The organism is Aurantimonas aggregata (genome assembly GCF_010500835.1).
In the GTDB taxonomy this organism is placed as follows: Bacteria; Pseudomonadota; Alphaproteobacteria; order Rhizobiales; family Rhizobiaceae; genus Aurantimonas; species Aurantimonas aggregata.
The window spans coordinates 111,706-224,944 of sequence record NZ_JAAAMJ010000001.1; the positions used below are offsets into that span (position 1 = coordinate 111,706).

A 113,239-nucleotide genomic window follows, 5' to 3' on the forward strand; every position below is an offset into this window, starting at 1 on the left:
ACCGCCTTTGGCGTATGCGATACGCCGAAGGCCGCTCGCGTCCGGCTGCGCATGATTGATTTTTCCTGAGGACGATGCCACCCCTTGCCTGACGTATGGGAAGGGGAGTTTCTGGCGTGAATAAAACGACGTGGTCAGTGCCGCTCTTCGTCGGGGTGGTGCTGGCACTTAATGCGTGCGCGACCCTCTCCGAAGAGGAATGCGTGACCAGCGACTGGCGTCGGCTCGGGGAAACCGACGGCGCCAGCGGCAAGCCGATCAGCTTCGTGGCCGAGCATCAGGCGGCCTGCTCGAAACATGGCATCACACCGGACGCGGCGGCTTGGCGCGCCGGCTGGGACGGGGGGATCACCACCTTCTGCACCCCGGCCAATGGCGCACGGCTCGGCGCGGAGGGAGGCTATTACGCCGACTCCTGCCCGCTCGGCCTGAAGAACGGCTTCGAGGCCCCCTACTACGCGAACAAGAAGGTCTACGACGCGCGGCAGCGCCGCGACCAGTTGCGCAGCCGGATCGACGTGCTTCGATACGAGATCGACGAGATCCGGGACGACGACGAGGAACGGCGCGAGAAGCGCCGCGAGATCGAACGACTTCGGGACGACCTCTGGGATGCCGAGGACGATCTGCGCGTCCAGGAAGACCTTCGTTACGAGCGCTTCGCCGACCTCGTCGGACGCTGACCATCACGGACGCGGCGGGCGCGGCAGACGTCTTGTCAGTCGCGTTCGCTGGAGAATTCGAGGCCGAACCCGCGGATCAGCCGGCGCATCGCATAGGATGCCTCGCCGCTGGTGAAATGCGCCTGGTCGAACCCCTCGGGCATGTCGTCCGCCGCCGGGCTCAGCGAGCGGGCGCGGCGCGCGATCGCCTCGGCCGGATCGAGCCAGTCCACGGGCCAGGGCGCCAGCTGCCGGAACCGATTGGCGATCAGCGGGTAGTGGGTGCAGGCCAGCACGACGATGTCGGTCCGGCGCCCCTCCTCCTCCACGAAGCACGAAGCGATCTCGGCAGCGATCGCGTCATCGGAGGTCTCGCCCCCGAGGATCGACTGCTCGGTCAGCCGGGCGAGTTCGCTCGAGCCGACGAGCCGCACCGCGCAATGACCCGCGAAACGGCCGATCAGGTCGCGCGTATAGTCGCGCCGCACCGTCCCCGGCGTCGCCAGGACGCTGATCAGCCCGGAGCGGGTCCGCTCGGCCGCCGGCTTGATCGCCGGCACCGTCCCGACGAAGGGGATGTCGAAGGCGGCGCGCAAATCCTCCAGCACCAGCGTCGACGCCGTATTGCAGGCAATCACCGCCAGTTGCGGCGCATAGTGCGGCACCAGGTCCTTAAACAGCGAGACGATCCGCTCCCGTAGCCGGTCCTCCTGCCAGTCGCCATACGGAAACCCGGCGTCGTCGGCGACGTAGACGAATTTGCGGTCCGGCATGTGGGTGCGCAATTCGCGCAGCACGGTCAGGCCGCCGATGCCGGAATCGAAGACGAGGATCGGCGCGCTCAACCCGTCGTTTCCCGGCCGGACCGGCCTCGTTCGCCCATCTCGTAATCGAACGCCCGCAACACGCCGCGCAGCGTCCGCACTTCCGGCTCGGTGAACCCCGCCTTCGTGAGCATCGTGCGGAGATTCTGCACCATTGCCTCGCGTTTATGGGGCGGGTGGAAATAGCCGGTGCGCGACAGCGACGTTTCGAGATGATCGAGCAGCCGGTGCAGGTCAGCCTTCTCCGCCGGCGGCGCCTCAGGCGCCGTGAAGCGCGGGGCCGTCGCGTCGTCGGCCCCGGCCGCCCGCCAGGAATAGCTCATCAGGAGCACCGCTTGCGCGATGTTGAGCGAAGCGAAGGCCGGATCGACGGGAAAGGTGACGATCTCGTCCGCCAGGCCTACCTCGGCGTTCGACAGGCCGTAGCGCTCGCGCCCGAACAGCATGCCGACCTTCTGGCCGGCGGCGGCGCGGGCGCGCATTTCGCCAGCGGCGGTTTCCGGCCCGCGCACCGGCTTGTAGCTGTCACGGGGGCGGGCCGTGGTGGCGAGGAGATAGGTAATATCGGCGACCGCCGCCTCGACACTGTCGAACAGCCGCACCGCGTCGATCACGTGGTCCGCACTCGAGGCAGCGGCCCGCGCCTTCTCGCTCGGCCAGCCGTCGCGGGGATTGACGAGGCGCAGGTCGATCAGGCCGAAATTCGCCATCGCCCGGGCGACCATGCCGATATTCTCGCCGAGCTGCGGCTCGACGAGGACGACGGCCGGCCCCGGCCGATCGGTCACGGTCGCCGTCGGTTCGGCGGCGGGATATTCTGGTTCTTGTGCCAAGCGCGGCCCCTTTTCGGGTGCAAATACCCCGCTTCGCGCGCCACGCCAAGCACGGCGATCAGGGCGCGAAGCCGTCCACCCCCTCCCAGGCGACGCGCCGCAGGGCTTCCGGATCGGCGAGCACCCGGTCCCTGATTCCGAAGACCTTGGTTTCGCGCTTCTCGGCCTCGTAGGCCGGCCAGCCGTCAGCCGGGCGGCCATCGCGCACGAAGCTGACCCAGTGGGCGCGCATCCGATCGGCCAGCGCCTGGCGGTGGTGGTCCGGCAGGATCCCGAGATAGACGCTGCGGAACGGCTTCAGGAAGTCCTCGAAGATCAGCGGCAGGTCGGCCGAATGCGTCGCGCCGAGCCGGCTCAGCAGGCCCTTCGTCTCCCAGTCGAGCCGATACATGAAGGTGGGCGCATCGCGGCAGTGGATTTCGGCCTGGTGGATCGCCGCCATGCGGAACAGCAAGTCCGTGCCGAAGGCGATCCGCCCGTCCCGCCCGGATGAATAGAGCCGTGCGATGCGCTCGGCGGCTTCGGCACCGGCAACGCCGGCAATCCAGGCCTGCATCGCAGGCTTCTCCGTTTCGAACGGAAACACTGGCAGTTCGCTGAAGAAGGAGAACTCGTCGCGATTTGTACCGATGATCATCGGCACCTTCTTCATCGCGGCATAGAGCGTGGTGAGATCGGCCTCGGGCATCTCGACGCCATCGCAATACGGCCGTGTGAGGATGCCGGAGTTCCTCGCCGCCAGTGGCCGCGTTGCCGCGCTGAACGTGCCGTGGCTCATCCGGAACAGTCGTTCTCGGTCGCCATTGGGCAAAAGCGCCTTCACCGCCTCGCGGTGCACCGCTTCGGCCGTCTGCCGCGGCTGGAACATGTTGAGGGTTCCCGACTGGATGACCGCCTGGGAAAACAGACCGCGCGACGCCTCCGACACCAGGTGGAAGGCCACCGATGCGGCGCCCGCGGACTCCCCCGCGATGGTGACGCGCTCGGGGTCGCCGCCGAAGGCCGCAATGTTGTTCCGCACCCATTCGAGCGCCAGCCGCTGGTCGAGCAGGCCGGCATTTGCCGCGAACCGATCGTCGCCCTCGAATATCTCTGCGAAGGCGTTGAAACCGAAGAACCCCAGCCGGTAGTTCATCGTGACGACGACAATGTCGCCGCGGCGCGCAAGATCGTCGCCGGGATACTGCGCTCCCGAGCCGATGATGAACGCACCGCCGTGAATGAACACCAGCACCGGCTGCTTGCCGTTGATGTCCGGTGTCCAGACGTGGAGGTTGAGGCAGTCCTCTTGGAAGGTGCTGGTGGTGCCGGCGATGCGTCCGAGCGGTTCCGGCATGGCCCGCCGCTGCGGCGCGGCCGGCCCGTATTTGTTGGCGACGAAGACCGTGTCGAAGGCCCGCCGTGGCCGCGGCCGGGCAAACCGGGCCATGCCCAGCGGCGGCTCGGCGTAGGGGATGCCGAGGAACCGTGCGATCCCGTCCTTGACGATGCCGCTCACCGGGCCGCAGGGCGCTTCGACGCGAAGCGTTTCGGGCATGACGGACTCCTTCGGGGGGATGGCGACACCGGTCGGCGCCGCTCCGACGAAACATTGACGGCTGCGATCATAGCGCGCCGCTGCTTTGCCTCCACCGATACCGGTGATATAGGGCGCAGCAAGCGTCGGGAGGCACGTTGCAACCGGCTGTCAAGCGGCCACGTGGCCGCATCTTAGTTTCTGGGGAAGACATCGATGGCAAAGATCAAGGTCGATAATCCGGTCGTGGAACTGGACGGCGACGAGATGACCCGCATCATCTGGACGTTCATCAAGGACAAGCTGATCCACCCCTACCTGGACATCGACCTCGAGTATTACGACCTCGGCGTCGAGCACCGTGACGAGACCGGCGACCAGGTGACGATCGACGCCGCCAACGCCATCAAGAAGCACGGCGTCGGCGTCAAATGCGCCACCATCACGCCGGACGAGGACCGCGTCGCCGAATTCGGCCTGAAGAAGATGTGGCGCTCGCCGAACGGCACGATCCGCAACATTCTCGGCGGCGTCATCTTCCGCGAGCCGATCATCTGCAAGAACGTGCCGCGCCTCGTGCCGGGCTGGACCAAGCCGGTCATCGTCGGGCGCCACGCCTTCGGCGACCAGTACCGCGCCACCGACTTCCGCTTCCCCGGCAAGGGCAAGCTGACCATCAAGTTCGTCGGCGAGGACGGTGAGACGATCGAGCACGAGGTCTACGACGCGCCCGCCGCCGGCGTCGCCATGGCCATGTACAATCTCGACGATTCGATCCGCGACTTCGCCCGCGCTTCCCTGAACTACGGCCTGCAGCGCGGCTATCCGGTGTATCTGTCGACCAAGAACACCATCCTCAAGGTCTATGACGGCCGCTTCAAGGACATCTTCCAGGAGGTCTACGAGGCCGAGTTCGAGGAGAAGTTCAAGGAAGCCCGGATCATCTACGAGCATCGCCTGATCGACGACATGGTCGCCTCCAACCTGAAATGGTCGGGCGGCTACGTCTGGGCCTGCAAGAACTACGATGGCGACGTGCAGTCGGATACGGTCGCGCAGGGCTTCGGCTCGCTCGGCCTGATGACCTCGGTGCTGATGACGCCGGACGGCCGCACCGTCGAGGCCGAGGCCGCGCACGGCACGGTGACCCGGCATTACCGCCAGCATCAGCGCGGCGAGCAGACGTCGACCAACTCGATCGCGTCGATCTTCGCCTGGACCCGCGGACTTGCCCATCGCGCCAAGCTCGACGACAACGCGCCGCTGAAGGCCTTCGCGGACACGCTGGAGCGCGTCTGCATCGCGACCGTCGAGAGCGGCCACATGACCAAGGATCTGGCGCTGCTGATCGGTCCGGACCAGCCGTGGCTGTCGACCACCGGCTTCCTCGACAAGGTCGACGAGAACCTCCAGAAGGCGATGGCGTAAGCCGCGTCGCCGAGGTCGACTGAACAGATAGCGCCCGGCCAAGAGCCGGGCGTTTTCATGTCCGGCTGCCGGTCGGCGAACGCAGGCGAGAAAGCTGCGATAGCGGCGGACTCAGGAAAATCATGCAACTTTCGGGACGCTCGGGCACTTCCTTTAGCCGAACAAGGAGTATCCGAATGACCGCTTTCACGACCAAGACCTTTCACGTCGCCCTGCTCTCGGCCGGGCTTTTTGCCGGCACCGCCTTCGCCCAGACCGCCGGGTTGGTGGACGTCGACGACAGCGTGATGGTCCCGCCCTTCAACGTGACCGTCGACGACCTCGACGACATGGACGTCTACGATGCGGCAGGGACTGAGATCGGCGAAATCGAGGAAGTCGTCGGCACCGACGCGAACACGCCGACGGCCTTCGTCGTCGACTTCGACGGCGAAGGCTACGGTGACGAGGAGCGCGTCATCGGTCTGGAGAATTTCGCCATGGATGGCGCCCGCATGACGCTGTCGCTCGACGCGGCTGGTGTCGCCACCATGCCGATGGACGACTGACCATCGGCAACGGACTGATGTCCGAAGACTGAATGAATAGAAGCGCCGGCCCTCTTGGGCCGGCGTTTTGCGTTCGCCTAGGCGGCAGCCAGCACGGCCTCGACCGCCGCGACGGCGGCGGCTGCGTTGCCGGTCTCCGAGCCGCCGGCCTGCGCCATGTCGGGACGGCCACCGCCGCCCTTGCCGCCGATCGCAGCACTGGCCTCGCGGACCAGCGCCACGGCATCGAAGCGGGCAGTCAGGTCGGGCGTGACGCCGACGACGACGGACGCCTTGCCTTCGGCGATGCCGACGAAAACCACGATCCCCGATCCGAGCTGAGCCTTCGCCTCGTCGACCAGCCCCTTCAGGTCCTTGCCGGCAACGCCGTCGAGGACGCGGCCGAGGAACGCCACGCCGCCGATATCCTTCGGCGCTGCAGCCCCCTCGCCGGCGCCTGGCTCGCCCGCCATCGCCAGGCGCTTCTTCGCCTCGGCCAGTTCCCGTTCGAGCCGGCGCCGCTCCTCGACAAGCGCCTCGACCCGCTCCGCCGCCTCGGCAGGCGCCACCTTCAGCGCCGCCGCCATCCGCCGCACCCGCCCATCCTGCTCGTTGAGATAGGCCCGCGCGGCCTCGCCTGTCAGCGCTTCCAGCCGGCGCACGCCGGCCCCGACGGCGCTCTCGCCGACCACGTGCACCAGCCCGATATCGCCCGTGGCGCGCACATGCGTGCCGCCGCACAGCTCGATCGAATAGGCCTTGCCGGCCTTGGCACCCTCTTCGGCTGTGCCCATCGAGACGACCCGGACCTCGTCGCCGTATTTCTCGCCGAACAGCGCCATTGCGCCGGAGGCGATCGCGTCGTCGATGGCCATCAGCCGCGTGTCGACCGGCGCATTCTGCAGGATGATCCGGTTTGCCAACCGCTCGACCTCAGCGATTTCCGACGCCACCAACGGCTTGGGATGCGAGAAGTCGAAACGCAGCCGATCCGGCGCAACCAGCGAGCCCTTCTGCGCCACGTGCGAGCCGAGCACTTCGCGCAGCCCCTCGTGCAGCAGGTGGGTGGCGGAATGGTTGGCGCGGATGCCGGTGCGGCGGCAGTGGTCGACTTCCAGATCCAGCGCCATGCCGACCCGCACGCGCCCCTTGGTCACCTTGCCGCGGTGCACGAACAGCCCGTTGGCCACCTTCTGCGTGTCGGCGATGGCGATCTCCGCGCCCTCGCCCCGCATCGTGCCGCTGTCGCCGAGCTGCCCGCCGGACTCGCCGTAGAACGGTGTCTGGTTGACGATGACCGCGACGTCCGTGCCGGCTTCCACCGTCTCGATCTCGCGACCGTCGGCGACCAGCGCCACAACGGCGCCCTCCGCCCGCTCGGTGTCGTAACCAAGGAACTCCGTCGCGCCGACCCGGTCGCGGACCGGGAACCAGATATTCTCGGACGAGGACTCGCCGGAGCCGACCCAGCTGGCGCGGGCCTCGGCCTTCTGGCGCTCCATCGCGGTGTTGAAGGCGTCGAGATCCACCGCAATACCGCGCGGCCGCAGCGCGTCCTGCGTCAGGTCGAGCGGGAAGCCGTAGGTGTCGTAGAGCTTGAAGGCGGTGTCGCCGGAAAGCCGCTCGCCGGCGTTCATTCCTTCGGTAGCGTCGGCAAGTAGCGACAGGCCGCGGTCGAGCGTCTGCAGGAAACGCTTTTCCTCCAGCTGCAGCGTCTCGGAGATCAGCGCCTCGGCCCGGACGAGCTCCGGATAGGCCCGGCCCATCTCGGCGACCAGCGTCGGCAGGATCTTGTAGAGCACCGGCTCGCGCGCTCCAAGCAGCTTGGCGTGCCGCATCGCCCGCCGCATGATCCGGCGCAGCACGTAGCCGCGTCCCTCGTTGGATGGCAACACGCCGTCGGCGATCAGGAACGCCGTCGCGCGGATGTGGTCGGCGATCACCCGGTGGCTCGCCACCGCGTCACCCTCGGCCCGCGAGCCGACGGCCGATTCCACCGAGGCGATCAGCGCCCGGAACAGGTCGATGTCGTAATTGTCGTGGACGCCCTGCAGCACCGCCGCGATCCGCTCCAGCCCCATGCCGGTGTCGATCGACGGGCGCGGCAGGTCGACCCGCTCCGACGCACTCAGCTGCTCGTACTGCATGAACACGAGATTCCAGATCTCGATGAAACGGTCGCCGTCTTCGTCGGGGCTTCCGGGCGGTCCGCCGGGAATCCCTTCGCCGTGGTCGTAGAAGATCTCCGAGCACGGACCACAGGGGCCGGTCTCGCCCATCGACCAGAAATTGTCGGAGGTGGCGATACGGATGATGCGGTCGTCGGACAGCCCGGCGATCTTGCGCCAGAGCACTGCCGCTTCCTCGTCCTCCGAATAGACGGTGACCAGCAGCCGATCGGCCGGGATCGCGTATTCGCGGGTTATCAGGTTCCAGGCGAGCTCGATGGCCCGTTCCTTGAAATAATCTCCGAAGGAGAAATTCCCGAGCATCTCGAAGAAGGTGTGGTGCCGGGCGGTGTAGCCGACATTATCGAGATCGTTGTGCTTGCCGCCGGCCCGCACGCATTTCTGCGAGGTGACGGCGCGCTGGTAGTCGCGCTTCTCGAGCCCGGTGAAGACGTTCTTGAACTGCACCATGCCCGCATTGGTGAACATCAATGTCGGGTCGTTGCGCGGCACCAGCGGCGACGACGCCACCTTCTCGTGACCTTCACGCGCAAAATAGTCCAGGAACGCGGACCGTATCTCGTTGACGCCACTCATGAAAGACCTTCGAAGCACCTGCGGGGACAATGGCGGGCAGCGTCACGCGACGCCAGCCACGCCGACCGAAGGGCGCTTTGTACAGAGGCCGCAAACAGGTGTCTATCAGGCGAACGCGGCGATCCCGCCGGCAGCATGACTGCCGGCGGGATCGGAGGAGCATCAATCGTCGGCTGCGGCGCTGTCGCCGTCGCCGGTATCGACGAGCAGCTGCTCGGCGATCAGCCCGGCATTCTGCCGGATCGACAGCTCGATCTCGTCGGCGATCGCCGGGTTGTCGCGCAGGAACGTCTTCGAGTTCTCGCGCCCCTGGCCGAGTCGCTGGCTGTTGTAGGAGAACCAGGCACCGGATTTCTCGACGATGCCGGACTTGACGCCCAGATCGATGAGCTCGCCGGTCTTCGAGACGCCCTCGCCATACATGATGTCGAATTCGACCTGCTTGAACGGCGGCGCCAGCTTGTTCTTGACCACCTTGACCTTGGTCTGGTTGCCAGTGACCTCGTCGCGATCCTTGATCGCGCCGATCCGGCGGATGTCGAGGCGGACCGAGGCATAGAACTTCAATGCATTGCCGCCCGTCGTCGTCTCGGGCGAGCCGAACATGACGCCGATCTTCATGCGGATCTGGTTGATGAAGATCACCATGCACTTGGAACGCGAGATCGAGCCGGTGAGCTTGCGCAGCGCCTGGCTCATCAGCCGCGCCTGCATGCCCGGCAGCGAATCGCCCATCTCGCCCTCGATCTCGGCCCGCGGCGTCAGCGCCGCGACCGAATCGATGACCAGGACGTCGATGGCGCCGGAGCGGACCAGCGTGTCGGTGATCTCCAGTGCCTGCTCGCCGGTATCGGGCTGCGAGATCAGGAGATTTTCCAGATCGACGCCGAGCTTGCGGGCATAGACCGGATCGAGCGCGTGCTCGGCGTCGACGAAGGCGCAGATGCCGCCTTTCTTCTGGGCTTCCGCGATCGTGTGCAGCGCCAGCGTCGTCTTGCCCGAGCTTTCCGGGCCGTAGATCTCGACGATGCGGCCCTTCGGCAGGCCGCCGACGCCGAGCGCGATGTCGAGGCCGATCGAGCCGGTAGAGACCGTCTCGATCTCGACGATCTTCTCGTTCTCGCCCAACCGCATGATCGAGCCCTTGCCGAACGCCCGCTCGATCTGCGAAAGCGCGGCATCGAGAGCCTTGGTCTTGTCCAACGAATTTTCCTCGACGAGACGGAGTGAGTTCTGTGCCATGAAGACGGGACCTTATTTCACGCGTTGGATCGGGGTGCAATGACGGCTTGGGCGAATTTGTACCGCGTTTGTTCTCTTCTGGCAAGCCGATTGTCCTGCTTTGTTCTGCTTTCGCAGGACTCCGCGAATCGCCGCTCACCCCGGCCAATGCTTAAGGTTCAATGAACCCCGCCCCCGCACGGTCGCCCGCCATCTTCGTCGCCGGCGCCGCACACATCGATCGCCGCGCCAAGGCGGACGTGCCCTTCGTTGCCGGTGCGTCCAACCCTGGGCATCTCTTCGACGTTCCGGGGGGCGCCGCCTTCAACGCAGCGGTCGCCTTGCATGGGCTTGGCTGTCACGTGGCGTTTCACGGCGCCCGGGGCGGGGATGCCGACGGCCAGAGGATCGCCCGCGCCCTTGCGGAGCTCGGCTTCGACGATGTCAGCGTGACGTGGCTGGACCGACGGACGCCGAACTACACCGCCGTGCTCGACGATCGCAGCGAGCTGGTCGCCGGCATTGCCGACATGGCGCTCTACGACAGGCTGGTGCCCCGCGTCTTCACCCGGGTCCACGTCCGCAAGGCACTGGCGCGGTGCGACGCGCTGCTGGTCGATGCCAATCTGCCGCCGGCGACCCTATCCGCGCTCATGGCGGCTGCGGGCCAGCGCCCGATCATCGCGATCGGCGTCTCGCCAGCCAAGGTCAGCCGGCTGACGGCCATCCTGCCGGTCCTTACCGCTGTCTTCCTCTCCCGTGCCGAAGCCGCCAGCCTCGTCGAGGCGACGGCGGCGACGAGTCCCCTGCTTCTTGCCGAACTCCTCGCCGAAATCGGCGTTAGCCGAGCGGTGATCACCGACGGTCCGCGCGACGTGGCGATCATCGAGGGCGACACGGTGCTTTTCCAGCAGCCGCCGACGGTGGTGCCGCGCGACGTCACCGGGGCCGGCGACACGCTCGCGGCCGTCGCACTGGCCGGCCATTTGGCCAGGCATCCCTGGATCGAGTGCGTGCGCCGCGGCATCGCCGCCTCGTCGCTGCGGGTCGCCGCCGAGACGTTCCCGCCGCCCGAAATGGCGCGGCTGGTCGATGAATGCCTAGCCGGCATGCCCGCCCCGCGTCAGCAGGAAAGGACCTTCTGATGACACCAGCTCCCCAATTCGGCCTCTCTGGCGAAGTCGCCGCCGCGAAAGAGGCAGGACAGCCCCTGGTGGCGCTCGAATCGACCATCGTCACGCACGGCATGCCCTACCCGCAGAACCTCGCCATGGCCCGGCGGGTCGAGGCGATCATCCGCGAGGAAGGCGCCGTCCCGGCGACCATTGCCGTGCTGCACGGCCGCCTCCGCATCGGGCTCGAGGCGGCGGAGCTGGAGGGCCTCGCAACCGTGCGCGACGCCATGAAGCTGTCGCGGGCGGACCTTGCCTTTGCCGTCGCGTCCGGGCGCACCGGGGCGACGACCGTTGCGGCGACGATGATCGCCGCAGCGCTGGCCGGCATCCGCGTCTTCGCGACCGGCGGGATCGGCGGCGTGCATCGCGGCGCCGAAACGAGCTTCGACATCTCGGCCGATCTCGAGGAGCTGGCGCGCACGCCGGTTCTGGTCGTCTGCGCCGGCGCCAAGGCGATTCTGGATCTGAAGAAAACCTACGAAGTCCTGGAGACCAAAGGCGTTCCCGTCGTCTGCCACGGCGCCGACGAGCTGCCGGCCTTCTGGTCGCGCGGCTCCGGCATCCCGGCGCCGCTACGGCTCGACACGCCGGAACAGATCGCGGCTTTCCAGGCGGCGCGCACGAGCCTCGGCATCGAAGGTGGGATGCTCATCGCCAATCCGGTTCCGGAAGAAGATGCGCTGCCGCAGGCGACGGTGGACGGCTGGATCGGCGCCGCGCTGGCCGACGCCGAAGCCCGGGGTATCGCCGGCAAGGCGGTCACGCCGTTCCTGCTGCAGCGGATGTTCGAGCTCAGCGACGGACGCTCGCTGGCGGCCAACATCGCCCTGGTCGAGAACAACGCCCGCCTCGCCGCCCGGATCGCCGTGGCGCTGCACGAGCGCGGCTGAGGCGCCGGCTCGACGGGCGCTATTCGTCGAGCATGGTCTTCACGGAGACCGCAAGGTCGCGCAGCGAGAACGGCTTGGCGAGGAAGCCGAACTTCTCGCCCTCCGGCAGGTTCTTGGCAAACGCGTCCTCGGCGTAGCCCGAGACGAAGATGAACTTCAGGTCCGGTCGTTTCTGGCGCATCTCGCGCAGCAGCGTCGGCCCGTCCATTTCCGGCATCACGACGTCGGAGACGATGAGATCGATGCGGCCCTCGAGCTCTTCCATCACCTCGAGCGCCTCGATGCCGGATGCGGCCTCGTGGACCTCGTAGCCGCGCATCTTCAGCGCCCGGACGTTGCCGGCGCGCACATGGTCCTCGTCCTCGACGAGCAGGATCGAGGCGGTGCCGGAGAGATCCATCTTGGCGTTGCTGGCGGCGACGGAACCGCCTTCGCTCTTGATGGCTGTGACCTGCGCCGGGATGTGCCGCGGCAGGAAGATCCGGAAGGCCGTGCCCTCGCCCTGCGTCGATTCCACGAAGATGAAGCCGCCGGACTGCTTGACGATGCCGTAGACCATCGACAGGCCGAGCCCGGTGCCCTTGCCGATCTCCTTGGTGGTGAAGAACGGCTCGAAGATCCGCTCGGCGACCTCCGCCGGCATGCCGGTGCCGGTATCGGCGACCTCGACGAGCACGTACTCGCCCTCGGTCAGTTCGGCATAGCCGAAGCGTCGGGCCTCGTCGGCGGCAACGTTCCGCGTCGAGATGGTGATCCTGCCACCCCCCGGCATGGCGTCACGGGCGTTCTGAACAAGATTGGTGATCACCTGCTCGAACTGGCCGATATCGGCCATCACCGGCCAGAGATCGCGCTCGTGGCGCCGTTCCAGCTTGGTGTTGTCGCCGCTGACCCGCTTCAGCAGCAGATGCATGTCGGCGATCACGTCGGTCAGGCTGAGCATCTTCGGCCGCATCGTCTGGCGGCGCGAATAGGCCAGCAGCTGGCGGACGAGCGAGGCGGCGCGGTTGGCGCTCTGCTTGATCAGCAGGAGATCCTGGAAGGACGGATCGCCGGTGCGGTGATTGAGCAGCAGGAAGTCGACCGAGGCGGTGATGATGGTCAGCACGTTGTTGAAATCATGCGCGATGCCGCCCGCAAGATTGCCGATCGCCTGCATCTTCTGGCTCTTGGCGTACTGGTCCTCGAGGACGCGCTGTTCGGTGATGTCGACGCCGTAGAGGATCGCCGCTTCGTCGCTATCGCCACCCGCCTTGGGCACGGCGCTGATGTAGAGCCGGACGGAGCGCGGCGGCTCGCCTTCGATTTCGGCGTCGATCGCCGGAATGCCGGCCCGCCCGGTCGTCGCCGCGGCCAGCGCCTGGCGCAGCCCCTCGCGGCCGTTCTCGCGCAGGCTGCGTTCGATCTCGGCGCCGCCGGCGGCTGCCTCTGCACCGAACAGCTGGCCGAAGACGGCATTCGCCCGCACCACGCGCCCGTGCTCGTCCAGCGCGGCGATCGCCATCGGCGAGGAGTTGAAGAAGCGCGTGAAGCGTGCCTCCGCGACTTCCAGCGAGCCCGGCGCCTCGTTGTCGCCGCCGCGGTTCAGCACCAGCGTTCGCACGATGCCCGGCGCCGCCGCGTCGCCTTCGGCGCTGCGTCGGAGCAGCCGGACCGGCAGGCTCTGCCCCCGCTCGGTGACGAGATCGAGATCGATTACTGTCGGCGCGTCAGACGCGCCGACGTTCAGGCGCGGCGACAGCAACCCATGCGAGACTTCGGGCACGAATTCGAGGATCGAGCGGCTGAACGGCTTGAATTCGCTGAGGTCGACATCGAGCCAGCCGGCCAGCGTGGCGTTCAAATAGGCGATGCGATGATCGGCATCGGCTGCGAAGAAGCCGGCCGGCGCCTTGTCGAGATAGTCGATCGCGTGCTGCAGGTCCTGGAACGAGCTTTCCTCGTGCTTGCGGTCGGCGGTGATGTCGAGGATCTGCCATGCCTGCAGCAGGCCGTTCGATGTCGCCAGCGGCCGCACCGAGGCGCGGTACCAGTGAGCCGTCGGGGCGGCTTCGCCGCCGGACAGGCTGCGCGGCAGCCGGAACTCGCGGTGACCCGCGCGATTTTCCCGCGCGAGGTTCGCCAGCGCGTAGATCGCCTCGGATGCCTCTGGCTCGCGCGCCAGGAGCCGCTCCAGCGTCTTCACCGTGGTTGCCGTCGTAGCACCGGTTGCCTCGCCATAGGCGCGGTTGGCGTAGATGATCCGACCCTTGCGGTCGACGATCAACGTTCCGGTTCGTGCCGTGTCGAGGAAATCCTTGGCGATCGCGCCTTCGGCGATTCGGCCGGTGAACTGGACGAAGCCGAGGGCGGTGGCGAAGATCGCGGCGATGCCGGCGATGGCCAGCGCCCCGAAGATGATCACCAGCGCGATCGCGCCATAGGCATGGCCGAACAGCGCCAGCAGCGCCGCCAGAAGGATCAGCCCGCCGCCGAGCACCAGCAGGCGGCGCACGCCGGAGGCCGCCGCGGCCCGGTCGATCAAAGGCTTCTCGACCGTTCCCATGGCCACTCCGTTCATTCTGCCCCTCGCCTGCATGCGCCATGTTGGGCGCGCGCGATACTGAATCAAAAGCCAGACCGAGGCGAGATGTCGCTTGAACGGTTTTTCTTTGGCCTGCAATCGCGAAAAAGCCCGCTTCCGCCTTCGCGCGCGATCAATGACGCACTATGAACAGCCAAGCTGGTCCTATGCTTGAGTTTGGGACCTCTTCGTTCAACTCGGCCCGGCCACAGCTTTTTAGGCTGCGGTCGTCCCTCCCGCCCCGCAGGAGCTGCAGCCCATGCCCCAATGGCTTGTCGATATCGTCGGGGAGAGCCTCGCCCCGATCGTCTGGGTGGCGATCGTGGCCCTCGTCGTCTGCCTTCTGGCGATCGTGGTGATCCTGCTCGCCAAGAAGGCCTTTGGCGGCATCGGTGGTGGCGGGTTCAAGACGCGGGCACCGCGGCTGGCGGTCATGGACGTGGCGCGGATCGACGAGAAGCGCCGGCTGGTGCTGGTGCGGCGCGACGAGGTCGAGCATCTGGTGCTCGTCGGCGGCCAGACGGATATCCTGCTGGAGGGGAACATCCTTCGCGTACCAGCCGCCCGTTCGCGCACCGAGCCGCAACTGGACCGGTTGCCCGACCCTGACGACGCGCCGGCGGCACGCCGCTGGGATGCCCCGTCCAACGGTGACGAGCGCCAGAGCCGCCCGCATGTTGCTCCGCCGCCCGCGCCGGCCCGGCACGAGCCGCGGCATGGAGCGCAGAACGGCGACACGAACGCCCCCGAACCTCGCACCGAAGCGGCACCGAGCCCCGTCGCGACGCCAGCGCCGGCTCCCGTGGTCGCGCCGCCGCGTCCGGCGGCTCCGAAGCGCGACGCGGCGCCGCTGCCCGATGCGCGCCGGCCCGAGGCAGAGGCCGTCCGGCTTCCGCCGCGCCCGCCCGTCCCGCCGGCCCCGCCGGTACAGCCGCGGTCGATGGCGACCCCGACACTGCCGGCTGCGCAGCGCGAAGAGGCAGCTGCACGGCAGCCGACGCCCGCCGCATCGTCTCAGAGCACCGGTCGAATCGAGCCGTCGCTGGCGATGCCCGACCCGCAGCCCACGCCCGATATGTCGCGGCAGCGCGCCGAGCTGCGCGAGCGCCTGAGCCGTTCCCCGTCGACGAGCCTGCCACGCGCGCCGGCCGCCAGCGCGCCGGTGGTGACGCTGGACAAGCCGGCCGAAGCAGCACTCGAGCGACGCCCGCTCTCCGTGCGCAGCTTCGCCACCGCCATCCAGAACCGCGGCGCGCCGCTCGATGTGCAAGCGCCGGTGGCGCCGCCGAAGCCGGCTATCGCCCCGCCTGTCGCGGCCGCGCCGCCAGTCGTGCCTGTGCAGCCCGCCGCGTCGCGTGATGAGCCGGCCGGCGTGGCGACGCAAGAGCCGAGCCTCGAGGATTTCCTGTCGGCTGAACTCGATCTGGAACTGTCACGCGACGATGCGCCAGAGGTTTCATCAGATGCAGCGACGCCTTCACGCCCGGAGGCCGATAATGGTCCGGCCAGCGCGCCGCAGTTGACGGAGCCCGTGCCTCAGCCAATTTCGGCTGCGACCACGACCGTGGAACCCGCTCCCGAGCCGAAACGCCAATCGACGCCGCCCGCTGCAAATGCCGAATCGCCGGCACGCAAGCTGACGCTCGAAGAGGAGATGGAACGCCTGCTGGGTGATTTCAGCTTCGGGGAGAGCGATCGCCGCGACCGCGGCTGAGAGGCACTGGCGCAGGTGTCGCAGCCTGCACCGTGACGACCGTGCGGTTGGCTGGCAGGCTGCCGGACACGCAGCACTAAACCGAAGCTTCAGGGAACGGCCTCAACCCAAGACCGTCGCACCGAGAACTCGTCTGGTGGTCCCTGTCGGAGGCCCGGGAGGCCCCGGATGTGTCAGACGCCGAGGCCCTTTATGGGCCGGTCGGCCTATTCGTCCCGATACACCTTCTCGCGCCGCTCGTGGCGCTCCTGCGCCTCCAGCGACATCGTGGCGATCGGCCGCGCGTCGAGGCGCTTCAGGCTGATCGGCTCGCCGGTCTCTTCGCAGAAGCCGTAGGTCCCGTCCTCGATCCGCTCCAACGCGGCGTCGATCTTGGAGATCAGCTTGCGCTGGCGGTCGCGGGCCCGCAACTCGATCGCCCGGTCGGTCTCGGATGAGGCCCGGTCGGCGGCGTCCGCCTGGCTGCTGTTCTCGTTGGCGAGCGCTTCGAGCGTCTCGCGTGATTCGCGCAGGATCTCGGCCTTCCAGGCGAGCAGCTTTCGGCGAAAGTACTCCTTCTGGCGATCATTCATGAACGGGCCGTCTTCCGACAGGGTCGCATCCATCTTGAGTGTCTCGCTCATTGGGCACCTCCGTTCCGCAGCCGGGCTTATAACGACGCTTCCGCAAGCGAACAAGTTGCTTCATCCGCGACAACCTGAAAGTGACTCGAAAAACTAACGCGCGGAATTCGTTCGCCTTTCAGCGCGCATATCCACCACGAAGCGTGACACGTGGATGACGCGCGCGCCGGCCCGGCGCCTTATCCACCGATACTGGTGCGTCGCTTGCGGCTCGCGCGGGGATTGTCGCCGGTGCCGCGCCCCGATTGCCGCGGCGGCCGATTCGGCTTACTCGAACAAGCATGTCTGCTGACCCGCGAAGCCGTCTCTTCATCCTGCGCCATGCGCATTCGTCCTGGGCCCTGCCGGGTCAGCGCGATCACCAGCGCCCGCTCGACGAGCGCGGCCGCGACGACGCGTTTCGGCTCGGGGCCTTCCTGGCGAAAGCCGAATGGCGCATCGATGCGGTGGCAAGCTCCACCGCGACCCGCGCCACCGAGACGCTGGACCTCGTGCGCCCGGCGCTGCCGGCCGGAACGCCAGAACATCTCTCCGACTCGCTCTATGCCCTTGGCGTCGACGCCTACTATGCCGAGGCATGCCGCGTGGGCGACGCCGGCGGCGTCCTCATCATCGGCCACAACCCGACCATCGAGGAATTCACCGTCTCCCTCGCCGGCGACGGCGAGGCGGAAGCGCTTGAGACACTCGCGGCGGGCTTTCCCACCTGCGGCCTGGCGATCGTCGAATTCGGCACCACCCTCGCTGACATCACCCCCGGTGCCGGCAGGCTTCGTCGGCTGCTCGTTCCCGCCGAGTTCGGCGACGGCTGACGGGTCGGGCTTTCGGCGCCGGCACAGGTCTCCTATATCGACCTCGCAGCCAGAGTAGAGGATACCCGCGCGTTCATGACCTCCCTTGCCGACGAGGCGCGGCTCGTCCTCGACAATTTCGCCGACCGCACCACCGGCCTCTTCCACCCGAACCTGCGGCTCGGCGTCGCCGGCCTGTCGCGCGCCGGCAAGACCGTGTTCATCACCGCCCTCGTCCACAATCTGCTGCATGGCGGGCGCCTGTCGCTGTTCGAGGCGCAGGCCAGCGGCCGGATCATGCGCAGCTACCTGGAGGAGCAGCCGGACGACGCCGTGCCGCGGTTCCAGTACGAGGAGCATATCCGCACCATCCTCGAGGACCGCGCCTGGCCGAAATCCACGCGGGCGATCTCCGAGCTGCGCCTCACCATCGAATACGAATCCGCCTCCGGCTGGTCGCGCATGTTCTCCGGCGGCCGGCTGTCGCTCGACATCGTCGACTATCCCGGCGAGTGGCTGCTCGACCTGCCGCTGCTCGACAAGGATTTCGCGCGCTTCTCCGCCGAGGCGCTCGAACGGGCCCGGTTGCCCTCGCGCCAGGCCATGGCGGGCAAGTTCCTCGCGCTGGTCGACGGTCTCGATCTCGGCCAGCCGGCCGACGAGCCGACTGCCCAATCGCTCAGCACCGCCTTTGCCGAATACCTGAAGGCCTGCCGCGACGACTCGACCGCCCTGTCGACGCTTCCCCCCGGCCGCTTCCTGATGCCGGGCGACCTCGAGGGCTCCCCGGCGCTGACCTTCGCGCCGCTGCCGGTCGAGCCCGGCCGGACCTATCCGAAGGGCTCGCTCGCGGCGCTCCTGGCGCGGCGCTACGAGGCCTACAAGACCGTCGTGGTGAAGCCGTTCTTCCGCGAGCATTTCGCCCGGCTCGACCGGCAGATCCTGCTGGTCGACGTCATGCAGGCGATCAATGCCGGCCCCGAGGCGGTGCGCGACCTCGAAACCGCGCTCGCCGACATCCTCGGCTGCTTCCGCCCCGGCCGCAACAGCTGGCTCGGCTCCTTCCTGACACGCCGCATCGACCGCATCCTCGTCGCGGCGACCAAGGCGGACCATCTGCACCGCGACAGCCACCGGCCGCTCGAGGCGATCGTCCGCCGGCTGCTCGACGACGCCATCGCCCGGGCGAAATTCTCCGGCGCCGAGACCGATGTGCTGGCGTTGGCGGCCGTACGGGCGACCCGCGAGGCGACCGTCACGGACGGCGACGACCGTCTGCCGGTGATCGTCGGCACCCCTGCCGCCGGCGAGACGATCGGCCGGGACACGTTCGACGGCGAGACCGAGACAGCGGTGTTCCCCGGCGACCTGCCGAGCGACCCGGCCCGATTGTTCCTGCCGAACGCCGGCAAGCCGGCGGACGGCATCCGTTTCGTGCGGTTCCGCCCGCCGCGGCTGGAGCGCACGGCCGAGGGGCTGACGCTGTCGCTGCCCCATATCCGCCTTGACCGCGCGCTGCAGTTCCTCCTCGGAGACCGGCTGGCATGAGCAACGACGACGACTCCCGGCCCACCCGCCGTCCCGGTGCGTATCGCCTCGATGAAGCCGGCCTCGCCCGGGCTTCCCCTGTAGAGGAGCGTGTCGTCCCGACGCGTGCTCCACGGGCGATCGACGATCTGTCGCGCGTCGCGCTGGAGCCCGACGACGCCATCGAACGCCAGGCCCTGGAAGCACTGGAGGCCGCACCCGCGACAAGGCGCCGGCGCCGCTTTTCCTTCGGCAAGCTCTTCATCGCTGCCCTCGGCGTGCTGGTGTCGCTCGGCGTCGCGCTGGCGATCGATGCGCTGATCCGCGACCTCTTTGCGCGCTATGACTGGCTCGGCTGGCTTGCGGTTGGCGTCACGGTGCTGCTGGTGATTGGGGCCGTAGGCCTTGCTGCCCGCGAGGCGATCGGCCTGATGCGCCTGTCGGCGGTCGACCGCGAGCGCCGCGACGGCCTTGCCGCGTACGAGGCGAATTCGGCGAGCGACGCGCGGACCGTGGTGCGCTCCCTCTCCACCCTCCTGTCGGGACGGCCGGAGACCGCCCATGGCCGGGCGCGCCTCGCCGAACTCGACGACGAGGTCATTGACGGCGCCGACCTGATCGCGCTCGCCGAGCGTGAACTGCTCGGGCCACTCGACGCAGCTGCCCGCACCCTGGTCCTCGCCTCCGCCAAGCGGGTCTCGGTGGTCACCGCCGTCAGCCCGAAGGCGCTGGTCGACGTCGCCTATGTGCTGTTCGAAACGGTGAAGCTGATCCGCCACATGTCGGAGCTCTATGGCGCGCGGCCCGGCACGCTCGGCCTGATCCGCCTGACGCGCGACGTTCTGGCGCATCTCGCCGTGACAGGCTCGATCGCGATCGGCGATGGCGTCATGCAGCAGCTGCTCGGCCACGGCGTTGCCGCGAAACTCTCGGCAAGGATGGGCGAAGGCGTCGTCAACGGCCTCCTGACCGCCCGGGTCGGCCTTGCCGCCATGGATCTGTGTCGGCCGCTGCCTTTCCTGCGGACCCGGCGTCCGCGCATCGGCGACATCCTCTCCGAACTCGTCTCGATCGGCGGCGGGTCCGCCGCTCGCCGGCGTCCGGCCGAAGCCGGTCCGAACGATTTGTGAACTCCTTGGCAAGGCTCTCTTAACCCTTACGAGCGATAAAGATTGGTGAAACAACCGCTTGCGCCCGTCAGGAAGGTCCCGCCCATGTCCCGCATTCTGAAGGCCGGTCTCGCTCTCGCGATCGCCGCCTCTACCGGCCTCGCCTCGCCGGCCTTCGCCGAGAACGACGAGACGTTCTTCCGCCAGGTCGTCGGCCATTGGTCCGGCCCCGGCGAGATCGTCGCCGGCAAGTACAAGGGCACCAAGTTCATCTGCGACTTCGCCGGCACCCAGCACGCCAAGAGCGTCGGCATGGCGCTCGACGGCTCCTGCCGGGTCGGGTTGTTCTCCCAGCCGATGCGGGCCGAGGTGACCCGCGGCGGCAAGGGCTACACCGGCGCGTTCCAGGACGGCGCCAAGGGCAAGGGCCTCGACATCGTCTCCGGCGACGTCGGTGCCGATCGGATCGTCGTCAGCCTCGACCGCAAGCAGCTCAAGGGCGCGATGATCGCAAGGCTCGCCGACGAAGACACGATGGCTATCACCGTCTCTGTCCGCGTCGCCTCGGATCTCGTGCCGGTCATCGGCATGAACCTCAAGCGCACAGGCGCCGTCCGCCAGAGCGCCCTCACCGAGTAACATCACCGAGAAACCGGGCCGGGGTCACGAGTCCCCGCCCGGCTCCCGCCACCATTCCCCGTCGACGCTCGCGGGCTCGATGCCCTCAGGATTCGCGGCTGCGGCCCACTCGGCGACCGTACGGTTGCCGATCCGCAAACCTGGCGCGATCTCGGCCAGCGGGATCAGCACGAAGGCGCGGTCGGTCACGCGCGGATGCGGCAGGATGAGCGCGTCGTCCGCGTAGAGCCGCTCGCCGTAATCGAGAACGTCGAGATCGAGCGTGCGCGGCCCCCAGCGTTCCCGGCGTTCGCGCTTGAAGCTACGCTCGGTCGCCAGACACAGTTCCAAGAGGTCGCGCGGCGACAGCGTCGTCGACACCATGGCGCAGGCATTGAAGAACCACGGCTGGTCGGTCTTGCCCCAGGGCGGCGTGCGGTAGAGCCGCGAGGCTGAAACGACATCGCAATCGGCCCGTCCGTCGATCAGGCGCAAGGCCGCCGCCATCGTCGCCCGCGGATCGCCGATATTGCCGCCGAGCCCGAGGCAGGCAGTCACGCTCACCAGCGCTCCCCCTGGAGCGCGCGGCGCATGGCATCGGCGATCATCAGCGCGTCGCGGTTGGCCGGCACGTTGTGCACCCGGAAGATATCCGCCCCGCGTTCGCGCAGCAGCACCGACGTTGCCGCCGAGGCGATGTCGGGCTCTGGATCCGCGCGCCCGATCGCGCCGCGCACGAAGCGCTTGCGTGACGTGCCGACGAGCAGCGGGAAGCCCAAGCTCATCAGTTCGGCGAAGCGGGCCATCAGGATCATGTTCTCCGGCCCGTCCTTGGCAAAGCCGAAACCCGGGTCGAGCACGATGGCACCGTCTGCAACGCCCGCCCCGCGGGCGATCTCCAGCGAGCGGCGCAGGAACAGGAACTGGTCCTCGATGACATCGGGGAGCGTCTCGCGCTCCCGTCCCGTGTGCATCATGCAGAGGCCCGACCTGGTCTCGGCGGCAACCCGGGCGATCGCCGGATCCTTCTGCGCGCCCCAGACGTCGTTGACGATATGGGCCCCGGCATCGACCGCCAGCCGTGCGGTCTCCGAGCGATAGGTGTCGACCGAGATCAGGCAGTTGGACCGGCGCGCCAGTTCCTCGATCACCGGCAGGATCCGCCGCTGCTCCTCAAGAGCGTCCACCGGCGTCGCTCCGGGCCGCGTCGACTCGCCGCCGATGTCGACGATGCTGGCCCCCTCGGCGACCATCTTCAGCGATTCCGCCACGGCAGCCTCGACACTGGCGTAGCGTCCGCCATCGGAGAAGCTGTCGGGCGTCGCGTTGAGGATGCCCATGATGCAGGCCACCCCGCCGAGCTCGACGCTGCGGCCATGGCCGACCTGCCAGGTACCGCCCCTTGGTTCGATGACGTCCATGGACGCTCCCGCCAGATGATGCTGTTCGGCGTCGTGGGTAACGCGCCACCGGGCGCCGCGCAATTGTGCGCGAGGCCGCTTGTGTTGCGGCGGCGATGGGTTAGCGTGATCCTTCATGCTATCGCCAGCCGCCTCACAGGCAAAGGATCGTTGCAGAATGCGGACGAACAGGGGCCTGCCGTTGATCGGCGTCCTGGCGCTCGGCGTCGGGCTCGCCCATGCCTTGCCCGCCGAGGCGGCCAAGGTCACCCAGCGCACCACCTACTTCGCCGTGAAGGGCTCGACGCTCGAGGAACTCGATCGGGATCTCAGCCGCAGCGGTCCCTATGTCGCCGAGACCGGCCTGCGCCATCCCGGCGCGACCGAGGTCAAGTTCGACGGTCAGGTGACCTACAAACGGGATGCCAGCGGCTGTCAGGTCGACCAGACCAATCTCAGCCTTACGCTCAACATGACCCTGCCCCGCTGGACTCCGCCGAAGCGGGTGGCACCGGAGACGGTCATGGTCTGGCGAACGCTCGAGGAGGATATCCGTCGGCACGAGAACCGCCATGCGGACATCGCCAAGGAATGGCTGAAGCGGATGGAGATGGCGATCCGCAATCTGCGGACGCAGCCCAGCTGCGCGGCGATGGAAGCCGACGTGAACAACATCACCCAGCGCTATCTCGCCTCGCACGAACGCGCCCAGATCGAGTTCGACACGATCGAGGGCCGCGAGGTCAATTTCCGCCTGCGTCGGGCGCTGTCGCGCACCATGCAGGAATACGTCCGCTAACCGACGCTCGCTGGAATGCTCTGGATAAGCAGGTGGCTCTGCGCCGTCAGGCCTGGCGTTCGGGAACCCTCAGCACCAGCCCGTCGAGGTCGTCCCGGATCTTGATCTGGCAGGAGAGCCGCGAATTCGGCTGCATCTCGAAGGCGAAGTCGAGCATGTCCTCTTCCATCGCCTCCGGCTCGCCGGTCTTCGCCGTCCAGGCTTCATCGACATAGACGTGGCAGGTGGCGCAGGCGCAGGCGCCGCCGCATTCCGCCTCGATCCCCGGCACGTCGTTGCGGATGGCGTTTTCCATCGCCGTCGTCCCGACAGGGGCGTCGATGTCGTAGCGTTGCCCGTCATGCGTGACGAAGGTGAGCTTGGCCATGAGGTCTCTCGTTCCAGGATTGCGGGCGATGACGTCGCCCCTCCCACGGCGGGAAACGAGACGAGACGGGAGTGGATGAGCCATCCGGCGCCCCGCCCGCCGACCAACGGGCGAACCCGTTGCCGAAAGCGGCAGGCAGCCGGTTTGTTAAGGTCGGCAGGCCCTTGAAGTCAACTCTTGCGAGGCCCCTTGCGGGGTTTCGTTTCGCTCAGTCGATCAGCGAGCGGGCGAAGCTGGAGACTGCCTCGGCCTCGAGGCGCAGCTGCGCCAGCGCCGTCTCGTCCCGGAGCGCGGTCTCGTATCGCTCGGCGGAGTCGGCCAGCCGAAAGGCGCCGACATTGCGGGCCGTTCCTTTGAGCGAATGGGCAATCTGGCGTCGGTCCTCCTCGCGCGCCCCGTCGAGACGCCGCATCAAGGTGTCGAGCTGACGGCCCAGCATGCCCAGCACGTCGGCTTCGAGCGCCCGGTCGCCGCAGGTCTGGCGTGCCAGATGGACGAGGTCGATGGGCCGGCGCCGGGACGGACATGGCGCGCCGGCGGCCGCATCGCCGACTTTCGACTTTTCCGGCTTGAGTGCCGCCAGAAGCATCCCCGTCTCCTTCATCGCCCGACGGCGGCATCTGCCGCGGTCCTGGGACGTGCCGGCATGACACCGGAACGTCCCATCATCTGGCGACAGCATGTATGAAGGATTAATCGGAAACGGCGGAATGAGCCGATCGGCAACCGCCGTTAACGATGGCCAGGTCAGAAGACCGGCGGTGCGGCAGGGCCTGCGGCCAGAACGTGTCGGATTTTCGTAAAGCCGTTAACCTTATGTTTAAACTTGTAGGTATCCGGCGGTTTTACGGTTTCTTTCGATGCAGTCGCTATCTACCATGGATCATGCGAAACTGCCGGCTGGAGGCTATGCGCCTACCGCCGATGGCCAGCATGCCGGAATCGGACGGGGCTTCCAACCCCTCGTGCACGTCTGTTTGGCGACCCTCGCCGGAGTGGGTCCGTAGTAACGAGTATTGAGGCGCGACGGCCATGTCTAAGACCAATCCTATCGATCAGCTTTCGGACGAGGCAGTCAACGAACTCGAGGCTGCCCTCAGGGCCGATCTCGGGGAGCCCGAGATCCACGACGAGACAGGTGAGGCGTCGGGCACGCTGATGGAAGACGAGTCCGTCCAGCACGCCGAGATCGAGTTCTCGCTGGATGAGTTCGAGCGCCAGATCAGCGAAACCGCCGGTCAGTTGCGCGGCGACCAGGGGGACACGTTCGAGGCGAGCGAAGCGGCAAGCCCATCTGATCTCGACAGCGTCGATGTGACCGCGGCAGACCCTTCGCAGACGGTTGGCCTTCGCCGCGAAGCCGGCGATGAGGCTTGGACGCCGGCGGCTGCGCCCGCTGCAGCCGTCCATCGCCCCGTTCCCGCCAGCGACACCCCCCGCGCCTATGCCCAGCCCCCGGCGAACGACGAAGAACGCCGTTCGACCGTCATGGCCGACGCGCTGCTGACCCGCCGCGCCTCGAAGGCGCCGCTGTGGATCGCCCTCGCCGTCTCGGTGGCCTGGCTCGGCTTCACCGGGTTCCTCGCCTACAGCCTCTACGACATCGCCTCGCTGAGCGAAGGCGTCGCCGATCCGTCGCGCCAGGGCGAGATCGCCCTGCTGGCCGCCATCGCCTTCGTGCCGGTGCTGCTGATCTTCGCTTTCGCCGTCATGGTCCGCCGTTCGGCCGAACTCCGCCTGATGAGCCGCTCGCTAGCCGAAGTCGCGCTGCGCCTCGCCGAGCCCGAAACGGTCGCCACCGAACGCGTGATGAGCGTCGGCCAGGCCGTTCGCCGCGAAGTGGCGGCGCTGGGTGAAGGCGTCGAGCGCGCTCTGGCGCGCACGTCCGACCTCGAGAACATTGTCCACAAGGAAGTCGGCGCGCTCGAGCGGGCCTATGCCGACAACGAGGTCAAGATCCGCACCCTCGTGCAGGATCTGGGCGCCGAGCGCGAGGCGATGCTGACGCACGGCGAGCGCCTGCGCTCGACCGTCGTCGGTTCGCATCAGCGTCTGGTCGAGGACGTCGACCGGGCGTCGGACCAGATCCTGCAGCGCATCGAGGATGCCTCGCACCGCTTCACCGCCCTGCTCGACGAGCGCAGCGAGGTCCTCAACAAGGACTTCGCCGCCCGCAGCGGCAATCTCGTCGAAGCCTTCGAGGACCGCAGCCGCAAGGCCAACGATAGCCTGACGGCTCACACCGAAAGCCTCGTCGCACGTCTCGGCCAGAGCGCCGACGACGCGACGCATCGCCTGATCACAACCGGCGAGGATGTCGGCCGGCAGTTCGACGAGCGGATGGAGGATCTCGATTCCCGCTCCCGCGCCATCGTCGGCCGTCTCTCCGAAATCGGCCATGACGTCACCGCGCAGCTGACCGCCACCGGCGACGCCGTCTCCGGCCTCATGCAGACGCGCGGCCAGAACATCGCCGGCGAGAGCCAGCGTTTCCTCACCGACCTCACCGAAGCGCTCGACGGCCGTTCCATCGGCCTCGCGATGGAGGGCCAGACCTTCCTCACCAGCCTCGAAGAAGCCTTCGAGGAGCGGATGCGGGAGATCGGCGACAAGAACCAGTTCTTGCTGACCCACCTGGTGGAAACCGTCGACGACCGCCGCGAGCGCCTCGACGCCGACTCCCAGCGCTTCATCGAGACGCTCGAGCTCGGCCTCGGCGAGCGCACCGAGCGGGCGAGCCGCCTGCTCGACGATGCCAATACCCGGATTCTCGGCGGCCTCGACAACCGCATTGAAACGATCGAGCGGGCGCTCTCGGAGCGTGGCGACTCCCTCGTCGCGGCCCTCGACCAGCGCAGCGACGCCATCGACCGCTCCGGCGACCGGATCGCCGACGCGTTGGAGCGCCGCTCGCTAGAATTCGCCCGCACCCTCGCCGATCGCACCCGCGACATCGCCAATGCCTTCGCCAGCGGCCAGGCTGAGCTGACGATGAAGGCCGGCGACGCCGTCACCCTGGCACAGGCGACGCTCGAAGGCCGCACCGACGAGTTGCGCCACCTCTTCGACGAGCGCATCGCCACCTTCGCCTCGCTCATGGACGAGCGGACTGGCCAGCTTGCCGGCACCGTCGACGACCGCCTGCTCGCCTTCGACCTGGCCAGTGACGGCCGGATCGACAGCATCGCCCAGAAGGCCGGCGACATGGACGCCGCCATCGAGCGCGCCGCCGCACGGCTCGAGGACCTTCTCTCGCAGCGCCGCGACGAGATCGAGGCCGCCGTCGATCGCGGCACGGCCGGCTTCCGCGAGACGCTCGACGGGCGCGTCCTTTCGATCGAGAAGGCGATCGTCGGGCACGGCGAGGACCTCGAAGCCACCTTCGCCTTTGCCCAGCAGAGCCTGCTCGGCAATCTCGAGGAGAAGAGCGCCGGCCTGACCCGCGCCATCGAAGACACCGTCGCCCGCATGGAGGATCTGATCGGCGGTGCCGAGGGGGCTCTCGCCCGCGGCATCGACGACCGGACCGGCACGCTGGCGCAACTGCTCGACGATCGGCGCGACGCCATCGAGAGCCTGGTGGCGGCGAGCCGCGACGGCCTGGTCAATGGCCTCGACCAGCGGATCGAGGCGATCGCCAGCCTGCTGTCGGAGCGGGTCGGCCAGTTCCACGACTCGATCGAGGACGAATCCGCCCGCCTCATCGGCGGCATCGACGAGCGGACCGGGGCGCTCACCATGGGCCTCGCCGACCGCCTCGCCGCCAGCCACACGATCCTGTCGACGGCGCAGGACGACCTCCTCGCCGGTCTCGACCAGCGTCACCAGGCGATCCGCACGACGCTCGACGAGCGGGCGAGCGTCCTCCGCAGCCTGTCCGAGGAGACCCACCAGAACCTCCTCGTCTCGCTGGACGAGCGCATTGCCGGGATCTCCGGCAGCTTCGACGAGGCGGTCAAGAACGTCGCCGAGGAACTTGCCGAGCGCGTCCAGTCGCTCAGCGGAGTCATCGACGGCTCGCGCCTCGCCATCGTCGGCGAGGTCGACCGCAACACCGAACGGCTCCGCGAGGAGATGGACGAGCGCACCAGCAGCTTCGGCCAGCGCATCGCCATCGACGCCGGCACGCATCTGGCTGCCGTGCAGGACGCGCTCGGCCTCCTCGTCGACGGTCTCGACGAGCGCGTCGGCAAGCTGCGCTCGACCGCCGAAGAGGTCGAGATCTCGCTCCGCGATGGCCTCGACGGCCGCTTCGAAGCGATCCGCACGATCATGCAGGACGGCCACGGCACGCTCATCGGCGACCTCGACCTCCGCACCGAGACGCTGGCCAGCGAGATCGGCGAGCGGGTGATGCGCGTCGGCGAGAGCCTCGACGGCCGCACGGCGGCGCTCCGCGGCGTCATCGAACAGGCACGGGCCATTCTGGTCGACGGGCTCGACGACCGGCTGGCCGCCTTGCAGGGCGTCATCGACGGATCGGAGGGCACGCTGCTCGCCGGCCTCGACGAGCGCACCGCCCGCATCGGCGAACAACTCGACAATGGCCGCGACTCGATCGCGGCGGCCATGGAAGAGCGCGTCGCCGGCATTGCCGAGGCGATCATCGAGGCCGATCTGCGGCTGGCTTCGGCGCTCGAGGAGCGCCGTGACAGCATCGCCGGCATCGTCGAGGAGGCTGCCCGTTCGGCGGCCGCGACCCTCGGCGACCGCGCCGACGACGTCCGCCGTGTCATCGAGCAGAGCGTCGGCGACGTCTCGACCTCGCTGGAAATCCGTCGCGACGAACTGCTCGCGGCGCTGGAGACGGGTTCGACGAGCCTGACCGGCGCGCTCGACCAACGTACCGAGGCGATCTCGACGGCGCTGGACCGCGGCCTCGGCAATGTGGAGCGGACGCTCAACACCCGCACCGCCACCATCGCCGACACGCTGCGCCAGACGATTGCCAGCGCCACGGCCGCCATGGGCGAGGAAGCCGCCCGGGCCCGCCAGAGCCTCGAAGGCGAGACGCGCAAGATTGCTGAGAGCGTCGACGGGATCGAGGGTATCTTCCTCACCGCTAGCGAGGAGGCCCGGCTGCGCCTGTCCGGCGAGGCCGACCGTCTCGCCGAGCGTCTGGGCGCGCTGGCCGACGATCTGTCGACCAAGGCGTCGCAGGCCAGCACGTCGCTGGTCGACGAAGGCGGCCGGATCGCGGAAAACATCAGCGGCGCGGCGGAAGTCATCCGCTCGCTGTCCGAGCAGTCGCGCACCCGCTTCGCCACCGAGGCGGAAGAACTGGCACGGTCGATCGCCGATCTCTCCGGCCGGATGCAGTCCGAAGCCGAAGACGTTCGCAACGGCCTCGCCGAGCAGCGCGCGGCGCTGGCCGACAGTCTGGCCGGCATCACCATCGCCGTGGCCAACGAATTCGAGCGCAATAGCGGCAGCTTCGCCGCCAGCGTCGACGAGGCGAGCGAAAGGCTCCGCCTGGCCGGCCAGGAAGGCCGCGACCGCTTCGTCACCGATGCCGGCGAGATCGCCACGCAGGTGGAGAGCGCCGCCGAGCGGATGCGCGAGATGACCGAGGCGGCCCAGGCCGCCATGCAGCAGAACACCGACGGCTTCGCCCGCCGGCTCACCGGCGCCTCCTACCAGATTCGTAGCGAGACCGACCGTGTCGCCGAGACCCTCGAGCAGCGCTCGCAGCGCTTCACCGAGGAACTGGGTGCGGTCACCGAGCGGCTGTCGGAAATGCTGGCGGCCAACCCGCTGCGCACCGACCTGGAGGAAGCGACACGGTCGATCCACGACCAACTCGCCGAGGCATCGCAGACCTTCCTGCGCGATGCCGACCAGGCCCGGACCGAGATCCTGACGCGGGGCGGCGAACTCGCCGGCCAGCTCGCCTCGATCTCCGGCGCCATCCGCGTCGAGACGGACCGGGCGCGCGAACAGCTGCTCGAGAGCGCCGGCAATGTCGGCGAGGAACTCGTAGCCCGGCTCGCCCGGTCCGAGCAGGAGATCGATGCCCGCGCCAAGATCCTCGGCGACGATATCGACGAGAAGACCCGGACGCTGGCCGCGCTGCTCAGCGCCCGCACGTCGGAGATTTCCCGCGTCCTCGACGAGGAAGCGCGGCCGATGTTCGACCAGCTGGGCGAGAACGGTTCGGAATTCGCCCGGCTGCTGGAACGCAGCACCCGCGACGCATCCGACCGGATGCGCGAGGAGAACGCCGCCCTCGTCGCCGCGCTCGGCCGCCGTGCCAGCGAGACGATCGAGAGCCTCAGCGCGTCGTCCGGCGAGATCCTTGGGGCCTTCGACGAGAAGACCTCGACCGCCGTCGGCCTGGTCGCCGAGATGCGCGACCAGCTGCAGCGCGAAGTCGGCGGCCTGATCGGCCGGCTCGCCCAGACCAGCGGATCGCTGCGCGGCCTCGTCCAGGAAGCGGCCAGCAATCTCGGGGCGATCGACGCGACCCTGCAGGAAACCGGCACCCGCTTCACCCAGGGCGCCGAGCAGGCCTCGAACTCGATCTCGCTCTCCTCACGCCTGCTGGAAAGCAATGTCGAGCGCCTCGATCATCTGTCGATGAGCGCCTTCTCGAAGGTCGCCGGCATTGCCGATCGCTTCCAGGAACACGGGGCTGTCCTCGGCGACGCCGTCAAGCTGATCGAGGCCAGCGAGATGACGCTGCGCTCGACGCTCGAGAACGGCCATGGCGGCATCGAGGAGCTGTCGTCCGGACTGGTCAAGCGGTCGGAGGAGATCGGCGAACTGATGCGTTCCTTCGAGGAGGTCATCGAAGGCCTGTTCGAGCGGACCGAGCAGCGCTCGCGTCTGGTCTCGGCAAGGCTCTCGTCGGAAGTCGGCGAGAAGCTCGGCGAGGCGGATGCCCAGATGCAGGGTGCCGAGGAACGCTCGCGGGCGGCCGCCGAGGCCATGCGCAGCTCGATCCAGTCGGTCGTCGAGGACGCCACCCAGCGCTTCCACGGCGCCACCGAGGAGATGCGCCGGACCGCCGCCGAAATCCGCGAGGAGCTCGAGAGCGCCCGCAACGAGATCCGGCGCGGCGTCTTCGAACTGCCGGAGGAGACCCGCGAGACCACCGAGGCCATGCGTCGGGCCGTCGCCGACCAGATCCGCGCCCTGAAGGATCTCTCGGACATCGTCTCGCAGTCCGGCCGCGCCTTCGACGTGTCGTCGCAGCGTTCCGCGCAGCGTCCGGCCACCGTGGAAGCACCGTCCCGCCCGGCGCCCCAGCGTGTCGAGCAGCAGCGGCAGGCGCCGGAGAGCCCGCGGGCACCGAAGCCCTCGGAACCGGCCGACCAGGCGCTGTTCAGCGAAGAGGAAGAGCGTGACGTCGAGGCGCAGATCGCCGCATCGTTCATGACCGATGGCAATCTGGCGCGTGATCTCCGGGGGTCGAACTACGACGCCCCGGCACGGGCACCGTCGTCGACCGCCGGCACGGCATCAGGCACCGGCCCGGCCGAGATGCGCGGCGCCGAGCGGGCGCAGACCACGCAACCGTCGCAGCTGCGTCCGTCGGCACGGCCCGCCGAGCCACAGGGCCCGCAGGCCGGGGCATCGCGTCCCGGCGGCGGCTGGGTCTCGGATCTGCTGCGCCGCGCCTCGCGCGACGAGGAGGAAGCGGCTCCCGCTGCTGCAGCCCCGGCACGGCCGGCACCCGCCGCCTCGCAGCCGACCGAGCGCTCTCCGGAGCATGTCGTCGACTCGCTCAACTCGCTGTCGGTCGACATTGCCCGGGCCATCGACCACAACGCCTCGGTGGAGCTCTGGGACCGGTATCGCAAGGGCGAGCGGAACGTCTTCACCCGCCGGCTCTACACGATGAAGGGCCAGCAGACCTTCGACGAAATCCGCCGGAAATATCAGCGCGACGCGACCTTCCGCGAGGCCGTCGACCGCTATATCGGCGACTTCGAGACGCTGCTCGGCGACGTCTCCAAGAACGATCCCGAGAACCGGACGACACACACCTACCTGACGTCAGACACCGGCAAGGTCTACACCATGCTGGCCCACGCTTCGGGGCGCTTCGACAGCTGAGAGAGCTGGCCTTCGCGCCATCGGTAACGACGAACGGCGGCCGCTTCGAAGGGAGCGGCCGCCGTCTTCGTTCGAGGCAGACATTAGGGCTTGGTCAGGCGGAGCGTTCGGTGCGGCCGAAGCGGCGGGCCTGAAATACGGCAAGACAAAGCCGGTGATGAGCTTTCCGCTCGTCACCGGCTTTGGCATGTCAGGCAGAGAGAATGGCGCCTATGGCGTCGTCAGATCAGCGCCAGCGTCCAGCGGACGATCTCGGCCGAGATCTGCTCGAAGGCTCGGTCGAGGGCAGCGACATAATCGGCGTTGGCCGTGCCGGTGACCGGCGCCTGGACGGCGAAGACCTGCGTACGCAGAACGCTGCCGTTGCGGTCGTTCAGCGCCTTGACCGAAATCTCGATCACCGCCCGCGTCGGGCCGACTGCCTCGATCTCGAACTTCCGCAGTTCCATGACCATCTGGTAGTCGATGGCCAGCCCCTGGCCGGGCACCCCAACGGCGCCGATCCGGCCGGTGTTCTCGAAGGCCTGCAGGAGCCGCAGCTGCACCATGCGCGGCAGCCGGTCGCTCCACTGGCTGCCGGCAAGATACTGCACCGAGAAAGGCGTCGGCTTCACGACGATCCGCTCGCTGTCCAGCGTCTTGATCGCGGTCGGCTCGGGGATGAGGATCTGCGCCCGGCTCTGGCCGGCAACGTTCTGGACCATCGCCGGAGCGGAGATCTCGAAGGTCGCGGGCGGCGGCGAGGAGAGGCAGGAACTAAGGGACGCCGCGAGGAACGCCAGCAGGACCGGTCGGGTCGTTGAACGCATCATGTCTTGCCTGTTCCTGTCGCCGTCGCGACCTTTTGCTCGCACCCGTCACCGCAGCTGTCAACGTGCCGTCGACAGGCGCCGCTAGCGCCGGGTTCGACCGTCATATTCCTGCACCGCGTCGCCGCCATAGATCAGTCGGCTCGGGTTGTTCGAGAAATCGTCGACGGCCCGGTCGATGCGGCCGACCGACTGCGTCACGTTGCGCACCAGTGTCTGGAATTCGCGCAGGCCCTGGCCGGTGAACCGCTGGAGATTGGCCGAGATCGGCGTCACCTCCGCCTGGATCGACTGGGCGGCGGACCGGATCGACCGGAGCGTCGTGGCGACGTCGGTGCCGAGGCTGGTACCGTCCCTGGCGCCGGCCAGGAGGTCGTTGACCGAGGTCACGACGCTGTCGATGCGCTGAGACGCGGCGCTGATGCGCTGGCTGGTCAGCTCGACATTGGTGATGATGTCGTTGATGTCCTCGCGCCGTTCGCCGATGGAGTCGGCGACGCCGGCGATCGAGTCTGCCGCCCGGGCGACGTTGTCGGTCGCCGAGGACACGTTCTCCACCGCGCGGTTGACCTGGCCCGGATCGATGCTGGCGAGCAGCGTGTCGACCTGGGCGCGCGTTTGGGAGAACCCCTCGAGAGCAGTCTCGAGCGTCCGAACCGTCTGGTCGACGCCGTCGATGATCGACTGGATTTCCGGCGTCTTGGCGCTGAGCGCCGAGGTGACGTTGCGCACGTCGCCGATCACCTCATTGACGGTCGTCGCATCGATCGAGTTGATCAGCGCGTCCGCCGAGGCCACGGTCTCGTTCACCTGGCGGCTGGCTTCGGTGATGTTCTCGGTGATCGGTCCGAGCCCGGCGAGCAGACCGTCGATCTCGCTGCTGCGCCCGGCGATCGTCGTGGTGATGCGGTTGACGTTCTGGGCCGAGTTGGCGACCCCAGCGATCGCCGAATTGATCGCCTCGCGCTGCGTCGAGATCGACTGCGTCAGCGACGAGACGTTGCTGGCCGTCGCGGCGATGTCGTCGATAGCGGTGGATACCGTGGCGGGATCGACGGCCGCGACGACGCGGTTGGCCGTTTCCAGCGTGGTGTCCAGACGCTCGGCGACACGCGTCGCCGTCTCGGTGATCGGCCCAAGGCCGGCGAGGAAGCGGTCGATCTGCGGCGTGTTGCGGCTGATGATCTCGCCCACGCCGCCGATGCTGTCCGCCGCGGTCCGCACCGAGGCGACGACGCTCTCGACGTTCTCGGACTGGGCCCGCAGCGTCTCGGACATGGCGGCGATGTTGGAGACCGTGGTGCGGATCGCGGCCGGATCGACCGCTGCGAGGATGGCCTGCGCCTCTTCGATCGCCTGCGGCAGACCCGCGGCCACCGTATTCGCGGTGTCGGCCAGCCGGCTCAGGCTTTGCAGGAACTGGTCGACGTCGTCGGAGTTGGCCGCAAGGCTCGAGGTGAACCGCTCGATGTTCTCGGAGGTCTTCGAGACGTTATCGAGCGTCACGCTGATCGAGGGCCCGGCGCCGGCGACGATGCTCTCGAACTCGCCGAGGATCGTGTTCGCCCGGTCGGCGATGTCGCGGGCCGTGGCCAGGATATCGGTGATGTCCGACGGATTGGCCCTGATGATCGGCACGGTGCCCTGCTGCTGCGCTTCCTTGATGATGTCCGGCTCGTCGGCGGCGCCGCCCTTCAGCTCGATGAACGCAAATCCCGTCAGGCCCTGGAAGCCGATATTGGCCTGCGTCGTTTCCTTGATCGGCAGGTCCGGATCGACCTGGGTGGAGGCGATGACCACACGGGGATTGTTGGGATCGATGCGCAGCGACTGAACGGAGCCCACCGGCAGGCCGTTGAACAGCACCTGGCTGCCCTGCTGCAGGCCGGTGACCGAACCCTCGATCCGGACCAGCAGCGGCACGCGGGAGTCGCCCTGGGACGCGAAGATCGACCAATAGACGAAACCGAACGCCAGCACGAGGACGACGAGCGTGAAGAGACCGACGCGGACGTAGTTCGCCTTGGATTCCATCAAACAATCCCCTCTTGGGCATGCCCGGCATTTTCCGGCGCGACGATGGTGCGCGCACGTTTGCCGTGGAAGTACGATTTCACCCACGGGTGGTCGAAGGCGAGCATGGTCGACAGCGGACCTTCGACCAGCACCTTGCCGTCCCCGAGCACGGCGATGCGGTCGCACGCCTGGAACAGGCTGTCGAGGTCGTGGGTGACCATGTACACGCTGAGGCCCAGCGTGTCCCGGAGCGTCATGATCAACTGATCGAAATCGGCAGCGCCGATCGGGTCGAGACCTGATGTCGGCTCGTCGAGGAACACGACGTCCGGATCGAGCGCCAATGCCCGTGCAAGGGCGGCGCGCTTGATCATGCCACCCGACAGTTCGGAGGGGAATTTTCCGGCCGCATCCTGCGGCAGGCCGACGAGATCGAGCTTCAACCGCGCCAACTCGTGCATCAGCGCCGGCGACAGGTCGAGATACTCTCGCATCGGTACTTCGATGTTCTCGAGAACCGTCAGCGAGGAGAACAGCGCGCCATGCTGGAACAGGACTCCCCAGCGGCGTTCCACCGCCAGCCGGTCGTCGTCGCTGGCCTCCGGGTAGTTGATCCCGAACACGTCGATCGTCCCGCCCTGCTTCTGGTTGAGGCCGAGAATGGTCCGCAGCAGCACCGACTTGCCGGAACCCGACGGGCCGACGAAGCCGAGGATCTCGCCGCGTCGCACGTCGAGCGAGAGGTTGTCGAGGATCGTGTTCTCGCCGAAGCGCACGGTCACGTCCTCGACGCGGATGATGATGTCGTCATCCTGCGAAGCGGCGGCGGCCCCGTTCGGGCGAGCGGGATCAGAGACCAATGGAGGCATAGAAGATCGCGAATATCCCATCCATCAGGATGACCAGGAAGATGGCCTTCACCACCGCGGCGGTGACGTGCAGGCCGAGGCTTTCGGCGCTGCCACCGACCTTCATGCCCTCGGAGGACGCCACGAGCCCGATGATGATCGCCATGAACGGCGCCTTGATCAGGCCCGAAAACACCGTGAACAGGTCGATGGAGGACTGCATCCCCTGGATAAAGTTCGCCGTCGAGATGCCTGAATAGACGTTCAGCACCAGCATGCCGCCGAGCAGCGCCGAGAGATTGGCGAGGACGGTCAGCAACGGCAGCGCGATGGTCAGCGCGACGAGGCGCGGAAACACCAGGACCCCGATCGGGTTGAGCCCGATGACCTGGAGCGCGTCGACCTCCTCGCGCATCTTCATCGAGCCGATCTCGGCGGTGATGGCGCTGCCGGATCGTCCGGCGATCATGATCGCCGTCAGGAGCACGCCGATCTCGCGCAGGACGAGAATGCTGATGAGGTTGACCGCGTAGACCTCTCCGCCGAAGCGACGCAGCTGGAAGGCGCCCTGCTGCGCGATGATCGCGCCGATGAGGAAGCTCATCAGCATGATGATCGGGACCGCCTTGACCCCCATCTGGTCGATCTGGTTGAAGATCGCAGCCGAGCGGATCTGCGTCCGTCCGCTGAGCCGGCGTCCGGCGCCGAAGATCGCGCCACCGATGATGTTGAGCGCGATGACGATCTCGTCATACATGCTGACGACACCGCGCCCGACAGCGTCCAGCAGACCGGCCAGGACGTTGCCCTTGGGCGCCACGACGTCCGGCCGCTCGGCGTCCATGGCGCGCCGCACCGCATCGAACAGGGCCGTGTCGCGCTCCGCCACGCCCTCGAGCTTCGACTGTCCGCCGAGGTCGCGGGCGAGCCGCTCGATGACGAACGCGCCGGCGGTATCGATCCGACCGATGCTCCCGCAGTCCACGACGGCACTCGAGGCAGCGTCCGACTTGCCGACATCGCCGACCGTCTGCTCCAGCGAGCCGACGGTGCGCGCCAGCCAGTCACCGGTCGCCTTCAGCACGACGCGGCCGTCCCGCTGCTCGCGATCGAGCGCAGGCGGAACAGCGTGACGCCGCCCGGTCGCGCCGGCCGTACGTGCTGGTGAACTCTCGGGCATGGGCGAGTGCTTGACCTTCCTTCGAAGTGCCGGACATAGCGAGGCGCGGATCGCCCTGTTCGCGGCGCTTCGTACTGGGGGCCAAGGATTAATCATCTATTGACCTCTTGTCATGGATTCTCCGCCGTTCCGCCGCCCAGAGGGATCGATAAGCCATGCCGCGTCGTGTTTCGGTCACAGTCGAGCACTTCCCGCTCGCCCGCGAATTCCGCATTTCGCGCGGCGCCAAGACCGAAGCGGTGGTGATCGTCTGCGAGATCGCCGACGGCGAAGTGCGCGGGCGCGGCGAGTGCGTGCCCTATGCCCGGTACGGCGAGAGCGTCGACAGCGTCATCGCGGCGATCGAGTCCGTCCGCGCCGACATCGAACAGGGCGCGTCGCGGCAGGATCTCCTTATGCTGCTTCCCGCCGGGGCAGCGCGCAACGCCCTCGACTGCGCGCTCTGGGATATCGAGGCAAAGGCCAGTGGGCAGCGGGTGGCAGAGCTGATCTGCCGCACGGCGCCCCGCCCCATCGAGACCGCCTATACGATCGGTATCGACGCGCCGGCCGCGATGGCACAAGCCGCCAGGGTTGCCCAGCGCAGCCTGTTGAAGATCAAGGTCGGGACCGAGGGCGATCTCGAGCGCATGGCCGCCATCCATGCGGCGACCCACGGGACCCGGCTCATCCTCGACGCCAACGAAGGGTGGACCGATGCCAATGTCGGGGCCCATCTCCAGGCTGCCGCGGCGGCCGGGGCCGTGCTGGTCGAACAGCCGCTGCCGAAGGGCGCGGACGCCATCCTCGCCGAGATACCGCATCCGGTGCCGATCTGCGCCGACGAGTCGGTTCATACCACAGAGGACCTCAAGGCGCTGCGCGGCCGCTACGACTTCGTCAACGTCAAGCTCGACAAGACCGGCGGCCTGACCGAGGCGCTGCGGCTCGTGACGCGGGCGCAGGAACTCGGATTCGGGGTGATGGTCGGCTGCATGGTGGGTACGTCCCTGGCCATGGCCCCTGCCGTGCTGCTGGCGCAGCTTGCCGAGTTCGTCGACCTCGACGGGCCGCTGCTGCTGGCGAAGGACCGGCCACACGGCCTCGTCTATGACGGCTCGACCGTGGCCCCGCCGAGCCCGGACCTCTGGGGCTGACCCCGGCCCCGTCGATGCTGGCCGACTGAGCCTCTAGCTTGCGAGGCGCAGCGCCGGCTCGGCCTGCGCTTCGAGCGAGGTCTGCAGGAAGACGTCGGCACAGGCCTCCCAACTGTAGGCCTTGGAGCGTTCGAGCGCATCGCTGCGCTGCAGCGACAGCGCCGCGAGACATGCCTCGCGCAGATCCGTCGAGATCCGCCCGGCATTCGACCCGGCGATCACGTCGATCGGACCCGGCTCCGGATAAGCCGCCACCGGCACGCCGCAGGCCAGCGCCTCGATCAGCACGATCCCGAACGTATCGGTCTTGGAAGGGAAGACGAAGACGTCGGCGGAAGCATAGTAGCGCGCCAGCGCCTCGCCGGTCTGGGCGCCGGCGAAATGCACGTGCGGATAGCGCCGCATCAGCTCCGGCAGCATCGGCCCGTCGCCGACGACGAGCTTCGACCCCGGCAGGTCGAGGTCGAGAAAAGCCTCGATGTTCTTCTCCGGCGCGATACGCGACACGGTCAGGAAGATCGGCCCCGGCAGGTTGAGCGCGATCGGCTCGGCGGGATGGAACTGGCGGCGATCGACGCCGCGCGTCCAGGTGACGAGATTGCGGAACCCAAGATCGACCAGCTTGCGGCGCATCGACTCGGTCGGCACCAGGCAGGCCGATGCCGGGGCATGGAACCGCCGCAGGAAGCCGTAGGTCAGGCTTTCGGGGATCGGCGCCCGCTTGCGCAGATATTCCGGGAATCGCGTGTGGAAACTCGTGGTGAAGCGCCGTCCGCTGCGCAAGGCGGCCCGCCGCGCTGCGAGGCCGACCGGGCCTTCCGTCGCGATGTGGATCGCCGTCGGCTGGAACTCGTCGATGATCTGCCCCAGGCGGTCGGCGGAGGCGAGTGCCAGTCGGATCTCCGGATAGGTGGGACAGGCGACGGTGCGGAAGTCGAGCGGGCTGACCACCCGCACTTCGGCCCCGCGGTCGCGCAGCTGGTCGCAGAGGCTGGACAGCGTGCGCACGACGCCGTTTACCTGCGGCTGCCAGGCGTCGGTGGCGATCAGGAAGCGGTTCATGGGCTTCGGTCCTTGCTTTCAGGCCGCCTCGGCCGCCGACGATGGAGCGGTATCGGCAGCATACGCCTCGCGTTCACCCTTGGGCAGTCTCTCGCGGGCGGTCTCGGTCCAGCGGATCAGCTCGAACGACCCGTCGTGGCGCTCGGCGACCGCGGTGCAGCTTTCCACCCAGTCGCCGGTGTTCACGTATTCGATGCCATCATGCGTGGTCAGCTGTGCGTGGTGGATATGGCCGCAGATCACGCCCTCGCAATCGTGCTTTCGTGCCTCCTCCGCCAGTGCCGTCTCGAAGGCGCCGATGAAGTTGACCGCGTTCTTGACCTTCAGCTTGGCCCAGGAGGAAATCGACCAGTAGGGGAAGCCGAGCCGGCGCCGCACGACATTGAACACCACGTTGATGGCGATTGCGGCATCGTAGGCCCAGTCGCCGAGATAGGCGATGACCCGGGCATTGCGGACGACGACGTCGAAGGCATCGCCGTGGATGACCAGGAAGCGGCGCCCGTCCGCCGTGACGTGGATGTCGGTGAGCTTCACCTCGACGCCGCCGAAATGCTGGCCAGGGAAATCCCTGAGGAACTCGTCGTGATTGCCTGGCACGTAGATCACGGAGGCGCCCTTGCGTGCTTTGCGCAGGAGCTTCTGGACCACGTCGTTGTGGGCCTGCGGCCAGTGCCACGAGCGCTTGAGGCGCCAGCCGTCGACAATGTCGCCGACGAGATAGATCTTCTCGGCGTCGTGAACGCGAAGGAAATCCACCAAGAGTTCGGCCTGCGCCGCCTTGGATCCGAGATGGACGTCGGAGATGAACAGCGTCCTGAAGTGACGCGCCGTCGTCAACTGATGCATGGTCGCCATCCTGTGCCTGCCTCACCGGTCCCCTTCGCTAAGAGCTGGAAATGACTGATTCTGATTGCATGCGTGTGACGCATGGCACGCGCTCCCGTTGCGGCAGGTGCCGCGGGTCGGTTGCCAGCCGCAGGTGATCGTTTAGAAGGAGCCGCGGGCGGCGTGGGACAGCCGCCGGAAAAGCAGGGGAGTTTGCATGTCGGAGAACGAAACGGGCGGCACGGGCATGACCACCGCCGACCTCGACGAGCAGGCGCTGTTCTACCACCGCTATCCGACGCCCGGGAAACTCGCCATCCGCGCCACCAAGCCGCTCGGCAACCAGCGCGACCTGGCGCTGGCCTATTCGCCCGGCGTCGCCGCCCCCTGCCGCGAGATCGCCCGCGACCCGTCGCTGGCCGCGGTCTACACCAGCCGGGCCAATCTGGTGGCGGTGGTCTCCAACGGCACCGCCGTCCTCGGCCTCGGCGACATCGGTCCCCTCGCCTCCAAACCGGTGATGGAGGGCAAGGCGGTTCTGTTCAAGAAATTCGCCGATATCGACGTCTTCGACATCGAGATCGAGGCGCGCGAGATCGACCACATCTGCGACGTCGTCGCTGCGCTTGAGCCGACCTTCGGCGGCATCAATCTCGAAGACATCAAGTCGCCGGAGTGCTTCGAGGTCGAGGCACGGCTGCGCGAGCGCATGGCGATCCCGGTCTTCCACGACGACCAGCACGGCACCGCAATCATCGTCGCGGCGGCGATCCGCAACGGCCTGATGCTCGCCGGCAAGAACCTGGCGGACGCGCAGATCGTCACCTCCGGCGCCGGTGCCGCCGCCATCGCCTGCCTGAACCTGCTCGTCGAGCTCGGCGCGCGCCGCGAGAACATCACCTGCACCGACATCGAGGGCGTCGTCTACGAGGGGCGCGAGAAGCGCATGGACCGCTGGATGGCGGTCTACGCGCGGCAGACCGACAAGCGCACGCTGGAAGAGGCGATCGAGGGAGCCGACGTGTTTCTCGGCCTCTCGGCCGGCGGGGTCCTGAAGCCCGAGTATCTCAAGTCGATGGCCGAGCGGCCGATGATCATGGCGCTCGCCAACCCGACGCCGGAGATCATGCCGGAACTCGCCAAGGCTGTGCGGCCGGACGCGATGATCTGCACCGGCCGGTCTGACTTCCCCAACCAGGTCAACAACGTCCTCTGCTTCCCCTACATCTTCCGCGGCGCCCTCGATTGCGGCGCCACCGGCATCACCGAGGGAATGAAGATGGCCGCGGTCGACGCCATAGCGGCGCTCGCCCGCGAGGAAGTGTCCGAAGTCGCGGCGCGGGCCTATGGCTCCGAAACGCCGGTCTTCGGGCCGGACTATCTGATCCCCTCGCCCTTCGACCCGCGGCTGATCCTGAAGATCGCCCCGGCCGTCGCACTGGCCGCCGAGGCCGAGGGCGTTGCGTCCCGGCCGATCACCGACATGCCGGCCTACATGGACCGGCTGAACCGCTTCGTCTTCCGCTCCGGCCTGATGATGAAGCCGATCTTCCAGATCGCCCGCAATTCCGGCAAGCGGGTCATCTTCTCCGACGGCGAGGACGAGCGGGTGCTCCGCGCCGCGCAGGTTCTGCTCGAGGAGAAGGTTTGCCTGCCGATCCTCGTCGGCCGGCCCGGCGTCATCGCCAGCCGGCTCGAGCGCTACGGCCTGCGCATCCGGCCGGGCACCGACTTCGAGGTGGTCAATCCGGAGGACGATCCGCGCTACCGCGACTATGTCGACCATTATTTCGAGAAGGTCGGCCGCAAGGGCGTCAACCCGGACACGGCGCGCACCATCGTGCGCACCAACAACACGGTGATCGGGGCCGTTGCGGTCTCGCGCGGCGAGGCCGATGCGCTGCTCTGCGGCCTCGAAGGCCGCTACCCGCCGCATGTGCGCGACATCAGCCAGGTCATCGGCATGACGCCGGGCGTGCGCCGCTTCGCCGCGATGAGCGGCCTGATCTTCCAGCAGGGCACGAAGTTCTTCCTCGACACCTATGTCCAGCGCGACCCCTCGGCCGAGGACATCGCCGAGATGACGCTGCTCGCGGCGGAGGCGATCCGGCGCTTCGGCATCGAGCCGAAAGGCGCGCTGGTCTCGCACTCCAATTTCGGCACCGACGACACCGAGGCGACGCGCAAGATGCGCCGGGCCCTGGCTCTGATCCGGGCGCAGGCGCCGGACCTCGAAGTCGACGGCGAGATGCACGGCGACGCCGCGCTGAACGAGGAAATGCGCAAGCGCCTGATGCCGAATTCGACCCTAAAGGGCGAAGCAAATCTTCTGATCTTCCCCAATCTCGACGCCGCGAACATCACGCTCAGCGTGGTGAAGACGATGACCGAGGCGCTGCACATCGGGCCGATCCTGCTCGGCGCGGCCTCGCCCGCCCATGTGATGACGCCCTCGATAACGTCGCGCGGCATCGTCAACATGGCGGCGATCGCGACGGCGCAGGCCGTCCAGCAGGCGGAAGCCAAAGCCTGAGGCACGTGCCTCAAGCCTGCATCACGCCTTAGCCGAGGCGTGACAGCAGTCGTTCCCGGCCGATCAGCGGCAAAAGCCCGGCAAGCTCCGGCCCATGGTCGACACCGGTGATCGCGAGGCGAAGCGGCATGAACAGCGCCTTGCCCTTGCGACCCGTCGCCTCCTTCACCGCGCCGGTCCAGGCGCGCCACGTGCCGGCGTCGATCTCGCCCGCCGGCAACAGGTCGCGCGCCGTCCGGACCATCGCCTGGTCTTCCTCGGACAGGTCCGGCGTCGGCACTTCGTCGCCGAACACCACCGGCACCCACTGGGCGACGTCGCCGACCTTGGCGCAATTGCCTCGGACGACATCCCAGAAGGTCGGCGCCTGCTCCGGCGGCACGCCGATCGCCGCCAGCCGGTCGGCAACCGCCGGATAGTCCAGCCCGTGCACGATCTCGGCGTTGAGCCGGTCGAGCTCGGCGGGATCGAACTTCGACGACGATGCCGAGACCTCGTCGAAGGCGAGGCGCTCGCCCAGCGACGCCAGGTCCGGCATCGCCTCGATGGCACCGGCATGGCCGACCAGCACCGCCAGCGAGGCGACGGCCATCGGCTCGTAGCCTTCCTCCCGCAGCGATTTGAGCGACAGCGCTCCGGAGCGCTTCGACAGGCCTTCGCCGCCGAGCGCCGTCAGCAGGTTGTGATGGCCGAAGCGCGGGACCGTGAGGCCGAGCGCCGCGAAGATCGCCGCCTGGACGCCCGTGTTGGTGACGTGGTCGTCGCCCCTGATGACATGGGTGACGCCGAGATCGCCGTCGTCGACGATGGACGGCAGCGTATAGAGGAAGCTGCCGTCCTCGCGCACCAGAACCGGGTCCGACAGCGAGGCGAGATCCACCGTCTGCGGACCGCGGATGAGATCGTCCCAGTGGATCTCGGTGCGCGTCGGAAAAAACGGATCGTCGCCAAAATTCGGCAGCAGGAACCGCCAGTGCGGGCGCCGCCCCTCGGCGGCGAGCGCCGCGCGTTCGGCCTCCGTCAGCCGCAATGCCTCGCGGCCATAGACCGGTGGCAGGTTGCGGGCGGCAAGCCGCTTGCGCTTGCGGTCGAGCTCGTCAGGGGTCTCGTAGCAGGGATAGAGCAGGCCCGCTGCCCGCAGCCGCTCCGCCGCCGCCTCGTAGAGCGCCAGCCGCTCCGACTGCCGCACCACGAGATCCGGCGAGATGCCGATCCAGGCGAGATCGGTCTCGATCATGTCGGCGTATTCGCGCCGCGACCGCTCCCGGTCGGTGTCGTCGAAGCGCAGGACGAATCGGCCGCCCTCCCGCCTGGCGAACAGCCAGTTGAACAGCGCGGTGCGCAGATTGCCGATGTGCAGGTGGCCCGTGGGCGACGGCGCGAAACGAACGGTGACGGTCATCGCCCTGACCTAGAGAACGTGCGAGGCGCTGGCAATCGGACGGCCCTGCCCGGCATGTCATTCACCGGCCGACGACAACTGGCCTAGATATCGAAGCGGATCGGCGCGCCGGTCGCCAGGAGCCAGGCAAACAGCACCAGCCCCGACAGAACCAGGCCGGTGCCGAGCATCAGCTGCCGCGCCGCATAGCGCCGTTCGGGCTCGAGGTCGGGGCCGAACGCCTCGTGCCGCGTCGCCCGGAAGAAGTCGCCGAACTGGAAGCTCGGGCGATAGCCGACGACCTTCCATATCCGCCGCATCGCCAGGAAATAGCGCAAAAAGAACAACAGGCCGACGCCGGTGAAGGCGATGGCGAGCGAGTCGAGCGGCGGCATTTCCAGCATCGTCAGGCTCCGTGCCGGAACCGGTTGGTGATCGGATAGCGCCGATCGCGGCCGAAATTCTTCCGCGTCACCTTGGTCCCCGGCGCCGACTGGCGGCGCTTGTACTCGGCGACATAGAGCAGCCGCTCGATATGCCGCACCGTGTCGGCGTCGTAGCCCCGCGCCACCAGTTCGTCGACGCCGCCGTCATGCTCGACCAGATGCTCGAGGATCGCGTCGAGGACCCCGTAGGGCGGCAGCGAATCCTCGTCCTTCTGATCCTCGCGCAGTTCCGCCGAAGGCGGCTTGTCGATGATCCGCACCGGAATGACGACGCCATCCGGCCCGAGCGAACCGGTGGGGCAATGGGCGTTGCGCCAGCGCGCGAGGCGGAAGACCTCGGTCTTGTAGAGGTCCTTGATCGGATTGAAGCCGCCGTTCATGTCGCCGTAGAGCGTCGCATAGCCGACGCTCATCTCGCTCTTGTTGCCGGTGGTGACGACCATCGCGCCGAACTTGTTCGAGATCGCCATCAGGATGACGCCGCGTGCCCGGCTCTGGATGTTCTCCTCGGTCACGCCCGGCTCGGTGCCCGCGAACATTGGCGCCAGCGCATGGCCGAAGCCCTCCACCGCCTCGGCGATCGGCACGATGTCGTAGCGAACGCCGAGCGCCTTGGCGCAGGCCTCGGCGTCTTCCAGGCTGGTTTCGGCGGTGTAGCGGTAGGGCAGCATCACGCAATGGACGCGCGCCGCGCCCAGCGCATCGACGGCCATGGCCGCGACGATGGCCGAATCGATGCCGCCGGAAAGGCCGAGCACGACCGAGCGGAAGCCGTTCTTGTCGACATAGTCGCGCAGCCCGAGGACGCAGGCCCGCCAGATTGCCTCGTCCGGGTCCGGCAGCGATGCCACCGGCCCGCCCTCGCAGACCCAGCCATCGTCCGTTTTCGCCCACTGCGTGACGAACACGCCCTCGTCGAACTCGGGCAGCTGAAAGGCGAGGCTACGGTCGCCGTGGAAGGCAAAGGAGGCGCCGTCGAAGACGAGATCGTCCTGGCCGCCGACGGCGTTGGCGTAGACGACGGGCAGGTCGGTCTCGATAACCTGCCGCAGCACCACCTGATGGCGCACGTCGAGCTTGCCGCGATAGAACGGCGAGCCGTTCGGCACCAGCAGGATCTCCGCGCCCGATTCCGCCAGCGTCTCGCAGACGCCGAGATCGCCCCAGATGTCCTCGCAGACCGGGATGCCGAGCCGCAGCCCGCGAAAGTTCACCGGACCCGGCATTGGGCCCGCCTGGAACACCCGCTTCTCGTCGAACTCGCCGTAGTTCGGCAGGTCGACCTTGGACCGCCATGTCTGGATCCGGCCGTCGTCGAGGACCGCGACGGCGTTATGGAGACCCTCGTCGTTGCGCAGCGGGCAGCCGATGATGACCCCCGGCCCGCCATCCGTCGTCTCCAGCGCCAGCGCCTCGACGGCTTCCCGGCAGGCATCGACGAATGCCGGCTTCAGCACGAGATCCTCTGGCGGATAGCCCGCAATGAACAGTTCGGTGAACAGGACGAGGTCGGCCCCCCGGCTCGCAGCCTCCGCCCGCGCCGTACGGGCACGCTCCAGATTGCCGGCGACGTCGCCGACGACGGGGTTGAGCTGCGCGACGGCAAGCGTCAGGCGGTCGGTCAGGTTCTGCACGCCAAGTCCTTCTTCGAACATCCCGTTGGTGTTCTCGCCGGTCATCTGTTCAACCGTCGATCCGGCTCATATCAATCTCCCGGTGACGGCGCGAGCCCGGCTTCGGCCGACCTTGGAGAGAACCACCATGTCGAAAGTGAAATTCGAGGCGGGCGCGGTGCGCTGGTTCGGCCGACCGCTCGATCGGTTGCGACCCGTCGAGCGGCGGATCCTGGAGCAGGCCCACGCCCGGCAGCCGATCGCCGCCGACAGCAATGCCGCTTTCGAGGCGCAGCTTTCCTTAGGCGATCGGCTCTCCGACAAGATTGCGATCATCGGCGGCTCCTGGGGCTTCATTCTCGCCTTTCTCGCCTTCCTTGTCGTCTGGGCTGTCGCCAATACGCTCCTGCTGACGACGAACCCGTTCGATCCCTATCCGTTCATCTTCCTCAACCTGATCCTTTCGATGCTCGCCGCCATCCAGGCACCGATCATCATGATGTCGCAGAACCGGGCCGCGGCCCGCGACCGGCTGGACGCCGGCCACGACTATCAGGTCAACCTCAAGGCCGAGATCGAGATTCTCGCTTTGCACGAAAAGGTCGATGCGCTGCGGAGCGCCGAACTGGCCGCCCTCGCCGCGACGCTGGCGGCGATATCCGAACGCCTGGAACGAATGGAGCGTGGCTTGTCCTGAGGCTTGCGAATGACCGGGAGAAGCGCGATCCTCTCGCAGCCGAGAAGCCTGACCTCGCCGGGTGGCGCGGCAATTTCGCGGGCGTATTTCGTCAGGCCCCCGAACGAAGCCACTTCTTTGCGCCGCAAAACTCTGTAACAAGCCGCCGCAATGAACCAGACACTGCCGCGGTCCGTTGCCGGCGGTAATTCCTGTCCCGACGGTCGGAGCCATGGTGTACGAAATTCTGGGCCTCATTGGCCAATTCGGGCCGATCATCGTCCTGGCCGGCACCTTCTTCGAGGGTGAGGTCTTCGCGATCATCGGCGGCTTCCTCGCCTATCGCGGCTCATACCCGCTCGAGATGATGATCGCGCTTGCCTTCGTTGGCTCGTGCATCGGCGACCTCTCGGTCTTCCTGTTCGCCCGCTACGCCTCTAACCATCGATGGGTGGCGCGCTGGCGCGACCACGACAAGTTCGCCCGGGCCATCCGCCTCGTCGAGCGGTACCCGGCATTCTTCGTCATCGTCAACCGCTACATCTACGGGTTGCGGATGCCAGGGCTGATCGCGCTCGGCCTGTCGCGCATATCGGTCGTCCATTTCGCGCTGCTCAACCTGATCGGAGCCGGGCTTTGGGCCGGCATCTTCACCACGCTCGGCTATGTCTTCGGCTACTCGATCGGGTCGGTCTTCGCGCAGCTGGAAGTGATGGAGCAAGGCGTCGGCATCGCCCTGGCGGTGATCGCGGTCCTGCTCGCAAGCTGGTTCGCCTGGCGTCAGTGGGGTCCGGCGCTGACGAAGCGTATCCGCAGGCGCCGACGCGACGCCACCGCGGCGTCTGACGAGACCCAGCCGGAACTCGCTGCCGTCAGATCCCGATCGCAGCCTCTCCCCGATCGAGGATCAGAGGAATGATCAGGTCTTCTTCATCCTCGAGGTGCCGGATCAGCCGCTTCAACAGCCGCTCGCTCGCATCGGCGTAGCCATCCGCCGCGCGGCGGGCCGCGTCGCTCGGCCGCGGGCCGGCGGCGACCTCGATCGCCAGGAAGCGATTGGCCGTCTCGGCGGTTTGCATGAGGTCGTGGTGGATCACCTCGTGGTCGGCCTCGAGCAGCTCGAAACCGTGCGCCAGCTTGCGCTCCGCCCGCTGGAACGCCGGAAAGTAATGCTGGTCCTCGATCTGATGGTGCCCCTCGAGCTGCGTCAGGAAGAACTGCAGGCGCGGCGCGAACCAGCGGCGAAAGGGATCGAGCTCGACCGTGCCTTCACGGTGCTGCGACAGCCCATCCTGCAGCGCGCCGCCGAGTTCGCGGAACATATCGTGCCGCTGTAGCCAGAAGCGCGCCGTGTTGCCGAGATTGGCGTGGCCGTCCCAGACGTCGCGCGGATAGCGCTCGAGCAGCTGGCGCAGATCGGCGGGCAGGCCGGGTCGGGTGTCGAGGTCGATGGCTTGAATCATTGTCGCAGCATCCGCCGGTTTCCGTTTCGTATCGCTGGATAATTCGCCTCAGGCAAAGGCGAAGGCTTCCATCGCCAGCACGCCGAAATCATGGCTTGCGTGGAGCTTCGTCGCCTTTGCCGCGGCGCCTGCGGCCCCGAGCGCGACGTAGAGCGGCATCAGATGCTCGTCGGTCGGATGGTTTTCGCGCGCGAATGGAGCACTCGTTCGATAGGCCGCCAGCGCCGACCGGTCCCCGGCGACGAGCCGGTCGGTCATCCACTCCGAGAAGGTTGAAACCCATTCCGGCGTCGCGGCCTTTCGGTCGTTCTGGCGGATCCGGGCGAAGGCTTCGCGCAGATTGTGGGTGAACGAACCCGACCCGATGACAAGTACCCCGTCGGCCCGCAGGAAGCCCAGCGCCGCGCCGAGCTTCAGATGGTAAGCTGGCCCCTCGCCCGGGTCGATTGAGACCTGCACGACGGGGATGTCCGCGTCCGGGTAGGCGAGGCTGAGCGGCACCCATGTGCCATGGTCGAAGCCACGGTCGGTCACCGCTTCGGCAGCAAACCCGCTCTCGCCGAGCGCCGATGCGATGCTGGCTGCCAGCGTCGGATCGCCTGGCGCTTTGTACTGGATCGCGTAGAGGCTGCGGTCGAAGCCGCCGAAATCGTGGATGGTCTCAGGCTGGGCGTCGCCCGAAACGAGGATCTTGCCCTCGGCCTCGAAATGCGCGCTGGCGACGACGATGGCCCGCGGCCGCGGCAATGCGGCGGCAAGGCCGCGCAGAAAGTGCGTCGCCTCGGTCTCGGCGACCGCCACGTCGGGCGAGCCGTGGGAGATGAACAGGCTAGGCATCGGGGACATGGCGTCGGCTCCGGTCGGGACCCGATCAAAATAGTACCCGCATGCCTCTGCGGTCACGCGACCTGCGGCGGACGGATCGTTCACAGATCCGTCCGCCGCAGGTGGAGGCTGAAGCCTAGCGGATGACCGCCTGCTGCTGCGACGGTGCGGCCGCGTGGTCGTCCTTCAGGAGCTCGGCCACCAGGAAGGCGAGTTCCAGCGCCTGGTTCGCGTTGAGCCGCGGATCGCAATGGGTGTGGTAGCGATCCGACAGGTCTTCGGCCAGCACCGGCCGCGCGCCGCCGGTGCATTCGGTCACGTCCTTGCCGGTCATCTCGATATGGATGCCGCCGGCATGGGTGCCCTCGGCGCGATGCACCGCGAAGAAGCTCTCGACCTCCGACAGGATCCGGTCGAACGGCCGCGTCTTGTAGTGGTTGAGCGTGATCGTGTTGCCGTGCATCGGATCGCAGGACCACACGACCTTACGCCCTTCCCGCTCCACGGCGCGGATCAGCTTCGGCAGATGCGCGTCGACCTTCTCGTGCCCGAAGCGGGTGATCAGCGTCAGGCGCCCGGCCTTGTTCTCCGGGTTCAGCCTGTCGATCAGCCGCAGCAGTGCGTCGGGCTCCAGCGACGGGCCGCATTTGAGGCCGATCGGGTTCTTGATGCCGCGGCAGAACTCGACATGGGCGTTGTCCTCCTGCCGGGTGCGGTCGCCGATCCAGATCATGTGGCCGGACGTCGCGTACCAGTCGCCGGAGGTGGAATCGACGCGCGTCAGCGCCTCCTCGTAGCCGAGCAGCAGCGCCTCGTGGCTGGTGAAGAAATCGGTCTCGCGCAGCGACGGGTGGTTCTCGGAGTTGATCCCGATCGCCCGCATGAAGTTCATCGTCTCGGAGATGCGGTCGGCCAGCGCCCTGTAACGCTCAGCCTCCGGGCTCCCGCCCACGAAACCGAGCATCCACTGATGCACGTTCTCGAGATTGGCGTAGCCACCCTGGGCGAAGGCGCGCAACAGGTTGAGCGTCGCCGCCGACTGGCGGTACGCCTCGATCTGGCGCTCCGGCGAGGGAATCCGCGAGGCCTCGTCGAACTCGATGCCGTTGATGATGTCGCCGCGATAGGACGGCAGCGTCTTGCCGTCGCGGGTCTCGTTGTTCGACGAGCGCGGCTTGGCGAACTGTCCGGCAATACGGCCGACCTTCACCACCGGCTGCGAGGCGCCGAAGGTGAGGACGACGGCCATCTGCAGGAAGGCGCGGAAGAAGTCGCGGATGTTGTCGGCGCCGTGCTCGGCGAAGCTCTCGGCGCAGTCGCCGCCCTGCAGGAGGAAGCCACGGCCTTCGGCGACTTCGCCCAGCGCACGGGTCAGCTTGCGCGCCTCACCTGCAAAAACCAGCGGCGGGTACGTCGCGAGCTTCTTCTCGGTGTCTGCCAGCGCCATCGGGTCCGGGTAATCCGGGACCTGCTCGATGGGCATCGAGCGCCAGCTTGCCGGGTTCCAGTCCTTCGCCATGGTCTTGTCTCCTGACCGGACGCTTTGCCGGTCGTCTGTCTCTGCGTCGCGGGGTCGAAATAGGATGGGTCGGCTCGCAATACGATCGGGCCGCCACCTGCGCGGGCTTTAAGCACTTCCGGGCGGTTTTGTCATCTTTCGCGGCAAATACCGCCTCGCCGCGCTCTCAGCCGGGGGTGATAAATCGCGCGCCGCGCTCGCTGACCAGCCGGTCGAACAGCGCAGCTTCCCCATCGGACAGGGTGACCGAGCGCGGATAGCGCGGCTGGTCGCGATCCTGCAGGACTGCTGTCTCGAAGCCTTCCGTTCCGGCAACGAAGCGACGCAGCCCGTCTTCTCCATAGAGCGTCCGGAAGCCCTGCATGACTGCGTCGAGGTAGCTCTGCAGGATCGCCGACTGCGTCTCGGCGGCGTCCGGGGTACCCCGGTGCGCCTCGTAGATATAGACCGGGACGTCGGCAATCGGCGGCCGCTCGACCGAGAGCCGTCCGAGATCGACGATCCGGCGGGCATAGCCGGCCTCGCGCTCGTCGACGGCTGGCAGATGCTCCACCCGGTCGTAGACGACCACCCCCTCGATGGCCTGGTCTTCGGTCGGTTGCACCGAAAGGAGCGCCATGTCGCCGTCTTCGCCACGGGGCAGCCAGAAGCGCTGCCATCCATGCGCGCTCGCCCGACGGATCCCGAGGAACTTGGTGCGCAGCGTCCGCCGATTGACCAGCGACCCGTAGCCGAAATAGGCGACGATCTCGCCCTTTTCGGCCAGCTCTGCCAGGTCGGGATGGTCTTCGTGAATGTCCATGCCGTTGCTCTACCGGAACCGTCAGCAAGTTCAACAGCCCCGGCGCCATTCGCTCGCGCGATGCGACGGCCGGAAGGGCCGACCGGCACAGTTGGCGGACGGGCCATTGATGTCTGCGCCGGCATGCCCACGTCTGCTCCATGACCGAAGCCGTATCGACTGCCTCTCCGACGCCCGTGCGGCGCCGGGACCTGACCGTTCGCACCGACGACGGCGTCGACTTGCCGGCGACGCTGTTCGTCGGCGAGAACGCCGACACCGATGCACCGGCGATCCTTTTGTCGTCCGCGGCGGCCGTCGAGCGGCGCTTCTATCGAGCCTTCGCCGAATATCTTCTCGAACGCGGCGCCCAGGCCGTGCTCACCTACAATTATCGCGGCCTCGGCGCGGCGGCCCGCCAGCCGGGCGCGCGCCAGCACCGCATGAAGGAATGGGGCACGCGGGACTTTCCCGCCGCGCTCGAGGCGCTGCAGCATCAGACCGGGGCGACCCGCCTGGTCGGCATCGGCCATTCCTTCGGCGGACTGGCGATCGGGCTGTCGGGGGTCTCAGCAAAGTTCGAGCGCTACGCGATGGTCGCCTCGCTGAACGGCTATTATCGCCGGACGCGCGAACCGCTCAAGGTCTTCGCGCGGATGAATTTCGCCGGCGTGCCGGCCACCTACCTGCTCGGACAGGTCCCCGCCTCGCTCGGGCTGGGCACCGCCCTCGCCGGTCCGATCTTCCGGGACTGGGCGCGCTGGTGCCGGCGCGAGGCGTTCTTCTTCGACGATCCGGCCGTGGCCGAAACCTCCCGCTTCGCCGATGTGCGGCTGCCGCTCCTGTCGATCGGCATTGCCGACGACCCGTGGGGCACGCCGGCCGCCGTTTCGGCGCTGCTGCGGCGCTTTCCCAACGCCGACCTGACCGAACGCTGGCTGTCGGCGCCCGAAGGGCAGCGCGCGATCGGCCACAGCGGCTTCTTCAAGCGCAATCTGCGCTCGACCCTCTGGCAGCCGGTGGCAGATTTCCTGCTGGCCGGGACCGTCCCGCCAGCGCACTGAGGCGCTGGATCAGGCCGCGATGCGCTCACCGTTCCGCAGCCGGTAGCTCGGCTCGTACATGGTGACGAGTTCCTCGGCCATGGTCGGATGGACCGCCATGGTGGAATCGAACTGGTCCTTCGTCACGCCGGCCTTGACCGCGATCCCCAGCACCTGACTGAGCTCGCCCGCGTCGGGCCCGAGAATATGGGCGCCGATCACCTTTCGGCTGGCCGCATCGACGACCAGCTTGATCATGGTCCGCTCGTCACGGCCCGACAGGCTGTTCTTCAGCGGCTTGAACGTCGCCTTGTAGATCTCGATCTCGTCGAAGCTCTTGGCAGCGTTGGCTTCCGTCAATCCGACGGTGCCGATCTCGGGCTGGGAGAATACGGCCGTGGCGATCGTGTCGTAATCCGGACGGGTGGGATTGTCCCGGAACGCCGTCTCCACGAAGCACATCGCCTCGTGGATGGCGACCGGCGTCAGCTGGACGCGATGCGTCACGTCGCCGATGGCGAAGATATTGTCGGCGGTCGTGCGGGAATATTCGTCGACCACCACGCCGCCACGGGCGTCGAGTTCGACACCGGCCTTCTCGCACCCGAGATTCTCGGTATTCGCCTTGCGGCCGATCGCCAGCATGACCTCGTCGGCATCGAGGATGTCGCCACTCTCGCAATGCGCCTCGAAGCGCCCGTCCGGCTTCTGCACGACCTTGATCAGCGTGTCGCGGCAGCGCACCGACATGCCCTTGTGCTCCATCGCCTGGTGCAGGCCGTGGCGAAGATCGTCATCGAAGCCCTGCAGGATCTCCTGGCCGCGATAGACCAGCGTCGTCTGGACACCGAGGCCCAGAAAGATGTTGGCGAACTCCACTGCGATATAGCCGCCGCCCAGGATCACCACGGACCCCGGCAGGCGCTCCAGATGGAACGCTTCCTCGGACGTGATGCAGTGCTCGGCACCCGGCAGGTCGGCAAACGGGTTGGGACGGCCGCCGGTGGCGATCAGGATCTTGTCGGCCGTGACCACCTTGTCCGTCGCCAGCAGCCGGATCTCGTGCTGCCCCTCGATCACCGCGCGCGACGCAAGGATCTGCGCTCCGGTCTTCTGGACATTGGCGTGATAGATGCCTTCGAGGCGCTCGATCTCCCGGTCCTTGTTGGCCATCAGTCGCGACCAGTCGAAGCGGCGCTCGCCGAAGTTCCAGCCGAAGCCGCGGGCATCTTCCCACGCCTCGGAGAACTGCGAGGCATAGACGAACAGCTTCTTCGGCACGCAGCCACGGATGACGCAGGTGCCGCCGAAGCGATATTCCTCGGCGATGGCGACCTTCTTGCCGAGCATCGCAGCGCGGCGCGCCGCACGGACGCCGCCCGAGCCGCCACCGATGACGAAGAGATCGTAGTCGTATGCGCTCAAGTCGGCACCCGTTCTTACTGCGGCGTCGCGGGAGCGGCAGGATCGGCCGGCGCCGCCCCATCGGCGGGTGCTTCGCCGCCGTAGAGCTCGTTCATGCCCTCGAGCGCGCTCTGGCGCAGATCGCGTTCGATGCCGTTGCTCCACACCTCGACCGCCTGGAGCATGTCCCGCGTCGCCGCCGGACCCTGCGCCAGCAGCTTCTGGCCCGCCTCGGACTGGTAGAAGTCGGCGATGGCGCGAAGCTCTTCCTCGGTGAAGAGGTTGGCGTAGACGCGGGCGACTTCCGATTCCAGCGCGGCGCGGCGCGATGCCAGCTCGATGGCCCGCTCGTCGACCATCTCCGAGATCTCGTCCTGGCGGTCGGGACTGTTGGGGATCAGCTCGGCCTTGATCTGCGTCGCCGCATTCGGAAGGATGTTGTCGAACTGCGCCGTCGCGTCGATGGCGGCAATGGCGTCGCGGGCGGCGGCGATGTGCGAGGCGGTAGCCTCCTGCGCCATCGCCGATGCCGGCGCCATCAGCACGAAGGCGGCGGCCGCAAACAGGCCCCGGCGCGTCGATTGGCTGAAGTTCATCAAGCGTTAGTCTCCGTTATCTGGCGATGCCCCGCATCGGATCGCATCGGCTTATCACGTTATCACGACAAAGACTGGCCGGCTGGCCCGTGCCTCGTGCCCGTGCAGGGCCGGCAGCAGCCAGCCCGTTCGTCCCTTGGCCCCGGGTCTAGTGGATCGCCGCATGGCCTGACAAGTCGGCTCGCCGCCGTCGGCTTCACGCCTTGAGGATCGAAACCCCATCTGCGGAAGCCAGGATCGCCTCGGTGGCAAGTCCGAGGAACAGCCCGTGCTCGACGACACCGGGTACCGAATGCAGCGCCGCGGACAGTGCTTCCGGATCCTCGATGCGGCCATAGGCTGCGTCGAGGATCAGGTGGCCGCTATCGGTGATGAAAGGCTCCTCGCCGACCCGGCGCAGGGTCAGGTCAGGATCGAGACCGAGAGCCCGCGACGCTTTCTGGATCGCCAGGAAGGTCGCGATCAGCCCGAAGCCGTTGATCTCGATCGGCAGCGGAAAGTCGCCGAGCGTCTCTACCTGCTTCGAGGCGTCGGCGATCACCAGCATCCGGTCCGACGCCGCCGCGACGATCTTTTCGCGCAGCAGCGCGCCGCCGCCGCCCTTGATGAGCCGCAACCGGCCATCGAGTTCGTCGGCACCGTCGATCGCCACGTCCAGCTGCGGCACAGCCTCCAGCGTCGCCGTCGGCACGCCGAGCTCGCGGCAGAGCGCCTCGGAACGTTCCGAGGTGGTCACCCCGACGATGCCGAGCCCGCCTTCGACGCGCTCGGCCAGGAGACGGATGAACGCCTCGGCGGTCGAGCCAGTGCCGATGCCGAGCCGCATGCCGTCCTCGACACGGTCGAGCGCCGCTTTCGCGGCCTGTCGCTTCAGTTCCTGCATGTCCGCCATGACGGCCCCGTTTCCTGCGCGTTCTGCCCGCTCGTCTAGCCGGTCTACCGCAAGGTGTCGATTGCCGTCCCCGGCGGTTGACGTCATGACCAAGTCCGGCCAGAGCGGTCGACGCCGCAGGATCGCGGCGATCAGCGCAAGGCGAACCCTGACATGACGGATGTCGCTGTCTTCGATCTCGACGGCACGCTGGTCGACACCGCGCCGGATCTCACTGCCAGCCTGAACTACTGCCTGGCGGCGGCGGGCATGGACGCCGTGCCGCTCGACCTCGTGCGCCCGCATGCCGGCCACGGCGCCAGGGTGATGCTGCGTCAAGCCTATGGCTGGGACGGCCGCCCGCTCGGCGAGACCGAGGAAGACGAGCAGCTGTCACGGTTCCTGGAGCATTACGAGGCAAACATCGCGGTGCAGTCGCGCCCCTTCCCCGGCGCCCTCGACGCCATGGAGCGCCTCGCCGCCGGGGGCTTCACGCTGGCCGTCTGCACCAACAAGCACGAGCGGCTGGCCGTGCTGCTCCTGTCGGAACTCGGCATGGCCTACCGCTTCGCGGCGATCTGCGGTGCGGACACCTTCGCCCGCCGCAAGCCCGATCCGCTTCACCTCACCGGCACCATCGACAGGAGCTTCGGCAAACCGGCCGGATCGATCATGATCGGCGACACGATCACCGATATCGCCACGGCCCGCGCGGCGGGAGTCGCTTCGGTGCTGGTGGATTTCGGGTATGCGCCGGACCCGGAGGCCCGCGCCGGGGCGACGGTGGTGATCGACGATTATGCCCGGCTCGACGCCGCCTTCGCTCGCCAGATCGTGGCCAGGGCGGCGCTGCGGCGCTAGACGGGGCGGACCGCATCTGTTCCTGGCAAGCCGCTTGTTGACGAATGGGCCGTTCGGGCACTATATCCCCGGCACCTTGCCGCTGGCGCCTTGCCGCGCGGTCCGGGCGCGTAGCTCAGCGGGAGAGCACCTCGTTCACACCGAGGGGGTCACAGGTTCGATCCCTGTCGCGCCCACCATTCTTCCATTGGGCCGAACATCTTACACCCTCGGAATTTGCACCAAGCCGCTACCTTCTCCGCAGGCGAAGGAGGCATGCGACGTGACAAACTCCAGCCTTCGCCCCTCCGACAGCGCCCCGATCAAGAGCGAGCTGCGCTACGACGAGGCACCGGCGATCTCTTCTGGACGAAGGCACGCTCGAGCCGCCGCTTGGACCGCCCTGCTCTATGCGTTGGGAGCGGCGGCTACAGGAGCAACGAGAACGAGCGACGCGAACATCTAGTCCATCGTGTCACCTGACTCCTGAAGACCGGCGGGTGGCCGGAGGGGCGGCTCGACCACGAGGATGACTGCACGGGTAACGACCGGCGGGCACCTGAGACCCGCCACCGGGGTTCAAAACTTTGCCAACCGGTAACCCCCTGAGACAATGCTGCGACGGAGAGTCTCTTGCTTCCGAAAGGACGGCGCGGAAATTTTACCGTAAACGCGATCAGGCGAAGGCAGACGTGTTCGACCATATCGAGCGCTTGTATAATCCGACGCGCAGAGCGAGCTTGGGTTAGCTTAGCCCAAGAGACTTCGAGCGACGGGAGCGTTAGCCAACCTTGTCTCCATCAGACCGACAGCAGGCCAGTTCGATCGCTGGGCCCCCCTTCGGGCGGCCCAGCTAATTGGCATATGCAGCGGCTGCCTAGTTCGGGTTCTGCCCCGGAACGACACCACCCGAAGGGGTGGTCGACTCGGCCGGATCAGCACCGCCCTGACCGCTGGCCGCCGTCGACGCGCCGGATTCCTGCGACGACATCGAGCCTTCGGTGGCGCCGGACGTCGTTGCCGACGTCGACCCGGTGACCATCGCATCGGCACCCGTGGTCATGACCATCTGATGGTGCTGCTCGAGAACCGGAAGGGTCGTCGCGGCAAACTCGCGGATGGGACCGGCTTCGCCGCCCTGTGCGTAGGCGCCGAACAGAGCAACCGCCTCATCATGGGCCTGACGCTGCATCTGGAGATACGCCGCGTCGAACTGGCCTTCGGGCAGGTCCTGCAACTGATCAACCATCTGCTGGTGGCGCTGGTCCAGGCCCGCAGGCACCGCGAGATCGGCACCGGAGGCTTCCACTGCCTGCATCAGCGCCTCGCCGGCGGCAGTGTGATCCTGCACCATGCGCTGCGCGAAATGGCGTACGTCAGCGCTCTGGGTACGCTCCAGCGCCAGTTCGCTGGACTCGATCTCGAAGCGGTTCGAGAACGTCGCCGTCGGCACGAATTCTGCGGCGGTCAGCGCGGCCTGCTGCTGGGTGGCCGGGGCGGCCGTCTGCGCCGAAGCGACGCTCGGGACGAACAGCGCGGCAGCCAGGGCTGTGGTGACAAAATATCGGTTCATTGGAATGATCCTGTGCTTGAGGGGCTCGTTGCCCACATGGCACCCCAACGCACGCCGATTTTTGATGTTCCGGAACAATAAGTTAGCCGACGATCAGACCTTTCCCCAAGGGACTCTGACGCCGGCCTGGTGGCGAAGGAAGAATCCTGGACGGGTGGGACGCCGGTGCCTTCGCCAACGTCGAAATCGGCATGGCAAGTGCAGATCGTCGGGAGCGAAGTCGGTGTCTGCGCATTTGTCGCTGATCATGCGCGGTGAGCACCTTGTTGTTGAGGAATCTCAGAACCCCTCGACCGCAGATCCTGGGGCGGAAGCCGCGTATGAGTCCGCTCGGTCCACTGCGGCGGGAGCGCCGGGCGCATTAGGACCCCGCCGATCACACCCGCACAGCCTGAGCACGACGCGCGGCTAGCAAAGCAGAGGCAGACGAATGACGGCCAAACGACTGTTGCTGAAGAATCTGCGCCTCAGCGTCATGGACAACTCGTCAGCCTACGCTTTCTCCATAACCATCACGGGCACCTACGCGCTCCTCGCCACGATTGCAGCGCCCGGCCCGCTCGAGATCTTTGCCGGAGCCGGAGGCGCAGTATGCGCGTTCATGGTCGCAGAACTGCTGACGCTGCTGCTGCTTCGCGAAGACCCGCAGCGGTCCGACACGGTCAAACTGCTCGGGCGGATGCTCAACCTGCTGTCGGTCGGCTGCGCGACGGGTGCGGCGTATCTGTGCGGCCTTCTGTTGGACGGGCCGTTCGGCTGGCTGGTGGCCGGATTCACCGCAAGCCTGATCTTCATCTTGCTGGAAGGGCTGGAACTCGCCTTGGCCGAGGCGAAGGAAAAGGGCGTCTGACGCAGGCACATGCGTCGACGGGCACGGGCGGATCTGCGGTCGCGCATCTTGCGCGGGTGGTCGAACGTCAGACCCGCAGATAATCGAAGCAGCCCGCCGGCAGACCGGCACCACTGACCAGAATGGCGCCGTGCCGATAGAGCGTCGATGTCCATGTGCCGGGATCGGTCTCGATCACCAGTAATTCGCCGCTCGGATCGGACCAGACGAGGCGGCCCCCGACCAGCGACATCGCTTCCAAGGCAGCGCCCGGGGCCGTTCCAGGCGCGAAGAGGACTGTCGTAAACTCACGGTCCCGAGGCGGTTGCAAGGCCTGTGTTCCAGCCCCCACGGTCGCGAGGGTCGCCAGTGCCGCGGCGACGACCGACGGCTTTCCGGGCGAACCGCCGGTCGGGCGCGAGCCCATCCACCAGCCGAGCAGAATGGGAACGAGGCCGAACACCACGAACCACAGCAGATCCCAGAACAATGGGGATGCGCTGTCCATCCGGATGCGGTGGATTCCCAGGAGCCAGTGCGACAAGAGGCTGTCGAGCACGTGCCAGGCGCCGAAGCCGAGCAGTAAGGCCGCAGTCAGTTGGATCCCCGACACTGCGCCGCCGCCCCGCCAGGAACGCCAGAGCATCCAGAGGCCTGCCCCGGCGACAACGTACATGAACGCGTGGAAATATCCGTCGGCGGCGACCTGGAACCTCAGGTCGTCGGAGTTGATGGCGCTGAGCAGGTGATGCCACTGTAGGATCTGATGCAGCAGGATGCCATCAAAGAAGCCGCCCAGCGAGAAGCCGAGCAGATACCCTGCCCATCGGGAACCGGGAGACGTTGTCGCTGACACGATCTTCTCCTATGCCGTACGGAGGCCGTCGAAGTTTTGACGATCAGCGGCGCGACCGCAACAGCAGCAGGAGCCCCACGCCGGCCGCGAGCGCAGCGCCGGCAGCCATTGTCCCCTGCCGCCGCTGCGACGGCGAGCGCAGCCCCCCATCGATACCGCCTGCGATGGCGGGAGGGCCGAACAAATTGCCACTGGTCGGCTCGATCGGGGTCGCGTGCGAAAGCGATCGTTCCGTGATCCGCTTCACGAGGCCGATGGTGAAATCTGGCGCCAGAAAATGACCGACACGAGCGGCATTGGTGACCCAGCCCACAGTGGTCGTGCGACGAGGCCGCCTTGCCAGGCGGACGACAGCGTCGGCCACCTTTCGTGCATCGAAGACAGGAGGCGGTGCGGTGACCTTGCGCCCGACGTAGTTGGCGGCATGCCCGATGCCGGGCGTGTCGATGAACGCCGGATAGACGTCGCAGACATGGATGTTCGGATGGTCGACCAGTTCCGCGTTCAGGGCTTCGGAAAAGCCCCGCAAAGCGAATTTCGAGGCGCTGTAGGCAGACGCGAAGGGCATGGCCGCAAAGCCGCCGAGCGAGATCATGTTGATGAACGTGCCGCTGCCCTGGCGCAGAAAGACCGGCAGCACGGCGTGGGCGCTGTTCATGTGCCCTACGAGGTTCGTCTTGATGATCTGCTCGTGGGCCTCCATCGGCACCTCATGGAAGCGTCCGACAGCGCCGACGCCGACATTGGCCAACCAGACGTCGATCCGCCCGCCCAGCAAGAGCGCGCGGTCGCGCAAGGCAGCCACCGCCGCGGAGTCCGTCACGTCGGTTGGCACCGCGACTACCTCCGCCCCTAAGTTCCTGCAGCCCTCCGCCACCTTCTCCAGCGCCTCCCGCCCGCGCGCAGCCAGAACCAGCTTCGCTCCGGACCGGGCGAATGCCTCCGCCGTCGCCTGTCCGATCCCGCTGGATGCACCGGTGACGACGACGACATGACCGCGCAAGCCGCTTCGTTCCATAAACAAAACCCTTCCATATGCGCCAGCCGCGTCACGATTGACCGATGTGCCCGGCTGGAGTGCGATCCGGTCATGCCCGGGCTGCTCCCTCAAGCTGGAAACAGATTACGGCACCGCCCGTCCCGACAAGCGGCCCAACTCTGGCAAGGCATCGCCAGTCTCGTTGGGAAGATTGCCCGAGCCGGCAGGCCTCCTGCTCAAATCGCCTTCGGCAGTTGTCAGTCGACGGTGATGTTGAACGGATTGGGGTCGAAGCCGAAATGATCCAGAAGCGGCTCGGTCTCTCCTTCCGGCATCAGGAACATCCAGACTGCATTCTCAAGCCCGCCGCCCGACGCGGTGACGGACCAGAATTTCGAGTCCCTTCCGCCGAGACCCGGACGGGTACCGGTCTCCACCAGATGCTCCGTGTAGACGTCCCGCCGGGGCACGAAATAGACCGGCGTTTCGCCGAGCCCGTGAACAAGAAGCGCATCCCTGGTAGCGGCCATGACTGCATCGTGGCGTCGGATCACGACGGGACGCGGCTCGCGTTCGATGCGAAGCGACGTGGCTGTTGACCCACCAGGGGTCTGTCCGGGTAGATCGTCCATGGGAACCTCCAATGCTTCGTTCGTAAGTCGATATTCAGCGGTTGTTTGCGGGGCCGGCGTCCGAGGGACACCGAGGGTGCGCCGCCGGATCAGGGAGCTACGGCAGGAGCATCACGTCGTAGTGCGGTGATTCAGCACCGCTGGAGCGAAAATTCAGCCGTGCGACGAGCGGCCCGAGACCCTTCTTCGCGCCGGGGCGGCATGCCCCCCCATATCTGCGTGACCACAAGCCGTCAGGGCGTCTCTCCGAGCGTTTCGTCAGCCGTATCGTCAGGATCCTCACCGTCGAGCGGGGCATCCTTGTCGACCGCCAGCGCCGCGCCCTCGATGTGACCGCTGTCAGCCTCGCCGTCTGTCACCGGATCATTGCGCTCCACCGAGGTGAGACGATCCTCTCGGGGCTGTGCGGGAATGTCGCCGATACCGCCACCGCCGCTGGCGTCGTCGAGGTGTTCGTTGGTCTTGGACATGACGATCTCCTTCATGCTGAGCAGGATGAGAAAGCTTCCAGGGCTGCGGATGTTCCGGGCTTCGAGCGAACGGCGCTGCCTCTTCCTGCCTGCCAGCGGCTGCGTGCGGGTTCAATTGAGCCATCGGAGCGGGTTCTGCCGTGTGCCGGTCCTTTCTTTGCCGGCGGTTCAGCCGCGGAAGGAATTTTTCGTTAGTTGCGTGCGGGATCTGCCGGCGCGCGGAGGGAGCCAACAGGCGGGACGTTCGTTGCAGCCGACTGATGGCCTCATGCGACAGGAAACGAGATGACTGTCCAGCTTCCGCTACCCGAGAGTGCTCGCGCTCCCGAGCAGGTCGATTCAGCGCATGTTCGCGCAGTCTTGCCTGACCTTGCGTACCTGCGGGCGGCGATGGTCAACGTCGCCTTCATCGGCCCGGCGAACGCCCGGGACCGCGGCTGGGTGTTGATCGACACGGGCGTGGCCGGGACCGGAAGTCAGATCGCTGCCGGCATCGCCTCGCGCTTCGGCACATCGCGCCCTGCGGCGATCATCCAAACCCACGGCCATTTCGACCATGTGGGCGCTCTAAAGGAACTGGGCGAGGAGTGGGACGTGCCGATCTATGCTCACGACCTCGAGCACCCCTTCCTCACGGGACAGCAATCCTACCCGGCACCGGATGCGGGCGCGGAAGGCGGCATCATGCCGAAACTCGCCCCGTTGTTTCCCCGCTCGCCGATCGACGTCTCAGCCCGTCTCAGATCTTTGCCCGACGACGGCACCGTGCCGCATCTTCCGGGTTGGCGCTGGCTCCACACGCCCGGTCACGTCTCCCTCTGGCGAGAGGCAGACAGGACGCTGATTGCCGGTGACGCCGTGATCACCACGGGACAGGAATCGGCCTACGAGGTTGCTGTCCAGCAGCCAGAGATGCACGGTCCGCCGCGCTATTTCACGCCCGACTGGGCGGCAGCGGCGGCATCCGTCAGTCTCCTCGCTTCGCTGGAGCCGAGCCTGATTGTCACCGGTCACGGCCGAGCCATGGCGGGACCCGAGATGCTCGCGGCCCTGCATCGTCTCGCCGACAATTTTGAGGAGATCGCGCTGCCTAGGGCGTAGTGGATCTCCGTACAGTGGAGGCGTGGATCGGGTCCGGGGTGCAGGTCCGGCGGCCTTCCCTTAGGGCCATGCCGCGGAAACTGGCTGGTGGGTTCGGCCGCGGCACTGGGGACATAAGCTCCTCTCCGCTCAGTCGCTGGCTCCTCAAGAGAAGAAGTTGGCCCTGCCATTGCCTCACTGGCATCCTATCTGCTCGTCGCCGTGCAGATAGGACGCGCTGAAGTCGGCCTCGGTGCGAAGGCCTCGCCAGTCATGCACCGTGAGTAGGCTCTGGCGGAGAGTAATTAGCTTCTTTCGACGCAGATCCTGTAGCGCCCGATTTACATAAACGACCGTCAGCCCCGTCGCGTCGGCCAATTGCTCTTGCGTCAGCGGGAAGGTGCAAGTCGCATCATCGGCGAAATCCATGGCGCGCCGGTATGCGAAAATCTCGCACAACAAGTGGGCGACCCTCTGGTACCCCGGACGCTGCCCAACATTCATCACCCATTCCCGCGCGATCGCGGCATCGGCGAGGCTTCTGGCGAGGAAGGCTCGGGAAATTGCCGGACGCTTGTCCATGAGGTCGAGCACCTGGTCCCTGCGTGCCACGGCAACGGCGCAGTCGGTTACCGTCTCGATGGAATGGTCCGGATCGTCGAAGAAGAGCGAGGAAAGGTCGCAGATATGGCCGGGCATGAGGATGCCGACGATCTGCCTGTTTCCCTCTCTGTTCGCCTTGTGCCGCACCGCCACACCGCTCCGAAGGATCGTCACGAGGTCGGAACGGTCGCCCTGTCGCCGCAGGAAGGCGTGCTTTCCGACCACTATCGTACGGGAGAAAACGTCGAACAGTGCACCGAGGTCTTCGTCTGGGACAGGCAGAGCCAGCCGAACGGGGCCGCGATCAACGTTCAACATCGAGCTACCTCCAGGAACGAGCGTGAGGTGATCCTAAACGCCTTATGCCACTGAAACGAAATGGCTTTACAGCGAAGGGTCTGTTAGCGAGCATCCCCTGTCGAGGTGGTAACGCCTGATTGTTTGCGTTAGTTTCCTTTTCGTGTGCAGGGTTTCGGGGGCCCACCCGGCCGCTCCTTCCTGCTCTCGCCCGGTCGGAGGCGGCATGATGCCCGATCTCTCTTCCCAGAACTGCAAGGATATTTCGCTTCGTTCGCTCCGGAGGATGGCTCCCGTGCGCTCGCCGTGCGCCTCGACCGGGTCGAGTTCCCACAGCGCGACGTCCTGTTTCGGCCGGGTGAGCTCGTCGAGACCATCGTGTTCCCGAGAGCGGCATCATCTCGCTAGGTCGATGCGGCGAAGAAGGAGTCCCCGTTCAGCGCCTGTGCAAGGTCCTCTGCGTCAGCGCGAGCGGCTGTTTGCCTGAAAGGAGCGTCCGGCCTGCCGCCGGCAGCGCCACGACATGGTGTTGCTGGCGCGCATGTCCGCTTGGCCTCTGCTCTGTCGAGCCGGACCTACGGAAGCCCGCGCTGCCGGTATCGTTCACCATGCGGACTGCGATCCTGCATCTGACGGAGACTCGGACGGAAAGCTCCTTTTCGAGACAGGATCGCGTGTGACTGCGCCCATCACCCTTCGACCAACGACATGCTGCCGCGTCCTACCGCCCTGTCTTGGTGGCGGAGTGGAAATCGGCGGGCTTGCCGGCCACCCATTTCACGAATCGCGCGACCGTCTCGTTGTCGGTGAGCGGCGTGCCGCTTTCGGCGTGGCGGACCAGCTCGCTCGCCGTGAAGTTCGCGTCGATCGTCTCCCGGCAGATCGGATGGACCGGCACCGTGTCGCGGCCGCCCCGGCTTTTCGGGATGGGATGGAAGCGATCGACGGTCTTGCCGAGCGGCCGCCCGCACAGCCAGCACGGCTCCGCCGGCGCCTCGGCCGCCGCTTCGTCCACCAGCCAGCTGGCGTCTCGTATCTTCCGTGCCATGTCGCCGCTCCTCAGCATGCCGAGCGCGATGCGGTATTCGGCTTAGCGCTTTCCGCAGGACTGATGGGCCGAACCTGTGCTGCCGGTCAAGCAGGGCAAAGGAGCCGACCCGCCTCACGGTCATTCGCCCACGCGCCGCAGCCTTACTGCAGCCCTCTGCCGTCGCTGGCCAGGATGGACAAGGCGGCGAGGATCAGCGCAACCAGGAGCGCGACAGCGCCCAGCAGAACGAAAAGCAGCGCCCTCCCGAAGGCCCGATGCCGGCTGGTCCCGCGATGCACGACGAACCATTGCGTCAACGCGGCCAGATACCAGGCAAGGCCGGCGAGGAAGATCGATGCGCCCAGGATCCGCGCCGTGGTGCCGTCGCGAATGCCGACGGTCATCGCCAGGTCGATCGCCAGGACGAAGGGTGCCGCGATGAAGCAGTGGCTGTAGAAGGCCGGCCGCAAGGTCGCCCGGTTCAGGGCCAGCCCTTCCTGCCGCACCGCCTGCACGGCCAGGAGCAGCGGGAAGAGGCTGAAGGCCACTGCCCGGAACATCAGGAGATTGCGGGTATCGGCGAAGACCCCGCCGGCAGCCACGTGCGAGGCACCGAAACCGAGGTCCAGGAGATGCGCGATGACGATCGTCAGGAACAGGAAGATCGGCGGGCTGAGCGCATCGATGAACTGCTCGTCCGGCAAATCGGCCAGCTCGCTTCTGGCATAGGCCATCATCCGGAGTGGCTGACGGACGCATCGCCACAGGGTCAGCGGATAGAAGACAAGCCAGGAGACGAGCTCGTAGAGCAGCGCCTCGATCGACTTGAGGAGGTTCATGAAGTCCACGGGCACCCTCCGGCATGGCCGGTCAGCCTATCGCCGCCGTGTCGCGGACTTCAATGGGCGCCAAAGTCGCGGCCATTCGGCCGGCGACGTCCGCCTACAGGATTGCCGGCAGGTTGAGCCCGTTCTCCCGCGCGCAGTCGAGCGCCTCGTCGTAGCCGGCGTCGGCGTGACGCATGACGCCGGTGGCCGGGTCGTTCCAGAGGACGCGCGCGATGCGCCGGTCCGCGTCTTCCGACCCGTCGCAGCAGATCACCATGCCGGCGTGCTGAGAGAACCCCATGCCGACGCCGCCGCCGTGGTGCAGCGACACCCAGGTGGCGCCGGAGGCGGTGTTGAGCAGGGCGTTCAGCAGCGGCCAGTCGGAGACCGCGTCGGAGCCGTCCTTCATCGCCTCGGTCTCGCGGTTGGGCGAGGCGACGGAGCCCGAGTCGAGATGGTCACGCCCGATGACCACCGGCGCCGAGAGTTCGCCGTTCCGCACCATCTCGTTGAAGGCGAGGCCCAGCCGGTGACGGTCGCCGAGCCCGACCCAGCAGATCCGCGCCGGCAGGCCCTGGAAGGCGATGCGCTCGCGCGCCATGTCGAGCCAGCGGTGGAGATGATGGTTGTCGGGCAGGATCTCCTTCACCTTGGCGTCGGTGCGGTAGATGTCTTCCGGATCGCCGGAGAGCGCCGCCCAGCGGAACGGGCCGATGCCGCGGCAGAACAGAGGGCGGATATAGGCCGGCACGAAGCCCGGAAAATCGAAGGCGTTTTCCAGCCCCTCGTCCTTAGCGACCTGGCGAATGTTGTTGCCGTAGTCGAGCGTTGGCACCCCGGCCGCATGGAAGGCCAGCATCGCCTCGACATGGGTGCGCATCGACGCGCGGGCGGCCTTTTCCACGGCCTTCGGGTCGCTCTCGCGCCGGGCGCGCCATTCGGCCATCGACCAGCCGACCGGCAGATAACCATTGATCGGGTCGTGCGCCGAGGTCTGGTCGGTGACGATGTCGGGGCGGATGCCGCGGCGGACCATCTCCGGCAGGATCTCGGCGGCGTTTCCGAGGAGGCCGACCGACTTCGCCTCGCCGGCGGCGGTCCAGCGCTCGATCATCGCCATCGCCTCGTCGAGCGTCTCGGCCTTCTCGTCGACATAGCGGGTGCGCAGGCGGAAATCGATCGAGTCCGGGTTGCACTCGACCGTCAGGCAGGAGGCGCCGGCCATCACCGCCGCCAGCGGCTGGGCGCCGCCCATGCCGCCGAGACCGCCGGTCAGCACCCACTTGCCCGTGAGGTCGCCGCCGTAATGCTGGCGGCCGGCTTCCACGAAGGTCTCGTAGGTGCCCTGCACGATCCCCTGCGTGCCGATATAGATCCAGGAGCCGGCCGTCATCTGGCCGTACATCGCGAGCCCCTTCTTATCGAGCTCGTTGAAATGGTCCCAGGTCGCCCAGTGCGGCACGAGGTTGGAATTGGCGATCAGGACGCGCGGCGCATCCCTGTGGGTGCGGAAGACCCCGACCGGCTTGCCGGACTGCACCAGCAGCGTTTCGTCTTCCTCCAGCGTCCGCAGCGCCGCGACGATCTTGTCGAAATCGTCCCAGGTGCGCGCCGCCCGCCCGATTCCGCCATAGACCACCAGCTCGTTGGGGTTTTCGGCGACCTCCGGGTCGAGATTGTTCATCAGCATGCGCAGCGGCGCCTCGGTCAGCCAGCTTTTGGCCGACAGCTCGGTGCCGCGGGCCGCGCGAACGGTGCGGGCGTTGTGGCGGCGGTCGGGAAGCGTCATCGGGTCAGCCTTTCAGTGCGGGCGCCAGCGCTTCGAGGCGGCGCAGGAGTTCGGCGAGAACGGGGCGCAGGCGAGCCGCACGGGTCTCGTCATAGGCAAAGGGCGGCGCCTCGCTCGCCAGATGCGTCGCCTGCGCGAGTTCCATCTGGATCGTGTGGACGCCCTCGCCCGGCGCGGCGTAGTGGCGTGTCGTCCAGCCGCCGCGGAAGCGACCGTTGACGATGCTGGTGTAGCCGTCCGCCGTCTCGCACACGCCACGAACTGCCAGTTCCACCAGCCTGTCGCAGGTTCGCCCGCCATCGGTGCCGATGTTGAAGTCCGGCAGGATTCCCTCGAACAGATACGGGACGCGGGAGCGGATCGAGTGGCAGTCGTAGAGGATGGCCACGCCGTGGATCGCCTTGACGCGGGCGATCTCGGCGGCCAGCGCCGCATGGTAGGGCGCATGGAACAGCTTCACCCGCCGCGCGACTTCCGCATCGTCCGGCGCCCTGCCGTCACGCCAGATCGGCTGGTTGTCGAAATCGGTCAGCGGCACCAGCGACGTCGTCGCCTGGCCCGGATAGAGGCTCGCCCCGCCCGGATCGCGGTTGGCGTCGACGACGTAGCGGTGGAAGGTCGCGCGCACCGTCGTCGCGCCCGGCAGCAGGCCCTCATAGAGAAGGTCGATGTGCCAGTCCGTGTCGCGCAGCTTCATGCCTTCGTCGTTCAGGCAGGCACGGATGTCGTCCGGCACCACTGTGCCGGTATGCGGCAGCCCGAGCACGACCGGCGACGAGCCGCGGTGGACCTCTACCGGGCTCATGCGACGCATCCAGGAAGCGGTGAGCATCGCAGCGATTGATCTCCCCCCTTGTGGGGGAGATGGGCGGCAGCCCAGAGGGGGGTGATGCCGCGCGGCCTTCGCCCTGATCCCGCGTCCTGTCGCTGGTTTAGAAAGCGATACCATACGAGGTGGGCGCCCCTCGAGACTGCCCTCTGCCTGCCGGCATCTCCCCAACAAGGGGGGAGATCGATTGCGCCGTTGATGTGCCTCACGAGTCCAGCCCCGGCAGCACGTCGCCGACGCTCGCGACCAGCGCGCCCGAGCGCACCAGCTCGGCGGCCGCGTCCAGGTCGCCGGCCATGTAGCGGTCGTCCTCGAGCGTCGGCACGACGGCCCTGATCGCAGCGTGGGCCGCCAGCAGGCGGGTGCCGGTCGCCAGCGGCGCGCGCAGATCGATGCCCTGCGCCGCCGTCAGCGCCTCGATACCGATGATCGCCGAGAGGTTCTGCGTCATTAGCAGCAGCCGCCGCGCGCCGTGGCAGGCCATGGAGACGTGGTCTTCCTGGTTGGCCGAGGTCGGCGTCGAATCGACGCTGGCCGGGTGTGCCATCTGCTTGTTCTCGCTCATCAGCGCCGCCGAAGTGACCTCGGCGATCATCAGCCCCGAGTTCAGGCCGGGGCGCTTCGTCAGGAAGGGCGGCAGGCCGAAGGACAGTGCCGGATCGACGAGCAGCGCGATGCGGCGCTGGGCGATCGCGCCGATCTCGCAGATCGCCAGCGCGATCTGGTCGGCGGCCAGCGCCACCGGCTCGGCGTGGAAATTGCCGCCGGAAACCACCGAACCGTCGGACAGCACCAGCGGATTGTCGGTGACGGCGTTCGCCTCGATCACCAGCGTTCCCGCTGCCTGCCGCAGCACGTCGAGACAGGCGCCGTCGACCTGCGGCTGGCAGCGGATGCAGTAGGGATCCTGTACCCGCTCGTCGCCGGTCAGATGGCTGTCGCGGATCTGCGAGCCCTCGAGCAGGGCGCGCAGGGAGGCTGCCGCCTCGATCTGCCCGCGATGGCCGCGCAGCGTGTGTATCTCCGGATGGAACGGCGCGGAGGAGCCCATGGCCGCGTCGGTCGACAGCGCGCCGGTGACGAGCGCCGCCTGCGCGGCGCGGAAGGCGCGGAACAGCCCCGCCAGCGCGAGGGCGGTCGAGACCTGCGTGCCGTTGATCAGGGCGAGCCCTTCCTTGGCCGCGAGGGTCACCGGCGAGAGCCCCGCCGCGCGCAACGCCTCGGCGGCGGGGCGCACGGTGCCGTCGACTACCACCTCCCCCTCGCCGATCATGGCAGCCGCGACATGCGCCAGCGGCGCCAGATCGCCGGAAGCGCCGACCGAGCCCTGCCCCGGCACGACCGGCAGGATGCCCTTGTCCAGCATCGCCTCGATCAGTTCGACGATCACCGGGCGCACGCCCGACGCGCCGCGCCCGAGCGACACGAGCTTCGTCGCCATCACCAGCCGCACGATCTCGGGAGCGAGATTGTCGCCCACCCCGCAGCAATGCGACAGGATGAGATTGCGCTGCAGCGTCTCGACGTCGCCCGGCGCGATCCGCACGCTGGCGAGCTTTCCGAAACCGGTGTTGATGCCGTAGACGGCGTCCTCGCCGGCAGCGATCTCGGCGATGCGCGCCGCACTGGCCTCGATGCCGGGCCGGCAGGCGGGATCGAGCCTCACCGGCTCGGTGCCGCGATAGATGCGCTCCAGCGTCGAAAGCGTGACGTGGCCGGGCGTGAGAACGATGGTCATGCCGCGACGTCCCGGATAACCCGGTGCAGCGGGTTGAAGCCGATCCGGTAGGCGAGTTCGGCCGGATGCTCGACGTCCCAGACGGCGAACTCGGCGCATTTGCCGGGCGTGATCGTGCCGAGCTCATCTGCCAGACCAAGGGCGTGGGCCGCCTCGCGTGTGACGCCGGCGAGCGCTTCCTCCGGCGTCAGGCCGAACAGCGTCGAGCCCATGTTCATGGCGAGCAGCGGCGAGGCAAGCGGCGACGAGCCGGGATTGCAGTCGGTGGCAAGCGCGATCGGCACGCCGGCTTCGCGCAGCGCCGCAACCGGCGGTGCCTGCCGCTCGCGTAGCGTATAGAACGCGCCCGGCAGCAGGACCGCCACCGTGCCGGCCTCCGCCAGCGCATCGACCCCCTCCTGCGACAGATATTCCAGGTGATCCGCCGACAGCGCGCCATACCGGGCCGCGAGCGCGGCACCGCCGAGATCGGACAATTGCTCCGCATGGAGCTTGACCGGCAGGCCGAGCGCGCTGGCGCGCTCAAAGACCATTGCCATCTCGTCGACTGAAAACGCGATGCCCTCGCAGAAGCCGTCGACCGCATCGATCAGCCCCTCTGCCGCGCCCTGCTCCATGCCGGGCAGCACCACCGCCTGGATGTAGTCGCCGGGCCGGCCTTGGTATTCGGTCGGCACGGCATGCGCGGCGAGATAGGTGGTGAGGACGCGCACGTCGCGCTCGGCACCCAGCCAGCGCGCGACGCGCAGCATCTTCAACTCGTCCGCGACGGTCAGGCCGTAGCCGGACTTGATCTCCACCGTCGTCACGCCTTCGGCGAGCAGCGCGTCGAGGCGCCGCGAGGCGCTGTCGAACAGGCTGTCTTCGCTGGCCGCCCGCGTTGCCGAGACGGTCGAGACGATGCCGCCGCCCGCCGCCGCAAGCTCCTGGTAGCTGGCACCAGCCAGGCGCAGCTCGAACTCCCGGGCCCGGCTGCCGCCATGGACGAGATGGGTGTGGCAGTCGATCAGCGCCGGGGTCACCAGCCGCTGCCCGAGACCCTCGGCCTCCTTGCCGTGCCATTCGGCCGGCAGGTCGGCGGCCGGGCCGGCGAAGACGATCTGCCCGTCGATCGTCGCCACCGCGGCATTTGTCACCAGCCCGTAGGGCGCGCCCGACCGCTCCATGGTCGCGAGCGTCAGCTCGGTGAGAAGGCGTCTGGCCATGGCGCGCATCCGTCGGTTTCGGTTGAGCCGAAAACCTATTATGTATAGACATATAGTGTCAATCGCGGCGGGGGTGAGGATAGCCGATGCGGATCAGGGCTGAACAGCTGCTGCTGGAAGACGGCTGGGCGCGAAACGGCCTCGTCACGATCGGCGACGATGGTTGTATCACCGCGATCGATGCCGCCGGCGAGAACGAGGCCGCAGACCAGGCGGTGCCTGTCCTCCTGCCGGCGCTGTCCAACCTCCACAGCCATACATTCCAGCGCGCCATGGCGGGGCTCACCGAGACCCGTGGGCCGGAGGGGCGCGACAGCTTCTGGACCTGGCGCGTCCTGATGTACCGGTTTCTCGACGTGCTGACGCCGGACGAGATCGAGACGATCGCCGCCTTTGCCTTCATGGAGATGCTGGAGGCCGGCTTCGGCGCCGTCGCCGAGTTCCACTATCTCCATCATGCCCCGAACGGCGCACCCTATGACGACCTCGGCGAACTCTCGTCCCGCATCGCGGCTGCGGCGACGACAACTGGCATCGGCCTGACGCTGCTGCCGGTGCATTACCGCACCGGTGGTCTCGACGGACGGCCGCTGACCGGCGGCCAGCAGCGCTTCGGCAACGATCTCGGCCGGTTCCTGAAACTGGTCGAGCGGGCGAAGGAAATCCTCGCCCCGCTCCCCGCCGACACAAGCCTCGGCCTCGCGCCGCATTCGCTGCGGGCCGCCCCGGCGGACGACATAAGGATCCTCGCAGCCACCCTGCCGGACGGACCGTTCCATATGCATGCCGCCGAGCAGGAGGCCGAGATCGAGGAGGTTCTCGCGGCGACCGGGCGCCGTTCCATCGAGTGGCTGCTCGAGAATTTCCAGGTCGACGAGCGCTGGTGCCTGATCCACGCCACCCACATGACGCAAGCCGAAACCGAGGCGCTTGCCCGTTCCGGCGCGGTGGCCGGCCTCTGCCCTGTCACCGAGGCCAATCTCGGCGACGGCATCTTCGAGGGCGTCGCCTTCCTGGAAGCTGGCGGCAGCTTCGGCATCGGCTCGGATTCCAACATCCGCATCAGCGCCGCCGAGGAGCTGCGCCAGCTGGAATATTCGCAGCGGCTGAAGCACAAGGGCCGCGCCGTGCTCGCCGAGCCGGGCGGCTCCGTCGGCCGCCGCCTCTACGACGGGGCACTCAAGGGCGGCGCCCGTGCCCTCGGCCGCGAGGCGGGCGCGATCCGGGTCGGCGCCTTTGCCGATCTCGCGGCGCTCGACCCGGCCCGCTTCGCCGGCTCCGGCAAAGGCGACGGCATCCTCGATGGCTGGATCTTCACCGGCGGTCGCGAGGCCGTGACCGACGTCTGGTCGGCCGGGCGCCACATCGTGCGGGAGGGTCGGCATATCGACGCCGACGCGCTGACCCGGCGCTATCGCGCGGTGCTGGCCAATGTCATGGGGCGCCTGTGAAGCCCGGCCCCCGCTCCTCGTTCCGCGTCATCAAGGACGAGATAGCCCGACGCATCGGCGAGCAGACGTGGAAGGCCGGCGCCCTGATCCCCGGCGAGGAGGCCCTGGCCGCCGAGTTCGGCGCAGCCAGGGCCACCGTCAACCGGGCGCTGCAGGAATTGGCGCGCGCCGGGCTGATCGAGCGCAAGCGCAAGGTGGGGACGCGCGTCGCGCTGCATCCCGTCCGCCAAGCCCGTTTCGCCATTCCGCTGGTCTCCCAGGAGGTCGCCGCTGCCGGCGCCGCCTATCGCTACGCCCTGCTGGCGCGGGAGGCCCGGGCGGCGGATGCACGGGACGCCGAACGTCTGGGCGTTGCACTCGGCGACATGGTCCTGCACCTGGAATGCCTGCATCTGGCCGACGAGCGCCCGTATCAGTTCGAGGATCGGCTGATCAATCCGTCGGCCGCGCCGAAGGCGATGGAAGAGAGCTTCGAGACCCTGGGGCCGAACGAATGGCTGGTCGGCGCCGCGCCGTTCTCGCGCGCCGAGTTCACCTTCCTCGCCGCCCTGCCGAGTGCGCGCGAGGCGAAAATCCTCGATGTCGCAGAGAGCGAACCGGTGTTCGTCGGCGAGCGGCGCACCTGGCTGCTCGCGCGGCCGATCACCGCCGTGCGCATGGTGCACCCGCAGAGCCACCGGCTGACGTCCCGCCTATGAGCGGGCCAGTTCGCCGCGGTCGGCCTGGATCGCCTCCGCACGGATTTCCTCGGTCAGCCGGGCGCGCATCTCGCTGAATTCCGGGCTCGACTTCATCTTGTAGTGGCGCGGATGCGGCAGGTCGACGGGCAGGATCGACTTGATCCGGCCGGGTCGCGCCGACATCGTCACGACCCGCGAGCCGACGAAGATCGCCTCCTCGATGTCGTGGGTGACGAACAGCACCATCTTGTGCTCGCGCTCCCAGATGCCGAGCAGGAGTTCCTGCATCAGCCCGCGCGTCTGGTTGTCGAGCGCGCCGAAGGGCTCGTCGAGGAGCAGGATCTTCGGGTCGTTGGCGAGCGCGCGGGCAATCGCGGTACGCTGCTGCATGCCGCCCGAAAGCTGCTTCGGCCAGTGCTTCTCGAAGCCCTTGAGCCCGACCTGATCGACGTAGAAGCCGACGATCTCGCGTTTCTCGGCCTCGCCCATGCGCTTCTCGCGCAGGCCGAAGGCGATGTTGTCCTCGACGCTCAGCCAGGGAAACAGCGTGTAGGACTGAAACACCATGCCGCGGTCCGGTCCGGGGCCGGTAATCGCCTCCCCGTCGAGCGTCACGGTGCCGGTGGTCGGCCGGTCGAGGCCGGCGATGATGCGCAGCAGCGTGGACTTGCCGCAGCCGGACGGCCCGAGAATGGTGACGAAATCGTCCGACGGCACGGTGAGGTCGGTCGGCTGCAGCGCGACGACCGGGGCGCCGCCCTTCACGCCGGGAAACACCCGGCCGAGGCCGGAAATGACGAGCTCGCTCATGCCAGCCTCCAGGCGAAGAGCCAGCGATTGATCGACTTGAACAGGAAGTCCGAGATCAGGCCGATCAGCCCGATGACAATGATGCCGAAGATGATCTGGCCGGTTGCCATCAGCGCCTGCGAATTGATGATCATGTAGCCGATGCCCGACGAGGCGCCGATCAGCTCGGCGACGATGACGTAGGTCCAGGCCCAGCCGAGCACGAGGCGGAGGATCTCCGCGATGTCCGGCGCATTCGCCGGCACGAGGACGCGGCGCACGATGCCACGGTCGTTCGCCCCCAGCGTGTAGGCCGCCTCCACCAGGTCTTGGCGGGTCGAGCCGACGGCGCCCGCCACCATCAGCGTGATCTGGAAGAACGAGCCGATGAAGATGACCAGCAGCTTCTGCGTCTCGCCGATGCCGGCCCACAGGATCAGCAGCGGCACGAACGCGGAGGCCGGCAGGTAGCGGGCGAAGGAGACGAAGGGCTCGAGCAGCGCTTCCACCGGCTTGTAGGTGCCCATGGCGATGCCGATCGGCACGGCGAGAGCCGCCGCGATGGTGAAACCGCCGACGACGCGCCAGATGGTGATCCCGATGTCGCCGAGGAAACCGCGCTGCGACAGCAGGTACCAGCCGTCGCCCAGCATGGTCAGCGGGTCGGCGAGGAAGGTGCGCGACACGAAGCCGCCGTAGGTCGCGAGCGACCAGAGGGCGACGAACAGCACGAAGAACGAAAAGCCGAGGACGACGCGGGTGCGCGTGTCCACCGGCTGGAAGGGTCGGATCATCGTGCGGGGTCCGGCGCTTGGTGGGTCAAAAGCCGCGGCAGCCGGTCAAAACCGGTCGCCGCGGAACACAGGCGGATGCCTTACTGTATGAAGCTCGGGTCGGCCAGACCGTCGATTTCCGGCTTCTCGCGGATCACGCCGATGTCGAGCAGGAGGTCGGCGGCAGCATCCGAGAACTCGCGCCATTCGCCGGCGAAGAACGTCTTGTTGGCCTCGCGGTCCTGCCAGCGCAGATGCGAGGCGGAGGCGGCGAACTGCTCGCCTGTCTGGTTCACGTCGGCGCCCATGATCTCGTAGGCCCGGGCCTGATCGCTTTCGATCATCTCCAGCGCCTCGAAATAGCTCTCCGCGAGCGCCTTGGCGGCCTCGGGGTTTTCCTCCAGGAAGGCCGGCGTGCAGCCGACCGTGTCCATCACCGCCGGGTAGTCCAGCGTGGTGGCGAGGATCTTGCCGGAATCGGGCGCGTCGCGCACCGTCGACAGATACGGCTCGTAGCTCATCGCCGCATCGTTCTGCCCGGCGACGAAAGCCTGCGCCGCCGGTCCGGGCTCCATGTTGACCACCGAGACGTCGTCGAGCGACATGCCGTTCTCGTTGAGCATCCAGGCCAGCAAGAAATACGGCGAGGTGCCGGGCGTCGAGGCCGCGATCGTCTTGCCCTTGAGATCCGCGAAGGTCTCGACATCGCCGCGCACCGCGATGCCGTCGGCGCCGTAGCTCTTGTCCATCTGGAAGATCTGCGTTGCCGCGACGCCGTTGGCGTTCCAGGCGACCCAGGTCTCGACCGTCGTCGCCGCGCACTGGATGTCGCCCGAGGCGATGGCGAGGTGGCGGCTCGCCTGCGGGATCTTGGAGAGCGTGACGTCGAGACCGTTCTTCTCGAAGATCCCGGCCTCCTTGGCGAGGGTCAGCGGCGCGAAGCCGGTCCAGCCGGAGAGGCCGAGATTGATGCTCGTCGTCTGCGCCTGGGCGCCGGAAAGCCCGGCAAGCACCAAACCGACCGCGCAGCCTGTCTTAGAAAGCAAATCCATTTTCGTCGCCCCTCCATTTGTCTACACAAATACAGACTGACGGAAGGCCATGAGGCGGTCAAGCGGGGTGGCGGCGCCGGCCTGCGGATTGAATCGGCAGGCGCGGAGCGAATGCTGTGCAATGTGCCCACCGACGCGGCAAAGGCGCGATCACGGGTAAACGACACCGGCTCGGTGGAGATCGTCAGCGCCCGGCGTGAGCTCTTTCGAGCCCGCGCCGGGCGGATCGTCGCTGACGCCCTGATCAGGCCTTCTGGACCGCCGCGGCAATGTCGTCGACCGAATGGCCGGTCAGGTCCTTGGCGAGATCGCCGACGATCTTGCCCTTGAGGTTCGCGTGATAATGCTTGCGCATCTCGCCGAGCGTGCGCGGATCGGCGATGATGAAGACATGCTCGAGCTTGTTCTTGAGCGCCATCTGGTTGAGATGCTCGGCACTTGCCGCGGCGAAGGCGTCTTCGTCGCCGCGATGCGAATCCGGATTGGCCGACGAGCTCTGGTGCCGCCCGCCCGACCCGGCGTTGCTGGCGTCGATCGTCGGGTCTGCCATCGGCGCGAGGTCGAGCTGGGTCTCGGTCCCCTTGTTGTGGAAGAGCTTGAGGTTCTTTCCGTCCACGACGGCCACGATCGTTCCGTTGGCAAGGATCATCGGTAAACTCCTGATTGTCCGGTCGGCACGATGTGGCCGATCGGGTTTCGACGAATGTCGTCACTGCGAGACGTTTCGCGGCGGGGTGCGTTCCCTCCGCTGTTGGTGGCAAGGTGCTGCTCGGAGCTCTCGGAAAGCCGGAGCCCGGCAAGCGAGGGCCTCAGGGCAGCGGCCGGTCGTCCTCCAGCATCCGCTCCGCCGAACCGTCGAGATCGTCGAACTGGCCGCTGTTGAGGCTCCAGAGGAACGCCGCGAGGCCGAGGGCCCCGAGCCCCAGCGCCACCGGAATGAGCACGATCAGGAGGTTCATGCGGCCTGCTCCTGCAAGGCGGTTGCCGCCACCGGCACGGGTTCGCCGCTGGCAGACGGCGCAGGCACCTGCGCAACCGGCCGACGTGCCAGTCGCCGCTCGCTGCCGCCCCGCGTGAGCCGGAGACTGTTGCCGATGACGATGATCGAGGAGGAAGACATGGAGATTGCCGCCACCAGCGGCGTGACATAGCCCGCCACCGCCAGCGGCACGGCGAAGCAGTTGTAGAGGATCGCCAGCCCGAAATTCTGCCGGACCAGAGCCTTTGCACGCTGGGCGATGCGATGCGCGTAGGGCACCGCCAGCAGGCTGTCGCGGGTGAACACGAAATCCGCAGCCTGCCGGCCGGCATCGCAGGCCGAGGCCGGCGCCATCGAGACGTCCCCGGCGGCAAGACTCGGCGCGTCGTTGAGCCCATCGCCCACCATCAGCACGCGATGGCCCTCGGCCTGCAGCGCGCGGATCCGGTCGATCTTCATCGCCGGGGTCTGCGCGGAAGCAAACCGTTCGATCCTGAGCCCCTGCGCCAGCCGTTCGACCGGCCCGGCGGCGTCGCCGGAAAGGAGTTCGACGTCGAGCCGCGCCTTGGTCAGCCCCGCGATGGCCGCCGCCGTGTCGGCGCGCAGCGTTTCGGCGAGCACGAACCCGGCAGAGGGTCCGCCCTCGACGGCGAAAGCCGGCCCGTCGCCTGGCAGCGCTCCGCCGGGCGACGCGATTTCCGCCGCCCAGTCGGCACGGCCGAGCCGCACGCGGCGTCCGTCGTCGCTGCGTCCCTCGATGCCGCTTCCGGCGACTTCCCTGATATCGACCAGCGGCAGGGTCGGGCCCGCCCCGAGAAACGCCCGCACGGCCCGCGAGGCCGGATGGGTGGACTGGCTGGCCAGCGCCCTCGCCCAGGCCGTCGATGCCCCCTCGCCGATGTCCGACCGCACGACAAGCGGCGTGCCGGTGGTGAGCGTGCCGGTCTTGTCGAGAACCACGCGGTCGATCTCGGCGAGCCGCTCCAGCGCCGAGCCGTCCTTCATCAGGATGCCGGCCTCGAACAGCCGCGACGCGCCGATCACGTGGACGACCGGCACCGCCAGACCCAGCGCGCAGGGACAGGTGATGATCAGTACGGCAATGGCGATGTAGAGCGCGTGGTACCAGTCGCCGCCGGTGGCGACGAGCCAGCCGAGGAAGCTGGCGGCGGCGAGGACGTGCACCGCCGGCGCATAGATACGGGCCATCCGGTCGGCGATGCGGACGTAATGTCCGCGCCCGACCTCCGCTGCCTCCATCATCCGCACGATCTCGGCAAGGAAGGAATCCTTCGCAGCCTTTAGCGCCCGCATGTCGAGCGGGCCGGTGAGGTTCAGCGTCCCGGCCTCGATCCGGTCGCCGACGATCGCCGCGGAAGGCTCGCTCTCGCCGGTGACGAGCGAGCGGTCGAGCGCGCTGGATCCGCGCAGGATTTCGGCGTCCACCGGCACCCGTTCGCCGGCCGCCACCCGCAGGACCATCCCGGGGCGGACCTCGTCCAGCGGCACGTAGCGCAGCGCGTCGCCTTCGACGGCGGTCGCACCCTTGGCCGCCAGCCGTGCGAGGCCGGTGACGGCGCTGCGTGCCCGTTCGCGCATGCGCTGGTCGAGGAACCGGCCGATCAACAGGAAGAACAGCAGCGTCACCGCCGCGTCGAAGTACGCCTCCTCGCCACCGGTCAGGCTCTCGGCGAGGCTCATGGCGAGCGCGAGCAGGACGCCGAGCGAGATCGGCACGTCCATATTCATCCGCCCGGCGCGCAGCGCCGCAAAGGCCGAGCGGAAGAACACCTGGCCGGAATAGGCGATGGTCGGCACGGCGATCAGCGCCGAGACGAGATGGAACAGGTCGCGCGTTGCCGCATCGGCGCCCGACCAGACGGAGACCGACAGGAGCATGATGTTGGCGGCGGCGAATCCCGCGACCGCCAGCGCCTTCAGAAGCTGCGCCGACTCCCGTTGCTGGCCCAGCGCGTCGAGGTCGCCGAGGTCGATCGACGTCGCACGGTAGCCGACGCCTTCCAGCGTGTCCGGCACGATCAGCGCCGGGCGGTCCGGTGTGTCGAGAACCACGGTCACCCGCCGCATCGTCAGGTTGACCCGCGCGGCGACGACGCCGTCGAGCCCGGCAAGTGCCGTCTCGATGGTCGAGATGCATCGCCCACACGAAATGTCCGGGACGGCGAAGACGTACTGGACCGTGCCGTCATCCTGCTGCCGGCCGGCATGCGCCAGTTCCTCGGCCTTCAGGAGACGCGCCGGATCGCTGGTCTCGCCGGCGAGCCCGGCCGCCAGCCCGCCGCCGCAACAGCTCACTGGCCTGCCTCCACATGGAAGCGGACCCGCTTCTCCCAGCTCTCGGCGCTTGGGGTCTCGACGATGACGTCGGCCTCCCAGAGCCCCGAAGCGAGCTCGGTCTCGCCGCCGTAGCCGCCTTCGCGCAGCGGCTGCAGGGTCACGGTCCTGTCCAGTTGCGCCGAGGCCGGCCGGCCGATCGTGGCCGTGACGGTGCTGTCGTGGATAGGTCGACCCTCGCGGTCGGTGAGCGCCACGACGAAACGCCCGTCGGCGTAGCGCGTGTCGATCGACCAGCCGCGCGCCGCCTGACGCTCGCGGGTTTCGGTCACGGTGTTGAAGCGCTGGCTCTCGACGTAGGAGTTGCCGACGACGAGGCCGCTCCAGGTGGAGGTCGCGAGAAACGCCATGGTGAAGTTGACGGCGATGATCGTGCCGAAGAACAGCGCCAGGACGGCCGCCATGTGCTTGCCGGTGAAATGGTTGGTGCCGAGCAGACGGTCGATCATCTCAACGCTCCGGGTTTTCGAAAATGGCGGTGTAGCTGTCGGTTTCCGACGCGGACGCGTCCTCGACGACGAAGCGGAAATCGGTGGCGCCGGGCTGCACCGCGTCCGGCTTCTGCGCCACGAAGACCCGCAGCGTGCGCAGCCGGTCGGGCTCGACGGGGACGTCGAACGCGGTTCCGGCCGTGTCGGCGATGTCGGGTATCTGCATCGCCGCGCCGGGCAGGCCCTCGAGTCGCAGCGTGATGGTGCGCGGCTCGGCGATCATGTTGAGCAGCTTGACGGTGTAGCCGTTGCGGATCGAGCCGTCGCTGAGCGTCACAGCGACCGGGTTGCGGTCGTGCTGGACGGTGACCTGCAGCCGGTCCCGCGACAGGAGCGCCGTGATCAGGACGACGCCGATCGCCGTCCAGAGCGCGGTGTAGACCAGCGTCCGCGTGCGCAGCAGTACCCGCCAGTCGAAATGCTTGAGGCTGGCGGTGAAGCGGCCGTCCGGGCCCCGCACGCGGGCGGGATCGATCGCGCCGGTCGCGGGGTCGGTGGCGATCGCCATGTTGGCGTCGTAGTCGCGCAGCGTCGCGTAGGAGATCAGGCCGCGCTCGCGGCCGAGCTTGTCCATGACGCCGTCGCAGGCGTCGATGCACAGCGCGCAGGTGATGCAGGCGAGCTGCTGCCCCTCGCGGATGTCGATTCCGGTCGGGCAGACCGCGACGCAGGCGTTGCAGTCGACGCAGTCGCCGGCCGGGATGCCGGCGGCGGCGGCCTTCTTGGCGCCGTGGGTGCGCGGCTCGCCGCGCCAGTCGTTGTAGGTGACGACCAGCGAGTCCTCGTCGAGCATTGCCGCCTGGATGCGGGGCCAGGGGCACATGTAGATGCAGACCTGCTCGCGCATCAGCGCGCCCAGCACGTAGGTGGTGGCGGTGAGGATGCCGACGGTCGCATAGGCGACGAAGGGCGCCGAGCCGGTGAGGAAGTCCCGCAGCAGCGTCGGGGCGTCGGCGAAATAGAAGATCCAGGCGCCGCCGGTCGCCACCGCGATCACCAGCCACGTCGCGTGCTTGAGGACGCGCTTGCGGACCTTGTCGAAGCTCAGCGGCGCCTTGTCGAGGCGGATCCGGGCGTTGCGGTCGCCCTCGAAGAACCGCTCGACGACGAGGAAGAGGTCGGTCCAGACGGTCTGCGGGCAGGTATAGCCGCACCACGCCCTTCCGGCGACCGAGGTGACCAGGAAAAGCCCGACCCCGGCCATCACCAGGAGCCCGGCCACGAAGAAGAACTCCTGCGGCCATATCTCGATGAACAGGAAGTAGAAGCGGCGGTTGGCGATGTCGATCAGCACCGCCTGGTCGGGAGCGTAGGCGCCCCGGTCCCAGCGCAGCCATGGCGTGACGTAGTAGACCGCCAGCGTCACGGCCATGATGATCCATTTCAGCCGGCGAAACCGTCCCTCGGCCCGCTTCGGATGGATCTTCTGGCGGGGTGCATAGAGCGGCTGGCTCTGTTGCCGGGCCGCGGTATTGACGGCTTGGACGTCGATCCTGTCGATGTCGGGCTGGTGCAGCATGGGATTGTCGAGACCCTCGTCTCCGGCGACGATAGTGCCGGTACCGTCCCGCATAGAGGGGCGGCCGCGAGGCCACCTTGATCTGCGTCAAGCCGCCTCCGCAGATGGCGGAGACAGACCAGCGACACCTGGCACGAATGCCGAGAGCGCCGCTGGCCTGGATGCCTACTGCGTGGCGGCCTGCTCGCCGCCGCCGAGGCTGTGGACGTAGACGGCGAGCTCCTTCACCGTCCCCTCGCCCAGCCGGTCTTCCCAGCCCGGCATGACGCCGTGTCGCGGCGCGACGACCTGGGCGGCGATTTCCGCCTGACTGCCCCCGTAGAGCCAGATCGCGTCGTTGAGCCGCGGGGCCCCCATTTCGCGCATCCCCTCGCCGGCCTCGCCATGGCACGCGGCGCAGTTCTCGGCGTAGAGCGTCGCGCCGCGTTCGGCCCCGGCGGCATCCGCCTCCTGGCCCGAAAGCTGGCGGACATACCAGGCGACGTCGGCGATCTGGGTGCGATCGAGGATGCCGTCACGGCCGAAGGCCGGCATCTCCGAATAGCGCGTCTCGTCGTCGGCGCCGTAGCGGATGCCGTGCTGGATCGACAGATAGATGTCGTCCACCGTGCCGCCCCAGATCCAGGCGTCGTCGTTGAGGTTCGGATAGCCCGGCCCGCCCTGGGCACCCGAGCCGTGGCACTGGACGCAATTGACCTTGAAGGCGGCGCGACCGGCGGCGACGGCATACTGGCGCAGTTCCGGGCTGGCGGCGATCTTGGAGACCTCGGTGGTCTGGATCGCCGTCTCGCGGTCGACGTTCAGCATGTCCACGGCGGAAATCTCGGTCCGCAGATCGGCGCGGCTCGACCAGCCGAGCAGGCCCGTCGTCGCACCGTTGACCAGCGGCCAGGCAGGATAGAGCACGGTGTAGACGGCGGCGAAGGCGATCGTCGCGTAGAACGTCCACAGCCACCAGCGCGGCATGGGGTTGTCGAGTTCGCGAATGCCGTCCCATTCGTGGCCGGTGGTCTCGACGCCGGTGGCGGCGTCGATTTCTTTCTCGTCGGCCATCTCAATCCTCCTTGAACGGAATATTCGCGGCGTCGTCGGCGCTCTTGCGCCCGCCGGGTCGCAGCACCCAGAGAACGACGCCGATGAAGAACAGCGTCATGCCCAGCAGCGCCCAGCTGTCGGCAAAACTCCGCATCGTCTGGTAATCCATGCCGGCGCTCCTAGCGGTCGTTCTGTTCGGGCTCGTAGACCGAGAAGTCGACGAGGGTTCCGAGCATCTGCAGGTAGGCGACCAGCGCATCCATCTCGCTGAGATGCTGCGCATTGCCGTCGAAATTGCTGACCACCGCCTTGGGGTAGCGTTCGAGCAGACCGGCCGTGTCGGCGTCGGGATCGGCCTGGGCCTTCAGATCGGCCCGGGCGCTCTCGATCATCGCGTCGGTATAGGGAACGCCGACGCCGCGATTGGCGACGAGGTGACCCGCAGGATCCGCCATGTCGAGGTCGCGGGAGAGGAAGGCATAGGTCGGCATGATCGATTCCGGCACCACCGAGCGGGGGTCGGTCAGGTGCTGGACGTGCCATTCGTCGGAGTAGCGGCCGCCGACGCGGGCGAGGTCCGGCCCGGTCCGCTTGGAGCCCCACTGGAACGGATGGTCGTACATCGACTCCGCGGCGAGGCTGTAGTGGCCGTAGCGCTCGACCTCGTCGCGGAACGGCCGGATCATCTGGCTGTGGCAGAGATAGCAGCCTTCCCGGATGTAGATGTTGCGACCGGCCAGCTCGAGCGGCGAGTAGGGCCGCATCCCCTCCACCTTCTCGATCGTGTTCTCGAGATAGAACAGCGGTGCGATCTCCACGATGCCGCCCACCGAGACGACGAGCAGCGATCCGACGAGCAGCAGCGTGGCGTTGCGTTCGATCTTGCCGTGGTGCTTGAGCAGGGACTTCTTCTGTGTGGGAGCCATGGCTGCTGATCCTTACTCTGCGGGCACGGCGACCGCGGCGCGGCGGCCCATCGGGGCCTCCTCGCGGACGTCGCCCCGGATGGTGCGGTAGATGTTGAAGGCCATGATCAGCGCTCCGGCGAGGTAGAGCAGCCCGCCGAAGGCCCGCAGCATGTAGTAGGGATGCATGGCGGCGATCGTCTCGGCGAAGGAATAGACGAGGTATCCCTCGGCATCGTACTCGCGCCACATCAGGCCCTGCATGATGCCGGCGACCCACATCACCGCGGCGTAGACGACGATGCCGAGCGTCGCGAGCCAGAAGTGCCAGTTGACCAGGCGCACGCTGTAGAGCCGCTGACGGTTCCAGAGCTTCGGCACCAGGTAGTAGATCGCCCCGAAGGTGATCAGGCCGTTCCAGCCGAGCGCGCCGGAATGCACGTGGCCGATGGTCCAGTCGGTGTAGTGGCTGAGCGAGTTGACCGCCTTGATGGACATCATCGGCCCCTCGAAGGTCGACATGCCGTAGAAGGCGACGGAGATCACCATCATCCGCAGGATCGGGTCGGTCCGCAGCTTGTCCCAGGCGCCCTGCAACGTCATCAGGCCGTTGATCATGCCGCCCCAGGACGGCATCCAGAGCATCACCGAGAACACCATGCCGAGGGTCTGCGCCCAGTCCGGCAGCGCGGTGTAGTGGAGGTGATGCGGACCGGCCCAGATATAGAGGAAGATCAGCGACCAGAAGTGGATGATCGACAGCCGGTACGAGTAGACCGGACGGTCTGCCTGCTTGGGGATGAAATAGTACATCATCCCGAGGAAGCCGGCGGTCAGGAAGAAGCCGACGGCGTTATGGCCGTACCACCACTGGGTCAGCGCGTCCTGGACGCCGGAAAAGGCCGAATAGCTCTTGGCGCCGAGCAGCGACACCGGCAGCGCCAGGTTGTTGACGACGTGCAGCATCGCGATGGTGACGATGAAGGCCAGGTAGAACCAGTTGGCGACGTAGATATGCGGTTCCTTGCGGCGGATCAGCGTGCCCATGAACACCGCCAGATACGCGACCCAGACGGCCGTCAGCCACAGATCGACGTACCATTCCGGCTCGGCGTATTCGCGGCTCTGGGTGATGCCGAGGAGGTAGCCGGTGGCCGCAAGCACGATGAACAGCTGGTAGCCCCAGAACACGAACCAGGCCAGGTTGCCGCCCCAGAGCCGCGCCCGCGTGGTGCGCTGAACGACGTAGAAGGAGGTGGCGATGAGGGCGTTGCCACCGAAGGCGAAGATCACCGCCGACGTGTGCAGCGGCCGCATCCGGCCGAAATTGAACCACGGCTCGATATTGAGGATCGGCCAGGCCAGCTGCGAGGCCACCACCACGCCGACGAGGAAGCCGACGATACCCCAGGCCAACGTCGCGATGACCCCGTACCGGACCACCTCGTCCATGTAGCCGGTGTCCGGCGAGCGCGGCGGTACAGGGCCGGCGGGGGCGAATTCGATGCGCCGCAGCAGCACGACCGTCGCCCCGGCGAGAACGAAGAACAGGACCCAGGCATGGGCGGCGAATTCGGCATCCCGGGCGAAGGCCGCCCCGAGCATGGCCACAAAGGCAGCGACGCCGATAAGGATCGCCTCGACTTGATTCCGCATTGATCGGTGTCCTCTCCAGGATTCCGCCGGCGCGACAGTGTCGCCCCCCGTCGCGGCGCGGTGTGTTTCATCGATCCTGTGGCAGTCGGGGGGCGGGCTCGCCTTGATCCTGATCAAGGCGGGGCGCCGGCTCGTTCGCGCGGCCCGGTCCAGTCTGGGAACGCCGCACCGCCAGCGCCGCGCTCAGGAGCGCTCGAAGATCCGGGCATCATCGGCGGTGCCGATCGCTCGAATTCGCCGGCTTTCCCTCAAGGAAAAGTAACGACTCTGCGTGCATGATCTTGCCGTGTTTCATCCAATGGCAGACCGATGCTGCGATTACGCTCCCCTCTCCGGCGATTACTTCGGTCGGCCTTCGTGCGCGACCGTTCGGGCGTCGCGGCGGTCGAATTCGCCTTTGTCGGCCTGCCGCTCTTCGCGATGATCTTCGCCATCATCGAATCAGCTGGGATCTCGGCCGTCGGCGTCCTCCTGAACACGGCGGTGGACGGCGTGGCGCGGCAGGTGCTGACCGGTCAGGTGCAGAAGGCCGACATCAGCGAGGAAGTCTTTCGCCAGCGCATCTGCACGGAAGTCGACTTCATCCTCGACTGCAGCAAGCTGAAGATCGACCTGCGTACCTTCCCGACCTACAAGGCGATCCCGGTCGACGCCCCGATGCAGTTGCGGCGGATCGACGACAGCGATTTCTGCTTCGACCCGGGCGGTGCGAGCTCGATCACCGTGCTGCGGGTGTTCTACGAGTGGCCCTGGTCGGCCGCCTTCCTCAGCAATCTCGCCACCGACACCGACGGAAACGCCGTCATCTTCGGCATGTCGGCCTTCATGAACGAGCCGTTCGGCGATCTCGCCAGCAGCCGGACGACGTGCTGAGGCAAATGACGATGCGCAATCCGATCCGCTTCCGCCTGCCCCGCCGACTGGACGAGTTCGCCCGGCAGCGCGATGGCGCCAGCGCGGTGGAATTCGCCCTCGTCCTGCCCTTCGCCCTGCTTCTCTATTTCGGCTGGTTCGAGGCGACCCAGGCGTTCCAGATGGTCCAGAAGGTCGACTCGACCGCCGAGACGATCGGCAATCTCGTTGCCCGGACGAAGACGATGAACGACGTCGCGATCACCAACATCTTCGACATCTCGACCGCGATGATGACGCCGTTTCCGTCGGAGAAGCTGAAGATGACGATCACGACGGTCGCCGTCGAGCCGGACGGCAAGGGCGTGGTCCACTGGTCGAAGGCCAATATCGGCGACGCCCTGACGCCGGCCCAGCCCTATGCGGTGCCGGAGGAACTTGTCTTCGACGCCAAGACCTACCTCATCGTCGCCGACGTCTCCTACGACTACGACGCGCTCTTCGGCTTCGGCGGCTGGTTCGACGATATCACCGTGAAGAAGAGCTACACGTTCCGACCGCGGCTCAGCAAAGAGATCGTCTGGGAAAATTAGCGCGAATGCATTCACCGGCTCTTGATGCCTGACGTGCAAGGAAAGACCGCATGTCCCTGGAACAACTCGCGACCCGCGCCATGACCAAGCTTCCCGACCTGCGCGCCGCCTGGCACGATCGCCGCGGCAATGTTGCCGTCATCTTCGGGCTGACGCTGCCGCTGCTGGCCTGCTGCATGGCGGCGGCCGTCGACCTCAATTCCGTCTATGGCGCCGAACGCAACCTGCAGCAGGCGGCCGACACCGCCGCGCTGGCCGCCGCCAAGGAATACGGCCAGTCGCAGGATGCGGCATACCTCTCGCGCGTCGCGACCGCCTACTTCTTCCACAACGCCGGCGAGGACACCCGCGGCTACACGCAGTTCCAGTATGACGGCATCTCCGTGGTCGACGGCGAGACCGTCCTCAAGGTGACCGCCACCCGCCAGCAGCCGACCTGGTTCGGCGATCTCCTCGCGCTGGTCACCAACGAACAGGTCGATTGGCGGCAGTTCCCGCTCGCGGCCACCAGCGAGATCGTCGTGCAGAACCGCTCGATCGAGATGGCGCTGGTGCTCGACAATTCCGGGTCGATGGCCTGGACGGTCGGCGGCAAGCGCAAGATCGACACGCTGAAGGATGCGGCGAAAGACCTGACCGCCTCGCTGATGAAGATCAACGAGACGGCGCCCGGCAAGCCGCCGGTGATGATCGGCGTCGTGCCGTTCTCCGGGTCGGTCAATGTCGGCAAAGACAATATCGACGCCCCCTGGATGGACCGCTACGGCGACTCGCCAATCCACCACGAGAATCTCGACTGGGGAAACTGGGTTGACAGCAGCACCGGCGAAAAGCTCGCCGAGCCCGTCGGCAATCGTTGGCGACTCATATCGGACGGGACGTGGCTGACGCGGCAGTGGCTGTGGGAAAACGCCGCCGTCATGGGCGGCACGAGGAAAGAATGGCGCGAGGTGTGCGTCCCCATTCTGTGGTGGCCGTGCGCAAGCAAGAAATGGGTGGAGGTAGACGTCCCGGCCGCATCCGCAAAGCGCTTTCCCGCTGGTTGGGAAGGCTGCATCGAGGCACGACCGTCGGGACTCGCCGCCTCTGACGACGCGCCTGCGCCGGGAACGATCGCCACCTTGTCCGCCAATGGCAAGACGCTGTTCGTGCCGATGTTCGCGCCAGACGAGCCAGAAAACCCCTCCCCGAAAAACAGCTACCTAACCGATTCCAGCAACATCAATCCGACCCAGTCGACGCAGCGATATTTTCAATCGCAAAGCGACATCAACAAATACTTTTCTGCCAGCGGTAACCGATCAACCGAACAGACCAATATCGGCTGCGACACCACGCCGATCACGCCACTCAGCGCCCAGCAGAGCGTCGTTGATGCGGCGCTCAACGCCATGCAGCCGCACAACCTCACCAACATTCCGCAGGGCCTTATCTGGGGTTGGCATGTCGTCTCGCCCGGCGAGCCCTTCACCGAGGGGCGCGCCAAGGATGCCAAGGACAATTTGAAGGTTATTGTCGTGATGACCGACGGCGAAAACACCTACTCCTCGAGCAACAATTCCAACCGGTCGGAATACGGCGCCTTCGGCTACGGCCAGATCTGGAAGGACGGCGGGACGCGAACCGGCCGGATGTTCGACGCCACGACCAAGACGACGAAGGCCGCCAACGAAAATCGCTACGTCGAGGCGATGAACGAGACCACCGCGCAGATCTGCGAGAATGCCAAGAGCGACGGCCGCTACCCGGACGGCACCGACGGCATCCTGATCTTCACCATCGCCTTTGACGTCCGCGATGGCAGCTCGGTGAAGAAGCTCCTCGAGAACTGCGCGTCCTACGGCATCTCCGACCCGACGGTGAAGCTCTATTACGACGCCCAGAGCAAGGAGCAGCTGGCGGCGGCCTTCGGCTCGATCACCGAGGAGATCTCTAGCCTGCGCATTGCCCGCTGACCGAGCCCGCGGCGCCATGATTGCTGTGCCTGACCGCACGCCGGCGGGGGTAAGCGTCTGCGCGGCTGGCCGCTCCTTCAGCGGCCGCGAGCGCCAGCTAGCGCCGGTTCTCGCGCCACCAGATGTAGATGCCGCTGCCGATCAGGAGCGCCGCGCCCGCGATGAGGCTCGGCCGCAGCGGGTCGCCGAGCAGCACCAGGCTGAAGATGCTGGCAAACAGCACCTGCGAATAGAGAAAGGGCGAGAGCGCCGAGGCCGAGGCGTAGGAGAAGCCGATGACGAGGCAGAAATGCCCGATCGCGCCCAGGAGGCCGACCAGCACCATCAGGACGAATTCCGTCGGAGTCGGCCACTGCCACACGAACGGCACGGCGAGCGTCAGCAACACCGCGCCCACCGCCGTGGTGTTGAACAGCGTCGAGGCGCTGTCGTCGGCGCCCGACAGCGTTCGAGTGAGCAGGAAATACACCGACAGGATCGCCGCCGCGCCCAGCGGCAGCAGCAGATAGGGATCGGTGTCTGAAAATCCCGGCTGGACGATCAGCAGCACCCCGCCGAACCCGACGAGCACCGCCGCGATGCGGTGGATGCCGATCCGCTCGCCGAGGAAGACCACCGACAGCACCGTCACCAGCACCGGCGCGAAGAACTGCACCGACGTGGCGTCGGCCAGCGGAATGCGCGAGAAGGCCGTGTACATCAGCAGCGTCGCGATCAGCAGCGTGCCGCCGCGCAGAAGTTGCAGGCCCGGCCGCTTCGTCCGCAGGAACCGCATGCCGGTGGTCGGCGCGAGCCACGCGACCATCACCAGCGTGTGGAAGAAATAACGGGCCCAGACCACCTCCATCACCGGCAGCCGGCCGGTCAGGAACTTGCCGGCCGTGTCCATCGACGCCAGCGACAGCCCGGAGAGTATGGTCAGGCAGATGCCGGCTAGGATGCCGCTCGGCTTGTGCAAAGGGATCACCGCGATCGGGGGATGGGCACGTTCCCCGCTTTGCCCCCTCGCCCACGGAAAAGCGAGCCCATCCTTCGAAATATTCGCCTGCCTTACTGTTCGCGCCCGTCCGCGATCACGCGGCTGCGGGCTTGGGAAGCTTGCCGATGGACAGCGGCCGCATGGTCGGTTCTATGGCCACATGACATCGAACCTCGAAGACGGCACCCCCTCTCCCGCATCCACACCGGACGTGCTCGCCGACGTCGCCGCGGCGACGAGCCTTCGCGAGGGCCGCGAGGGCGTCGCCGGCATCGTGCGCGCCGTGGCGACGGAGGGACCGCTGGCCCTGCGCGACCTGGCGCGGCTCGTGCGGATGCCGTTGCCGGTGGTCAGCGCCGTGCGGCGGGAACTCGAAACCCGCGGCCTGTTCGAGCGCGGACAGGGCGTCGGGCTGACGGACACGGGGCGCGACTTTGCTACCGAGACCTTGGGCCTGACGCTGAAACCGGCTGAGCCGCGCGACGCGCCCGTGCAGCGCCAGCGCCGGACCCCCGCGAGGCAGCCCGACGACGCCGGCGAGGGGCTCGAGCCCCTCCTCGTTCCGCTTCTGCCGGCGATGGAGGCGCATGTCGCCGATGGTCCGGCCGTCGACGTCACGCTCGACCAGGCGCCCTGCACCGCCGAGACGGCGCTGCGGCGGGCGCTGGCGATGCACCGCGCCGGCGCCCTGGCCGGCCGGCGCATCCTATTGATCGGCGACGACGACTCGCTCTCGGTGGCGATCGGCCTCGTCGCGCAAGCCCTGGACGCGCAGCCGCGCCGGCTTACCGTGCTGGAACTCGACCCCGGCCGCATCGCCCATCTGGAGCGCGGGGCCAGCCAGCACGGCATCGCCTTCGAGCCGATCGCGCACGATCTGCGTGATCCGTTGCCGGAAGCGCTCGCCGGCCAGTTCGACGTCCTCGCCACCGACCCACCCTATACGCTGGACGGCATGGCGCTGTTCGTTTCGCGCGGCATCGAGGCGCTGGCGGCCGGGCCGGGGCTGAAGCTGTTCCTCTCCTTCGCCGACCTTGCCCCCGACGACCGGCTCGACCTGCAACAGCGGCTGGGCGATCTCGGCCTCGCCATCCTGCGGATGCGGCCGTCCTTCAACCATTATGGCGGGGCCTCGATCCTCGGCTCCGCCGGCCAGTTCCTCGAACTCGAAACCACCAACCGCACGCGCTCGGCAATGGCCGGAGAACGGTTCGGAGCGGCCATCTATACCGGCGAGGTCAGACCACGCGAGCGCGCCTACCGCTGCACCGAATGCGGCCTCGCGACGCCGGTCGGGGCCGGCGAGCGCTTCGCGACGATCGAGGCGCTGAAGGCGGCGGGCTGCCCGCGCTGCGACGGCCAAATCCTCGAACGCCAGCGTGGCGGCCGGCCCGGCTGAAGCCGCCGGGATCAGGCGGCGGACTCGACCTTCCGCCGGACCGCCGCGATCAACGGTGCGATCCCGTCGACGCCCTCGATTTCGGCCAGGGTGAAGCGGACCGGAAACGCCTCCTCGATGGCGAAGACCATCCGCACCAGCGCGAAGGAATCCCATCCCTCGACGTCTGCCGCGCGGGTGTCATCATGCAGCCCGGCCGAGTCCGTTGCCAGCACGTCCGCGACAATGCCGATCACCCTGGTCGCCACGGGCTCGCTCGTGGATTGGCTCATCAAGCTTCCTCGCTCTCGGTCTGCGTGTCGCGTGTCACCCCGGCCGGCCAGTGCGACGCCGGGCCGGACGGATCGAGCGGCAGTACCCACCGCCCTCCACTCTCCGGCCACCCGGCCGCAGCAAACAGGCCGCGGGCCGGGGCGTTGCGCTCCAGCGTCTCGATCGTTCCGACCAGGCGACTGGCCCCTGCGGCATGCGCCCGCTCCGCCAGGATCGCCAGCATCGCGAACTCGACGCGCCGCTGCAGCGCCCGGCAGGAAAGCAACAGATTGTCGATCACCACGGCGTCGCCCGCGCGCCGCGCCAGCACCAAGCCGACCAGCCCGTGGCTGCCGAAGACATCGTCGAGGCGGACGAGAAAGTCGAACGGGCTGCCGCGCCCGGCGAGCGCCGATTCGTTGGGCCGGACCTCGGTGAGTACGAACTGGTTCACCCGCCGCGCCAGTTCCGCCGCCCTTGGAACATTGGCCGGGGTGATCGCGACGACGGTCAGTCGTGTGCCGAGCCGTTCGAGGAACGTCGCGTCGTCGGGCGCCTCCTCGCGCGCCGCCTCGACCGCAGCGCGGCGCCGGTAGAAGGTGGAACGATCGGCGGCAGCTGCCGGCGACTCCGTAGCCGCAAGCAGCGGATCGGCGAGCAGCATGGCGGCAACATCCGCTTCTTCGCCGGTGAAGCGCCGGACGTCCATGTCCGGGAACCGGGCTGCCACGCTGGCGCAATTCACCGGGTCGTTGTCGACGAAGATCGTGTGCCCCGGCGCCAGCCCGAGCGCCTCCAGCACCTCCCCGACCAGCACCGGCTTGTCCTCCCAGCCGACGGCGAGATGGGCGAAAGGCGGTCGTGCGGTTTCGGTGGCCAGTTTGGCCAGCGCGGCATCGACCGCGGCGGGATCGTTGCGGCTGGCCGCCGCGATCACCTGTCCGCGCGCAGCCAGCGCGGCCAGTGCCGCGCCATAGGCGGGCCGGAGCGGGGTCATCGGCGTCTCGCCCAGCACGCCAGACCACAGCGTGTCGTCGAGATCCGTCACCACCAGCTTTGGCGCACGACCCGAGACCCTTGCGGCAAAGCCGGCCGCCGTGTCGGCGATGGAATCGGCGCCGCGCGGTGTGGGAATTGTACCGAGACTGCCGGCAAAGCGCGCGTCGAAAAGCAGTTCGTCGTCCGTCAGCGCTCCCGCGACGGGGCAGACCGACACGCCTGCCGGCAATTCGCTGGTATTTTCGAAGCTGCGGGCATTGCCCGGTATGACCGCGACGGGACAGCATAAGTTCGCCGCCAGCTTCTCGGCCGCCACCAGCACCGCCTCTCCGGACGCGCTGCCCTCGCCATCCAAGGGGACTACCGAGACGATCGCGCAGTCGAAGCCGGCCTCGGCGTCGTTCGCGCCCTCACCCGGGACCAGCCCCTCTTCGGCGACGAGCTCGAGATCCAGTCCGGCAATGGCGAAGGCCAGCGCCAGCGCCTCGGTGATGACGCGCGGTTGGTAGGACGCGGCGAAGTAGACCCGAATCGGCCGCAGCGCCGCCGTCCGGTCGACAGACCGCAGCAGCTTGACCGTGCGGCCGGTGCCGAGCCGTGCGCGCGCGTCCCGCAGCGCCCGAGAGATCGCGCCGCGGCCGCTCCTGGCGGCTAGCGCCAGGGCGTCGGCATCGGGCGGCGGCGCCGGGACGAAGCGCCACCAGGCGTCGGTCAGGTCGTTCAATGCTCGAGCGGCTCTATATTGCGGGTCACGTAGCTCTTCTCCACCAGCCCATCCGGGCAAAGCAGCCGGCCGATCTCGTCGACGACGGCGTCCTCGTCCATGTCGGGATTGCACAGGAGCACGTCCACCAGCACCATCCTGAACTCCGGCCAGGTGGTCAGCATGATATGGGATTCGGCGAGGAACACGACGAGCGTCAGGCCGTGCGGCACGTAGCGCTGGGCGTGCTCGCCGATGACGGTGGCGCCGCCTGCCCGGGCACCGACCAGGGCGGCGTCGCGCAGCAGCGCCTCGTCCTCGATCGCGGACGAGCAGTCGCGCATGTCGGCCACGACCTGGCGAATTCGCATGATTGCATCCTTTGGTTGCAGCTGATCGTTCGGCGTGGCCTTGGCCCGCTTTTCAGCCGGATCGCTGCCCTATAGTGAGGCGGCAGGCGGGCTTCAAGTCCGCGCGCCGCGGTTGCGCGGCCGCACAGCAGACCGGAGTTCCCCGCATGACCGCCCCAACGCAAGCCGAACCGAAGCCGAGCGAACTCGTCCTGCGCGACCTTGAACTGCGCGACATCGAGCAAGTCGCCGAGTTCGAAGCCGCGATCGCGCGGCGGTCCTTTGCCGACGAGGCGGTGACGGACCTAGCGCATTACCGCAAGAAACTCGGCAAGCTGGTGAAATACGGCGGCGACTGGACGAAAGTCGCCGAGCGCGACGGGGTGATCGTCGGCTGGGCCTGGGTCGCGCCGCGGCAGAATTTCATAACCGGCGACGACTACGCCGATTTCCGTTCCTTCTACGTCGACGGCCAACGCGCCGGATCCGCCGCCTCCGTCATGCTGCTGCGGGCGGTTCTCGCCCACGCCACGGCGGCGGGCTACACGCGCATCGTCGGCCGCACCGCCACCTCCAACGAGGCGATGCGGGCACTCTACCGGCTGGCCGGCTTCGAGGAAAAGCACGTGGTCTACGAACTCGAGATCGGCGGCGTCGGCCGCGACCTCGGCTGAGCGCGACGCTCGAGCGTCCGGTCGTTTCGGCCTCGCCCCGGTTCATGCGCCACCGCGCTTCCGGTGGACGCTCCCCCCGCTCCCTTCCCCCCGCCGGCCGCTGCCGGCGAGGCCTCGCGTCAGATCGAGCCGGCTTCGACCATGTAGTTGTTCGCCGTGCACATGGCGGCGTCGTCGGACGCCAGGAACAGCACCATCCGCACGACGTGGAACGGCTCGATCAGGTCCGGCAGGCACTGGCGCTGGCGGTGCTTCTCGATCGATTCCGGCGTCACCCAGAGCTGCTTCTGGCGCTCGGTCATGATCCAGCCCGGCACCACCGTGTTGACGCGGATCCGGTGCTCGCCGAGGTCGCGGGCGAAGGATCGGGTTAGACCGTGCACCGCCGCCTTGGCGGTCGTGTAGGCCGGCATGCCGCCGACCGCTTCCCACCACGAGTTCGACCCCATGTTGACGATGGAGCCGCCGCCGGCACCGATCATGCCGGGCGCCGCCGCCTGGATCGCGAAGAACATGTGCCGGAGATTGGTGGCGATCCGCTCGTCGAAATACTCCGGGGTCACGTCCTGCCAGCCATGGCGGTCGTCGCGCGCGGCGTTGTTGACGAGCACCGTCGCCGGACCGTGCTTTACGGCAAGTGCCTCAAAGGCGCTGCGCAGCGCGGCGATGTCGCGAAGGTCGCAGGGTTCAAAGGCGACTCCGCCCTTGCTGCCGGCAAGCTCTGCGGCCAGTGCCGCTCCGGCCTCGCGGTCGATATCGACGAAGCCGACCTTGGCGCCCTGCTCGCCAAAGGCCCGCACCATCTCGGCGCCGATGCCAGAGGCGCCGCCGGTGACGATCACGCTGGCGTCGTCGAGGCTTGGGTAGGTAGCAAGACGCATCTGTCATCCCCTTGTTGCGCCGAAGGCAGAGAAGGCGCCGGTGGAGCCGGCAAGCGGCAGGTTCCGCGGCGCCTAGCACGGATTACGCCGGCCTTCGAGCCTCGCGCACCCGGGCACCTGCAGGGCGACCACAGTCCTCGCCCGGCATGACCCGTGAAAGCTGCTCCCCCTTGAATCCGATTGACTTGCCGAACCGGCAGCGTAGTGCCGGCACCATGGTTTTCTGGTGCCTCAGCAAAGGTTGGGAGGGCGGGCCCGGGCGCTGCCCCGTTCGGCGGTCAACGGTCTCGGCGCCGGGCATTTCTGCGCGCCGCAGCGTGACCGGTTCAATCCGGCTGCTGCCTCGATGACCCTCTCCCGTGCACTGCTTTGCGTCGCTGTCGGGGAAACCATCGTCTGGGCCGGCCTCTATTACCTCTTTCCCGCGCTGCTGCTGCGATGGGAAGAGGCCGAGGCCTGGCCGAAGACGCTGTTGACGGCCGCCTTCGCCGCGGCGGTGATGGTGTCGGCCGTCGTCTCGCCGCTCACCGGTCGGCTGATCGACCGGGGGCATGGGCCGCTGATGATGACCGGCTGCGCGCTGTTCGGCGCCGCGACCCTGGCCCTTTTGCCCTTCGCCGGTTCGGTCGAGATATTCGCCGCTCTCTGGCTGCTGATCGGCATCGCCATGGGCGGCACCCTCTACGAACCCTGCTTCGCCCTGGTCACCCGCACGCGCGGCATCGACGCCCGGCGGGGAATCACCCTGATCACCCTCGTCGCCGGCTTTGCCGGCACGCTGTCCTTTCCGCTGAACCATTTCGTCGCAGAATCGGGCGACTGGCACGCGGCCACCTGGACCTTCGCGGTCCTCGTGGCGGCGGTGGGCGCACCGCTGCTGTGGCTCGGCACCAGCCATCTGGAAAAGGAGTGGCGCTCGCGGCAGCCGGCCGCCGCCCCTTCCGGATCGGCACGGACGACTGTGCCGCCACCCGCCATCTGGAAAAGCCCAGTGTTCTGGTCGCTGGCGGCGGGCTTTTCGCTCCTCGGCGCCAACCACGGCATCGTCATCAATCACCTGCTGCCGATCCTTGCCGATCGTGGCATCGGCGCCGGCACCGCGGTCTTTGCCGCCTCGATGATCGGCCCGATGCAGGTAGCCGGACGCCTCGCGCTGATGGCCTCGGAGAAGCACGTCTCGGGCCGCGCCGTCGCGACCGGCTGCTTCGCCGCCATTCTCCTCGCGACCGTGTCGTTGCTGCTGGCCGAAGTCGAGCCAATCTTCGTCGCGCTGTTCGTCGTCCTGCAGGGTAGCGGCCACGGCATCATCAGCATCATGAAGCCGGTGATGATCCGCGAGGTGTTGGGCGAGACGAACTTCGGCGCGATCAGTGGCTCCATTGCGGTGCCGTATCTGGCCGCTTTCGCCCTGTCGCCCTTTGCCGGATCGTTGCTCTGGGAACTCGGCGGCTACGATCTGGCGCTCACCGTCGGCGGCATCTCGAGCCTCATCGGCCTCATGTGTTTCCGCATCGCCTCGCGCCCCCGACCAGGCGTCGCGGACGCCTGATCGCCGGCGCCAGAGAAATATGTCAAACTGGCTTTACAGTACTTCTCAAAAGCCAAGTTTACGGTTAGCTTAGTCTGCATGAAAACCGTGTTCCCGTTTTCCGCCATCGTCGGTCAGGACGCCATGCTCCTGGCACTGACCATTGCAGCCGTCGATCCCACGGTGGGGGGCGTCCTGGTCTTCGGGGACCGTGGCACCGGCAAGTCCACCGCCGTGCGGGCCCTGGCGGCGGTGCTGCCGCCGATGCAGGCCAGCGACTGCGCCTATCGCTGGATCCGGCGCGCGCCGGCGAAGCCTGCGAGACATGCCGCGATGGCGGGACCGGCCAGACGAAACCCACGCCCGTTCCGGTGCCGGTCGTCGACCTGCCGCTCGGCGCGACCGAAGACCGCAACGTCGGCGCCCTCGATCTCGAGCGCGCGCTGACGGCGGGCGAAAAGCGCTTCGAGCCGGCGCTGCTGGCGCGGGCCAATCGCGGGTTCCTTTATATCGACGAGATCAACCTGCTCGAGGATCACCTCGTCGATCTCCTTCTCGACGTCGCGGCCTCCGGCGAGAACGTCGTCGAGCGCGAGGGGCTCAGCGTCCGCCATCCGGCGCGTTTCGTACTGATCGGCAGTGGCAATCCCGAGGAGGGCGAACTCCGCCCGCAGCTGCTCGACCGCTTCGGCCTCTCCGTCGAAGTCACCACCCCGACCGACCTTGCGACCCGCATCGAGGTAGTCAAGCGACGCGACGCTTTCGAGCGCGATCCGGAGAGCTTTGCCGCCTGCTACGACGCTGCCAACGCCGTCGTGCGCGAGACGATCCTGGCAGGCCGGCAGCGCCTGCGGACGATCGAAGTCCCCGATGCGACGCTGGAGAAGGCCGCGCAGCTGTCGCTTCGCCTCGGTACCGACGGGCTCCGCGGCGAGCTGACACTGATGAGGGCTGCTCGGGCCCTGGCGGCGCTGGAGGGCGACACGATAGTCGAATGGACGCATCTCGCCCGCCTCGCCCCGCTGACGCCGTCGCATCGGCTGCGCCGCGATCCGCTCGACGAGGCAGGCTCGGCGGCGCGGGTAGAACGCGCCGTCGGCGAACTCTAAGCGGCGGCGTGAGCCCGGCGGCCCTCTCCGCCGTTACTGCCTTTCCCGCCAGTCCCGCGGACGAATTTCCTGAAGCGCCCGTCGACCTCGCTGCAGCCCTATGAACCGAGGTGGTGGAGGCGGTGACCCTTTCGATCCCCGCATCGGCCTGCGGTTGCGCTCGCGGGCCGGGTTCGCCCGCGACAGGCTGATGAGCCGACTTCACGAACTGCTTCCGGTGGCCGAACCTGTCCGACGCATGCCGGCCTGTTGCGCGACCGATGCCCTCACCGGCGGCATCGACCTCGCCGCGACGCTCGCCGCCGGGCGCCCGGTCTCGAGGGCCGGCCTGCTCGCGACGGCCGATCAAGGCGTGCTCGTGGCGGCGATGGCCGAACGGATGGCGCCGCAGGCCTGCGGCCTCCTCGTCCAGTGCCTCGATACGGGCGTCGTGCGCATCGAACGCGACGGGCTTTCCGCCGAGATCCGCCGAGATCCCGGCGCGGATCGGCCTTCTCGCGCTCGACGAGGGCATCGGCACCGACGAGGCGCCGGCAAGCGCGCTTTGCGACCGGCTGGCGTTGTCGATCGAACTTGATGGGGCCGATCCCGTCGCGGCGATGCGCGGTCCAGCGACCGCATCGCGATCGCGGCCGCGCGTCAACGACTGCTCGAGACCGAGACCGGCGACGAGGCGGCCGCCCTTCTCTGCCAGGCTGCCTGGGCGTTCGGCGTTGCCTCGCTGCGGGCCCCGATGCTGGCGCTGCGCGTGGCGCGCGCCACCGCCGCCCTGGCCGGCCGCGCGATCGTCGGCGAGAAGGATATCGAGGCGGCGATTCGCCTTGTCCTGGTTCCCCGTGCCACCCGGCTGCCGACGACTTCGGAACCCGACGACGAGCAGGAGCCGGATGCATCGCAGGGCGATGCGCCGCAGGACGAGCCGCCGCCGCCAAGCGGCAACGACATCGAAGAGGACGCGCAAGGGGGCGAGCCGCCGTCCGACCGAGTCGTCGACGTGGCGGAGGCGCGGCTGCCCGAAGGCCTGCTGGCGCGCCTCGCCAGCCAGGCCCGCCTCGATCTCGTGCGCCGCCCGTCCGGCCGCTCGGGCGCGGCGATACGAACGCTGCGCCAGGGCCGCGTCGTCGGCACGAAGGCGGGAGACCCGCGACGCGAGCGCCTCGGGTCCTCGATGTCGGCGGCGGCAGCGGCCGGTTCCTCACCGCCTTCGCCGCCCGCCATCCCGACGCGGAACTGCATCTCTTCGACCTGCCGGCCGTCGCGGCGGTCGCCCGCCAGCGCCTGCCCGGCTCCCGCAACGGCCGCCGGATCGCCGTGCACGAGGGCGACTTCTTCACCGACCCCCTGCCGCAGGATTACGACCTGGCGACGCTGGTCCGGATCGTCCACGACCATGACGACGAGTCGGTGGTCCCGCTGCTCACCCGCCTCCGCGAAGGCCTGCGACCCGGCGGCGTGGTGATGATCGCCGAGCCGATGAGCGGCGATCGCCACAGCGGACCGGTCGCCGACGCGTATTTCGGGTTCTACCTCCGCGCCATGGGCAGCGGCCGCCCACGCACCCCCGACGAGATCGCCGGCCTGATGAAACGCGCCGGCCTGACGCGGGCCCGCGAGATCCCGACCTCCCTCCCCGTCGCCACGAAGATCGTCGCCGCGGAAATACCGCGCCGCAGCGTCGCATTTTCTTGACAGATGTATGTGTCAAGTTAGATTGACAGTAAGCCTACCCGATTCCTGGACCCCGTGATGCTCAGCGACGCCATCCTCTTCCAGCAGCCCGGCCACCTCGCAGTCCGCCGCATCGGCCTGCGCGAGCCGCAGGCGGGAGACGTCCGGGTGGCGGTCGAGTATTGCGGCATCAGCACCGGCACCGAGCGCCTGCTCTTCACCGGCGACATGCCGCCCTTTCCCGGCCTCGGCTATCCGCTGGTTCCCGGCTACGAGGCGGTCGGACATGTCGTCGAGACGTACGGCGACAGCGATTTATCCATCGGCGACCGCGTCTTCGTGCCCGGCTCGAATGGCTTCGTCGACGCCCGCGGCCTGTTCGGCGCCTCGGCATCGCAGCTGTTGGCGCCCGGCCGTCGCGTCACCCGCATTCCCGAGTCGATGAGCGCCGATGCCGTGCTGCTGGCGCTGGCCGCCACCGCCCACCATGCCATCATTGCGGCGGACGCCATCCCCGAACTCATCATCGGCCACGGCGTCCTCGGCCGCCTCTCGGCGCGGATCGCCCTGGCGCTCGGCGGCAACCCGATCGTCTGGGAAACAGAGCCCCGCCGCCACGCCGGCGCGGACGGCTACCATATCTGCCAGCCCTCGGACGATGCCCGCTCGGACTACGGCACGATCCTCGATGTCAGCGGCACGGGCGACATTCTCGACCTGTCGATACCGCTTCTGGCCCGCGGCGGGGAGATCGTCCTCGCCGGCTTCTACAAGGCGCCGCTCAGCTTCGCCTTCCCGCCTGCCTTCATGCGCGAGGCGCACATCCGCGTCGCCGCCCAATGGCTGCCGGCGGACATGGCGGCCGTCACGCAGATGGTCGCTGGCGGCCGCCTGTCGCTGGCCGGCCTTGTCACCTACAGACATGGGCCCGCCGACGCCGGCGAAGCCTACCGCACGGCGTTCGAGGACGTCTCCTGCCTGAAGATGATCCTGGAATGGGGAGCCACACAATGACCGCTCTGAGCGAGACCCGCGCCGCACGAGGCTCCACCGAGGAGATGGTCGAACGCCTGCGCGCCGAAGCCGCCGAGCCGCTGGCAGCCGTTGCCTCCGGTCGGTCACCAAGGAAACCCAGATCATCGCGATCTACGGCAAGGGCGGCATCGGCAAGTCCTTCACCCTCGCCAATCTCAGCTACATGATGGCCCAGCAGGGCAAGCGCGTCCTGCTCATCGGCTGCGATCCGAAATCCGACACGACCTCGCTGCTGTTCGGCGGCAAGGCCTGCCCGACCATCATCCAGACCTCCTCGGCAAGAAGGCCGCCGGCGAGGAAGTCGACGTCTCCGACGTCTGCTTCAAGCGCGACGGCGTCTTTGCCATGGAGCGCGGCGGCCCGGAGGTCGGCCGGGGCTGCGGCGGGCGCGGCATCATCCACGGCTTCGAGCTGCTGGAGAAGTTCGGCTTCCACGAATGGGGATTCGACTACGTCCTGCTCGACTTCCTCGGGGACGTGGTCTGCGGCGGCTTCGGCCTGCCGATCGCCCGCGACATGTGCCAGAAGGTCATCGTCGTCGGCGCCAACGACCTGCAGTCGCTGTACGTCGCCAACAATGTCTGCTCGGCGGTGGAATATTTCCGCAAGCTCGGCGGCAATGTCGGCGTCGCCGGCATGGTCGTGAACAAGGACGACGGCACAGGCGAGGCCGCGGCCTTCGCCAAGGCGGTCGGCATCCCGGTTCTCTCCTCGATCCCGGCCGACGACGATATCCGCCGCAAGAGCGCCAATTACGAGATCGTCGGGATCCCCGGCGGCCGCTGGGCCCCGCTCTTCGAGGAGCTGGCCCAGAACGTCGCCGACGCGCCGCCGGTGCATCCGACGCCGTTGACGCAGGACGGCCTGCTGTCCCTGTTCTCCAGCGAGGAGAACAGCCGCAACGTCGTGCTGCAGCCGGCAAGCCAGGCCGACATGCGCGGCAAGCCGGTTGCCGTCCGCCCGTCCCTCGAAGTCGTCTACGACGACGCGTGAGGGGGCATGACAATGGATTACGGCCCGCGCGATCAGGCACCCGGCAACACCGACATGACGGACGGCACGAGCCCCGCTGCCCCGGCACCGCGCGAGGGTGATGCGTCCTGCCATGCCGGCAAGGCCGAGATGCGCGCCGCGGCCGCCGCAGCCGGCAAGAGCGAGATCCTCGACCAATATGCCAAGGACTATCCGCAAGGACCGCACGACCAGCCGCAATCCATGTGCCCGGCCTTCGGCTCGCTGCGCGTCGGCCTCAGAATGCGGCGAACCGCGACCGTCCTCTCCGGCTCGGCCTGCTGCGTCTACGGCCTGACCTTCACGGCGCATTTCTACGGCGCACGCCGCACCGTCGGCTACGTGCCGTTCAATTCCGAGACGCTGGTCACCGGCAAGCTCTTCGAGGATATCCGCGAGGCGGTCCACAATCTGGCCGACCCGGATCTCTACGACGCCATCGTCGTCACCAATCTCTGCGTGCCGACGGCCTCGGGCGTGCCGCTGCGGCTGCTTCCGAAATCGATCGACGGCGTCCGCATCATCGGCATCGACGTTCCGGGCTTCGGCGTGCCGACCCATGCCGAGGCCAAGGACATCCTCGCCGGCGCCATGCTCGCCTATGCCCGCGGCGAGGCCGAGCAAGGTCCGGTCGCCGCGCCCCGGGCGCCCCGCACCGGCCGGCCGAGCGTCGCCCTGCTCGGCGAGATGTTTCCCGCCGACCCGATGGTCATCGGCCGCCTGCTCGAGCCGCTCGGCCTTGCCGCCGGCCCGGCGGTCCCCGACCCGGGAATGGCGCGGGAATTCTGGCATTCGACCATAAGAAGTAATTGGCACGCCGGCGGGAGGGACCGATGGCTGGGAGTCTGCGTGAGAATGGGCTGGGCCGCGATCACGCTGCGACCCGATCCCACCATTCCTACACGTCAAGCGCGATTGACACTCGCAGCTCGCCGTCACCAGCCGGGGAGCCGTCCGATGCCGCCCCCGGAGAGCGGCTGGGAAAACCGGCTCGCCCAGGCGATCGTGTCGATGGTGATCCCGCGGCTCTACGATGCCCACCAGACGTCCCGCGCCTCGTCGGCAGCGGTCGAGACCCTTCGGCGTCGAACCCATGCCGACCGGTTTCTCGGCCTGGTCCTCTCCGACCGACAGGAGGCGCAATGGCAGTTCCTGGTCGATCTGGTCGAAGAAGGGCTCGAACTCGACGCGATCTTTCTCCACGTGATGGCGCCGACGATCCGGCAGATCGGCGTGCTCTGGGAGGAGGACCGGCTCAGCTTCGTCGACGTCACCACCAAGTCCTCGCACCTCCAGCAGATGATGCGGCGCCTGGCGAGCGAATTGGCCGTGACCTCGCAGCGGACGACACGGCGCCTGCTGCTGGCGCCGGTTCCGGGCGAGCAGCATACGTTCGGGCTTTTCGTCCTGGCGGAGATGTTCCTCAGGGCAGGCTGGGCGACGCTGGTCGAGCCGGCCGCAACCTGGGAAGAGCTGCACCACGATGTTGCCACCCAGCAATTCGATGCGATCGGCCTCAGCGTCGGCAGCGAGCGGATGCTGGAGGGGATGGCCGGTTCGGTCGCCTCGTTACGCTCGGCCTCCCGATCGCCCGATCTGCGGGTGTTTCTGGGCGGCTGGGCTTTTCAGGCGACCCGGGAACCGCTAGATGGCTATGGTGCGGATTTGGTTGAGACGGACGCGCTAGCAGCCATAGCGAAGGCGGATTTGTTATGCCCGCGCCACGACTGCGCAGTGAGCAGTTACCAGTCAATCCCGGAGGGACTTGGCATAAATAGCGGGTAACATGGGAATTAATTACAACAATTCCGGCAGCGCCTTTTCCGATCCGGGACGCTCCTTCGCTAATCTCGAGGCAACGCTCGTCGCCAACATGGTGACGGCATCGACCGATATTGCGCTCCTGATCGACTCCAAGGGGATCATCGCAGACGTCGCCGTCCGCGATGCTGAACTGTTTGGCGACGTGCCCGCCAGCTGGATCGGCCAGCCCTTCATCGACGTCGTGACGGTCGAGTGCCGCTCCAAGGTCGGCCGCATGCTCAGCGACCGCAATCCGGGCGAAGCGGCGCCGCGCCGCGAGATCAACCATCCCATGCCCGGCGGGCCGGACCTGCCGATCAGCTACGCGATGCTGTCGCTGGCCAGGGACGGCGCGCGCCTCGCACTCGGCCGCGACCTGCGCACCATCTCGATCCTGCAGCAGAAGCTGGTCGAGACGCAGTTGGCGATGGAGAGCGACTACGCCCGCCTGCAGAACGCCGAATCCCAGTACCGCGTCTTCTTCGACACTTCGTCCGACCCGATCGTCATCGCCGACGCGGCCAGTGGCAAGATCCTGGAAGCCAATTCAGCAGCCCGCCGGATGCTGGAGAGCGACGGGCGCCAGGTCGCCGGTGTCACGATCGAATCGCTGTTCGCCGAACGCAGCGTGCGGGACCTCGACAAGCTCGTCGCCGCGGCCCGCGCCTCCGGTGACATCGAGATCGCCGACCTCGCCTTGCGCGACGACGACAGCGCCACCGGCATATCGGCACGCTTTTATCGCCAGCATGGCGCAACCCGCCTTTCCCTCCGGTTCGGGCGCAACGGCAACGACAGCCTGTCGCCGGGTGCCCACGACCTGATCGCCAAGGCCGGCCGCGAACTGCCCGACGCGATCGTCGTCGTCGACAACGACCTGAAGATCGTCGCGGCCAACGAGAGCTTCCTTGATCTGGCCGAGATCGCCACAGGGCGTCAGGCCACTGGAAAGTCTCTGGGCGACATCATCGGCCGGCGCGGCGTCGAAATGGCCGTGGTCAAGACCGCCGTCGATGCCGAGGGCGTCGTGCGCAGCTTTTCCACCACGCTCCATACCCAGCACGGCGGTCTGGTGGACGTGGAACTCAGCGGGTCGATCCTGAAAGAGAGCGACCAGCAGTTCTACGGCTTCTCGTTGCGAAGGGCGGCGCGCGCCCCACAGCTTGCCTCCGCCACCCAGCCCCTGCGGTCGGCCAACGACATGACCGGTCTCGTCGGGCGGGTGCCGCTGCGCGAGATCGTTCGCGAAACTGCCGACATCATCGAGCAATTGTGCATCGAGGCCGCGCTCGATCTCACCCGCAACAACCGCGCCTCGGCCGCCGAGATGCTCGGCCTCAGCCGCCAGAGCCTCTATTCCAAGCTCCGGCGCTACGGCATCGGCGATCCCTCCCCCGACTCCGGCGACAATTCCGTCAACTGACGCTACGCAGGAAGCTACAGGATATGCCCCATCCGGGGTGATCCGGCAATTTGTCACAAGCCAGGGCCAAATGTGTCAAGATTGATTGACACTCTACGATCTCCCGCATAGCCTCGGGACATGAGCCGCCTGATCCTCGACGCACCCCGACAGACGCGTCCGACCGCCTCGGCGGCGCTCGAGCTCCTGAAGCCGATCACCTGGTTCGCCCCGATGTGGGCCTTCGGCTGCGGCGCCATATCCGCCCGCTCCTCGGCCCCCGCCGATGGCAGCGACGTCTTCTGGATCGTCATCGCCGGGATCGTCCTGTCAGGCCCCCTGCTCTGCGGCGCCAGCCAGGCCGTCAACGACTGGTTCGACCGGCATGTCGACGCGATCAACGAACCGCAGCGGCCGATCCCCTCCGGCCGCATGCCTGGCCGATCGGGTCTGTACCTGGCGATCGTCTGGACGCTGCTGTCGCTCCTCGTCGCGGCTCTGTTCGGCCCCTGGGTGCTGGTTGCGGCGATTGCCGGCTGCGGGCTGGCCTGGGCCTACAGCGCCCCGCCCTTTCGCCTCAAGCGCAATGGCTGGTGGGGCAATGCCGCCGTCGCCATCGCCTATGAAGGCCTCGCCTGGTTCACCGGCGCCGCCGTGGTAGCTGGCGGCCTGCCCGATGGGCGGATCATCCTCCTCGCCGGGCTCTACAGCATCGGCGCGCATGGCATCATGACCCTCAACGACTTCAAGTCGGTCGAAGGTGATACGGCGCTCGGCGTCCGCACCCTGCCGGTGCAGTATGGCGTCACCACTGCCGCGATCCTCGCCTGTGTCGTCATGCTGACGCCGCAGCTGCTGGTCGTCGCCCTGCTCTTCCTCTGGTCTGCGCCGATCTACGCGCTCATCGTCGCTGGACTGATCGTCGCCCAGCTGGCGCTGATGCGCCGGCTGCTGGCCGCACCCCGCGAGCGCGCGCCGTGGTACAACGCTACCGGCACCAGCCTCTACGTTGCCGGCATGATGGTCTCGGCATTTGCCGTCAGCAGCGTGATCGGGGGCTGAGAGCGATGGGGCTGTCTTGGCTGCAGATCGTCCGCCTCGCTCTGGTCCAGACGGCGCTCGGCGCGATGGTGGTGCTAACCACGGCGACGATGAACCGCGTCATGGTGGTGGAACTGGCGCTGCCTGCCATGCTGGCCGGCGCCCTGGTCGCCCTGCATTATGCGGTGCAGATGCTCCGTCCCCGCTTCGGCCACGGCGCCGATGGCGGACGGCGCCGCACCCCCTGGATCATCGGCGGCATGGTCGTCCTGGCAATCGGCACGGTCGGCGCCGCCGCAGCGACGGCGCTGATGTCCGCCTCGCCGCTTGCCGGGACGTTGGCCGCAGCTATTGCCTTCCTCCTCATCGGCGCCGGCGTGGGCGCGGCCGGCACGAACCTGCTGACCCTCGTCGCCACCAGCGTCGCCCCCACTCGCCGCGCCCCGGCGGCGACCCTGATCTGGATCATGATGATCGCCGGCTTCGCGGTGACCACCGGGATCGCCGGGGGCTTTCTCGATCCCAATTCGCCACTGCGGCTGGTCGTCGTGACATCGGTCGTGGCCGGCCTGGCTCTGGTCCTGGCGATCGCCGCCGTCCACGGCATCGAGTCCACGTCGCCGACGGCCCGGCTTCCCGCGGCGCGACAGCGTCCAGCCTTCCGCCAGGCGTTCGGCGAAGTCTGGCAGGAACGGCAGACGCGCCGCTTCACGATCTTCGTCTTCGTCTCGATGCTCGCCTACAGCGCCCAGGACCTCATCCTCGAACCCTTTGCCGGCATCGTCTTCGCGATGACGCCGGGCCAGACGACGCAATTGTCCAGCGTCCAGCATGGCGGCGTCGTCCTCGGCATGGTTCTGGTGGCTCTGGCCGGCGCCTTGCTGTCCCGCCGCTTTCCGGGCCTGTTGCGCGGCTTCTGCGTCCTCGGCTGCGTTGGCTCCGCCGCCAGTCTGGCGATGCTCGCCACGGCCGGCGGCAGCGCCTTCCCGCTGCGCGAAGCGGTCTTCGCCCTCGGCCTCAGCAACGGTGTCTTCGCGGTGGCGGCAATCGGCTCGATGATGGCGCTCGCCGGCCAAGGCACCAGAGCCCGCGAAGGCGTGCGGATGGGCCTCTGGGGCGCGGCGCAGGCGATCGCCTTCGGCGCCGGCGGCTTTGCCGGAACGGTTCTCGTCGACGCGGCGACGGCCTTTCTCGGCCGGGCCGACGCGGCCTACAGCGTCGTCTTCGTCCTCGAGGCCGCTTTGTTCCTGGTCTCGGCGGCCCTCGCCCTCGGGGCGATCTCGGTGACCGGCGCCCGCCAGGTTTCGACGGCCGCGAGCGCCGGCAACGATCGGGCGGTGCCCGCATGAACGAAAAGGGTGGCGGCATGGACAGCGTGGATGTCGTGGTGGTCGGCGGCGGCCCGGCGGGCGCAACCGCCGCCGAAATGCTGGCGCGAGCCGGACATTCGGTCGTGCTGCTCGACCGGGATGGGCGGATCAAGCCCTGCGGCGGAGCGATCCCGCCGCGGCTGGTGAGCGATTTCGAAATTCCTCCCGAACTCATCGTCGCGCGGATATCGTCGGCGCAGATGGTCGCGCCGTCGGAACGGCGTGTCCCGATGCCGATCGAGGGCGGCGGCTATGTCGGCATGGTCGATCGCGAGCATTTCGACGAGTGGCTGCGCGTCCGCGCCGCCGCTGCTGGCGCCCGGCGGATTACCGGAACGTTCGAGCGGATCGAGCGAGATGCCGACGGCAGCGCGGTCGTTCGCTACCGCGCTGCCAGCCCTGCGAAGGAAGAAGCCTTTGGCGAAATCACGGCACGGCTGGTGATCGGCGCCGATGGTGCGCGGTCGGCGGTCGGCCGACAGAACGTCGAGGGCGCCGAGCGGATGCCGTTCGTTTTCGCCTATCACGAGATCGTCCGCTCGCCCGTCGCCAGCAAGGCTGATTTCGATCCCCGCCGCTGCGGCGTCTACTACCAGGGCGTGATCTCGCCGGATTTCTACGGCTGGGTGTTCCCGCATGGTGCGACCACCAGCATCGGCACCGGCAGCGCAGAGAAGGGCTATGGCCTGCGGCCGGCCGTAGCGCGACTGCGGGCCACCACCGGGCTCGACCGGGTCGAGACGATCCGCCGGGAGGGCGCGCCGATCCCGCTGAAGCCGCTGAAGCGCTGGGACAACGGCCGCGACATCATCCTCGCCGGCGATGCCGCCGGCGTTGTCGCACCGGCATCCGGCGAAGGCATCTACTACGCCATGATCAGTGCGAGGATGGTCGCCGAAGCCGGCCTCGCCACCGGCGACGCACCGGCGCTCGCAACGGCCCGCAAGGCCTTCATGCGCGAGCATGGTCGCGTTTTCTGGATCCTCGGCATCATGCAGACCTTCTGGTACCGCTCCGACCGGCAGCGCGAACGCTTCGTCGCCATCTGCCGCGACAAGGACGTGCAGCGCCTGACCTGGGAGGCCTACATGAACAAGAAGCTGGTGCCGGCGCGGCCCGCCGCGCACATCAAGATCTTCTTCAAGGACCTCGCGCACCTGCTTCGGCTGGTTTCGCCCTGAATCGTTGAACCCGTTACGGCCGCCGACGGTCCGCGGCCTTGCGCGGACGCCGGGGCACGGCTGTGCGACCTTGGCCTTCGACTGCGCCGGGCCTGCCAACTCACATTGCCTGGACACGCCGCATTCTTCGCCCTGGAGGCGACGCGGCCGGAACGCATGCACGTGTTTTTAGCAGCCGATCACAAACTCGTAATAACGCCTCCGTCCACTCTAGTCGTAGTGGCGATGGTGCGCGAATTCTGCCAATTGCGCTGGCCCGCAAACTTGCGGAAATCGATATCGCGATTACAATCGCCTCTAAAGTTCTGAATTGTATTGCTAATGACAGCTTTAAAATTCCACCGATCTCAGGCTCACTGATTCGATGTGGAAACCGCAACTAGAGAATGGCAAAATCCGCTTCCGGCAGATCGTCGACCAGATCGTGACCGACATCGCTGCCGGGACGCTGCAGGCAGGCGATCGCCTGCCGCCGCAGCGCGAGTTGGCGACGAGCCTCAACGTCAAGCTTTCGACCGTCAGCCGCGCCTATCAGGAGGCGGCCCGCCAGCGGCTGGTCGGCGGCGAAGTCGGGCGCGGCACCTATGTCCTGAAGCCGGGCCTCGACGCCAATCTGTTTGCCGCGCCCCCCGCCGCGCCGCCGGTCTACGATCTGACCACGGCGGTTCCCGCCGCGCCGCCCGGCGACGATTCCCTCGCCGCCTCGCTGGCGAGTCTCACGCCGCGCGACCACGCGCAGCTTGCGGGCTATCCGCAACAGCGCCTGATCGAGCGCACCCGCCTTGCCATCTGCGACTGGCTGGCCTGGCGGGGCATGGAACGGCGGCCCCGGATCATCGTCCCCTGCGCCGGCGCTCACGCTGCGCTGCAGGCGCTGCTGTTGGAAAAGACCCGTCCCGGCGACCCGATCCTCGTCGAATCGTTCACCTTCCCGGGCATCAAGATGGTGGCCAAACAGTTGCGCCTGCGCCTCGTGCCGATTGAGCAGGACGGGGAAGGCGTGACGCCGGAAGGGCTGGACGCTGCGGCCGGCGGCTCGGCCGCGCGGATCGCCATTCTCGTGCCGACCCTGCAGAATCCCACCGGCGCGGTGATGGGCGAAGCGCGGCGACGTGCGGTGGCGGCGGTGGCCGCGCGCCACGACCTGACCGTGATCGAGGACGACGTCTACGGTCCGCTGGGCGCCCTGCCGCCCCTGTCGGGAGAACTCGGCCGGCGCGGCGTCATCGTGTCGAGCCTCTCCCAGACCGTCCTGCCCGGCCTGCGCTTCGGCTTCGTCGCTGGCGATGACCCCGACCTCGAGAAGCTGCAGGAAAGCCTGCCCCTGACGACGTGGCTGATGTCGCCCTTTTCGATGCTCATCGGCGCGAAATGGATCGACAGCGGCGTCGCCCAGGCGCGAGTTGAATGGCAGCGCACGGAGATCGCCGCCCGCTGGCGCCAGATGCTCGCCCTGCTCGGCCCGACCGACCAGCTCCCGGCGCCACACGCCTGGTTGCGGGTCAAGGGGGATCCGGACGAGATGGTCGACAGATGCCGGGCGGCAGGCGTGGGCGTCGTACCGGCCGGCATGTTCGCCGTGGGCCGGAAGTCGGCGGCGCGGATCCGAATCTGCCTCACCGCCGCAGCGACCCGGAACGACCTCGGCGAGGCCCTGCGGATCCTCGCCGGCCTCGGGATCCGCGCTTGAGCCCTGCGAACGGGCACGATCTGCCTCTGGCAACGGCAATTGTGCCACCAGGCTGCGCAATGCTGCGGCAATCTGCAACCCGTCCTTTCGAAAGGCTTGATTTTCCGGCCTCCGGCTTTCTCTTTAGAGGGAAGTGAACGAGCTGGGGGCAACGGTGAAGCCATTCGACGACATGCTGCTGGCTGACGGGACCGTCCGCCAGCCCTATCAACGCTTCCATGAATGGTTCTGTGCCCAGAATACCGAGGAACTCGGCGCCAAGGCGCATGAGGCGGAGGAGTTCTTCCGCCGCACCGGCATCACCTTCAATGTCTATGGCGACGAGGAAGCGGCCGAGCGGCTGATTCCCTTCGACCTCGTGCCCCGGATCATCGCCAAGGCGGAATGGGATCGTCTCGCCGAAGGCATCGAGCAGCGGGTCCAGGCGCTCAACGCCTTTCTCGACGACATCTACCACGACCAGGAGATCATCAAGGCCGGCAAGCTGCCGCAGAGCCTGATCACCGGCAACGAGGCCTATCTGCCCGAGATGGAGGGGTTCCGGCCGCCGGGCGGCGTCTACACCCACATCATCGGCACCGACATCGTCCAGGTTGCGGAGAACGAGTTCTACGTCCTCGAGGACAATGCCCGCACGCCGTCCGGCGTCTCGTACATGATCGAGAACCGCGAGACGATGATGCAGATGTTCCCCGAGCTGTTCGCGCAGAACCGCGTGCGGCCGGTGGAGACCTACCCGCATCACCTGCGCCGTTCGCTGGCCGCCGTCGCGCCGCCGGCGTGCAAGGACAAGCCGGTGGTTGCCGTGCTCACCCCCGGCATCCATAACTCGGCCTATTACGAGCACGCCTTCCTGGCCGACCAGATGGGCGTCGAGCTGATCGAGGGCTCCGACGTCCGAGAGATCGACGGCCGCATCCAGATGCGCACGACGGAAGGCTACACGCCGATCGACGTGCTCTATCGCCGGGTCGACGACGCCTATCTGGATCCGAAGGCCTTCCGGCCGGACTCGGTGCTCGGCATACCGGGGATCATGGACGTCTACCGCAATGGCGGCATCACCATCGCCAATGCGCCGGGGACGGGCATCGCCGACGACAAGGCGATCTATTCCTACATGCCGGAGATCGTCGAATTCTATACCGGCCGCAAGGCGCTGCTGGAGAACGTGCCGACCTGGCGCTGCGCCGATGCGGACAGTCTCGCCTACGTGCTCGAGCATCTTGCCGAGCTCGTCGTGAAGGAGGTGCACGGCTCGGGCGGCTACGGCATGCTGGTCGGCCCCGCGTCCACCAAGGCCGAATGCGAGGCATTCGCCGCCAAGCTGCGTGAACGTCCCGGCAACTACATCGCCCAGCCGACGCTGGCGCTATCGACCGTGCCGATCCTAACCGACCAAGGGCTGTCGCCGCGCCACGTCGATTTGCGGCCTTTCGTGCTGGTCTCCGACACGGTCCACATCATCCCGGGCGGGCTGACCCGCGTCGCGCTGAAGGAAGGCTCCCTCGTGGTCAATTCGAGCCAGGGTGGCGGCACCAAGGACACCTGGGTCCTGCGGGACTGAGGATGATCCGATGACCGCGACGACCGACCATTTTACCCTGCAGAGGCTCTAGATCATGGCTCTTCTCGGACGCACCGCCAACGGGCTGTTCTGGATGTTCCGCTACATCGAGCGCGCCGACAACATGGCGCGCCTGGTGGAGGCGGGCCTGCGCATATCGCTCACCAACCTGTCCGCCGAACCGGACGAGTGGCAGTCGGTGCTGGTCTCGGCCGGGGTCGAGAATGCCTATCTGGAAAAATACGACGACTTCGATGCCGACTCGGTCATCGACTTCCTGCTGCGCGACCGGGACAATCCGTCGAGCATCCGCTCCTGCTTCGACACGGCGCGAAGCAATGGCCGCATGGTGCGGACCGCCCTCACCCGCGACCTCTGGGAGACCGTCAACGAAAGCTGGCTGATCGTGAAGCAGCGCCTCGCCGCGCCCGTCAGCCAGCGCGAGCTGCCGGCGGTGCTGGACATGGTCAAGCGGCAGTCGGCGCTGATCCGCGGCGCCTTCTACGGCACCATGCTGCGCAACGAGATCTTCGACTTCTGCAACACGGGGTCCTTCGTCGAGCGGGCTGACAACACGGCCCGGATCCTCGACGTCAAATACTGGGTGCTGCTGCCCGAGCACTCCTCGGTCGGCTCGTCCCTCGACAATTTCCACTGGGTCTCGATCCTGCGCTCGGTCTCGGCGCATCGCTCCTACGCGTGGGAGTACAACAACGACTACCAGGCGACGAGCATCATCGACTTCCTGATGCTCAACCGCCGGATGCCGCGCTCGCTCGCCTACTGCTACAAGGCGCTGGAAGAGAGCCTGACCTATCTCAACCGCAACCACGAATCCCACCACCCCTGTCACCTGACCGCCGCCGGGCTCAACCGGCGCTTTGCCGAGACGTCGGTTCAGGAAATCATCGATGGCGGGCTGCACGAGTTTCTCGAGAGCTTCATCGTCGAGAACAACCGCCTCGCCGTGGAGATTGCCAAGAGCTATCGCTTCTACCCCTGACGGAAGAGATTGCTCACCGCAGGCCTTGGCGAGGCAAATCGTCCTGATTGCGGTGAAGATCGAGGGAATCGGTTCGCCAGCGATTGCGGCTTCAGCCGCATCGTCTAATGATCCCCCGGCGCGAAGCGGCGAGTCCGGCGCGATTCGGGGGTATCGAAAAGCGATGACGTACTGCGTCGGTCTCTCCGTCGACCAGGGCCTGATCTTCATGTCCGACAGCCGCACCAACGCCGGTGTCGACAATATCTCCGTCGTGTCGAAGATGAAGGTCTGGGAAGTGCCGGGCGAGCGCTTCCTGTGCCTGCTCAGCGCCGGCAACCTCGCGACGACCCAGGCGACCATCTCGCTGCTCGACGAGCGCGGACTGGCGCCGGCAGAGCGCAACCCGTCGATCCTCACCCAGCCCTCGATGTTCCAGACCGCCAAGCTCGTCGGCGAGACCGTCAAGGAAGTGATCTCCTACACGACACCCGCCGGCCAGTCGGCCGACGCGATGTTCTCGGGCTCGTTCATCCTCGGCGGCCAGATCAAGGGCGGCAAGCCGCGGATCTTCCTGATCTATCCGCAGGGCAACTTCATCGAGGCCGGTGCCGACAATCCATTCTTCCAGATCGGCGAGCACAAATACGGCCGGCCGATCATCATCCGCACCTATGATCCGAAGATGTCACTGGAGGAATGCGCCAAGCTGCTGCTGGTCTCCTTCGATTCGACGATTCGCTCGAACCTCTCAGTCGGCCTGCCGATCGACATGCAGTTCTACGAGGCCGACAGCCTGAAGGCCGGCTACAAGCGCCGCTTCGACAAGAACGATCCCTATTACCAGACGATCTCCGAGGGCTGGTCCGACGCCCTGAAGAGCGCCTTCGACGCGTTGCCGCCCTTCGAGCGCTGACACGGCATAAGACCTCCGAGGACCCGACCATGGCGACGACCCTCCTGCGCACGCTTGCCGATCTCGAGGCTGTCTACGGCGAGCCGGTCCGCGGCTCGCTGATGAAGGAGATCGATCACCTCTCGGCGCACTACCGAACCTTCGTCCAGCATGCGCCCTTCGTGCTGGTCGCGAGCGCCGGTCCCGGCGGGCTCGACTGCTCGCCGCGCGGCGACGCGCCCGGCTTCGTCACCGTTGCCGACGAGAAGACGCTGCTGCTGCCGGACCGGCGCGGCAACAACCGCGTCGACACGTTGCGCAACGTCGTCGCGGATCCGCGCGTCGCGCTGCTGTTCCTCGTGCCGGGCGTCGGCGAGACGCTGCGGGTCAACGGCACGGCCGAGATCGACGTCGATCCCGAACTGCTGGCAAGCTTCGCCATCCAGGGCAAGGCGCCCCGCTCGGTGCTGCGCGTGCATGTCGAGCGGGTCTACTTCCAGTGCCAGAAGGCGCTGGTGCGCTCCCACCTGTGGGACCCGGGCACGCGAATCGAACGCAGCCAGCTGCCGAGCACCGGCGAGATCCTCGCGGCGCTCGACCGCGAGGTCGACGCGGCGGCCTACGATGCCGCCTATCCCGAGCGCATGCGCCAGACGATCTATTGAGTGACGCGCAGCGCCGGGTCGGACAAGACCATTACGGATCGCGCCGCAGCCCCTTCGCCGCCAGCTCGTCCAGATAGGTCTGCCAGCGCTGTGCCGCGTCGCGGGCGAGTTCGGCGAGATAGCTCCAGGAATAGATGCCGCTGTCGTGGCGGTCGTCGAAGACGATGCGGACGGCGTAGCGGCCGATCGGCCGGACGTCGGTGATCCGCACGTCACGCTTGCCGCCGATCGTCTTGCGCTGCTCCGGCGAATGGCCCTGCACCTCCGCCGACGGCGACATCACCCGCAGCATCTCGGCCGACAATTCGTCCCTTGTACCGCCCGGCTGGACCAGGATCAGGGTCTGGCGGTCGGGGCTGACGCGGATTTCCTCGGGGGGCTGGGATGCTGTCATTGCGGATGCGGTCCTATCGTATGCGTTTCGGCTTTTCGCCGGCGTGCCGGCTTTGTGTGTCGGCGACTGCGGTTAGCGGCTTGACCCAGGGTGGCGGGGCTTCCACATTCCGGCCAATGGATATCACCCGCCTTCTCGACCCCGCCGTCTCGCCCGTTCCGTTCGGATCGGAGATGATGGATCCGTTCGGCCGCAGTATCACCTATCTGCGCGTCTCGGTCACCGATCGCTGCGATTTCCGCTGCGTCTACTGCATGGCGGAGGACATGACGTTCCTGCCGAAGCGCGATCTCCTGTCGCTCGAGGAACTCGACCGGCTGGCCAGCTGCTTCGTCGAGAAGGGCGTCAAGCGTCTGCGACTCACCGGCGGCGAGCCGCTGGTGCGCAAGAACATCATGCACCTGATCCGCTCGCTGTCCCGCCATCTGGAAAGCGGCGCGCTGGAAGAGCTGACCCTGACCACCAACGGTTCGCAGCTCGCGCGCTTCGCGCCGGAGCTCGCCGATTGCGGCGTCCGACGCCTGAACGTGTCGCTCGACACGCTCGATCCGGACAAGTT

The 113,239-nt window shown here is 67.6% G+C and carries 100 protein-coding genes, 1 tRNA gene and 4 pseudogenes (1 of these 105 cut by a window edge); 48 read left to right on the plus strand and 57 right to left on the minus strand.

Going from position 1 to position 113,239, the window contains the following annotated elements; all coding sequences use genetic code 11:
- Window positions 1–116: 116 nt before the first annotated feature.
- Window positions 117–683, plus strand: a complete 567-nt coding sequence (locus GTW51_RS00555) for a DUF2799 domain-containing protein (RefSeq protein WP_163041944.1) — start codon at window positions 117–119, stop codon at window positions 681–683.
- 35 nt (window positions 684–718) lie between these two features.
- Here GTW51_RS00555 and murI read toward each other — a convergent pair whose 3' ends face one another.
- Genes murI through GTW51_RS00570 form a run of 3 tightly spaced genes read right to left on the minus strand, consistent with a single transcriptional unit; the run spans window position 719 to window position 3,856 of the window.
- On the minus strand, window positions 719–1,507 hold the full coding sequence (gene murI / locus GTW51_RS00560) for a glutamate racemase (RefSeq protein ID WP_163041945.1): 789 nt from the start codon (window positions 1,505–1,507) through the stop codon (window positions 719–721).
- On the minus strand, window positions 1,504–2,319 hold the full coding sequence (locus GTW51_RS00565; protein ID WP_246232458.1) for an RNA methyltransferase: 816 nt from the start codon (window positions 2,317–2,319) through the stop codon (window positions 1,504–1,506). The genes murI and GTW51_RS00565 overlap by 4 nt, the downstream gene beginning before the upstream one ends.
- 58 nt (window positions 2,320–2,377) lie before the next feature.
- Complete coding sequence (locus GTW51_RS00570; protein WP_163041946.1) at window positions 2,378–3,856, minus strand: carboxylesterase/lipase family protein; 1,479 nt, start codon at window positions 3,854–3,856, stop codon at window positions 2,378–2,380.
- Between the two features lie 195 nt (window positions 3,857–4,051).
- On the opposite strand from GTW51_RS00570, the gene GTW51_RS00575 reads away from it, so the two are divergent.
- Both GTW51_RS00575 and GTW51_RS00580 read left to right on the plus strand, forming a co-directional pair.
- Window positions 4,052–5,263: an NADP-dependent isocitrate dehydrogenase gene (locus GTW51_RS00575; protein ID WP_163041947.1), complete on the plus strand. Its 1,212-nt coding sequence runs from the start codon at window positions 4,052–4,054 to the stop codon at window positions 5,261–5,263.
- 176 nt (window positions 5,264–5,439) lie between these two features.
- Window positions 5,440–5,811: a PRC-barrel domain-containing protein gene (locus tag GTW51_RS00580; protein WP_163041948.1), complete on the plus strand. Its 372-nt coding sequence runs from the start codon at window positions 5,440–5,442 to the stop codon at window positions 5,809–5,811.
- A gap of 77 nt (window positions 5,812–5,888) precedes the next feature.
- Here the strand turns inward: GTW51_RS00580 and alaS are convergent, their stop codons facing one another.
- Window positions 5,889–8,555 carry an alanine--tRNA ligase gene (gene alaS / locus GTW51_RS00585; RefSeq protein WP_163041949.1) on the minus strand — a complete coding sequence of 889 codons (2,667 nt, stop codon included), beginning with the start codon at window positions 8,553–8,555 and terminating at the stop codon, window positions 5,889–5,891.
- 162 nt (window positions 8,556–8,717) lie between these two features.
- Window positions 8,718–9,797, minus strand: coding sequence for a recombinase RecA (recA, locus tag GTW51_RS00590; protein WP_163041950.1), 1,080 nt, complete (start codon window positions 9,795–9,797; stop codon window positions 8,718–8,720).
- A gap of 161 nt (window positions 9,798–9,958) precedes the next feature.
- On the opposite strand from recA, the gene GTW51_RS00595 reads away from it, so the two are divergent.
- Together GTW51_RS00595 and GTW51_RS00600 are read left to right on the plus strand one after the other, a co-directional pair.
- Window positions 9,959–10,921: a carbohydrate kinase family protein gene (locus GTW51_RS00595; RefSeq protein WP_163041951.1), complete on the plus strand. Its 963-nt coding sequence runs from the start codon at window positions 9,959–9,961 to the stop codon at window positions 10,919–10,921.
- The gene (locus GTW51_RS00600; protein ID WP_163041952.1) at window positions 10,921–11,841 is read left to right on the plus strand and encodes a pseudouridine-5'-phosphate glycosidase; all 921 of its coding nucleotides are present in this window, start codon (window positions 10,921–10,923) and stop codon (window positions 11,839–11,841) included. Before GTW51_RS00595 ends, GTW51_RS00600 begins: the two co-directional genes overlap by 1 nt.
- 19 nt (window positions 11,842–11,860) lie before the next feature.
- On the opposite strand, the gene cckA is transcribed toward GTW51_RS00600, so the two are convergent.
- Complete coding sequence (gene cckA / locus GTW51_RS00605; RefSeq protein WP_163041953.1) at window positions 11,861–14,401, minus strand: cell cycle histidine kinase CckA; 2,541 nt, start codon at window positions 14,399–14,401, stop codon at window positions 11,861–11,863.
- A gap of 325 nt (window positions 14,402–14,726) precedes the next feature.
- On the opposite strand from cckA, the gene GTW51_RS00610 reads away from it, so the two are divergent.
- A complete protein-coding gene (locus GTW51_RS00610; RefSeq protein WP_203565825.1) occupies window positions 14,727–16,118 on the plus strand; it encodes a flagellar biosynthetic protein FliO in 1,392 nt (463 codons plus the stop codon).
- 206 nt (window positions 16,119–16,324) lie between these two features.
- Here the strand turns inward: GTW51_RS00610 and dksA are convergent, their stop codons facing one another.
- Window positions 16,325–16,741 (minus strand): RNA polymerase-binding protein DksA, encoded by a 417-nt coding sequence (gene dksA / locus GTW51_RS00615; RefSeq protein ID WP_163041955.1) that lies wholly within the window; start codon window positions 16,739–16,741, stop codon window positions 16,325–16,327.
- Between the two features lie 281 nt (window positions 16,742–17,022).
- Between dksA and GTW51_RS00620 the strand changes: the two genes are divergently transcribed.
- From GTW51_RS00620 to GTW51_RS00635, 4 genes are all read left to right on the plus strand, one after another.
- Window positions 17,023–17,553, plus strand: a complete 531-nt coding sequence (locus tag GTW51_RS00620) for a SixA phosphatase family protein (protein WP_163041956.1) — start codon at window positions 17,023–17,025, stop codon at window positions 17,551–17,553.
- A 75-nt stretch (window positions 17,554–17,628) separates the two neighbouring features.
- Complete coding sequence (locus GTW51_RS00625) at window positions 17,629–19,080, plus strand: YcjX family GTP-binding protein (RefSeq protein WP_163041957.1); 1,452 nt, start codon at window positions 17,629–17,631, stop codon at window positions 19,078–19,080.
- A complete protein-coding gene (locus GTW51_RS00630; protein ID WP_163041958.1) occupies window positions 19,077–20,189 on the plus strand; it encodes a YcjF family protein in 1,113 nt (370 codons plus the stop codon). The genes GTW51_RS00625 and GTW51_RS00630 overlap by 4 nt, the downstream gene beginning before the upstream one ends.
- 84 nt (window positions 20,190–20,273) lie before the next feature.
- Complete coding sequence (locus GTW51_RS00635; RefSeq protein WP_163041959.1) at window positions 20,274–20,807, plus strand: hypothetical protein; 534 nt, start codon at window positions 20,274–20,276, stop codon at window positions 20,805–20,807.
- A 24-nt stretch (window positions 20,808–20,831) separates the two neighbouring features.
- On the opposite strand, the gene folK is transcribed toward GTW51_RS00635, so the two are convergent.
- Both folK and folP read right to left on the minus strand, forming a co-directional pair.
- Window positions 20,832–21,350 carry a 2-amino-4-hydroxy-6-hydroxymethyldihydropteridine diphosphokinase gene (folK, locus tag GTW51_RS00640; protein ID WP_163041960.1) on the minus strand — a complete coding sequence of 173 codons (519 nt, stop codon included), beginning with the start codon at window positions 21,348–21,350 and terminating at the stop codon, window positions 20,832–20,834.
- On the minus strand, window positions 21,347–22,207 hold the full coding sequence (folP, locus tag GTW51_RS00645) for a dihydropteroate synthase (RefSeq protein WP_163041961.1): 861 nt from the start codon (window positions 22,205–22,207) through the stop codon (window positions 21,347–21,349). The genes folK and folP overlap by 4 nt, the downstream gene beginning before the upstream one ends.
- Before the next feature lie 157 nt (window positions 22,208–22,364).
- Here folP and GTW51_RS00650 point away from each other — a divergent pair, with 157 nt between their 5' ends.
- On the plus strand, window positions 22,365–22,985 hold the full coding sequence (locus tag GTW51_RS00650; protein WP_163041962.1) for a DUF922 domain-containing Zn-dependent protease: 621 nt from the start codon (window positions 22,365–22,367) through the stop codon (window positions 22,983–22,985).
- 46 nt (window positions 22,986–23,031) lie between these two features.
- Here GTW51_RS00650 and GTW51_RS00655 read toward each other — a convergent pair whose 3' ends face one another.
- Both GTW51_RS00655 and GTW51_RS00660 read right to left on the minus strand, forming a co-directional pair.
- Entirely contained in the window at window positions 23,032–23,352 is a 321-nt protein-coding gene (locus GTW51_RS00655) for a 2Fe-2S iron-sulfur cluster-binding protein (RefSeq protein ID WP_163041963.1), read from the minus strand.
- A 208-nt stretch (window positions 23,353–23,560) separates the two neighbouring features.
- Complete coding sequence (locus GTW51_RS00660; protein WP_163041964.1) at window positions 23,561–23,941, minus strand: Hpt domain-containing protein; 381 nt, start codon at window positions 23,939–23,941, stop codon at window positions 23,561–23,563.
- A 443-nt stretch (window positions 23,942–24,384) separates the two neighbouring features.
- Between GTW51_RS00660 and GTW51_RS00665 the strand changes: the two genes are divergently transcribed.
- Window positions 24,385–31,410: an apolipoprotein A-IV repeat region-like domain-containing protein gene (locus GTW51_RS00665; RefSeq protein WP_163041965.1), complete on the plus strand. Its 7,026-nt coding sequence runs from the start codon at window positions 24,385–24,387 to the stop codon at window positions 31,408–31,410.
- Window positions 31,411–31,631: 221 nt separating this feature from the next.
- Here GTW51_RS00665 and GTW51_RS00670 read toward each other — a convergent pair whose 3' ends face one another.
- The 4 genes from GTW51_RS00670 to GTW51_RS00685 form a co-directional block, all read right to left on the minus strand.
- Window positions 31,632–32,222: an ABC-type transport auxiliary lipoprotein family protein gene (locus tag GTW51_RS00670; protein WP_163041966.1), complete on the minus strand. Its 591-nt coding sequence runs from the start codon at window positions 32,220–32,222 to the stop codon at window positions 31,632–31,634.
- An 81-nt stretch (window positions 32,223–32,303) separates the two neighbouring features.
- Window positions 32,304–34,253, minus strand: a complete 1,950-nt coding sequence (locus GTW51_RS00675) for an MlaD family protein (protein WP_163041967.1) — start codon at window positions 34,251–34,253, stop codon at window positions 32,304–32,306.
- Window positions 34,253–35,104, minus strand: coding sequence for an ABC transporter ATP-binding protein (locus GTW51_RS00680; protein WP_163041968.1), 852 nt, complete (start codon window positions 35,102–35,104; stop codon window positions 34,253–34,255). Before GTW51_RS00680 ends, GTW51_RS00675 begins: the two co-directional genes overlap by 1 nt.
- A complete protein-coding gene (locus GTW51_RS00685; RefSeq protein ID WP_163041969.1) occupies window positions 35,085–36,263 on the minus strand; it encodes an MlaE family ABC transporter permease in 1,179 nt (392 codons plus the stop codon). Before GTW51_RS00685 ends, GTW51_RS00680 begins: the two co-directional genes overlap by 20 nt.
- Window positions 36,264–36,418: 155 nt before the next feature.
- On the opposite strand from GTW51_RS00685, the gene dgcA reads away from it, so the two are divergent.
- Window positions 36,419–37,399 carry an N-acetyl-D-Glu racemase DgcA gene (dgcA, locus tag GTW51_RS00690; protein ID WP_163041970.1) on the plus strand — a complete coding sequence of 327 codons (981 nt, stop codon included), beginning with the start codon at window positions 36,419–36,421 and terminating at the stop codon, window positions 37,397–37,399.
- 33 nt (window positions 37,400–37,432) lie between these two features.
- On the opposite strand, the gene GTW51_RS00695 is transcribed toward dgcA, so the two are convergent.
- Together GTW51_RS00695 and GTW51_RS00700 are read right to left on the minus strand one after the other, a co-directional pair.
- Window positions 37,433–38,461, minus strand: a complete 1,029-nt coding sequence (locus tag GTW51_RS00695) for a glycosyltransferase family 4 protein (protein ID WP_163041971.1) — start codon at window positions 38,459–38,461, stop codon at window positions 37,433–37,435.
- An 18-nt stretch (window positions 38,462–38,479) separates the two neighbouring features.
- A complete protein-coding gene (locus tag GTW51_RS00700) occupies window positions 38,480–39,319 on the minus strand; it encodes a UDP-2,3-diacylglucosamine diphosphatase (protein WP_163041972.1) in 840 nt (279 codons plus the stop codon).
- A gap of 187 nt (window positions 39,320–39,506) precedes the next feature.
- On the opposite strand from GTW51_RS00700, the gene GTW51_RS00705 reads away from it, so the two are divergent.
- Window positions 39,507–41,822: an NADP-dependent malic enzyme gene (locus tag GTW51_RS00705; RefSeq protein ID WP_163041973.1), complete on the plus strand. Its 2,316-nt coding sequence runs from the start codon at window positions 39,507–39,509 to the stop codon at window positions 41,820–41,822.
- Window positions 41,823–41,850: 28 nt separating this feature from the next.
- Here the strand turns inward: GTW51_RS00705 and gltX are convergent, their stop codons facing one another.
- From gltX to GTW51_RS00720, 3 genes are all read right to left on the minus strand, one after another.
- The gene (gene gltX, locus GTW51_RS00710; RefSeq protein ID WP_163041974.1) at window positions 41,851–43,224 is read right to left on the minus strand and encodes a glutamate--tRNA ligase; all 1,374 of its coding nucleotides are present in this window, start codon (window positions 43,222–43,224) and stop codon (window positions 41,851–41,853) included.
- Between the two features lie 83 nt (window positions 43,225–43,307).
- On the minus strand, window positions 43,308–43,607 hold the full coding sequence (locus tag GTW51_RS00715) for a hypothetical protein (RefSeq protein ID WP_163041975.1): 300 nt from the start codon (window positions 43,605–43,607) through the stop codon (window positions 43,308–43,310).
- Between the two features lie 2 nt (window positions 43,608–43,609).
- Window positions 43,610–45,328 carry an NAD+ synthase gene (locus tag GTW51_RS00720; protein ID WP_425483213.1) on the minus strand — a complete coding sequence of 573 codons (1,719 nt, stop codon included), beginning with the start codon at window positions 45,326–45,328 and terminating at the stop codon, window positions 43,610–43,612.
- An 82-nt stretch (window positions 45,329–45,410) separates the two neighbouring features.
- Here GTW51_RS00720 and GTW51_RS00725 point away from each other — a divergent pair, with 82 nt between their 5' ends.
- Window positions 45,411–45,959, plus strand: coding sequence for a DUF1003 domain-containing protein (locus GTW51_RS00725; protein ID WP_163041976.1), 549 nt, complete (start codon window positions 45,411–45,413; stop codon window positions 45,957–45,959).
- Window positions 45,960–46,170: 211 nt separating this feature from the next.
- Entirely contained in the window at window positions 46,171–46,857 is a 687-nt protein-coding gene (locus GTW51_RS00730) for a DedA family protein (RefSeq protein ID WP_203565826.1), read from the plus strand.
- Here GTW51_RS00730 and GTW51_RS00735 read toward each other — a convergent pair.
- From GTW51_RS00735 to GTW51_RS00750, 4 genes are all read right to left on the minus strand, one after another.
- Window positions 46,811–47,401: a hemerythrin domain-containing protein gene (locus tag GTW51_RS00735; RefSeq protein WP_163041977.1), complete on the minus strand. Its 591-nt coding sequence runs from the start codon at window positions 47,399–47,401 to the stop codon at window positions 46,811–46,813. The two genes, GTW51_RS00730 and GTW51_RS00735, sit on opposite strands and share 47 nt — an antisense overlap.
- Before the next feature lie 48 nt (window positions 47,402–47,449).
- Window positions 47,450–48,247: a dioxygenase family protein gene (locus tag GTW51_RS00740; protein WP_163041978.1), complete on the minus strand. Its 798-nt coding sequence runs from the start codon at window positions 48,245–48,247 to the stop codon at window positions 47,450–47,452.
- A gap of 115 nt (window positions 48,248–48,362) precedes the next feature.
- The gene (locus GTW51_RS00745; RefSeq protein WP_163041979.1) at window positions 48,363–49,745 is read right to left on the minus strand and encodes a class II 3-deoxy-7-phosphoheptulonate synthase; all 1,383 of its coding nucleotides are present in this window, start codon (window positions 49,743–49,745) and stop codon (window positions 48,363–48,365) included.
- Between the two features lie 166 nt (window positions 49,746–49,911).
- A complete protein-coding gene (locus GTW51_RS00750) occupies window positions 49,912–50,547 on the minus strand; it encodes a gamma-glutamylcyclotransferase family protein (RefSeq protein WP_163041980.1) in 636 nt (211 codons plus the stop codon).
- A gap of 140 nt (window positions 50,548–50,687) precedes the next feature.
- On the opposite strand from GTW51_RS00750, the gene GTW51_RS00755 reads away from it, so the two are divergent.
- Entirely contained in the window at window positions 50,688–51,590 is a 903-nt protein-coding gene (locus GTW51_RS00755; RefSeq protein ID WP_163041981.1) for an alpha/beta hydrolase family protein, read from the plus strand.
- A 9-nt stretch (window positions 51,591–51,599) separates the two neighbouring features.
- Here the strand turns inward: GTW51_RS00755 and gor are convergent, their stop codons facing one another.
- From gor to rpiA, 3 genes are all read right to left on the minus strand, one after another.
- On the minus strand, window positions 51,600–52,994 hold the full coding sequence (gor, locus tag GTW51_RS00760; protein WP_163041982.1) for a glutathione-disulfide reductase: 1,395 nt from the start codon (window positions 52,992–52,994) through the stop codon (window positions 51,600–51,602).
- A 14-nt stretch (window positions 52,995–53,008) separates the two neighbouring features.
- Window positions 53,009–53,569: a DUF2059 domain-containing protein gene (locus tag GTW51_RS00765; RefSeq protein WP_163041983.1), complete on the minus strand. Its 561-nt coding sequence runs from the start codon at window positions 53,567–53,569 to the stop codon at window positions 53,009–53,011.
- A 196-nt stretch (window positions 53,570–53,765) separates the two neighbouring features.
- Window positions 53,766–54,461 (minus strand): ribose-5-phosphate isomerase RpiA, encoded by a 696-nt coding sequence (gene rpiA / locus GTW51_RS00770; protein ID WP_163041984.1) that lies wholly within the window; start codon window positions 54,459–54,461, stop codon window positions 53,766–53,768.
- A gap of 153 nt (window positions 54,462–54,614) precedes the next feature.
- Between rpiA and GTW51_RS00775 the strand changes: the two genes are divergently transcribed.
- Together GTW51_RS00775 and GTW51_RS00780 are read left to right on the plus strand one after the other, a co-directional pair.
- The gene (locus GTW51_RS00775; RefSeq protein ID WP_163041985.1) at window positions 54,615–55,301 is read left to right on the plus strand and encodes an HAD family hydrolase; all 687 of its coding nucleotides are present in this window, start codon (window positions 54,615–54,617) and stop codon (window positions 55,299–55,301) included.
- A gap of 104 nt (window positions 55,302–55,405) precedes the next feature.
- Window positions 55,406–55,480 (plus strand) — tRNA-Val (locus GTW51_RS00780).
- Window positions 55,481–56,157: 677 nt separating this feature from the next.
- Here GTW51_RS00780 and GTW51_RS00790 read toward each other — a convergent pair.
- Window positions 56,158–56,889: a DUF4142 domain-containing protein gene (locus GTW51_RS00790; RefSeq protein ID WP_163041986.1), complete on the minus strand. Its 732-nt coding sequence runs from the start codon at window positions 56,887–56,889 to the stop codon at window positions 56,158–56,160.
- 394 nt (window positions 56,890–57,283) lie between these two features.
- On the opposite strand from GTW51_RS00790, the gene GTW51_RS00795 reads away from it, so the two are divergent.
- Window positions 57,284–57,703: a hypothetical protein gene (locus GTW51_RS00795; RefSeq protein WP_163041987.1), complete on the plus strand. Its 420-nt coding sequence runs from the start codon at window positions 57,284–57,286 to the stop codon at window positions 57,701–57,703.
- Between the two features lie 67 nt (window positions 57,704–57,770).
- Here the strand turns inward: GTW51_RS00795 and GTW51_RS00800 are convergent, their stop codons facing one another.
- The 4 genes from GTW51_RS00800 to GTW51_RS00815 form a co-directional block, all read right to left on the minus strand.
- Entirely contained in the window at window positions 57,771–58,538 is a 768-nt protein-coding gene (locus tag GTW51_RS00800) for a DUF2243 domain-containing protein (RefSeq protein ID WP_163041988.1), read from the minus strand.
- 43 nt (window positions 58,539–58,581) lie between these two features.
- Window positions 58,582–59,556 carry an SDR family oxidoreductase gene (locus GTW51_RS00805; protein WP_163042630.1) on the minus strand — a complete coding sequence of 325 codons (975 nt, stop codon included), beginning with the start codon at window positions 59,554–59,556 and terminating at the stop codon, window positions 58,582–58,584.
- Between the two features lie 218 nt (window positions 59,557–59,774).
- On the minus strand, window positions 59,775–60,149 hold the full coding sequence (locus GTW51_RS00810; protein WP_281354553.1) for a DUF427 domain-containing protein: 375 nt from the start codon (window positions 60,147–60,149) through the stop codon (window positions 59,775–59,777).
- Between the two features lie 233 nt (window positions 60,150–60,382).
- Window positions 60,383–60,619 (minus strand): hypothetical protein, encoded by a 237-nt coding sequence (locus GTW51_RS00815; protein WP_163041990.1) that lies wholly within the window; start codon window positions 60,617–60,619, stop codon window positions 60,383–60,385.
- 390 nt (window positions 60,620–61,009) lie between these two features.
- Here GTW51_RS00815 and GTW51_RS00820 point away from each other — a divergent pair, with 390 nt between their 5' ends.
- Window positions 61,010–61,720, plus strand: coding sequence for an MBL fold metallo-hydrolase (locus GTW51_RS00820; protein WP_343033850.1), 711 nt, complete (start codon window positions 61,010–61,012; stop codon window positions 61,718–61,720).
- Between the two features lie 174 nt (window positions 61,721–61,894).
- On the opposite strand, the gene GTW51_RS00825 is transcribed toward GTW51_RS00820, so the two are convergent.
- The 7 genes from GTW51_RS00825 to hutI all read right to left on the minus strand — a co-directional run bounded on the left by GTW51_RS00825 (window position 61,895) and on the right by hutI (window position 70,017).
- The gene (locus tag GTW51_RS00825; protein ID WP_163041992.1) at window positions 61,895–62,620 is read right to left on the minus strand and encodes a Crp/Fnr family transcriptional regulator; all 726 of its coding nucleotides are present in this window, start codon (window positions 62,618–62,620) and stop codon (window positions 61,895–61,897) included.
- Window positions 62,621–63,320: 700 nt separating this feature from the next.
- Entirely contained in the window at window positions 63,321–63,647 is a 327-nt protein-coding gene (locus tag GTW51_RS00830; RefSeq protein WP_163041993.1) for a hypothetical protein, read from the minus strand.
- A gap of 143 nt (window positions 63,648–63,790) precedes the next feature.
- Window positions 63,791–64,477, minus strand: a complete 687-nt coding sequence (locus tag GTW51_RS00835) for a permease (protein ID WP_203565827.1) — start codon at window positions 64,475–64,477, stop codon at window positions 63,791–63,793.
- A 94-nt stretch (window positions 64,478–64,571) separates the two neighbouring features.
- A complete protein-coding gene (gene hutU / locus GTW51_RS00840) occupies window positions 64,572–66,245 on the minus strand; it encodes a urocanate hydratase (RefSeq protein WP_163041994.1) in 1,674 nt (557 codons plus the stop codon).
- 4 nt (window positions 66,246–66,249) lie between these two features.
- Entirely contained in the window at window positions 66,250–67,050 is an 801-nt protein-coding gene (gene hutG, locus GTW51_RS00845) for an N-formylglutamate deformylase (RefSeq protein WP_163041995.1), read from the minus strand.
- A gap of 229 nt (window positions 67,051–67,279) precedes the next feature.
- Window positions 67,280–68,812: a histidine ammonia-lyase gene (hutH, locus tag GTW51_RS00850; RefSeq protein WP_163041996.1), complete on the minus strand. Its 1,533-nt coding sequence runs from the start codon at window positions 68,810–68,812 to the stop codon at window positions 67,280–67,282.
- Window positions 68,809–70,017: an imidazolonepropionase gene (hutI, locus tag GTW51_RS00855; protein WP_203565828.1), complete on the minus strand. Its 1,209-nt coding sequence runs from the start codon at window positions 70,015–70,017 to the stop codon at window positions 68,809–68,811. The genes hutH and hutI overlap by 4 nt, the downstream gene beginning before the upstream one ends.
- Window positions 70,018–70,103: 86 nt before the next feature.
- On the opposite strand from hutI, the gene GTW51_RS00860 reads away from it, so the two are divergent.
- Both GTW51_RS00860 and GTW51_RS00865 read left to right on the plus strand, forming a co-directional pair.
- Window positions 70,104–71,468, plus strand: a complete 1,365-nt coding sequence (locus GTW51_RS00860; protein ID WP_163041997.1) for a formimidoylglutamate deiminase — start codon at window positions 70,104–70,106, stop codon at window positions 71,466–71,468.
- Window positions 71,465–72,166, plus strand: a complete 702-nt coding sequence (locus GTW51_RS00865) for a histidine utilization transcriptional repressor HutC (RefSeq protein WP_163041998.1) — start codon at window positions 71,465–71,467, stop codon at window positions 72,164–72,166. The genes GTW51_RS00860 and GTW51_RS00865 overlap by 4 nt, the downstream gene beginning before the upstream one ends.
- Here GTW51_RS00865 and GTW51_RS00870 read toward each other — a convergent pair.
- The 12 genes from GTW51_RS00870 to ccoN all read right to left on the minus strand — a co-directional run bounded on the left by GTW51_RS00870 (window position 72,161) and on the right by ccoN (window position 83,702).
- Window positions 72,161–72,958 carry an ABC transporter ATP-binding protein gene (locus tag GTW51_RS00870; RefSeq protein WP_163041999.1) on the minus strand — a complete coding sequence of 266 codons (798 nt, stop codon included), beginning with the start codon at window positions 72,956–72,958 and terminating at the stop codon, window positions 72,161–72,163. The two genes, GTW51_RS00865 and GTW51_RS00870, sit on opposite strands and share 6 nt — an antisense overlap.
- The gene (locus GTW51_RS00875; protein WP_163042000.1) at window positions 72,955–73,731 is read right to left on the minus strand and encodes an ABC transporter permease; all 777 of its coding nucleotides are present in this window, start codon (window positions 73,729–73,731) and stop codon (window positions 72,955–72,957) included. The genes GTW51_RS00870 and GTW51_RS00875 overlap by 4 nt, the downstream gene beginning before the upstream one ends.
- Window positions 73,732–73,811: 80 nt before the next feature.
- Window positions 73,812–74,762: an ABC transporter substrate-binding protein gene (locus tag GTW51_RS00880; protein ID WP_163042001.1), complete on the minus strand. Its 951-nt coding sequence runs from the start codon at window positions 74,760–74,762 to the stop codon at window positions 73,812–73,814.
- A 244-nt stretch (window positions 74,763–75,006) separates the two neighbouring features.
- Window positions 75,007–75,411 carry a host attachment family protein gene (locus GTW51_RS00885; protein ID WP_203565829.1) on the minus strand — a complete coding sequence of 135 codons (405 nt, stop codon included), beginning with the start codon at window positions 75,409–75,411 and terminating at the stop codon, window positions 75,007–75,009.
- Window positions 75,412–75,571: 160 nt separating this feature from the next.
- Entirely contained in the window at window positions 75,572–75,721 is a 150-nt protein-coding gene (ccoS, locus tag GTW51_RS00890; protein ID WP_163042002.1) for a cbb3-type cytochrome oxidase assembly protein CcoS, read from the minus strand.
- The gene (locus GTW51_RS00895; RefSeq protein WP_163042003.1) at window positions 75,718–78,057 is read right to left on the minus strand and encodes a copper-translocating P-type ATPase; all 2,340 of its coding nucleotides are present in this window, start codon (window positions 78,055–78,057) and stop codon (window positions 75,718–75,720) included. Before GTW51_RS00895 ends, ccoS begins: the two co-directional genes overlap by 4 nt.
- Window positions 78,054–78,545, minus strand: a complete 492-nt coding sequence (locus tag GTW51_RS00900; RefSeq protein ID WP_163042004.1) for a FixH family protein — start codon at window positions 78,543–78,545, stop codon at window positions 78,054–78,056. Before GTW51_RS00900 ends, GTW51_RS00895 begins: the two co-directional genes overlap by 4 nt.
- Window position 78,546: 1 nt before the next feature.
- On the minus strand, window positions 78,547–80,106 hold the full coding sequence (ccoG, locus tag GTW51_RS00905) for a cytochrome c oxidase accessory protein CcoG (protein ID WP_163042633.1): 1,560 nt from the start codon (window positions 80,104–80,106) through the stop codon (window positions 78,547–78,549).
- A gap of 165 nt (window positions 80,107–80,271) precedes the next feature.
- Window positions 80,272–81,159: a cytochrome-c oxidase, cbb3-type subunit III gene (gene ccoP, locus GTW51_RS00910; RefSeq protein ID WP_163042005.1), complete on the minus strand. Its 888-nt coding sequence runs from the start codon at window positions 81,157–81,159 to the stop codon at window positions 80,272–80,274.
- A gap of 1 nt (window position 81,160) precedes the next feature.
- Window positions 81,161–81,310 (minus strand): cbb3-type cytochrome oxidase subunit 3, encoded by a 150-nt coding sequence (locus tag GTW51_RS00915; protein ID WP_163042006.1) that lies wholly within the window; start codon window positions 81,308–81,310, stop codon window positions 81,161–81,163.
- A gap of 10 nt (window positions 81,311–81,320) precedes the next feature.
- A complete protein-coding gene (gene ccoO / locus GTW51_RS00920; RefSeq protein WP_163042007.1) occupies window positions 81,321–82,067 on the minus strand; it encodes a cytochrome-c oxidase, cbb3-type subunit II in 747 nt (248 codons plus the stop codon).
- 12 nt (window positions 82,068–82,079) lie between these two features.
- Entirely contained in the window at window positions 82,080–83,702 is a 1,623-nt protein-coding gene (ccoN, locus tag GTW51_RS00925) for a cytochrome-c oxidase, cbb3-type subunit I (RefSeq protein WP_163042008.1), read from the minus strand.
- Window positions 83,703–83,805: 103 nt separating this feature from the next.
- On the opposite strand from ccoN, the gene GTW51_RS00930 reads away from it, so the two are divergent.
- From GTW51_RS00930 to GTW51_RS00945, 4 genes are all read left to right on the plus strand, one after another.
- The gene (locus GTW51_RS00930; protein ID WP_163042009.1) at window positions 83,806–83,964 is read left to right on the plus strand and encodes a hypothetical protein; all 159 of its coding nucleotides are present in this window, start codon (window positions 83,806–83,808) and stop codon (window positions 83,962–83,964) included.
- Between the two features lie 95 nt (window positions 83,965–84,059).
- Window positions 84,060–84,575, plus strand: a complete 516-nt coding sequence (locus GTW51_RS00935; RefSeq protein ID WP_163042010.1) for a TadE/TadG family type IV pilus assembly protein — start codon at window positions 84,060–84,062, stop codon at window positions 84,573–84,575.
- 11 nt (window positions 84,576–84,586) lie between these two features.
- Window positions 84,587–85,147, plus strand: coding sequence for a TadE/TadG family type IV pilus assembly protein (locus GTW51_RS00940; protein WP_163042011.1), 561 nt, complete (start codon window positions 84,587–84,589; stop codon window positions 85,145–85,147).
- A gap of 50 nt (window positions 85,148–85,197) precedes the next feature.
- On the plus strand, window positions 85,198–87,102 hold the full coding sequence (locus GTW51_RS00945; RefSeq protein ID WP_163042012.1) for a vWA domain-containing protein: 1,905 nt from the start codon (window positions 85,198–85,200) through the stop codon (window positions 87,100–87,102).
- Window positions 87,103–87,199: 97 nt separating this feature from the next.
- Here GTW51_RS00945 and GTW51_RS00950 read toward each other — a convergent pair whose 3' ends face one another.
- The gene (locus GTW51_RS00950; RefSeq protein WP_343033852.1) at window positions 87,200–88,069 is read right to left on the minus strand and encodes a DMT family transporter; all 870 of its coding nucleotides are present in this window, start codon (window positions 88,067–88,069) and stop codon (window positions 87,200–87,202) included.
- Between the two features lie 172 nt (window positions 88,070–88,241).
- Between GTW51_RS00950 and GTW51_RS00955 the strand changes: the two genes are divergently transcribed.
- On the plus strand, window positions 88,242–89,480 hold the full coding sequence (locus GTW51_RS00955; RefSeq protein WP_163042014.1) for a bis-aminopropyl spermidine synthase family protein: 1,239 nt from the start codon (window positions 88,242–88,244) through the stop codon (window positions 89,478–89,480).
- A gap of 11 nt (window positions 89,481–89,491) precedes the next feature.
- On the opposite strand, the gene GTW51_RS00960 is transcribed toward GTW51_RS00955, so the two are convergent.
- From GTW51_RS00960 to GTW51_RS00970, 3 genes are read right to left on the minus strand one after another with little or no spacing between them, the layout of a single operon-like run.
- Window positions 89,492–89,752 (minus strand): acyl carrier protein, encoded by a 261-nt coding sequence (locus tag GTW51_RS00960; protein WP_163042015.1) that lies wholly within the window; start codon window positions 89,750–89,752, stop codon window positions 89,492–89,494.
- Window positions 89,752–91,455, minus strand: coding sequence for a hypothetical protein (locus GTW51_RS00965; RefSeq protein ID WP_163042016.1), 1,704 nt, complete (start codon window positions 91,453–91,455; stop codon window positions 89,752–89,754). Before GTW51_RS00965 ends, GTW51_RS00960 begins: the two co-directional genes overlap by 1 nt.
- Window positions 91,452–91,805: an S-adenosylmethionine decarboxylase family protein gene (locus GTW51_RS00970; protein WP_163042017.1), complete on the minus strand. Its 354-nt coding sequence runs from the start codon at window positions 91,803–91,805 to the stop codon at window positions 91,452–91,454. Before GTW51_RS00970 ends, GTW51_RS00965 begins: the two co-directional genes overlap by 4 nt.
- A 146-nt stretch (window positions 91,806–91,951) precedes the next feature.
- On the opposite strand from GTW51_RS00970, the gene GTW51_RS00975 reads away from it, so the two are divergent.
- Window positions 91,952–92,458: a GNAT family N-acetyltransferase gene (locus GTW51_RS00975; RefSeq protein WP_163042018.1), complete on the plus strand. Its 507-nt coding sequence runs from the start codon at window positions 91,952–91,954 to the stop codon at window positions 92,456–92,458.
- A gap of 119 nt (window positions 92,459–92,577) precedes the next feature.
- On the opposite strand, the gene GTW51_RS00980 is transcribed toward GTW51_RS00975, so the two are convergent.
- Window positions 92,578–93,339, minus strand: coding sequence for an SDR family NAD(P)-dependent oxidoreductase (locus GTW51_RS00980; RefSeq protein ID WP_163042019.1), 762 nt, complete (start codon window positions 93,337–93,339; stop codon window positions 92,578–92,580).
- 241 nt (window positions 93,340–93,580) lie between these two features.
- Here GTW51_RS00980 and GTW51_RS00985 point away from each other — a divergent pair, with 241 nt between their 5' ends.
- The 18 genes and pseudogenes from GTW51_RS00985 (at window position 93,581) to GTW51_RS01070 (ending at window position 112,286) form a co-directional block, all read left to right on the plus strand.
- On the plus strand, window positions 93,581–94,888 hold the full coding sequence (locus GTW51_RS00985) for an MFS transporter (protein ID WP_203565830.1): 1,308 nt from the start codon (window positions 93,581–93,583) through the stop codon (window positions 94,886–94,888).
- A gap of 78 nt (window positions 94,889–94,966) precedes the next feature.
- A pseudogene (gene bchI / locus GTW51_RS00990) lies at window positions 94,967–95,976 on the plus strand (magnesium chelatase ATPase subunit I).
- A 190-nt stretch (window positions 95,977–96,166) separates the two neighbouring features.
- Window positions 96,167–96,553 (plus strand): hypothetical protein, encoded by a 387-nt coding sequence (locus GTW51_RS00995; RefSeq protein ID WP_163042021.1) that lies wholly within the window; start codon window positions 96,167–96,169, stop codon window positions 96,551–96,553.
- Between the two features lie 69 nt (window positions 96,554–96,622).
- Window positions 96,623–96,853: pseudogene (gene bchD / locus GTW51_RS24270) on the plus strand (magnesium chelatase subunit D); the annotation flags it as partial.
- A 14-nt stretch (window positions 96,854–96,867) separates the two neighbouring features.
- Window positions 96,868–97,665, plus strand: coding sequence for a methyltransferase (locus GTW51_RS24440; RefSeq protein WP_343033903.1), 798 nt, complete (start codon window positions 96,868–96,870; stop codon window positions 97,663–97,665).
- A 57-nt stretch (window positions 97,666–97,722) separates the two neighbouring features.
- On the plus strand, window positions 97,723–98,658 hold the full coding sequence (gene bchC / locus GTW51_RS01010) for a chlorophyll synthesis pathway protein BchC (protein ID WP_163042022.1): 936 nt from the start codon (window positions 97,723–97,725) through the stop codon (window positions 98,656–98,658).
- Between the two features lie 44 nt (window positions 98,659–98,702).
- Window positions 98,703–99,672 (plus strand): annotated as a pseudogene (locus GTW51_RS01015) (chlorophyllide a reductase iron protein subunit X).
- Window positions 99,673–99,726: 54 nt separating this feature from the next.
- Window positions 99,727–100,468, plus strand: a pseudogene (locus GTW51_RS01020) (nitrogenase component 1); the annotation flags it as partial.
- A gap of 524 nt (window positions 100,469–100,992) precedes the next feature.
- Window positions 100,993–101,475: a cobalamin B12-binding domain-containing protein gene (locus tag GTW51_RS23795; protein WP_246232564.1), complete on the plus strand. Its 483-nt coding sequence runs from the start codon at window positions 100,993–100,995 to the stop codon at window positions 101,473–101,475.
- Between the two features lies 1 nt (window position 101,476).
- Window positions 101,477–102,916: a transcriptional regulator PpsR gene (gene ppsR / locus GTW51_RS01030; protein ID WP_163042024.1), complete on the plus strand. Its 1,440-nt coding sequence runs from the start codon at window positions 101,477–101,479 to the stop codon at window positions 102,914–102,916.
- A gap of 120 nt (window positions 102,917–103,036) precedes the next feature.
- Window positions 103,037–103,957, plus strand: a complete 921-nt coding sequence (gene chlG, locus GTW51_RS01035; RefSeq protein ID WP_163042025.1) for a chlorophyll synthase ChlG — start codon at window positions 103,037–103,039, stop codon at window positions 103,955–103,957.
- A 5-nt stretch (window positions 103,958–103,962) separates the two neighbouring features.
- Window positions 103,963–105,285, plus strand: a complete 1,323-nt coding sequence (locus GTW51_RS01040) for a BCD family MFS transporter (RefSeq protein ID WP_163042026.1) — start codon at window positions 103,963–103,965, stop codon at window positions 105,283–105,285.
- Window positions 105,282–106,487, plus strand: coding sequence for a geranylgeranyl diphosphate reductase (locus GTW51_RS01045; protein WP_163042027.1), 1,206 nt, complete (start codon window positions 105,282–105,284; stop codon window positions 106,485–106,487). Before GTW51_RS01040 ends, GTW51_RS01045 begins: the two co-directional genes overlap by 4 nt.
- A gap of 364 nt (window positions 106,488–106,851) precedes the next feature.
- Entirely contained in the window at window positions 106,852–108,177 is a 1,326-nt protein-coding gene (locus GTW51_RS01050; RefSeq protein ID WP_163042028.1) for an aminotransferase-like domain-containing protein, read from the plus strand.
- Window positions 108,178–108,349: 172 nt separating this feature from the next.
- A complete protein-coding gene (locus GTW51_RS01055) occupies window positions 108,350–109,744 on the plus strand; it encodes a circularly permuted type 2 ATP-grasp protein (RefSeq protein WP_203565864.1) in 1,395 nt (464 codons plus the stop codon).
- Between the two features lie 55 nt (window positions 109,745–109,799).
- The gene (locus tag GTW51_RS01060) at window positions 109,800–110,747 is read left to right on the plus strand and encodes an alpha-E domain-containing protein (RefSeq protein ID WP_163042030.1); all 948 of its coding nucleotides are present in this window, start codon (window positions 109,800–109,802) and stop codon (window positions 110,745–110,747) included.
- A 163-nt stretch (window positions 110,748–110,910) separates the two neighbouring features.
- Complete coding sequence (locus GTW51_RS01065; RefSeq protein ID WP_163042031.1) at window positions 110,911–111,642, plus strand: proteasome-type protease; 732 nt, start codon at window positions 110,911–110,913, stop codon at window positions 111,640–111,642.
- 29 nt (window positions 111,643–111,671) lie between these two features.
- Complete coding sequence (locus GTW51_RS01070; RefSeq protein WP_163042032.1) at window positions 111,672–112,286, plus strand: pyridoxamine 5'-phosphate oxidase family protein; 615 nt, start codon at window positions 111,672–111,674, stop codon at window positions 112,284–112,286.
- Window positions 112,287–112,317: 31 nt separating this feature from the next.
- Here GTW51_RS01070 and GTW51_RS01075 read toward each other — a convergent pair whose 3' ends face one another.
- On the minus strand, window positions 112,318–112,680 hold the full coding sequence (locus tag GTW51_RS01075) for a gamma-butyrobetaine hydroxylase family protein (RefSeq protein ID WP_163042033.1): 363 nt from the start codon (window positions 112,678–112,680) through the stop codon (window positions 112,318–112,320).
- A 116-nt stretch (window positions 112,681–112,796) separates the two neighbouring features.
- Here GTW51_RS01075 and moaA point away from each other — a divergent pair, with 116 nt between their 5' ends.
- A protein-coding gene (gene moaA, locus GTW51_RS01080; RefSeq protein WP_246232465.1) for a GTP 3',8-cyclase MoaA crosses the window boundary here: on the plus strand, window positions 112,797–113,239 show its start. Its footprint extends 604 nt past the window's final position; only the first 443 of its 1,047 coding nucleotides appear in the window; the start codon lies at window positions 112,797–112,799; the stop codon falls past the right edge of the window.

What these genes read in the sequence shown, in the direction of transcription:
- GTW51_RS00570 (WP_163041946.1), bottom strand. Translation starts at nt 3,856, where the DNA reads ATGCCCGAAACGCTTCGCGTCGAAGCGCCCTGCGGCCCGGTGAGCGGC.
- GTW51_RS00575 (WP_163041947.1), top strand. Translation starts at nt 4,052, where the DNA reads ATGGCAAAGATCAAGGTCGATAATCCGGTCGTGGAACTGGACGGCGAC.
- GTW51_RS00580 (WP_163041948.1), top strand. Translation starts at nt 5,440, where the DNA reads ATGACCGCTTTCACGACCAAGACCTTTCACGTCGCCCTGCTCTCGGCC.
- alaS (WP_163041949.1), bottom strand. Translation starts at nt 8,555, where the DNA reads ATGAGTGGCGTCAACGAGATACGGTCCGCGTTCCTGGACTATTTTGCG.
- recA (WP_163041950.1), bottom strand. Translation starts at nt 9,797, where the DNA reads ATGGCACAGAACTCACTCCGTCTCGTCGAGGAAAATTCGTTGGACAAG.
- GTW51_RS00595 (WP_163041951.1), top strand. Translation starts at nt 9,959, where the DNA reads ATGAACCCCGCCCCCGCACGGTCGCCCGCCATCTTCGTCGCCGGCGCC.
- GTW51_RS00600 (WP_163041952.1), top strand. Translation starts at nt 10,921, where the DNA reads ATGACACCAGCTCCCCAATTCGGCCTCTCTGGCGAAGTCGCCGCCGCG.
- cckA (WP_163041953.1), bottom strand. Translation starts at nt 14,401, where the DNA reads ATGAACGGAGTGGCCATGGGAACGGTCGAGAAGCCTTTGATCGACCGG.
- dksA (WP_163041955.1), bottom strand. Translation starts at nt 16,741, where the DNA reads ATGAGCGAGACACTCAAGATGGATGCGACCCTGTCGGAAGACGGCCCG.
- GTW51_RS00620 (WP_163041956.1), top strand. Translation starts at nt 17,023, where the DNA reads ATGTCTGCTGACCCGCGAAGCCGTCTCTTCATCCTGCGCCATGCGCAT.
- GTW51_RS00625 (WP_163041957.1), top strand. Translation starts at nt 17,629, where the DNA reads ATGACCTCCCTTGCCGACGAGGCGCGGCTCGTCCTCGACAATTTCGCC.
- GTW51_RS00630 (WP_163041958.1), top strand. Translation starts at nt 19,077, where the DNA reads ATGAGCAACGACGACGACTCCCGGCCCACCCGCCGTCCCGGTGCGTAT.
- GTW51_RS00635 (WP_163041959.1), top strand. Translation starts at nt 20,274, where the DNA reads ATGTCCCGCATTCTGAAGGCCGGTCTCGCTCTCGCGATCGCCGCCTCT.
- folP (WP_163041961.1), bottom strand. Translation starts at nt 22,207, where the DNA reads ATGGACGTCATCGAACCAAGGGGCGGTACCTGGCAGGTCGGCCATGGC.
- GTW51_RS00650 (WP_163041962.1), top strand. Translation starts at nt 22,365, where the DNA reads ATGCGGACGAACAGGGGCCTGCCGTTGATCGGCGTCCTGGCGCTCGGC.
- GTW51_RS00655 (WP_163041963.1), bottom strand. Translation starts at nt 23,352, where the DNA reads ATGGCCAAGCTCACCTTCGTCACGCATGACGGGCAACGCTACGACATC.
- GTW51_RS00660 (WP_163041964.1), bottom strand. Translation starts at nt 23,941, where the DNA reads ATGCTTCTGGCGGCACTCAAGCCGGAAAAGTCGAAAGTCGGCGATGCG.
- GTW51_RS00665 (WP_163041965.1), top strand. Translation starts at nt 24,385, where the DNA reads ATGTCTAAGACCAATCCTATCGATCAGCTTTCGGACGAGGCAGTCAAC.
- GTW51_RS00670 (WP_163041966.1), bottom strand. Translation starts at nt 32,222, where the DNA reads ATGATGCGTTCAACGACCCGACCGGTCCTGCTGGCGTTCCTCGCGGCG.
- GTW51_RS00675 (WP_163041967.1), bottom strand. Translation starts at nt 34,253, where the DNA reads ATGGAATCCAAGGCGAACTACGTCCGCGTCGGTCTCTTCACGCTCGTC.
- GTW51_RS00680 (WP_163041968.1), bottom strand. Translation starts at nt 35,104, where the DNA reads ATGCCTCCATTGGTCTCTGATCCCGCTCGCCCGAACGGGGCCGCCGCC.
- GTW51_RS00685 (WP_163041969.1), bottom strand. Translation starts at nt 36,263, where the DNA reads ATGCCCGAGAGTTCACCAGCACGTACGGCCGGCGCGACCGGGCGGCGT.
- dgcA (WP_163041970.1), top strand. Translation starts at nt 36,419, where the DNA reads ATGCCGCGTCGTGTTTCGGTCACAGTCGAGCACTTCCCGCTCGCCCGC.
- GTW51_RS00695 (WP_163041971.1), bottom strand. Translation starts at nt 38,461, where the DNA reads ATGAACCGCTTCCTGATCGCCACCGACGCCTGGCAGCCGCAGGTAAAC.
- GTW51_RS00700 (WP_163041972.1), bottom strand. Translation starts at nt 39,319, where the DNA reads ATGGCGACCATGCATCAGTTGACGACGGCGCGTCACTTCAGGACGCTG.
- GTW51_RS00705 (WP_163041973.1), top strand. Translation starts at nt 39,507, where the DNA reads ATGTCGGAGAACGAAACGGGCGGCACGGGCATGACCACCGCCGACCTC.
- gltX (WP_163041974.1), bottom strand. Translation starts at nt 43,224, where the DNA reads ATGACCGTCACCGTTCGTTTCGCGCCGTCGCCCACGGGCCACCTGCAC.
- GTW51_RS00715 (WP_163041975.1), bottom strand. Translation starts at nt 43,607, where the DNA reads ATGCTGGAAATGCCGCCGCTCGACTCGCTCGCCATCGCCTTCACCGGC.
- GTW51_RS00720 (WP_425483213.1), bottom strand. Translation starts at nt 45,328, where the DNA reads ATGACCGGCGAGAACACCAACGGGATGTTCGAAGAAGGACTTGGCGTG.
- GTW51_RS00725 (WP_163041976.1), top strand. Translation starts at nt 45,411, where the DNA reads ATGTCGAAAGTGAAATTCGAGGCGGGCGCGGTGCGCTGGTTCGGCCGA.
- GTW51_RS00730 (WP_203565826.1), top strand. Translation starts at nt 46,171, where the DNA reads ATGGTGTACGAAATTCTGGGCCTCATTGGCCAATTCGGGCCGATCATC.
- GTW51_RS00735 (WP_163041977.1), bottom strand. Translation starts at nt 47,401, where the DNA reads ATGATTCAAGCCATCGACCTCGACACCCGACCCGGCCTGCCCGCCGAT.
- GTW51_RS00740 (WP_163041978.1), bottom strand. Translation starts at nt 48,247, where the DNA reads ATGTCCCCGATGCCTAGCCTGTTCATCTCCCACGGCTCGCCCGACGTG.
- GTW51_RS00745 (WP_163041979.1), bottom strand. Translation starts at nt 49,745, where the DNA reads ATGGCGAAGGACTGGAACCCGGCAAGCTGGCGCTCGATGCCCATCGAG.
- GTW51_RS00750 (WP_163041980.1), bottom strand. Translation starts at nt 50,547, where the DNA reads ATGGACATTCACGAAGACCATCCCGACCTGGCAGAGCTGGCCGAAAAG.
- GTW51_RS00755 (WP_163041981.1), top strand. Translation starts at nt 50,688, where the DNA reads ATGACCGAAGCCGTATCGACTGCCTCTCCGACGCCCGTGCGGCGCCGG.
- GTW51_RS00765 (WP_163041983.1), bottom strand. Translation starts at nt 53,569, where the DNA reads ATGAACTTCAGCCAATCGACGCGCCGGGGCCTGTTTGCGGCCGCCGCC.
- rpiA (WP_163041984.1), bottom strand. Translation starts at nt 54,461, where the DNA reads ATGGCGGACATGCAGGAACTGAAGCGACAGGCCGCGAAAGCGGCGCTC.
- GTW51_RS00775 (WP_163041985.1), top strand. Translation starts at nt 54,615, where the DNA reads ATGACGGATGTCGCTGTCTTCGATCTCGACGGCACGCTGGTCGACACC.
- GTW51_RS00795 (WP_163041987.1), top strand. Translation starts at nt 57,284, where the DNA reads ATGACGGCCAAACGACTGTTGCTGAAGAATCTGCGCCTCAGCGTCATG.
- GTW51_RS00805 (WP_163042630.1), bottom strand. Translation starts at nt 59,556, where the DNA reads ATGGAACGAAGCGGCTTGCGCGGTCATGTCGTCGTCGTCACCGGTGCA.
- GTW51_RS00810 (WP_281354553.1), bottom strand. Translation starts at nt 60,149, where the DNA reads ATGGACGATCTACCCGGACAGACCCCTGGTGGGTCAACAGCCACGTCG.
- GTW51_RS00815 (WP_163041990.1), bottom strand. Translation starts at nt 60,619, where the DNA reads ATGTCCAAGACCAACGAACACCTCGACGACGCCAGCGGCGGTGGCGGT.
- GTW51_RS00820 (WP_343033850.1), top strand. Translation starts at nt 61,010, where the DNA reads ATGGTCAACGTCGCCTTCATCGGCCCGGCGAACGCCCGGGACCGCGGC.
- GTW51_RS00825 (WP_163041992.1), bottom strand. Translation starts at nt 62,620, where the DNA reads ATGTTGAACGTTGATCGCGGCCCCGTTCGGCTGGCTCTGCCTGTCCCA.
- GTW51_RS00830 (WP_163041993.1), bottom strand. Translation starts at nt 63,647, where the DNA reads ATGGCACGGAAGATACGAGACGCCAGCTGGCTGGTGGACGAAGCGGCG.
- hutU (WP_163041994.1), bottom strand. Translation starts at nt 66,245, where the DNA reads ATGACGCTTCCCGACCGCCGCCACAACGCCCGCACCGTTCGCGCGGCC.
- hutG (WP_163041995.1), bottom strand. Translation starts at nt 67,050, where the DNA reads ATGAGCCCGGTAGAGGTCCACCGCGGCTCGTCGCCGGTCGTGCTCGGG.
- hutH (WP_163041996.1), bottom strand. Translation starts at nt 68,812, where the DNA reads ATGACCATCGTTCTCACGCCCGGCCACGTCACGCTTTCGACGCTGGAG.
- hutI (WP_203565828.1), bottom strand. Translation starts at nt 70,017, where the DNA reads ATGGCCAGACGCCTTCTCACCGAGCTGACGCTCGCGACCATGGAGCGG.
- GTW51_RS00860 (WP_163041997.1), top strand. Translation starts at nt 70,104, where the DNA reads ATGCGGATCAGGGCTGAACAGCTGCTGCTGGAAGACGGCTGGGCGCGA.
- GTW51_RS00870 (WP_163041999.1), bottom strand. Translation starts at nt 72,958, where the DNA reads ATGAGCGAGCTCGTCATTTCCGGCCTCGGCCGGGTGTTTCCCGGCGTG.
- GTW51_RS00875 (WP_163042000.1), bottom strand. Translation starts at nt 73,731, where the DNA reads ATGATCCGACCCTTCCAGCCGGTGGACACGCGCACCCGCGTCGTCCTC.
- GTW51_RS00880 (WP_163042001.1), bottom strand. Translation starts at nt 74,762, where the DNA reads ATGGATTTGCTTTCTAAGACAGGCTGCGCGGTCGGTTTGGTGCTTGCC.
- GTW51_RS00885 (WP_203565829.1), bottom strand. Translation starts at nt 75,411, where the DNA reads ATGATCCTTGCCAACGGAACGATCGTGGCCGTCGTGGACGGAAAGAAC.
- ccoS (WP_163042002.1), bottom strand. Translation starts at nt 75,721, where the DNA reads ATGAACCTCCTGATCGTGCTCATTCCGGTGGCGCTGGGGCTCGGGGCC.
- GTW51_RS00900 (WP_163042004.1), bottom strand. Translation starts at nt 78,545, where the DNA reads ATGATCGACCGTCTGCTCGGCACCAACCATTTCACCGGCAAGCACATG.
- ccoG (WP_163042633.1), bottom strand. Translation starts at nt 80,106, where the DNA reads ATGCTGCACCAGCCCGACATCGACAGGATCGACGTCCAAGCCGTCAAT.
- ccoP (WP_163042005.1), bottom strand. Translation starts at nt 81,159, where the DNA reads ATGGCCGACGAGAAAGAAATCGACGCCGCCACCGGCGTCGAGACCACC.
- GTW51_RS00915 (WP_163042006.1), bottom strand. Translation starts at nt 81,310, where the DNA reads ATGGATTACCAGACGATGCGGAGTTTTGCCGACAGCTGGGCGCTGCTG.
- ccoO (WP_163042007.1), bottom strand. Translation starts at nt 82,067, where the DNA reads ATGGCTCCCACACAGAAGAAGTCCCTGCTCAAGCACCACGGCAAGATC.
- ccoN (WP_163042008.1), bottom strand. Translation starts at nt 83,702, where the DNA reads ATGCGGAATCAAGTCGAGGCGATCCTTATCGGCGTCGCTGCCTTTGTG.
- GTW51_RS00940 (WP_163042011.1), top strand. Translation starts at nt 84,587, where the DNA reads ATGCGCAATCCGATCCGCTTCCGCCTGCCCCGCCGACTGGACGAGTTC.
- GTW51_RS00945 (WP_163042012.1), top strand. Translation starts at nt 85,198, where the DNA reads ATGTCCCTGGAACAACTCGCGACCCGCGCCATGACCAAGCTTCCCGAC.
- GTW51_RS00955 (WP_163042014.1), top strand. Translation starts at nt 88,242, where the DNA reads ATGACATCGAACCTCGAAGACGGCACCCCCTCTCCCGCATCCACACCG.
- GTW51_RS00960 (WP_163042015.1), bottom strand. Translation starts at nt 89,752, where the DNA reads ATGAGCCAATCCACGAGCGAGCCCGTGGCGACCAGGGTGATCGGCATT.
- GTW51_RS00970 (WP_163042017.1), bottom strand. Translation starts at nt 91,805, where the DNA reads ATGCGAATTCGCCAGGTCGTGGCCGACATGCGCGACTGCTCGTCCGCG.
- GTW51_RS00975 (WP_163042018.1), top strand. Translation starts at nt 91,952, where the DNA reads ATGACCGCCCCAACGCAAGCCGAACCGAAGCCGAGCGAACTCGTCCTG.
- GTW51_RS00980 (WP_163042019.1), bottom strand. Translation starts at nt 93,339, where the DNA reads ATGCGTCTTGCTACCTACCCAAGCCTCGACGACGCCAGCGTGATCGTC.
- GTW51_RS00995 (WP_163042021.1), top strand. Translation starts at nt 96,167, where the DNA reads ATGAGCCGACTTCACGAACTGCTTCCGGTGGCCGAACCTGTCCGACGC.
- bchC (WP_163042022.1), top strand. Translation starts at nt 97,723, where the DNA reads ATGCTCAGCGACGCCATCCTCTTCCAGCAGCCCGGCCACCTCGCAGTC.
- GTW51_RS23795 (WP_246232564.1), top strand. Translation starts at nt 100,993, where the DNA reads ATGCGGCGCCTGGCGAGCGAATTGGCCGTGACCTCGCAGCGGACGACA.
- ppsR (WP_163042024.1), top strand. Translation starts at nt 101,477, where the DNA reads ATGGGAATTAATTACAACAATTCCGGCAGCGCCTTTTCCGATCCGGGA.
- chlG (WP_163042025.1), top strand. Translation starts at nt 103,037, where the DNA reads ATGAGCCGCCTGATCCTCGACGCACCCCGACAGACGCGTCCGACCGCC.
- GTW51_RS01040 (WP_163042026.1), top strand. Translation starts at nt 103,963, where the DNA reads ATGGGGCTGTCTTGGCTGCAGATCGTCCGCCTCGCTCTGGTCCAGACG.
- GTW51_RS01045 (WP_163042027.1), top strand. Translation starts at nt 105,282, where the DNA reads ATGAACGAAAAGGGTGGCGGCATGGACAGCGTGGATGTCGTGGTGGTC.
- GTW51_RS01050 (WP_163042028.1), top strand. Translation starts at nt 106,852, where the DNA reads ATGTGGAAACCGCAACTAGAGAATGGCAAAATCCGCTTCCGGCAGATC.
- GTW51_RS01055 (WP_203565864.1), top strand. Translation starts at nt 108,350, where the DNA reads ATGCTGCTGGCTGACGGGACCGTCCGCCAGCCCTATCAACGCTTCCAT.
- GTW51_RS01060 (WP_163042030.1), top strand. Translation starts at nt 109,800, where the DNA reads ATGGCTCTTCTCGGACGCACCGCCAACGGGCTGTTCTGGATGTTCCGC.
- GTW51_RS01065 (WP_163042031.1), top strand. Translation starts at nt 110,911, where the DNA reads ATGACGTACTGCGTCGGTCTCTCCGTCGACCAGGGCCTGATCTTCATG.
- GTW51_RS01070 (WP_163042032.1), top strand. Translation starts at nt 111,672, where the DNA reads ATGGCGACGACCCTCCTGCGCACGCTTGCCGATCTCGAGGCTGTCTAC.
- GTW51_RS01075 (WP_163042033.1), bottom strand. Translation starts at nt 112,680, where the DNA reads ATGACAGCATCCCAGCCCCCCGAGGAAATCCGCGTCAGCCCCGACCGC.